Raw genomic sequence first — 115,343 nt, 5'->3', positions numbered from 1 at the left:
ATCTCCTCCAGATCCTGCCGCTCGCCGCGGAATTTCGCCGATGGATCGGCCTCGGCCTCGATGGCAATGCCGCGGCCGCGGTGGATCTTCTCCATGGTCCGCCGCAACGCCTCGATAGCGGGGGCAACCTCGGTCACGGTGCCGACGATCGAGACGCGGGCCGCGATGCGGGCGCGCTCCAGATGATGGGCGAGCTGGTTGCGCATCACATCCGCCTGCTCCATCACCTTGGCCGCGAACGGATCGGCCGCATGCGTTCCGGCCTCGTTGACGATCACCGACAGCGGCGTCTTGATCGCATGGGCGAGATTACCGACATGGGTTCGCGCTCGCTCCACGATCTCGCGATTGGCGTCGATCAGCGCGTTGGTCTCGCGCGCGAGCGGCGCGATCTCGACCGGGAATTCGCCCTCGAGCCGCTCCGCCCGTCCGGAGCGGATGTCGGCAATGGATTCCGAGATGCGCTTGAGCGGGGCAAGGCCGAAGCGAACCTGGAACACGGTGGTCAGCAGCAGCACGATGCCGAGCGCCGTGAAGGTGCCGCCGAGATAGTAGTCGAAGCTGCGCGTCTCGTCGAAGATCTCGGTATCGTCACCGGCGACGCTGACCAGGTATTTGCCGTCGGCGCCGAGATCGACGGGACGCTCGACCATGCGCAGATTCTGCCCTTCCGGCCCGTCGACATAAGCGAGGCGAATGCCGGCCGCGGTGAGCTCGGTGCCCTGCTCTTCCAGCTTCGGCAGCTTCTTGTCCCAGAGCGAGCGCGAGGACCGCACCTCCGGCTTCTCGGTGTCGGTGCGCGTGATCTGCCAGTACCAGCCGGACAGTGGCAGCTCGAACAGGGGCTCGCCAAGCGATTGGAACTGGCGATCCGGCGGCTCGTCCGGCGTCGCGACCTCGGCGATCAGGGTACGGAGATAGAGGTTGAGCCGGCGGTCGAAGGCGCGCTCGGTCGCATTCTTGTAGACCGACGACAGCACAACACCCGTGATGGCCAGGATCACCACGAGCCAGGCGGTCGCCGACAGGAACAGGCGGTTCGCAAGCGAGCTGGCGGGCATCGGAATGATCCCGGAGGCGCGAGGTGGCGGCATGGCGTCGGCGGTCATGACCGGACCAAGGCCCGTGTAGGCGCGGCCGTCAAGCCAAGATCCTTCGAAAGCCCCCTTAAGCGCCCGGCGCCGGCGGCGGGGTCAGGAGATAGCCGAGGCCGCGGACCGTCTGGATGATGTCGACATCGAGCTTCTTGCGGATGCGACCGACGAAGACTTCAATCGTGTTGGAGTCGCGGTCAAAATCCTGGTCGTAGAGATGCTCGACCAGCTCGGTGCGCGACACCACCCGCCCCGAATGGTGCATCAGATAGGCCAGAAGCCGATATTCGTGCGAGGTCATCTTGACGGGATTGCCGGAGACGCTGACCCGGCCGGTGCGGGTGTCGAGCGTGACCGGGCCGCAGCTGAGCTCGCTCTGGGCATGGCCGGTGGAACGGCGCAGCAGCGCACGGATCCGCGCCAGCACCTCCTCCAGGTGGAACGGTTTTGCGACGTAGTCGTCGGCACCGGCATCAAAACCCTGGACCTTGTCGCTCCAGCGGTCGCGCGCGGTGAGGATCAGGACCGGCATGGTGCGGCCGTTGCGGCGCCAGGCTTCCAGCACCGAGATGCCGTCCCGCTTCGGCAGGCCGATATCGAGCACCACGGCGTCGTACGGCTCGTTGTCGCCGAGATAATGCCCCTCCTCCCCGTCGAAGGCGCGGTCGACGACATAGCCGGCGTCCGTCAGCGCCTTGGTGAGCTGACGATTGAGATCGGGGTCGTCCTCAACAACGAGCAGGCGCACGCTTCTCTCCGAAATGACTGCATCAACTACGCCACAGATGATCAATCCCGGCGTGAACTGAATATGAACGCGGGGAACCGGCCGCGTTATTTTTTGGTCATATACTTGGTCATAGACGATGTGTTCGCACCAGACGCGACTGCGCCCGCCAGGCCACCGGGCGAGACCTGTGGCATGGCGGGCGCAGTGTGCCGCGTTAGCGGCTGAGTCGGAAGGTCCGCCCTTCCCGCTGAATTGTCCGTCAGGTCCGGAAGAACACGAACCAGATGACGGCGAGGATCAGGATCGCAAGCCCGGTTGAGATGGCGAGCAGCGCCGCCACCGACGGCCCCGGCTCGCCCTGGCGCGCCTCGGTTGCAGTTTCAACGATCTGACGGTCCTCGCGCGTGCGTGCCATGGTGGCCTCAATCTCTGAACGTCGCCTCCGCTGACCGCGAACTCATCACGGCCCTGTGTCCGGGGCCAACGCCCGATCCGATACGATGTTCCGGTCTTTTGCCAGTCGATCGGGCCGAACCGCACGGTCAGCGGCTGGTTAACGCAGTTGCAAGATTCCGCACTGACCCATGTAGGATTCGGTGTTCCCCGATGGTATCGTCATAAGCCTGTCCCTGTTGCGTTTGGAGTAACCCATGGCCCCCCGTGCCAACTGGAAGGGTTTTTTGCGCCTCTCGCTCGTGACCTGCCCGGTCGCGCTGTATCCGGCCACGTCGGATACCGAGAAGGTCTCGTTCAACCAGATCAACCGCAAGACCGGCCACCGGATCAAATATCTCAAGGTCGACGCCGAGACCGGTGACGAGGTGACCTCCGAGGACATCGTCAAGGGCTACAAGGTCGACACCGACACCTACATCGAGGTCACCAAGGACGAGCTCGACGACATCGCACTGGACTCGACACACACGATCGACATCGACGAGTTCGTGCCGAAGACCGATATCGACAACCGCTATCTGATCCGCCCCTATTATCTCGTGCCGGACGGCAAGGTCGGCCACGATGCCTATGCGGTGATCCGCGAGACCATCCGCAGCATGGACAAGGTCGCGATCGGCCGCGTGGTGCTGACCAATCGCGAGCACATCATCGCGCTCGAGCCGCTCGAGGCCGGGCTGATGGGAACGCTGCTGCGCTATCCCTACGAGGTGCGCAGCGAAGGCGAATATTTCGACGACATCCAGGACGTGAAGCTGACGAAGGACATGCTCGACCTCGCCAAGCACATCGTCGAGAAGAAGTCCGGCGCGTTCGAACCCGAGCTGTTCGAGGACCATTACGAGAGCGCGCTGATCGATCTCATCAACAAGAAGCGCGCGGGCGCGCCGATCGCGGCCAAGTCCACACCGAAGAGCGGCGGCAACGTCATCAACCTGATGGACGCGCTGAAGAAGAGTCTCGCCAGCGAGAAGGATGTAGCCCCCGCAGCGAAGGTCGCCAGGGAGACGGTCAAGGAAACCGCCAAGGATACCGCCAAGGCCAGGAAGCCGAAGAAGCGCGTCGAAGGCCAGCGCGAGATGCTGCTGCCGATCTCGGGCAAGGGCGGCAAGGAGGCCGCGGCAAAGGAAGCTATATCGAAGAAGGCCGACAAACCGGTGCGCGCGACCACACGGACGAAGAAGGCCGGCTGACGACCTCGCATCACCGATCGCGCCGTGACGTCTCCCCTCACCGACCGGGCTGCCTGACATGCCCTGGTCGACGCCGTTCGACGATCCGATCAACTTGCGCGGCGGACGCCGGCTCCGCACGCTGCAAGAGGCCGCCGACTTCATCATGCAGCTGCCCGCAGCCGAGCAGCAGGAGCCGCGCTGGCAGACTGCGATCGAGATGCTGATCAACGCGGCGGAAACCGGCGGCGGCTGGCTGATGTTCGCGCGCGTTGGGATGCTGCGGGCGTTGAACACGGACGGCCGCCGTGGATAAGCCGCGACCGGCATGCTTGACGATCGGTTGACGAACAGCCTCAACAATCCGTTAAGCGGCGCGCTTCCCTTTCGCACGATCATGTCATCGTGTCGCACCGAGTATTCCTACGGGAACCAAAATTAACCTCCGATTCCCCTTGCTCGCCCCATGGTCCGGCGTTCGATTGAGCCAGGGTTCGCACCTTCGTGCCGCAGCAGGACGCCAGAAAGAACTACATCGGCATCGTGAGTGACACGACCGAGGAAGAGCGCATCGCCGACACTGCCGCGCGCGTGCAGCCGCATGTGGTGGGCTATCTGGTCGGTTGTCTCGCGGCTGCGCTGGGACGCGCTCGCAAGGGCGCGCTGGAACGCACCACCAGGAGTTGAGGCGGGCCGGCTTCCCCTCATTTGAATTGGATAATGAAACCTTCGTTTAACGGCTATTACGTTAAGACACAGCAGGCAAGGTTCGGCCGAGCCTTGCCTATTTCGAGCCCGGCCTATTTGACGCGCGCAAATGCGCGCCGACCACTTTACCGGTTTGACAACGCCGCGCGCCTACATTGGATCGGATCAAGAGGAGTTGGCGATGGTTTTGCTTAGGTCTTTTCTTGCCGATGAAAATGGCGCCACCGCGATCGAGTATGGCCTGATCGCCGCCGGCGTCGCGCTTGCGATCGTGACCATCGTGACCAACACGGGCAGCGTCCTCCTCAGCAACAAGTTCAACTCGATCAGCGCAGCCACGAAGTAGTTTCGTGATTGCGAGCGCAGCGTGGAGTGGGGACGGCGTAATCGCCGTTGACAGCCACCTGCGTGGAGCGACATGTCTCTCCACCGCCATTGCGAGAAGCTCGCGACAAAATTGCGCAGCAATTTTGCGCTGATGCGACGAAGCAATCCAGAATCCTTCCGCGGAAAGATTCTGGATTGCTTCGCTCCGCTCGCAATGACGGCGTGCGGAGAGGCGGCACAGCTCTGACAACTGACATTTCCAATTGTAGACACACCTCCGCATCCTCGCGTCGACTTTTAAGGGCGCAGGGACGGCTTTCGCTTCCGCTCTACCCGTCCTACGGGCTGGTATATTTTCAACGGCGCGGCTCGGAGTCATGCTATCAATGGCTGAACCAAAGCTTTTTGAAGGATACGGATGAAAAGCGCGACGCTGCTGGTTCTTGGCTTCGTGTTTGTTGGCGTCTGGTCGCAGGACAGCGCGACAGGGCAGACGTCAGTCGCGCCGCCGGTTTCGCTTGCTCCGCCCAAAGCATCGCCGCCGCGGGCGGGCGCTGGGATTTCGCCGGCAGCGTCTGACAATCGGTCCTCGACACCGGCGACGAACGGACTTTCATTGTCGCCAAATCCAGCCGTCGACTATGACGGCTTCAGCGCCGGCACCGTCGAGGACAATGACACCCCGCATCAGGCGACGCGCCCCACGAAGCCACGCGCAGCAAGGGACTCCAAGACCAATCCGGATACAAAAAGCGTCGCGGGACAGGACCCGATCGACCGGGAAGATGCGGCGTTGAAACGCAAGCTGATGATCTGCCAAAGCTGCAAATAGGCGGTTCCCTCGGAATTTTCCGCTCGCGAAACCGTGAAGAGACTTCGTCAGCCGCGCGGAACGAAATAATCCACCTCCGGATTGAAGTCGCTTTCGAGCGATCACGAAGTCACGGCAATACGTCGCCGAGCTACTGTCTCGACTGTTCTGATTGGGAGAGACAACAATGCAGTCACATCAGGCTTTCGTCGCTCCGGCAATCATCCTCTGTTGCTCGCTGTTGAGCATCGCCACTCTGGTGATGGTCGGAGCGTGGTGAAGTCAGGTTAAAAGTCCATGCGCGAAGAATTCACATCGCTCGCTTTTCTGGCCGTAACCGTGGCCGGGGTCGCGTTACTGGGATCAGGTCTGCTCGCACTGGCCTTGGTAGGATAGGCCGCTCGCCCGCCACGTCCGGCGGCCCGCTCGCGCTGCATAGCAGCCTTCTGCGTGCGAAGCGCCGCTTTACCCTCCCGGCATTTCCTGATCCTCTCTCCCTAATCGGCCGGACCAACCGGCCCGCCACAGGGAGAGAGACGCCATGAAGCTCGGCACCGCCATTGCGGAAATCATGCGGCGCGAGGGGATCGAGATCCTCTGCGGCTATCCCGTCAACCATCTGATCGAGCACGCGGCGAAGGCCGAGATCCGCCCCGTGATGGTGCGCCAGGAGCGCGTCGGTTTGCACATGGCGGATGCGATCTCCCGCGTCACGTCGGGACGCACGATCGGCGCGTTCTGCATGCAGCACGGGCCCGGCGCCGAGAATGCGATGGGTGGCGTCGCGCAGTGTTTTGGCGAATCCGTTCCGGTGCTGGTGCTGCCGATGGGCTATCAGCGCAGGCTTGCGCATATCGAGCCGAACTTCAATTCCAGCGAGGCGATGAAATCGTTCTCGAAATCATCCGAGCCGATCATCCTCGCCGCCGAGGTCGCCAATATTTTCCGGCGCGCCTTCACCAGGCTCAAGAACGGGCGCGGCGGGCCTGTCATCGTCGAGATCCCCGCCGACATGTGGAACGAGGATGTGCCGGAGCCCCTGAACTACACGCCGGTGCTGCGCACCCGCTATGGCGCCGACCCCGTGCATGTCAGGGAAGCGGCCGGCCTGCTCGTCAACGCCAGGCGGCCGGTGATCTATGCCGGCCAGGGCGTGCATTACGCGCAGGCCTGGCCGCAACTGAAACGCCTTGCCGAGCGGCTCGCCATTCCCGTCACCACCAGTCTCGGCGGCAAATCCTCTTTCCCCGAGACGCATCCGCTGTCGCTCGGCTCGGGCGGCCTCGCGGTGCCGCGCGCGGTGCCAAAATTCCTCGCTGAAGCCGACGTCGTCTTCGGCATCGGCTGCTCCTTCACCGAGACCAGTTTTGGCATCGCGATGCCGAAGGGCAAGACCATCATCCATTCGACGCTCGATCCGAACCATCTCAACAAGGATATGGAGGCGAAGATCGGCCTCGTCGGCGACGCGGGTCTCGTGCTCGATGCGCTGCTGGAGGAGATCGGCAAGTCCGTCACGTCGAATCGCGATGCCTCGGCAGTCGCCGCAGAGATCGCGGCTTCGCACAAGGAGTGGCTCGCAAAATGGATGCCGAAACTCACCAGCAACGATGCGCCGCTCAACCCCTATCGCGTGCTGTGGGACCTGCAACACACCGTCGACATCGACAACACCATCATCACCCATGACGCCGGCAGCCCGCGCGACCAGCTCTCGCCGTTCTGGAAGGCGGTCACGCCCCTGTCCTATCTCGGCTGGGGCAAGACGACGCAGCTTGGCTACGGCCTTGGTCTCGCGATGGGCGCCAAGCTCGCAAAACCCGACAAGCTCTGCATCAATGTCTGGGGCGATGCGGCCATTGGCTTCACGGGCATGGATTTCGAGACCGCGGTGCGCGAGCGGATCCCGATCATGTCGATCCTGCTCAACAACTTCTCGATGGCGATCGAACTGAAGGTGATGCCGATCTCGACCGAGAAATATCGCTCGACCGACATTTCCGGCGACTATGCCGCGATGGCGCGCGCCTTTGGCGGCTACGGCGAGCGGGTGACGAGGCCGGAGGATATCATCCCCGCGATCAAGCGCGGCATCCAGAAGACGCAGGAAGGCGTGCCGGTGCTGCTGGAGTTCATCACCAGCAAGGAGACCGAGGTGTCGCGGCCGGGCACGTGAGGCAACCGCAGCTCCGCGGGCGCTGGCTCCGGCCGCAGAAGATGTGATAATCCGGCCTGGTGCCGCGCATGTCGCGGCCTTCAGCCGGAATGCGAATGACCAGCCTTTCCAACGATGCTGCCGGGATCGACGAGCTCAAGCGGCAATTGCAGTCCGCCGCGGCCGAGACCGCGCGGCTGCGCGATCGGCAAAACGCCAGCGCCGAGATCTTGCGCACCATCGCCGCCTCTCCCTCCGATGCCCGCCCCGTCTTTGCGGCGATCGCGTCCAGCTCAAAGCGCCTGCTCGGCGGCTTCTCCGCCACCGTGCTCCAGTTCATCGGCGATGAGCTGCACCTCGTGGCGTTTACGCCGACCAGCCCGGAAGGCGACGAAGGGCTGAAGGCGTCGTTCCCGCGGCGGATCGAGGATTTTCCGACCTTTGCGCTGGTTCGCGGCGGAGAGACGATCCAGTTTCCCGACAGCGAAGCCGACGAGGTCCCGGAGCTCAACCGCGATCTCGCGCGGCTGCGTGGCTTCCGCAGCGTGCTGTTCATGCCGCTGATGAACCGCGGCGAAGCCGTCGGCATGATCAGCGTCACGCGGACCGAGACCGGTGCATTCGCGCCCGATCTCGTGGAGCTGCTCCAGACCTTCGCCGACCAGGCGGTGATCGCGATCGAGAATGCGCGGCTGTTCAACGCCACGCGCGAGACGCTGGAACGCCAGACCGCCACGGCCGACATCTTGAGGGTGATGGCGGCTTCGCCCTCCGACGTGCAGCCGGTGTTCGACGCCATCGCCACCAACGCCAACCGGCTGATCGGCGGCTTCTCCACCGCCGTGCTGCGCTACATCGACGGCGCCGCGCACCTTGCCGCCTTCACGCCGGGCGATCCGGCCGGCGATCGCGTGCTGCAGGAATCGTTCCCGGTGCCGTTGGCGCAGTTTCCGGCCCACCAGCTCACGGCCAGTGGCGAATCGACTCAGCTGCCCGACACCGAGCTCGAGCCGGCCGCACGCGACATCGCCCGCGCCCGCGGCTTTCGCAGCATGCTGTTCACGCCTTTGATGAGCGAGGGTGAGGCCAAAGGCGTCATCATCGCGACGCGGCGGACGACCGGCGCGTTCGCCGAGCATCATGTGCGGCTGTTGCAGACCTTCGCCGACCAGGCCGTGATCGCGGTCAAGAATGTCAGCCTGTTCAACGCCACCAGGGAAGCGCTGGAACGGCAGACTGCAACAGCCGATATCCTCAAGGTGATCGCGGCCTCGCCCGCCGACGTCACGCCGGTGTTCCAGGCGATCTCCGACAGCGCCAAGGCGCTGGTCGGCGGGCATTCCTCCACCGTCACCCGCGTCATCGACGGCGTGCTGCATCTGGCGGCCTTCACCACCGACAACGAGGCCGGCAACGCCGAGCTGCTCAGCACGTTCCCGGCGCCGCTGTCGTCATCAGGCATTCACAGCCGGGTGGCGACCAGCGGTGCGTACGCATTCCGCAGCGACATGCAGAACGAGGCAGACCTGACGGAGGCGATGCGGGAGCTGGCGCGGACGCGCGGCTATCGCAGCATCCTCGTGATCCCGATGCTACGCGACGGCGTTGCGATCGGCACCATCGGCGTGACGCGCCCCGAAGCCGGCCCCTTCCCCGACAAGGCTATCAGCCTGCTCAAGACCTTCGCCGACCAGGCCGTGATTGCAATCGAGAACACGCGGCTGTTCAACGAGGTGCAGGACCGCACGCGCGACCTTGCGAAATCGCTCGACGATTTGCGCGCCGCGCAGGACCGGCTGATCCAGACCGAGAAGCTCGCCTCGCTCGGCCAGCTCACCGCCGGCATCGCGCACGAGATCAAGAACCCGCTCAACTTCGTCAACAATTTCGCCGCGCTCTCGGCCGAACTGACGGACGAGCTGAACGAGGTGCTCGCGCCCGCGCCGCTCGGCGACGATGTCCGCAACGACGTCGACGAGCTGACCGGGATGCTGAAGGACAATCTGCAAAAGGTCGTGCAGCACGGCAAGCGCGCCGATTCCATCGTCAAGAACATGCTGCTGCATTCGCGCGAAGGCGGCGGCGAGTACGGCTTGAGCGACATCAATGCGCTGGTCGAGGAGAGCCTCAACCTTGCCTATCATGGCGCGCGTGCCGAGAAGCCGCAGTTCGACGTGACGCTGAAGCGCGAGCTCGATCCGGCCGCAGGCTCCGCAAATTTGTTTCCGCAGGAGATCTCGCGGGTGCTGCTGAACCTGATCTCGAACGGGTTTTATGCGGTGACAAAGCGTCAGGCGGAGAGCGGCGGCGGCACTTTCGAGCCGGTCGTGACCGCCACCACCCGCGACCGCGGCGACAGCATCGAGATCCGCATCCGCGACAACGGCACCGGCATTCCCGACGACGTGAAGGCGAAAATGTTCAATCCGTTCTTCACGACCAAGCCGGCCGGCGAAGGCACCGGCCTCGGATTGTCGATGAGCCACGACATCGTGGTCAAGCAGCACGGCGGCACGATCGACGTCGCGACGGAGCCGGGTCGGTTCACGGAGTTCACGATTGTGCTGCCGCGGAAGGGCGGTTTTGCGGACAACAAGGGATAGCGTCAGTCGGGGGATGGGTTGACTGGTCTCGCGCGGTTCTTTCGGCGGCAATTGCTCTCGCTGTCCGGCGTCGGCCTGATGCTGGGCGCGCTGTTCTTCGCAGCCGCGCTGACGCCGACGCTGATCCCGCGCAGCTATCTCACGCAAGGGGCGCTGGCCGGCGGCTGCTTTGCGATCGGCTACCTCAGTGGTGTCCTGTGGCGCCGGCTATGGCACTATCTCGAGCTGCCCGAGCCGTCAGCGCGCGCGAGATCTGTTGCGAATGCGCTGGTCGCAATCGGCTGTCTGCTCGTCGTCATCGCCGCCCTCTGGCGCACGACCGCATGGCAGAATGCGATCCGCAGTGTCATGAAGATGGCGCCGGTCGAGACCGCGCATCCGGTGAAGGTCTGCATCATCGCCCTGATCACGTTCGTGGTGCTGCTGGTGCTGGGGCGGCTGTTCGCACTTGTCGCCCGCGTCCTCGCCACGCGCACGGGGCGTGTCATTCCGCGAAAAGTTGCGAACGTCATTGGTGCGCTGGTGGCAGCACTGCTGTTCTGGTCAATCGCCAGCAATGTCCTGATCCGCACGGCGTTCAACGCGCTCGATTCTTCGTTCCGCGAGCTCGATGTCCTGTTCGAGCCCGAACGCCCGCAGCCGACCGCCTCGAATCGGACCGGAAGCCCGGCATCCCTCGTGAAGTGGAAGGAGCTCGGGCGCATGGGGCGCCGCTTCATTGCCTCGGGCCCGACCGCAGGCGGGATCAGTGCCGTGACGGAACGGCCCGCGCAGGAACCTGTGCGCGTCTATGTGGGGCTCGCTGCCGGCGACACGGCGCAGGCGCGGGCCAGGCTCGCGCTTGACGAGCTCAAACGCCAGCACGGTTTCGAGCGAAAGGTTCTGATCGTCATCACGCCGACCGGCACCGGCTGGATCGATCCGTCCGCGATGGATACGGTCGAATATCTCCACCACGGCGACGTCGCCAGCGTCGCGATGCAGTATTCCTATCTCAACAGCCCGCTGTCGCTGCTGTTTCAGCCCGAATACGGCGCGGAAGCCGCGCGGGCGCTGTTCGCGGAAATCTACGGCTACTGGACGACACTGCCGAAGGAGAAGCGGCCAAAACTGTATTTGCACGGGCTCAGCCTCGGTGCCCTCAACTCGGAAAAATCCGCCGAGCTGTTCGAGACGATCGGCGATCCCATTGCTGGCGCGCTGTGGAGCGGTGCGCCGTTCGAAAGCCGCATCTGGCGCTCGATCACCGACAACCGCAATCCGGGCTCGCCGGCGTGGCTGCCTGAATTCCGCGACGGCCGCGTCGTGCGCTTCATGAACCAGAACGGGCCGACGGTGCCCACAGATGCGCCATGGGGCCCGATGCGCGTCGTCTATCTGCAATATGCCAGCGACGCGATCACATTCTTCGCCTACCGCGACGCCTACCACCCCCCGGCCTGGATGAATGCGCCGCGCGGCCCCGACGTGTCACCGGAGCTTAGGTGGTATCCGATCGTCACCATGCTTCAGCTCGCCCTCGACATGGCGGTCGCAACCAACACGCCGATGGGCTTTGGCCATGTCTACGCGCCCGAGCATTATGTCGATGCCTGGGTCGCGGTCACCGATGTCAATGATTGGTCGGCTGATGCGCTGGCGAAGCTCAAGGAGCAGCTTGCGGCAAAAGCGCGGAAGACGAGCGTCGGCAATCTCGACGACGATCCTGATCGTGGCGGATAGAGATCGCTACTCCGCCATCTCGACGGGCTGCGTGGTGGAGGGTCCAGCCAACGGCCGCTCCTCCATCATGATCAGGCAGAGCGAGGCGGTGGTCATGAGCGCGGTCGCGGCCGCAAAGACGTAGCGGAAGGCGTGCCGCATGTCCTCGGTGGGGATCGCCGGGATGGCGCCTGCGGCGTGATGCTCGCCGGCCAGCGGAATATCGGCGCCGAGCGCAATCAGCAGGATGGCGGCGAACGCAGCGACCGTGAACGAGGACATCAGCGAGCGGAAGAAGTTCATCGCGCCGGTGATGGTGCCGACCTGCGGGCGGGCGACCGAATTCTGCAGCGAGACCACGCAGACCGGGAAGGTCGTGCCGAGGCCGAGCGCGAACGCGGCCATCAGCGTCAGCAGGCCCCATAGCGGCAGTGTGGTGACCGTGAGGCCGAGCGCGCAGATCGCGGCCCAGGAGGTGCCGATGATGGCGACACGCTTGTAATGCTTGGCGCGCGCCATGGTGCGGCCCGCGATCGCCGCACCACAGGTCGAGACCGCCGCAAGCGGAATCAGTGCAAGCCCCGCCTCGCTGGCACTGAGGTGGTAGACCGACTCGTAATAGAGCGGCAGCTGCACGGTGAGGCCGGTGATGGCCCCTAACCCGCAGCCGCCGGCGGTCAGCGCGAACGGCGCGACCGATCCCGAGAGCAACGGCAACGGCAGGAACGGCTCGTCGGCGCGACGCGCGTGCCATACGAAGGTGACCGCAAGCGCGACGGCGCCGCCCACCATCGACAGCACGGTCGGCGAGAGCCAGGGATAGCGCGTGCCGCCCCAGGTCAGCACCAGCATGAAGACGACGGCAGAGGCCATCAGCAGCACGCCGCCGAGCCAGTCGACCTTGCGCTTGCGGTGGAACACCGGGATCTTCTTCATCTTCGGCAGCAGCAGCGCGAGCGCTGCGGCTGCGAGCGGCAGGTTGATCCAGAAGATCATCGACCAGTGCAGATGCTCGGCGAACACGCCGCCGATGACGGGGCCGAGAATGCCGCCGACCATCCAGACGCTGGAGAAATAAGCCTGGTACTGGCCGCGCTCGCGCGGGGACACCACGTCGGAGATCACGGTCTGCACGACAGGCATGATGCCGCCGCCGCCGAGCCCCTGCAGGCCGCGCGCCAAAATCAGCATCGGCATGCTCGGCGCGATCGCGCACAACACCGATCCCGCGATGAACAGGCTCAGCGACACGATGATCATGGCCTTGCGGCCGTAGATGTCGCTCAGCGTCCCGAACACCGGCGCGACCGCGGTCGAGGCGAGCAGATAGGCGGTGATGACCCAGGAGAGATTCGAGACATCCTGGAACTGACGGCCGATGGTCGGCAGCGCAGTGGCGACGATGGTCTGGTCGAGGGCAGCCAGGAACATCGTCAGCATCAGGCTGAGTACGATGGTCCGGACCTCGTCCTGCGACAGCGGGACCGGCGGCGCGAGGGAAGGAGCGTCACTCGCGCTGATGACCTCGCCCGGAAGGCGGGTCAGTTCCTCGGCGATCTCGTCGGGCAATGTCTGGATGTCGGCAGATTGGCTGCTCTGCCGTGCGAACTTGTTCATTCGGGCGTATCAGATCGAGCGTGTTGCGGTGCAAAGCCGCGAAGGATTCGTTCTATGAACCCAATCTAGACAGCAAAGTTCTTCTCAGGCAGGCACCGCGGCGCATGGGTGCATCCCGCACCACGGTCATCCCGAACAATTGACTGAGATGGCAGACCGGACCGGTCCGTGATCAGGCCTTGGGGCGTCGCTTCAGGCGTGCTCGTTTCGGGATCTGCCCCGGCCATTGCACGATATAGTTTTCGAGCTTGTCGTCCGGGACCCCTTCCTCGGTGCCCGAGACCCGGCCGCGCACGGAGACGCCGGCCTCGTGCACCGTATTGGGATCCCCTGATATCAGCGGGTGCCACCAATAGAGATCGCGACCCTGGGCGACGAGCCTGTAGCCGCAGGTCGGCGGCAGCCAAGGCAGCGTGCGGACCTTCTCGGGGGTCATGACAACGCAGTCCGGGACGAAGTCGAAGCGATTCGCGTAGTCTTTGCAGCCGCTGGTGCAGGAATCGAGCATCTTGCAGCTGACGTCGGTGAAATAGATCTCGCCGGTATCCTCATCTTCGAGCTTGCTCAGGCAGCAGCGGCCGCAGCCGTCGCACAGGCTCTCCCATTCGGCCGGCGACATGTCCTCCATCTTCTTGGTTTTCCAGAAGAATCCATCCTGGTCTGAAGGTCGTTTGCGAGCTGCGGTCATGCGACTGATACGATTCCAAAGAGCTGCGGCCAGTGCCATCTAGGGCGCGCGGCCCTAAAGCCGCAAGCAACGCCCCAGAAGGCCCGTAATGAACCGGGGTTCAATTAGGCCTGTTGTTCAAAATTGCGAGCCTGACCATTGGTTTATAAGCCCCGCTCGGCTAGAAGAACAGCAAGTCCCCTCGGACGCGACACGGGCGCCTTGGGTTTGCCGCAACAATCCCGCAAGACGTCTCGGTGCCGCCCCGGCCGGGTGCTTGAACGCTTTCGAAGCGAGCCTCAAGGGTTCTAGGTGGTCCAGAACACACCATCCAACTGGAAGAGCCGTATCAGGAACTTCTTCCTGGACCTCGATGCGCGCATCGACTCCTCGCTGTTCTCCTCGGCCAAGGGCATCCGCGAGCTCTACGAGCGCTACTCGACCTTCATGGACCGCTTCTATGTCGGGCGGTGGAAGCGCTGGGTGTTCGTCGAGCCGCTGTCGGAGGCCGCGACGCTCGGCCTCGGCGGCATGGTGCTGATGCTGATCCTCGCCATCCCCGCCTTCCGCGAGACCGCGGATGAGGACTGGCTGAAGAAGTCCGATCTGGCGGTGACGTTCCTCGACCGCTACGGCAATCCGATCGGCAGCCGCGGCATCAAGCACAACGACTCGATTCCGCTGGAAGATTTTCCTGACGTCCTGATCAAGGCGACGCTGGCGACCGAAGACCGCCGCTTCTATGAGCATTTCGGCATCGACATCGCCGGCACCGCGCGCGCGCTGGTCACCAACGCCCAGGCCGGCGGCGTCCGCCAGGGCGGCTCCTCGATCACGCAGCAGCTCGCCAAGAACCTGTTCCTGAGCAACGAGCGCACCATCGAGCGCAAGATCAACGAGGCCTTCCTCGCGGTCTGGCTGGAATGGCGCCTGAGCAAGAACGAGATCCTCAAGCTCTATCTCGATCGCGCCTATATGGGCGGCGGCACCTTTGGCGTCGACGGTGCGGCGCATTTCTACTTCAACAAGTCGGCGCGCGATGTGACGCTGGCGGAAGCTGCGATGCTCGCCGGCCTGTTCAAGGCGCCGACCAAATACGCGCCGCACATCAACCTGCCCGCCGCGCGTGCCCGCGCCAACGTCGTGCTCGACAATCTCGTCGATGCCGGCTTCATGACCGAGGGCCAGGTGTTCGGCGCCCGTCGCAATCCGGCCTTCGCGGTCGACCGCCGCGACGAGGCGTCGCCGAACTACTATCTCGACTACGCCTTCGACGAGATGCGCAAGCTGGTCGACACCTTCCCGAAGTCCTACACCGAGCGCGTGTTCGTCGTTCGCCTCGCGATCGACGCCAACGTGCAGAAGGCCGCCGAGGACGCGATCGAGAACCAGCTGCGCCAGTTCGGCCGCGACTATCACGCGACGCAGGCCGCGACCGTCGTCTCCGATCTCGACGGCGGCATCCGCGCCATGGTCGGCGGCCGCGATTACGGCGCGAGCCAGTTCAACCGCGCCGTCGATGCCTATCGCCAGCCCGGCTCGTCGTTCAAGCCTTACGTCTACACCACGGCGCTCTTGAACGGCTTCACGCCGAACTCGATCGTGGTCGACGGCCCGGTCTGCATCGGTAATTGGTGTCCGCAGAACTATGGCCATTCCTATTCCGGCGCGGTGACGCTGACGCAGGCGATCACGCGCTCGATCAACGTCGTGCCCGTAAAACTGTCGATCGCGATCGGCCAGAAGGAGCAGCCGAAGGCGCCGAACCCGGCCAAGATCGGCCGCGCCAAGATCGTCGAGGTCGCGCGCCGGTTCGGCCTCAAGGCCCCCCTGCCCGATACGCCGTCGCTGCCGATCGGCTCGGACGAGGTCACCGTGCTCGAGCATGCCGTGGCCTATGCGACCTTCCCGAACCGCGGCAAGTCGGTGACGCCGCATTCGGTGCTCGAAGTGCGCACCGGCGCCGGCGATCTGGTCTGGCGCTGGGACCGCGACGGCCCGAAGCCGAAGCAGGCCATTCCGCCGAACATCGCCGCCGACATGGCCGGCATGATGAGCCACGTCGTCAGCGAAGGCACCGCGCGCCGCGCAGCCCTCGACGGCATTCCGACCGCTGGCAAGACCGGCACGACCAACGCTTATCGCGACGCCTGGTTCGTCGGCTATACCGGTAATTTCACCTGCGCGGTCTGGTACGGCAATGACGACTATTCACCGACCAACCGCATGACCGGCGGCTCGCTGCCGGCGCAAACCTGGCACGACATCATGGTCGCAGCGCATCAGGGCGTCGAGGTCCGGGAAATTCCCGGCATCGGCATGGGCCAGAAGCTGCCGCCGGAACGAGTTGCCAATGCACAGGCCAATGCGGCGCCAAAGGTGCTGGAGACCAAGCCCGGTCCGCCGCCGGTGCTGACCAAGCGCGGCGCCGACGTCCTGGTGCGGGTCGAGAAGCTGCTCGACGACGCCGCCAGGACCGCGACCAAATCGACGGCCAACGACAGCCAGCAGGCCAAGCCGGCATCGTCGAACAGCGCGCTCGCCTTCCCGCAGAACTATGCGGCGGAGGAGAACGCGAACGTATCCACCCCGCGCAAGAACTGATCTGATCCGTGCGGCTGATCCTGAGCACATTGACGGCCCTCCTGCTCGCGACCGTGGTCGGCCTGGGCGCGACCTGGATGACGACGACACGCGGCACCGAGATCGGCGCGCTGACCATCGGCCCCTGGACCGCCCGCCCCCGCACCGGCACCGCCGACGTCGATCCCTATTCGCGCGCCACCATCGTGCGCAACGGCGAGCTGCCGATCGGCACCGGTGACGGCGTCGCCTTCACCGCGACCGCCGACGGCAAGAAGAAGGCGCTCGACGGCCGCTGCGACGTCGTCGTCTCCGGCGTGACGCCGCCGGCGCGGTTCTGGACGCTGACGCTGTACGACCGCAAGGGTCATCTCGTCGCCAACTCGCTGCAGCGCTACGGCTTCACCAGCCAGGAGATCGTGCGCCAGTCCGACGGCTCGTTCGAGATCCACATCGCCTCGCGCTCCCGCGCCGGCAACTGGCTGCCGACCGGCGGCATCGAACGCTACGCGCTGATGTTCCGCCTCTACGACACCCCTGTCGGCGTGGCGACGCGCACCCAGCGCGATGCGCCGATGCCCACGATCTCGACGGTGGGCTGCTCATGATCCGGCTGCTGTTCACCATCGTTGCAGGTGTGGTGCTGGGCCTCGTGGTCCATCTCGTCAGCGTGCTGGCGCTGCCGCGCATTGCGACCCAGGACGCCTATTCGCGGCTGACGCCGATGACCAGGCTCAACAGCGTCACGCAGCTTCCGCTCGCGGATCCGCAGACCTCACCGATGCCGTTCATGGACCCGGCCTTTGCGCTGGCGATCTGCCGCTATGATCTCTCGGGCGGGCCGCTCAAGCTCACCGTGCCGGTGAGCCAGTCCTATACGTCGGTGTCGTTCTACACCCGCAACGAGATCGCCTATTACGCCATCAACGACCGCTCGGCGGGCAAGAAGGTGATCGAGCTCGACCTGATGACGGAAGCGCAGCACGACGCCCTGCCCGAGGACGAAGAGATCACCGCGGCCGACCGCCTGATCATCGATTCCCCTGCACCCACCGGCTTGATCGTGATGAAGGCGCTGGCCGCCGAGCCCGGCCTGATGCCGCAAGCGCAGGCAACGCTGGCCGCCGCGACCTGCGCCCCGCAGACCGAAGCGCCGGCGAAGGCCGAAGCGCCGCGCGGCCGGCGCTGAAGCGCGGGCGTTGGGCCCCGCTCAAAACCAAAGCTGAAAACAACCCCATGCACAGTAGCGGGGGCATTGAAGCGATTGGCAATTTTGACGTCGTGCCAAAGCACGCGTTTGCAGGGTCGAAGCATCCCCTGCTCACCCGCACTTTTCCGCTTTGACACGTCGGGCAAAACACTGGCAGAGTGGCATCATCGGAAATTCCTAACACTCGCGCGGAGCAATCCGTCGCGGGTGTTAGACCTCCTTCGGACGGAAATACGGCGCTATCTATATGTATTGACCACCCGTTGCCGTCGTTCCGGCGGCGTTGCCGGGGATCCACGTGGTCGCCTGTCCTCCCGTGTTGAGCACACCATTCGCAACAAGCGAATAGCGTGCGCCAGAAAACGATGACCCCGCCCAAGTCACGCTACCCAGGAGGACCGCCCCACTCGTATTCGAGGCTACGAAGTTGTCGAAGGTCAGTCCTGAGGAAATAGTGATGGTTACGCCTTGAACACGAATGATGCCTGCGACTGCCGCTAGCGCCGAGCCGGCTCCGCCGCCCGATGCACCTCCGGCGATTGAGAAGTTGCCAGTTGCAGTCAACAGCCCCGTGTCTACCGCCCGAATCTGTTGAAGCCAGCCGGCGCCGATGACAATGTTCTGAAACTGAATGTATCCGCCATGAAAGGCATAGAGACCAAACGACGTTCCCGCTCCCGAAGCGGTCAACTTGATGCCGCGCACTTGGTAAACCGTCTTGGTCGCATCTGCCAGGAGACCTGTGGCGTTCGTAGCGCCGCAATCGAGTACAACATTTGCGGGCGTAGTTTCGTCACCAACAATGATAATCGATCCACCGCCAATCATCGATTTCGCGACCAGACCTGTACCAAGCGCAAAAGTCACGGCTCCCTGGCCCTGAGCGATCTGGATCGTCACATCAAAGTTGTTGCTGTCTAATGTGGCTGCAACGTTGATGGCTTTCTGAATAGTCAGGAATGCGCCGGCTGCGGTGTTCACCAGTCCCGTGTTGCTGTCATTGCCGTCTGTGCGAACATAATATGTGCGGGCCGTGGTCAATTTGTCCCGCACACACGGAAGAACGTAGTTGAAATTTCCCATCACCTGCGTGGCGTCGGCATTCGTTCCATTGGTTAGATTGTTTGGATAGGCGACGCAATTTGCCGTCTGCGCCGATGCAGTGCTCGCGAGAGCGAACCAAACGAGGAAGGCGACGGCAACACTGCGGATGATTCCCAGTCTCCCTAGTTCACATTCATTTATCGGTTGTGCTTTTCCTTACTATCTCATTTAGGTTGATTGTGCTAGCAACGCATGCAACTATTTTTGCAGAGAATGTTCGCAACGTTATGAAGCTCGCACCCAGGCAAGATCTGGGCACTGGTGGTTCGGCTAGAGATTCGAAAACAGACACACCACACGACTTCACGCCTGCCCTGCCCAAACGGCAAGATGGAGCCAATCGATGAATGTCACGCACCCTCGAATAACGCTGCGTCGTCCGATTGTCGTGGGCGTCATTTGCCTCGCCTCGACAATCTGGATATCGACGCTCATCCATGCGGCCAACGGATCTGTCGCCTACACTTATGATGCACTGGGGCGGGTCTCCACGGCCAGCTATGATACCGGAGTCTGCATCGCTTACACTTACGATCCGAACGGAAATAGGCTTTCAGAGAGCATTAACGTCGCGGCTGCCGGCGCGACAGGCGTGTGGGGATGCTTCAACTGGAACACCAGCGGCGGCGCGAAATGGGGACCTTGATCGGGGACAATCAGCGATGACTGCGCCCAAGACTTGCAGAAGGCCTTTATTTCAGAGGTAGGGCATGAACTCCTTTAATCGCGGCAAGTGGGCCCTGTATTCTGCCAGTGCGCTGGGCGCGGGAGCGCTTGTTGTCCTCTTGTGCGCATTTGGAACTGCCGTAGCCCAGTCAACACCCAAATCCGACGCGCCGCCGCCGCCCGATCAGGCAACATCCGCTGTCACACCAGCTCCGGCGCAATTCCAAATCCGCCAAGATACGCCGGCCGAGCGCGAAGCGTTCCTAAAGAAACGAGAGGCGGCTCAAGCGGCCCATCCGCCCGCCGAGGTCACCCCTCTGCCAGCACAGGCAATCACACCACCGGCAATACAGCGCCCATAGGAACTACCATGCCAATCTCAGCGTGTTCGCTAGGCTGCAACCTTCGAAGTCTGGCAATTGGATTAATGCTGCTCCTAGGAATCTCGACGGCAGCCAGTAGTGCAAGCCCTACGCTAATAGCACAACCAGGTGTACCCGCTCCGGGCTCGATCCCCGAGTTGGCACGCGCTCTCAAGTACGACGTGAACCTCATTTACGAATACGTCTATTCGAATATCGATTATAGTCCAATCTATGGAGTCAAGAAGGGAGCTTTCGGAGCCCTTCTCGACGGTCGCGGTAATGATTTTGACCAAGCTGCGCTGATGGTTGCCTTGCTGCGCCAGTCCGGATACACGGCAAACTACATCCATGGCAGCATCACCCTCTCCATCGCCCAACTCAACAACTGGCTCGGAATAGACACCAGCACCGCCTGCCCGTTCGCAAATTTAATGCGGCAAGGTGGTTTTCCGATTTCGATCCCGAATTGCAACGTCTCGTTTTCGGCCGCGAATCTACCTCACGTTTGGGTATCAGCAACAGGTGGATCGTTGGGCACGCAGACCTTCGTCTTCGACCCCAGCTTTAAGACTTACACTACGCTCACCGCCGGCATCAATCTCGCTTCCGCGATGAACTATAGTCAATCGAGCTTCCTCTCGCTTGCTGAGAGCGGTTCAACAATCACCTCAAATTCCATTCAGTCGGTGAACGGCGCCAATATCAACAACGCCCTGACAGGCTATGCGAACAACCTTGTAAGCTTTATCAAATCCAACTTGCCGGCCGCCACACTCAAGGATGTGATTGGCGGGAAGTACATTCAGCCGATCACGCAACCTTATTCGCCAAGCACCACCCTGCCTTACGAGACGCCTGGAGATACACCTCAAGTATGGACCGGTGATATTCCCAGCCTGTATCGAACAGCGATTGAAATTCAGGTCGGCGGCGTTGATCAAACCTACTACGCCGATCAAATTTATGGTCATCGGCTAAGCATTGTCTACAATTCCGCCGCGCAGCCGATGCTCTATCTCGATGGCGTCCTGCAAGGAACCGGGACCGCCAATGCCGCAACGATAACGTACAGCGTCGACTTTCCATTTTGCTTTGCCACGTCGGGAAGCGCGAGCGCAGCCTGCGGTTCGTCTGGCGGCGTAAACTATACCAACATCTTCACGTTCCAAAACGTTGTACAGGCTGGCAACGGTTTCACCTACGCCATCGTCAACGGCTGGGATTTTACCGGCCGGGGCATGCTCGACTTCCACCGCCAGCAGCTTCAGGCAAATCAAGCAGCCGGAGGCAGTGTCAATTCGGAAGCGGTGCTTGGCGAAACGCTAAATATGATCGGCTACGCTTGGTTGGCTCAAGTTTCGGGTAATCGAGAAGTAGTGGACCGCATCGTCGGTTCAACGACCGTGATACATTCTGCGGTTGGGGTCGTCGGCCAAGTAACGGGACCATACATCGACATGCCCGGTGAATTCGCCGGCATCTCTAGCCTTACGAACGATACAAATCGTGTCGATACCGCGGCCTTCACCATCGGCGGAAATTCAAGCGCTCTCGAGTGGGGTACGCTGGATCAAAATCTATCAAAGCAGAACGTTGGTGCGGTGTCGACTGTCAAGCTGCTGGACATTGCAAACAGCTCCAATCTTGTCATTTATGACGCGACCTCTAGCAACTGGTCGACGGTTCAGCCGTTGCTGAGCAACTATGGTGCTGCCGATCTCAATACAATCCAGAACACATACATTAACAATGGGTTCCGCGTAATATTGCCGCAAAGAGGTGACATCACACAAAACGGTTGGACGGGCGTCGGATACCTCGGGATCGGAGTAGGCGCAGCAGGAACGAAGACTATCACCTATAGAATATCTTCGAATCTCAAAGGAGGATATCCCGACGAATCAATCTCGCCAGCGGATTTCGTGCAGCTGGTCCAGAACACCACTCCGCCGCTTCCTCCTCCGACACAGTTCGTAAGTCGGGACCCCATTGATCTTTCAACCGGCGCATACCTCTACGATCACGACGACATCGCGTTCGGTTCCGATAGCTTTCCATACGGTCTAACATTTAGCCGTTCCTATACCTCCAACAGTCGCTACAACGCTGGTCCGCTCGGACATGGCTGGACCCATAATTTTGCCATTAGCGCAACGGTTAACAGTGACGGCCTCAAAGGGCTTGGTCAGGATTCTCCAATCGATGGAGCGGCGGCCATCGCCGCCATCTATGTCGCGCAAGACCTGTTCAGCGACGCTACAAAGCCCCTTGGCAAGCTTGTAATCGCCAGCTTGTCCCAACGCTGGTTCATGGATCAGTTGATCAATAACACCGTCAACATCTCCATGGGCTCGCAGAATGAGCAGTTCATACGGTTGGCGGACGGGAGTTACAATCCGCAGTTAGGCTCCAGCGATAGGCTTGCCCTCTCCGGCGGTATCTACACTCTCAGAAACAAGGACAGTGCTGCGTTCGTTTTTAACACGAATGGAAGTATCGCTGCTTGGAACAACCCGTCGGGCGTAAACGTGAGCTTTGCGTACAACGGCGCGACGCCACCGCAGCTGACATCCATCTCCAACAATCTCGGCCGTTCGCTAACTCTCAGCTATAATGCCTCCAACCAGATTGCCTCGGTCAACGATGGTGCACGTCGCGCAATTTCCTACACCTATGACGGGCAAAATAATCTCAGCTCCTACACCGACCCGACGGGAAAACTCACCACACTTTCGTACACGGGTCAGGGCGCAGGCCCGGGCTTACTCACGCAAATCTTTTATCCATCTTTGCAAGGGTCGGCTTTCGTTACCAATACCTATGACACGCTGGGGCGGATTGCGAGCCAAGCTAACGCGAACGGTGCCCGATGGAATTACTATTTTGCCGGATACCGCAGCGAAGAAGATGACCCCTTGGGTACTCGCCATGTCCTTTACTATAATCCGCGCGGCAAAGTGCAATTTGACATTCAGGACATCGCAGGGCTCGATCGTGTCACGACCAGCCGCTACGACGGGCTCGACCGGCTTATTTCCACCACGATGCCTGAAGGCAACAATTTGGCTTACACCTATGACGCCCTCGTCAATGCCTGGGCCAACAACATTGCGACTATCACGCGCAATAAGAAGCCAGTCTCGCCCCTTCCATCGACCACGCAGCGCTTTACATATCATCCCAAGTTCAACAAGGTCGCCTCGGCAACCGATCCTCTTGGTCTAATCACCACGTCTCAATATGACCAAAAGGGCAACTTGATCCAGACCGTCGCTGACGCAGGTTTCGCGCCGCATTTGAATGCGACGACAACGTCGGTTTATGACGCGTACGGGAAACTCATTCTGACCACGGATCCGACCGGCACCGTTACGAGCTCTCAGTACGATTCATTTGAGAATCTGATTGCATCGGTTGCGGACTACGGAAGCGGCCACCTCAACCTCACGACGCGCTACGATTACGATGTGATCGGTAATCTCGTGGGGAAGACCGATCCCAATGGCCGCACGGCAACAATGACTTACGATGCGGCACGGCGCCTGCTAGCGACCACCGCACCAGCGCCGTTCGATTTCGGTACCAGCCTGATCCAGACAAGCAATGGCTACGACGCGGACGGACGCCTGATTTCGGTGACGCGCACCAACGCAGGAGGCAATCAGGTCACCCGAACTGGCTATACGCCAACTGGCAAGGTCAAATCGGTTACCGATGCCAATGGCAATACGACGACCAGCACTTATGATCTGGACGACCGGCTACAATCGGTAACTCAGCCGATATCGCGCAGCTTCGGTCGCGTGATGAGCTTCAGCTACGATGCGCTGAGCCACCTCACGAAAGTCGTCGACAACACCGGTAATGCCGCAGAACAATATGCCTACACGGCAAACGGCAAACTGGCGAGCTTTACCGACGCTCGCGGCAACGCCACAACCTATACCTATGATGGCTTCGACCGGTTGTCGTTGATCACGTATCCGATCGGCAGCACCGGAACCCATCCGACAGAGGCCAGCAGCTACGACGCCGACGACAACGTGCTCGCCCGGACCACGCGCGCGGGCGGCACGATCAGTTTCTCATACGATACGCTCAACCGGGTTTGCACCAAGACCATCGCAACCTCGTCGACCGCATGCGCCGCGACCAGTTCGGCGTCGCCGGCCGTCTGGTTTCGCTACGACCTCGCGGGGCGCAAGACCAGCATAATCGACAACAGCGCAGCGATCACGGCAGCAGTACCGCCGTCGCCGGGTACGCCGGTGTCCTACATCACCTCCTACAGCTACGATCAGATCAATCGGCTGGCGAGCGTGAATTGGAATCCGGCCCAGACCTTCACCGTTCCCGCCCCCAGCAATGTAACATTCACACACACGTACAACAGTGCAAACCAACGCACTGCCCAGACGGTGACTGACAACAGCTGGTGGTATTATCCTCCCGCGTCACCGAGCCAGGTAAACTACGGCAGCAACGCCGCCAATCAATACGTGATCGTAGGCGCGGTCGCGCCCAGCTATGACGCCAACGGCAATCTCACCGGCGACGGTACCTTCACGTACGGTTACGACGCCGAGAACCGCCTCACGTCGGCGACCAGTGGCGGCAACACCGCGACCTACGCCTACGACTCCCAGGGTCGACGCAAGTCCAAGACGGCCAGCCTCAGCACGACGATCTCGGTTGCTGACGCGGACAATCGCATCGTGCTGGACTATGACGGATCGACTGGGGCGGTGCTGCGCTGGTATGCTTACGGGTCTGGCACCAACGATGTGCTGAATCAGACGGATATCGTTGGCAATGCACGACTGACGATGATTCCGGATATCCAGGGCTCGGTATTGGCGACGCTCGATTCGGGAACGGGGATATTCACGCGGCAGAACTACCTGCCCTATGGCAAGAGTGCGAATGCCACCATCGCCGGAACGTTTGGCTATACCGGCCAGCGCATCGACTCAGAGACCAACGGGCTCTACTACTACCGCGCACGTATGTACTATCCCGCTTGGGGGCGCTTTATGCAGCCTGACCCCCTAGGAACTCTTACGGACAACCCGCAGCCGGGTAGCAATGGAACGAGCAATCGTGCCAACCTCTATGCTTATGTTAGCAATGATCCACTCAACCGCGCGGATCCGCTAGGACTCTACACGTTTCAGTTTGGTTTCGCAGGAAGCGTAAGCCTTCCGTTTGGATTTAACGTCCCTGTGGGATTGGGCATAGCGATTGATACCCAAGGTAATGTTGGCCTCTATAGTTTTGCTGGCGGTGGGGTGACGTTCGGAGCCAGTGTGGATGCGGGCGTCAATATCTGGCTGACGAATGCTAAGACCATTAGTGACCTAACCGGCCCGTTCTTGAACGCTAGCGCCCACGGTGGCGCTGGTTTCGGCGGATCCGTGGACTACACCAGAGGGCCGAGCGCGAACGGACAGGTCTCCGGGGTCGGCGTGACTGTAGGTGCCGGACTTGGTGCATCTGTTTCTGCAGGCGTTACAAACACCTGGCTCATCAAATAGCAGAGAACCGACAGAGCGGCCTTCAATGAGAAAAATCAGAAGGGCTGTCCTAACTGGAGCGTTGCTATCGCTTGCCGCCACAATAGCTTTGCGCGCAATGATCGAGTTATTGTACTTCGACTCACCGCGGCAGCCCGATCTTTCTTCCGGTCGAACCGTCCCTTATGTCGTCAAAAACGTCGTAATCTATATCACTCAAAATCTAAGCGATCTGCTATTTTTGCTCCAGGGTTGTTTTTACGTATCTGGTGCGATCATCGTCGTTTGCATAATTCTCGATCAAATTTGGCCGCCAAATTCGACCAATACGACGAGCTGACGCTAGCTCTCAAGAATGGCAATGGTAGGCCAGATCATTGTTGCTATTGGGGTGACGTGCTCACCGTAATCCGTGGTGCTGGGCCTCGTGGTCCATCTCGTCAGCGTGCTGGCCTTGCCGCGCATCGCGACCCAGGACGCCTATTCGCGGCTGACGCCGATGACCAGGCTCAACAGCGTCACGCAGCTTCCGCTCGCGGATCCCAACACCTCGCCGATGCCGTTCATGGACCCGGCCTTTGCGCTGGCGATCTGCCGCTATGATCTCTCGGGCGGGCCGCTCAAGCTCACCGTGCCGGTGAGCCAGTCCTATACGTCGGTGTCGTTCTACACCCGCAACGAGATCGCCTATTACGCCATCAACGACCGCTCGGCCGGCAAGAAGGTGATCGAGCTCGACCTGATGACGGAAGCGCAGCACGACGCCCTGCCCGAGGACGAGGAGATCACCGCGGCCGACCGCCTGATCATCGATTCCCCTGCGACCACCGGCCTGATCGTGATGAAGGCGCTGGCCGCCGAGCCCGGCCTGATGCCGCAGGCGCAGGCGACGCTTAACGCCGCCACCTGCGCACCGCAGACCGAAGCGCCCGCCAAGGCCGAGGCGCCGCGCGGCCGGCGCTGACGCGCGGGCGTTGAGACGCCCTCAAGACAAAAGCTGAAAACAACCCCATGCACAGTAGCCGGGTTATTGAAATCATTGGGCCCTTGTTGTTTGGAGCATGATCCTTCCGGAAAACCGCTTCGCACTTGTCCGGATCATGCTTGAGCGCTCATCAGCGGATGGGCCGCACTCGCCCGGCGCAAAACTTCGCTTTGACACGTCGGGCAAAACACTGGCAGAATGGCATCATCAGAAATTCGTAGAAACCCGCGCGGAGAAATCCACCGCGGGTTTTTTCATGCGGGAACGGAGACTGCCATGATGAGAGGATGCCTACCGTTGCCCAGCAGGCTATCGCATATGGATTTCACGGAATAGTCCGCGAGCTTGCTCCGCCTCTCCCGCTTGTGGGAGAGGCCGACGCGCCCTGGGCGATGCGAAGCATCGTCCCGAGCGCGGCGGGTGAGGGTTCTCACCACGCTGGGACGTTCACCGCAATCCTCACCAATCCCGACGCGGAGACACCCCCACCCCGCCCTCCCCGCAAGCGGGAGAGGGAGCCCACTGCCGATGCCGCCGCATCGTGCACACCATATGCGATTGCCCTGCAAAATAACTCAGGGCCGCGAGAGATCCTTCGCCATAAGAACTGAGTCGTAGTAGCGGCCAGCTTGCTTCAACGCGTTCTCCTCCACGCCGTACTCGAGGAAGCCCAATCTCGCGTAAGGACTCCGCGCATGTTGATTGTCCACCACAACGCTGAGCTGGATCAGCTCAACCTGCTGACGGGCAAGATTGCATATCGCTTCGACCAAACGTCGACCGACTTTGGCATTCCTTGCGGATGGTCGAACGTACATTCCCCAAAGCGTGCCTTTGTGAGCTTCCTTCTGGCCCTGTTGGACAGCAAAGCCGACAATGCCGAGGAGTTCTGCATCGCGGAACGCGCCGAGCACTATAGAGCTGCCGAGCCGGTCCGAGAACAAGCTCAGCGGCTGGGCATCTTCAACCTCGAAGGTGCTACCGAACGCTTCCGGGTTGGCTTGGAGAGCCTCCAGTCGAATGTCTCGATAGAGGACAGCATCCTCCCGGGCGAGGCGACGTATCTCAATGTCGTCGTCGGTCATCCTTCGTCTTCACCGCCAGGCAGGGAACTTGTGAGTTGCACAGCATAACTTCTGCGACCTCGCAAATCCATAGAAGCTCTTTTGATTTTGGCGCATCGCTTCCGTAGACGCGGTGCAGCTACATGTCAGTTGATGGGGCACCGCGGGCCGCGTCCCGCGGTCGCGTCGGTTGATCGTCTCAGAGTGAAATGGCGGACTACGCTGACGCTAATCCGCCCTACGCACTGTCCGAGCGATAGCAGCATGTAGTAATCTCGCTCGTGCGAATTAAAGCGTTTGAGCCAACGTGAGGACGCTCAATTATGCTCACTGTCTATGGTGAAGGTCGTGGGTTCCGTGTCGTTTGGCTGCTCGAGGAAATGGGATTGGCTTATCGGCTGCGCCCGGTCGATCTGCTCGCCGTCGAGAACGATCCCGATTTTCTTGCGATCAACCCCGCCGGCTTTATCCCGGCGCTACAGGACGGCGAGACGATCATGGTCGAATCGATCGCGATCCTCGAATACCTGCTCGCCCGCCGCGGGCCGAGCCCGCTCGCCGTCGCCCCGGATGATCCGGCTTTCGCCGCCTATCTGCAATTCCTCCATTTGGGAGAGGCTGGGCTCGCCGGGCCAATGAACGCCGTCTTCGTCGGTCGCGCACTCGCGCCGGAAGCAGAGCGAAACGCCCGGGTGACAAGCTGGGCACTAGAGACCTTTCAGAGCCGGCTGGGATTGGTCATCCAGCGTCTCTCCAATCGTCCATTCCTCGCCGGAGACCGGTTCACTGCTGCCGACATTTCAGTGAGCTACGCTCTCCTGCTTGGTCTGCGAACCAGCAACTATACCCCCGGCTCGGTCGAGCGTGCCTATCTCGCCCGGACGACGACGCGGCCCGCCTACGCCCGCGCGATGGAAATCTGCCAAGCCACCAAGGCCTGGGCGGAGAGATCGCCGACGTTGTAGAGCGAACGATTTCGGTGACAGTGCATTCTATTCATCCATGCAATTAGTGCACTGTCACCGCAATCGGCCGGGCTGAGACCAAAACGCCGGCATATCCGAGCGTCGAGATCGGGCCAGCCCGCACCGGCGACGCGCGCGTCCGAAAGCTAACCCGCGTGCCGTTGCGTTCCTGAGGCCTCACACCGGCATGTTCAGGAACGGAGATACTTGATCAGCGCAGCGGCTGCGAGGACCAGGACGACGATCGCAAGCAGCCACAGAAGTCCCATTGCCCACATCATCCCCGGCATCATGTCCTGCATCATGGTTCACCTCATTCAGCTGGCTCCGGAACAGGTTTGAGACGTTTGATCGGGTTGCGGACCGGCGGTGGAGCCCGGCCGTCGTCGCGCGGCAGTCCGAAGCCCTTCACCAGGCCGAAGATCGCCGGAATCACGATCAATGTCAGCAGCGTGGAGGAGATCATGCCGCCGATCATCGGCACCGCGATGCGCTGCATGATCTCCGAGCCTGTCCCGGTGCTCCACATGATCGGCAGCAGCCCCGCCATGATCGCGACCACCGTCATCATCTTGGGACGTACGCGCTCCACCGCGCCTTCCATGACGGCATCGTAGAGGTCGCCGCGGGTGAGCGCACGACCTTCCATGCCGCGCTTGAACCTGATCTCCGCCAGCGCCTGATTGAGATAGATCAGCATGACCACGCCGGTCTCGGCGGCGACGCCGGCGAGCGCGATGAAGCCTACGGCAACCGCCACTGACAAGTTGAATCCCAGCCACCACATCAGCCACAGCCCGCCGACCAGCGCGAACGGGAGCGAGAGCATGACGATCATCGTCTCGGTCATAGATCGGAAGTTCAGGTACAGCAGCAGGAAGATGATGAGCAGCGTGACCGGAACAACGATCTTCAGCCGCGCGGTGGCCCGCTCCAGATATTCGTACTGGCCGCTCCACATGACGTAGTATCCGGCTGGGAAGTGGATGCTGGCTTGCACGGCAGCTTTCGCGTCGGCGACGTAGCGGCCGAGGTCGCGGTCACGGATGTCGACGTAGATGTAGGTCGCGAGCTGGCCGTTCTCGGTCCGGATCGAGGTCGGCCCGCGCGCCGGCGCGACTTTTGCGACCTCGCCGAGCGGCACAGCACCGCCGGCGGGCATCGGCACCAGCACGTCGTTGGCGATGGCCTGTGGGTTGTCGCGCAGATCGCGCGGATAGCGCATGTTGACCGTGAAGCGCTGCCGGCCTTCGACCGTCGTGGTCACCGTCTGTCCGCCGAGCGCGGTGGCGATCGTATCCTGCACGTCTTGAATCATGATGCCGTAGCGAGCCATCGCGGTCCGGTCCGGCGTGACCTCCAGATAGTAGCCACCGATGCCGCGCTCGGCGTATGCCGATGAGGTGCCCGGCACCGCCTTGAGGACCTGCTCGATCTGCTTTGCGAGCTTGTCGATCTCGACCAGGTCGGTGCCGATGACCTTGACGCCGATCGGAGTCCTGATGCCGGTCGACAACATGTCGATGCGCGCCTTGATCGGCATGGTCCAGGCGTTCGAGACGCCAGGAAACTGCAGCGCCTTGTCCATCTCGGCGATCAGACCGTCGACGGTCATGCCGGGGCGCCACTCTTGCTTCGGCTTGAGGTTGACCACGGTCTCGAACATCTCGGACGGGGCCGGATCGGTGGCGGTCGCGGCGCGCCCCGCCTTGCCGTAGACCGAGGCGACTTCCGGAAACGACCGGATGATCCGGTCCTGGGCCTGCATCAGCTCGCCCGCCTTCGTCACGGAGATGCCCGGCAGCGTGGTCGGCATGTAGAGCAGCGTGCCTTCGTTGAGGTTCGGCATGAACTCGGTGCCGAGCTGGCGCGCGGGCCAGATGCTCGCCGCGAGGGCGGCCAGCGCGAGCACGATCACCAGAGTCTTTGCCCGCATCACGCCCTTGATGACCGGTCGGTAGATCCAGATCAGGAACCGGTTGATCGGGTTGCTGTGCTCCGGAACGATCCGCCCGCGCACGAAGATCACCATCAGCGCCGGCACCAGCGTCACCGACAGCAGCGCGGCGGCCGCCATCGAGAACGTCTTGGTGAACGCCAGCGGGCTGAACAGCCGGCCTTCCTGCGATTCCAGCGTGAAGATCGGCATGAACGAGACGGTGATGATCAGCAGGCTGAAGAACAGCGCCGGGCCGACCTCTGAAGCAGCAGCAATCAGGATGTCGATCCGGGATTTGCCCGGTTCGGCGCGTTCGAGATGCTTGTGCGCGTTCTCGATCATGACGATGGCCGCGTCCACCATGGCGCCGATCGCGATCGCGATCCCTCCGAGGCTCATGATGTTGGAGCCGAGGCCCAGCAGCTTCATGGCGCCGAACGCCATCAAGACGCCGACCGGCAGCATCAGGATGGCGACCAGCGCGCTGCGGACGTGCAGCAGGAATACGATGCAGACCAGCGCGACCACGACGCTTTCCTCGAACAGCGTGTGCTTGAGGGTATCGATGGCCGCGTAGATCAGGTTGGAGCGGTCGTAGACCGGCACGATCTCGACGGACTTCGGCAGGCTCGAGGCGATCTCCTGGAAGCGCTTCTTGACGTTCTGGATGACCTCCAGCGCGTTGAGACCGAAGCGCTGCAGCACGATGCCGCTGGCGACCTCGCCCTCGCCGTTCAGCTCGGTGATGCCTCGCCGTTCGTCGGGGCCGAGCTCGACCCGTGCGACGTCGCGCAGCAGCACGGGCGTGCCGTTGCTCGTCTTCAGCACGATGTCGCCGAGGTCGTTGATCGACTTGATGTAGCCCTTGCCGCGGATGACGTACTCGAACTCCGACAATTCGACCGTCCGGCCGCCCACGTCGGCGTTGCTGGCGCGGATGGCATCGCGCATCTTCTGCATGGTGATGCCGCGGTCGCGCATCCGCTGCGGATCGAGGATCACGTTGTACTGCTTGACGAAGCCGCCGACGCTGGCGACTTCCGCGACGCCCTCGGCCTTGGCGAGGGCGAACTTCAGATTCCAGTCCTGGATCGTGCGCGTGTCGGCGAGGTTCAGCTCCTTGGACATGACGGCGTACTGGTAGACCCAGCCGACGCCGGTCGCGTCGGGACCGATCGTGGGTGTCACGCCGGCCGGCAGGCGTGCGCTCGCGCCGTTGAGGAATTCCAGCACGCGCGAGCGCGCCCAGTAGATGTCCGTGCCGTCCTCGAAGATGACGTAGACAAAGGAGACGCCGAAGAACGAAAAGCCGCGGACGACCTTCGACTTCGGCACGGTCAGCATGGCCGTCGTGAGCGGATAGGTGACCTGGTCCTCGATCACCTGCGGCGCCTGGCCGGGGTACTCCGTGTAGACGATGACCTGGGTGTCCGAGAGATCCGGGATCGCATCGAGCGGCAGATGCAGAAGCGCATAGAGCCCTGCAGCGGCCGCGAAGCCGGTCCCGAACAGCACCAGCAGCAGGTTGCGGGCGGACCAGCCGATGAGGCGGGCGATCATTGCTGCGCTTCCTCCGCGAAGCCCTTCAGTGCGGCCTTCAGGTTGCTTTCGGCATCGATCAGAAAGTTCGCCGAGACCACCACGGCGTCGCCCTCCGCAAGGCCGTCCCGGACCTCCACGAAGCCGCCGCCACGATTGCCGAGCTTGACCTCGCGCGGCTCCAGCCGACCCTGCCCCCTATCGACGAAAACGGCCTGCCGGCTGCCCGTGTCCATCACGGCGCTCTCGGGCACCGTGAGAGCGGCCTCACCGCTGCCGGTGTCGATCCCGGCGTCGACGTACATGTCGTGCAGCAGGATCAGGTCCGGATTTTGCAGCTCGATCCGCACGCGCGCGGTCCGGGTCTCCTTGTTGATCTCGGGATAGATCACCTGGACATTTCCTGTGAACTCGCGGCCCGGAAAGCTCCGCGCCTTCACCGTGACGGGCTGACCCTTGGCGATCATGCCGAGGTCGCGTTCGGCGACGTCGATCAGGGCCCATACCATCGAATGGTCGGCGATCCGGAACAGGACCCCTCCAGGCTGCACGCGCATGCCCTCGATCGCATTGCGCTCCAGCACGATGCCGTCGCGCGGCGAAGTCCACGCGATCGAGGTCGGTACGGTTCGGCTCTTCTCGATGGCCGAAATCGCAGCGTCCGGCACGTCCAGGTTCATCAGGCGCTGCCGGGAGCCGCGTCCATACTGAACATCGCTCGCCGTCGTCTTCGAGGTGATGGTGGTCAGGTACTCGGCCGCAGCCGAGGAAACCGACGGGCTGTAGACCTCCATCAGAGCTTGGCCCTTGGCCACATGCGATCCGGTCGTCACGTCTGCGACCTTGAGGATGAAGCTCTCCGAGCGCATGGCGATCACGGAAATCCGCCGCTCGTCGAGGGCGATGGTGCCTGGCGCCCTCACGATGGTCCGGATCACCCGCATCTCTGCGCGCTCCGACTTGACGCCGGTCCGCTGGATCTTGCCGGGCGACAGCTTGACCGAGCCGTCGTCGCTGTCGTCGCCCTCATAGACCGGGATGTAGTCCATCCCCATCGAGTCCTTCTTCGGCATCGGCGAAGTGTCCGGCAGGCCCATGGGATTGCGGTAGTACTTGATCTTGCGCTCTCCGGAGCCACCGGCCGTTGCCGCCGGCGGCGGGGCTGCCGCCTGCTCATCGTCGAAGCTGATGTCGGCGCCAGCGGGGACGGGCCGGTAGTCCCGGCCGTCCGACGTCTTTCGCGGCACAAGCGAATACGATGCCTTGCCGTCCGGATCCTGGTAATAGATCGGCGCGCCGCTCTCTTCGGCCGCAGCGGGGCCGATCACGGCGACCGCTCGCGCCGCCGGCCGCTGCGGGCTGGCGAGAACGAATGCGATGCCCGCCGCCGCGATCAACGCGGCGGCCAGGCTTGCAGTGAGGGCGCGGGTCATTTCTGCGCCGTGATGACGAGCTTGTTCTCGACGCTGCCGGTCTCGCCCTGGATCTTGGCGCCCAGAGAAAGCTGCCAGCGTCCCGCCATGCCCAACGTCGCCTTGAAGCGGTAGGTGCCGGGCTCCGTCCCCGGCATGGGCGTGACCTTGGTCGCCATCTCCTGCATGCCGTCCGGAGCCATGTCCAAGCGGCTGGCAAAGATCACGGCATCCGGTACCGGCTTGCCGGTCTTGGTGTTCACAAGCCTGACGGTGATGACCTTGTCGGGCCCGGTCTGAACCGACTGATCGACGAGCTCGAACTTGTAGTCCTTGATGTCGGCCAATGCGGCCGTGCTGGTGCCGCCGATGGCGGCAGCGATCAACGCCGCCCGGACGGCGCGCGCGAAGCTAAACGTCTTCATTTTGTCTGTGTCCTCGATGTCCTGGAATCCGCCGCCGAGGCGGCGTGCGTCATCCGCGCGCGCAAGCGCACGGATGCAGTCGGCGCCAAGGCGCCGCTCAGGCCAGGGTTCGAGGTGGCTGCTCGGGAGGGGGACGGTCGAGGCCGTCACCAAGCACGTCATCCGTGACGAGATGGGCGGTACGGACGGCGTACCGCAGCGGGAGGGCGGCGGCCATGGACGGTCCAGCCTGCGCCGTCTTCAGAATGCACATCGCCACGAGCGGGCAGTCGTGACAGTCCGTGCTCTTCTGCTGGTCGGGGCAGCAGGGCATGTCGGCCGACATCGACTGCATGTTGTCGGAAGCGGCTGCCGCCTGCGGTGCAGCGACGGCGGGCAACGACAAGGGCGCGACCATAAGTCCCGCCGCCACCGCGAGCGCGATCAGCCACTTGAATGTCTTCAGCGGACCCATGTTCCCTTTTCGCACGTCAGCAGCAGCCGTGCAAATCGTCGATTCATCACGATTGCGCCAGATTTGCCGTGGTTTGCGTGGTGCCGAGCCCAGTAGCGACAGCAAGCGAACCGGTCGCCTGGCCCGGAGGAACCTGCTTCATGAACAACCGCAACCCGCCTCGACACGACCAAAGAGATTTCCGGATTGACGCTTCGCCAATAATTCCATAAATCTGGATATATGGAATCAGAAGAAGCCGTCCTCGCGCTCGCCGCGCTGGCGCAATCGACCCGCCTGGAGGCGTTCCGGGCGCTAGTCGGGCACGAGCCCGATGGCCTTGCGGCCGGCGACCTCGCACGCCTGCTCGAAGTGCCGCCGAACACGTTGTCGGCCCATCTCTCGATCCTGACGCGCGCCGGCCTCGTGACATCAGAGCGGCACAGCCGGTCGATCGTCTACCGCGCCAACCTCGCCAAATTCCGCGATGTCGCGGTTTTCCTGCTGCGCGATTGCTGCGGCGGTCGGCCGGAGGTTTGCGAGCCGGTCGTCGAAAGCCTGCAAGCCTGCTGCTCTCCAAAGCGAAAGGGGAAAGTCCGTGCCTGACCAGAGGTTGATCGATGCCTTCGAAGGCGTGCTCCACCCGACGCCCAAGGCCGGCTGATGGACAATTTCGATCTTTCGCGGCGCCTTGCGGCCGAAGCGCTCGGCACCGGCATTCTCGTTACCACGGTGGTCGGCTCCGGCATCATGGCTGAGACGCTGACCAAGGACGTCGCGCTTGCGCTTCTCTGCAACACCTTGCCGACCGGTGCCATTCTGGTCGTGCTCATCACGGTGCTTGGTCCGATCTCCGGCGCGCATTTCAATCCGGCGGTCACGCTTGTGTTTGCCGGCAAGCGCGAGCTGCCGGTGAATGAGGCCGCTCTTTACGTGATTGCGCAGATCGCCGGCGGCATCGCGGGGACGATGGCGGCGCATCTGATGTTCGGACTGCCCCTGCTCGATGTCTCGACCAAGGTTCGAACCGGAGGGCCGCAATGGTTTGCCGAAGCCGTCGCTGCGTTCGGGCTGGTCGCAACGATCCTCGCCGGCATCCGCTTTCAGCGGACGGCGGTCCCCTGGCTGGTCGGCCTTTACATCACCGCGGCCTATTGGTTCACGGCCTCCACGTCGTTTGCCAATCCTGCGGTAGCCATCGCGCGGTCGCTGACCAACACATTCTCGGGCATTCGTCCCGCCGACCTGCCCGGATTCATCCTCGCGGAACTCTGCGGAGCGTTCGCCGGCCTGCTGTTGATGAACTGGCTGCTCGGACATTCGCGCGCGCCGGCCCCTCTCCCGATCACGGAACCCCTGCAATGAGCGTCACGATCTATCACAACCCCGATTGCGGCACCTCGCGCAACACGCTGGCGATGATCCGGCAGAGCGGCGTGGAGCCCGTCGTCATCGAATATCTGAAGACGCCGCCGGCACGCGAAACGCTCAAGCAACTGATCGCCGCGATGGGAATATCCGTCCGCGCATTGCTGCGCGAAAAGGGCAATCCTTATAAGGAGCTCGGCCTCGCCGATCCCAAATGGTCCGACGACGAGCTGATCGACCAGATGCTCGCGCATCCCATCCTGATCAACCGTCCGATCGTGGCGACGCCAAAGGGTACGCGCTTGTGCCGGCCTTCGGAGGCCGTTGTCGATCTCCTGGACAATCCCGTCGGCCGCTTCGTGAAGGAGGACGGCGAGGTGGTCGAAGCGCGATAGCTGCGGCCCGGCGGTCCGAAGCCCGATCTGCGTTTCAAAACCTTGGCGCCGCTGCACTGCAAGGTTCGCCTCTGGAAGACTGCGCTGCTCAATGCGCGCCGCACCGGCAGGTCTCGTAATCCACCGGATCATGGCTGTTGAAGATCGTCACGCGGCTGCCGTGGCTGAGCTTCAGCTCGCGCAACCGGGCCTGATTGGCGATGCGGGCGTTACGATCCATGTCGACGCGGCGCTGGAAATAGCGGAGCACCAGCGGCGCGCGCGGTGAGGCGTCGAGCTGGGCGTGATGGAAATAGCTGTCGCCGGCATGCAGCAGCCATTTGTCACCGCTGCGAACCGCGATGCCGCAATGGCCGAGCGTGTGGCCGGCGAGCGGAATCATCAGGATGTCCGCTTCCCGGTCGCCGAGCGCGCGCACGCCCTTGAAGCCGAACCAGTCCTCGCCGGCCTCGCCGTAGAAAGACCAGCTCGGCCCGTGGCTCCATTGCCCGGTGACATAGCGCCCCTCGGGCGGCGCGGGCTTTCGCAGCACCGCCATGTCGTATTCGGCGCGATGAACGTGGATCGCGGCATGGGGAAAGTCGGGCACGCCGCCGGCGTGGTCGCGGTCGAGATGCGTCAGCAGCACGTGGCGCACGTCGGCAGGCGAATAGCCGAGCGCCTTCACCTGCTGCACGGCCGTCTCCGCCGGATCGAGCTTTGGCGCGGTCTGCCGCAGCCAGCGTTTCCCGAGCCTTTCGGGCGTGGCGATATCGCCGACCCCGATGCCGGTATCGACCAGAGCGAGGCCGTCACGGGTCTCGATCAGCAGGCAATGGCAGACCATGCGGGCGCGCTGGAACAGGCCGCCGGTGCCGTTCACCAGCCGCCGGCCCATGGGACACATCGTGCCGGTGTTGAGATGATGGATTTTCATGGATGACGCTCGCCTTTTGTGAACAGGGCGTTCTTGTCATTATCCTATCCATAGGTAAAATATCGAATATTGATATTATATATAGGCTTGAACTATGGACATTCGCGAGCTCCGCTACTTCGCCGCCGTCTACCGTGAACGCAACCTGACGGCCGCGGCGCGCACCTGCTTCGTGTCGCAGCCGTCGATCTCGACCGCGATCACCAATCTGGAGGCCGAGCTCGGCACCACGCTCTTCATCCGGCACAAGAAGGGCGTGGCGCCGACCGCCTCGGCCGAGCAGTTTCATGCGCTGGCCCGCCGCATCATCGACGAGGCCGATACTGCGCGCAGCCTGTTCCGCAGACCCAGCACGAAGACCAATCTGACGCTCGGCCTGATGCGCACGCTCGACGTGCCCCGGACCATCGCGCTGCTGAAGCCGCTGACGTCACGCAGCGACATCGCGCTCCGGCTCGTCGGCCACGACGAGCGCGCGGATGCAAGGATTATCGCGAAGAGCATGCTTGGAGATGACGAGCATTTCGTCCCGCTCTGGAGCGAGCGGTATGTCGCGGCACTGCCGCCGTCGCATCAGCTGACGCTGAAGGCGCGGCTCCGCGCCGCCGACCTCGCCGAATTCCCCATGATCGACCGCTGCCATTGCGAGCAGAGCGCGTTCTTCGGTCGCACCGCGCAACGGCGCCCTTCCGCGGCGATCGCGCAATCGGAGGATTGGGCGATGGCGCTGGTCGCAGCCGGTGTAGGCATCGCCATCGTCCCGGAGGGCGTCGCCAAGGGCCATCCTGACGTCGCCATCCGGGAGATCGACGTGAAGGTCAGGCGCGAGGTCGGGCTCGCCTATCGCGCGTCAGTGCCGCTGGCGGACGCGTTGAAGGATTTCGTCGGGAAGCTTCGGAAGCAGCGGGTCAAGCGCAATCGGAGCGAGCCTCGCCCCGCTGCGCGCAAGACTGCCGGCCGCGGACGTTGATCGCGCGAGGATCTCGCCCTTGGCGACTGGCAACAAGCTATCCGAGCAAGCCCTTCAGGCCGGCATAGATCGAGCCAACGGCCGTTGCGGCGACGCCTGCGAGCGGGCCGACGGTCTGCATCAGGTCCTGAATCAGGCGGGCGCGGCGGCGGAGCTGCTCCTCACCGACATGCTGCCCGAGCAGACGCGCCATCCTGAAGGCAAATGCGTTCGGTTTGCCTCCCTGGCTGAGCACGCGCGGCAAGACCTGGAAGATCACGACTCCCAGGATGTTTCCGGAAACGAAAGCGAGAAGGATGCTCGCACCGTATTCGAACACTTCGCGCCATTCGACCCACACCGCAGGCAGGATCGGAACGCCATCGTGGATGCCGGTGACCGTCAGCATCGCGAGGATGCTGATGGTCGCAGCCAGGAACGCCAGCACGAACGCGCCGAGTGCGGAAACCCTGTGCAGGGGATATGCGAGGAGCCCGAACAGAAGCGGGACGATGATCGACGCTATCCGGAGCGGGATCGGCGAGAGATTGAACGTGATCGTCACGAGAAAATGCGTGACCGTCAGCAGCATCGACGGAATAACGACGTAGAGAACCGCGTGCGTTCCGAAATATCGCAGCGGATTTCTCTGTCGTTCAAGCCGGATGTTGACCCGATCGAGATCGCGCCTGAGCTTGTCGAGCTCGGCAACGATCTCCTCGATCTCGACAAGCGTCGGCCGCACGACGCGCAGGTCGCGCGAGCAGTGCTTGCACGCGATGGCCTCGTCCTTGATCGTTTCGGCGCAGAATGGACATTCCATTGCTAGCGCGACTTCCTGCGCTGCATGATCGCCTCCATCTCCGCTCTCGCCTGCCTCAATTCGGCACGCAGATCGTCCCGCTTGCGCAAGAGATCGTCGCGTTCGGCGATCAGCGTCGCGGGAACCGCAACATCACGCCCGCAGGACGCGCAGATCAGGGCGCCCTCCAGATTCTCGGATTGGCAATAGGGACATTTCACCTCAACGACACCTCATTTGGGCGCCACCTTCAAGGTGAAGATGCTCGTGCCGGGGCGTCCATCGCTGTCCTTGATGTCGACGCGAACCATGTATTCGCCCGCCGGCAATTCGGCATCCTGTATGTTGATGCCGCTGGCCTCGACAAACGGTTTGACTCGCGCCGTCAGATCGACGTTCGGCGTCCGCAGAAACATCACCTTGACCGAATCCGGATCGATCCTGGCTCCGCCAAAGGACTCGAACTTCAAGACCAGGTGCACGGGCGAGCTGACCGAATCGCTCGGCGAAACAAATTCGACCTTCGGCCCGCGCAAGATGCCGCGCCGGTCGGTCGCGACTGCACCCTTTGGGGGCGGCAGCTTCGCTTCCTCTTCGGTGATCAATTGTGTTGCCGCTCTCGCCGCTCCCGAAAACAGGAGACCTGCGGCGATCAGCACCGGCAAGATATTCCGTTTCATCTCAGTTCCAACCCTCTTCACTTGCCGTCAGCGCACGCCGCCATCGCCAATGATCGTGTAAGGTGCCCAGAACAGCGGATGCGCATAGGCGAACTCGGTCTTGCCTTCGCCGTTGAGATAGCCGGGTCCATCGACGAGAGCCATCATCGCTTCACGCAACGCCTCGCTCCGCGACAATTTGGGATCGTCGGCCTGCCGCTTGAACAGATCGGTCACGAGTTGCCGCGCGGATTGCGAATGCACCGACCAGTTCGTCACCAGCAGCGCGCGCGTACCCGCGTAGAAGAACGCGCGACCAAGTCCGGATGCGGCCTCCGCGCCGGCGCCGGCACCGGCACCGGTGTTGCAGGCCGACAGGATGACCCAGTCGGCGTCGAGCTTGAGGCCGAGAATCTCCTCCATGGTCAGGAGTCCGTCTCCGCTTTCGCCCGTCACCGTTGGCGATGACAATGCGAGCGCCGGCTGCGTCAAGCCGTTGAGCTCGCCCGGAACAAGACCGTGGGTGGCAAATGCGAGAATCCTGAAGCCGGAGAGGTCCATCGTCTTCACGGCGCTCTCGGTCGCATTCTTGCCGAGGAACAGCACCTTCGAGGGGTCTGCCTGCAGGGCCAGCGCGATCGATTTCAGCTCGTCGGCAGTATCGGGCAGCCGGGGCAGCAATCCGAGCTCGGCACTATCGACACCGTCGAGCTTCGGGCTGTTACGACGCTTCAGCGGCATGCCGCGCGTGACGTTGCCACCCGCGTCGGCGAGCTGAACCTTGGTTTGATCGCTCTCCGCCTCGGCCTGCTGATCCTTGTTGAAATAGGGATCGCCAAACGCCACGAGATCCCCGCGGCCGGGCTTGCCGGGCGGCAACTGCCGCAGCGTGCGCAACGCCGCGGCCGACGGCACCGTCGACACAGCGTGGGTACGAGCCAACCATGGCACGTTGCGGTAGCCGACGAACAACGGGTCTTCGTCTTGCGCCACCTCGGCGGGTGCCGTCGGCAGCAGCGAGAGCGGCAACAAGCCGAGGGCGCCATTGGTGACGACGATCAGGTTCTTCGCGGGCTTCCACCCACTCTCAACGGGCTTGAGCAGCAGCTCATAGAGCTCGTAACCGAGCTTGAGGTCGAACGGCGGAATATCCGAGATCATCGCGGCTTGCGGCTCGAGCGCCTCGCGCAGCTTGCGAATCTTGGTCTCGACGTCGCCGATGCCGGCCTTGACGGCCGCGAACGCCACCGGCCCCGCCTTCGGCACGGCCCAGACGAAGCTGCCGTTCTGACCGAAATAGAACGACAGCATGGCCTCGTTGTCGGCCAGCGTCGCACGGATTTCGGCGACGGCCGGCGGCTTCGGCGAGACCAGATCGGCATAGGTCGGAAACTTCTGCTTGATCTCCTGGCGCGCCTTGTCGCGTGCACCGCGCAAGGCGACGATCGAGGCCTGGATCTGCTGCGCGCCCTTCTCGTCGCGTTCCGCCGAAGGAATGGCGAGGATGTTGGTGAGCGTGCCGAGCTGGGCGTTGACCTGCTTGGTGAGGTCCTGCTCCTTGCGCACGAGCTCGGCCAGCGCCAGATCCTTCGCCGCCGCACGCGCGCTGGAGGCGGCCAGCGCCTGCTGCACGGAGCGGCCGCGGATCGCATCGGCCAGACCGAACGTCTCCTCGCCGACGCCGCTGCCGGTGCCTTCGGCCCGCGCGAGCAGCAGGAGGTAGCTCTCGACGATGGTCTGGAGCCGCTGGCCGCGCGCGGCCACGACGGTCGTGTTCTCGTCGTCGGCGTTCTCGTTTGCGTTCGCCATCATGATCGGAATGGCGGCCTTGAACTCCCGAATCGCGTCGGCATCGCGCCGCGCGCGCATCAATCCGATCGCCAGCGTGCCGCGCGCCGACGCCGCATCGAAATGGTTCTCGCCGACCCGCCCGATCTGCTTCTTGACCAGTTGCTCGGCGGCGGCGATGCCGGCGTCGAGCTGGCCGGAATTGTAGAGCGCGAGAATGCGCGCCGGATTGAGCTCGATGACCTGGCGGCGCTGCGGATCCCAATTGGCGACCGCCTTGTCGATCCGCGCAAACATGTCGTTGGCCTCGGCATTCTTGCGCTGCAGATTCAGGATGCCGGCGACCTGCAACAGCAGCTGCACGGTCGACTGCGAGTCGTCCGGCACGCCCACCGCCTTGTTGATCTCAAGCGAGACGCGGCCGAGCTGCTCGGCTTCGTCGTAACGTCCCTGGTCGACCAGGATTCCGGCCAATCCCATCACGAAGCGCGGCGTCACCGGATTGTACTTGCCGGTGTCCTTCAGGCGCGACAACAGCGCCCGGCGCGCATCGACCTCGGCTTCGGCGAGCCTGCCCTGCCGCGCCTTCATGCGCGCCTGATTCAGGATGGTAGTGTCGACCGCCTGCAACAGAATGGTCTCGGCAGGTGGATTGTCCGAGTCCAGAACCCCCTTGTGGCCGGCACGCTTGCGCACCTCTGCGGTGCGGTAAGCGGCCTCGGCCTCGGCAAACTGGCCCCGCGCCTCGAAGATCTGGCCGCGCGAAATCTCGATCTCGCCCTCCCAGTTCTGGCCGAACTTGGCATAGGAGGCGCGCCAGCCCGGCAATCCACTGGTGCGCGCTTCCTGGATCCCGGTCAGGCTGCGGCGCAAATAGGCTTCGGCCTGCGGGATGTCGCCCATCTGGATCAGGATGGCTGCAATCGAGCGGTTGGCGTTGAACTGAAATCCCTTGGCGCCGGGCACGCCGGCCGACTCGCGCAGCAGCCGCTGGATGATTTCGAGCGCGCGCTTGGGATCGCCGGCCAGGGCATATTGGAGCGACTGAAGCTGCATCATCCGCCCAAGCATGTTCGCGCTGACGGCGCCGCGTCCCGTCTCCACCGCCTTGTTGGCATCGGCAGTCGCCTCGGCGAGGCGGCCGAGCTGCGAGCGGGCATTGGCGCGATCGAAGTAGAATTGCGCAAGGTCTTCGCGGGACTCCTTGCCCGTCGGCGCGGCATCGGCATCCGACTTTAGTTCGGCAATCATCTTCTCGTCTGGCTTCTCGCCGTCGAGAATCGCCGTGATGTCGGAAATGTTGCGCGGCGGCGCGACAAAGTCCCTCGGCAAGGCCGTTCCCGGCGCAAGCTTCGGCGCGACCTCCGTCGGAAGCGCGACGGCGACATTGGCGCGTCCGTTCGCGGCATTAAGGGCGGCGAGCACGCAGGCGTGGACCTGCGGTTTAGCCTTGGCGCGGCACCCCTCGACATCGGCACCGGCCTTGCGACCTCCCTGGGCCTGCATGCAAGCATGCACGATCGGCTTGCCGACGGTCATCCGGCAGTTCTCGAGCGCCGCCTCCTTGGTCAGGGCAGCGGCGGAGCCGGTCGATCCGAGCAGGATGGCAAGGGCCAGCAACTTTCGCAGAGGGTTGGAATTTCGACGGACGTCAAACGGCATCCTGGAATTGGTGCTCATCCCAAAAGACCTTCGTGCAAAATGACTTGGTATAACGGCGCAATCCTATCGATCTGGCTTGGGAGAACAAGCGCCAATCGGGGCGGTCCGACTATGTGCTGAACGGCTTGGCCGGCGGCCGACACAAGGTCCCGGCGGCCCGTCCCGGTGGCATCTGGACGTGATCCTCGCCGTGGTTGCATGATTTGGCCGCCGTCGCGGCGGCCCGGGATCGCGGCTCGTGCTGATGGGAACGCAACCGGATGCGTCCGTAAGCGCGGCGATCCGCCGTCAGCCCTTCGACACGACTGCGCGGCCGTAGGGCGGCTGCGCGGCAACCGGCGGATTGGTGGTCTGGGCGGCGAGCTCGCCGATCAGGCGATCGGCATCCGCAGCCATACCGTCGGGCGCCTGGATCACCAGCCGCTCCAGCGCAAAGCGATAGGACGAGACGCGCTGCTCGAGCGATAGCTGCACCCACTGGATGATCAGCGAGTTCTCCTGCATGCGTTCGACGGCGTCGGCCTTTTCCTGCGGCGAAAGCGCCGAGACCCGCGCCATGCTGGCCTCGCGCTTCTTGTCGAGATCGATGACGCGGATGGCACAGCCGAAGAACGGCTCGAAGCGGGTAATGTCGTTGCGCACGTCCTCGATCAGCTGCGCATAGCGCGAGGAATGCGAGCGATGCGGCTCGTCGATCAGCGTGCGGCCATACATGGTGCGGTCGAACACGATCTTCTGCCGCCACGGCGACGGCAGCGCCTTGTAGTCGCCAAACACGCTTTTCCAGGCCGGCCGCGAGAGCGGCGGCTCGATCATGGGATAGGCGAGATCGCGAAGCTGGCGCTCCTCGTCGGTGAGCTGGAATTGCGACGGTTTCAGGCCGAGGCTGGAGGTGACCTCGGTGCCGAGCCAGCGATGCATGTCGTCGCTGCGCATGTCGGCACGGGTGCGGCCGAAATCGCCGCCGCTGCAGGCGGCGAGCGTCGCGCCCACAGCTAAGAGCAGGATGGCCGTTACGATGGTGCGGATCTGGCGGATGGATGCCGGCATGGCAAAGGCCGGACCTTAGCGGCGACGACGACGGCGCCCCGGCGCTGTGCCCGCTTCCGGCCCGCGATCGCCGTTGGTTGCGTCCGCATCGCGCTCGATACGGACGACGGGAAGGATCAGAATCGTCCCCATGTCCGCGCGCGGTGTGACGTCCCCCGACGAGCCCACCCGGCGACCGGCCGGAAATTCGATGATGGTCCCCATGTCAGCTCTCTCGATTGCCGCGCGACAGAACGCGACCATGCAACATGGGGGCATTAGGATCAGTTTATGGTTAACGGGATGTAAACATGGCCTCTGGACCGTAACCGCACGGACCGGCCCAGATCGTCCCGCTGCGAGACGAGAACCATTGAAACGGGCGGGTTTGCTTCACGCCTCGTTTTCCTTAACGAGCCTTTAAAGGACCCCCTGATAGGCTGAGGCAACGGTTTTTTCCAAGTTGCGTACCCTCCATGACCAAGTCGCTGTTTCCCGGATTCGACGGGCTGATGACACTCTCCCGCCGCGAGGGCGTCGATGTTCGTCCAACGTTGCTGCGAGTGCTGACCGACCTCTATGTCCAGGCGCCCACCCACAGCGAGGACGAGCAGCGGCAATTCATCGAGCTCGCCACGCGGCTGATCGATCAGGTCGACGACGCGACGCGCGCCGCCGTCAAGGCGCGGCTTGCGATCTATCCGCAGACGCCGGTCCCGGTGCTGCAGAAGCTCGGGCTGGTCGCTGCGCAAGAAGGCCGCCGGGTGCCGCTCGCGCGCGAAATCCCGCGTGCTGCGCCCGTCCCCTCGCCTGCCCGCACGCCGACCGACGCCGAGCAGCGCATGGCCGCCAGCATGGCGATGCAGCCGAAGGAAGCCGCCGAGATCCACGACATGTTCTTCGGCGCCGATGCGAGCCAGCGCGCGCTGATCCTGCACAATCTGGCGCAGACCCCGCTGAAGGCCGCGCCGCGAATTCCGACCGTGCGCGCCAAGCGCGCAATCCAGATCCTGGAGATGGCGGCGATCGCGCGCGACGTCGAGAACTTCATCTTGGAGCTCGGCGACAGCCTGATCCTGCCCTCGCGCGTCGCAGTAGAGATCGTCGACGATGCCGGCGGCGAGGCGCTGGCAATCGCCGCGCGCGCGCTCGACATGCCGAGCCCGAACTTCCAGCGCATCCTCTTGTTCTTCAAGCCGGAGATCGGCAACTCGGTCGACGCCGTCTACCGGCTGTCGCGGCTCTACGATCGCCTCAGCGATCGCGCCGCGCTGGTGATGCTCGCCGCCTGGCGCGGCTCGACACTCGCCGTCACGCGCGCCAAATATCGGCCGTCACTGCACGACAGCGAACGGCAGCGCGCACGTGGCACATCCAGCCAGTCGAGGCCGGGCGTGCAGCCCGGCTCGAGCCCGGCGGTGCGCACGGGCAATGGCGGGTCGTCGGAGCGCTGATCACGCCCCACGCTCGTCATTGCGAGCGCAGCGAAGCAATCCAGACTGCCTCCGCCGAAAGATTCTGGATTGCTTCGCTGCGCTCGCAATGACGGTGGCCGAGGTCAGGTCTTCGCCAGCTCCAGGAAATGCCGCCCCGCGCGGTCTTCGGTCTCGACGATCCAGGCATCGGGATCGAAGCGGAGTTCCTTGGTCAGGCGCTCTTCGACCGACTGCTCCGGCATCGGCTGCGGCGCGGCGGGCACGAAGAAGCGATCGACCGGTCGACCGTCGTCATAAGAGGTCTGCGGCGCCGGCACGTAGAGCATCGCATTGCCGTCGAGCAGCGACACCTTGACGAACACTGCCCCCGCTTCCTCCGCACCACGATGGCGCACGGCGCCGAACACGCCCTCGGTCTGGCACCGGCGCAAGTAGGCTGAGACCCAGATATTCGATTTCAAACGCATGTACGCACGATAGGCCAGTGCTGCAATCAGCACCAGCCTTCAGGCTTCGCGAAACAACGACGACTATTATTCGACGGGGTGACCGATTGCGGCGGCAAGCTCCCGCAGCAGGCGGTCCGACACCTGGCCGGTGACGGGCATCTTGTGCTGGCGCTCGAACGTCTGGATCGCCGACTGGGTCTCGCCGCTCATCGTGCCCGTGATCTTCAAATTCCCGTAGCCGTATTCGGACAGCGCGCGCTGCACGCCGGCGAGGCGACGTGCCGCCGGGCTTTGCTGCATCGGGACCGGCGCCGGTGGCCGCGCGACGGCCACCGCAGACGGTGCCGGCGTGGGTGTCGTGGCCTTGATGACCAGATTGGTCATGGGATCGCTCGCGCGCGGCATCGAGGCCGTCGTTTCGGCGGGCTTCTCGGGCGCCTTCTCTGCCGGCCGCGGCTCGACGCGAAATTCGGTCGCTTTGGGCTCGAGCGGCGATGTATCCGCACCGACGGGACGCGGGCGCGGCATGGGATTGGACAGCGACATGGACGACGGCGCGGGAAGATTGATCACGGTGCCGAACATCGGCGCCGGATGCCGGCCGGTCTGCAGAAACAGAGCGTTCGCAACGATGGCGCTGATGGTGGCGACGGCGACGAGGCCGGCCAGCGTGTCCTTGGGGCTGTGCAAGAGCACGCGCATCACGAGATTGCGCTCGGTCTCGACATCCACGACAGCCGCCTTGGCGCCACGGCGGCGCGGAGCGGCTTCGTCCTTTGCAGCAGATTTTCTAGGCACTTTTCTTCACCCGAGCAGGTTGGTCCTGAGGTCGGTCTTGGGTCTCCTGGCGCAGCACCGGCGTCAGCGTCGCGATCTTGCTCTCCGAGGGTCTTTTATCAGAAGCCTTTGATTGCGGCGGCGTGTAGACCAGCGGCAGCTTGACCGTGACGGCGGTGCCCTCGCCGAGCCTGCTTTGTACCGTCAATTCGCCGAGATGCAACGCCACGAGGCTCTTCACGATGGAAAGGCCGAGACCGGTGCCCTCGTGACGGCGCTGATAGGTCTTGCCGCATTGGAAGAACGGCGCGCCGACGCGCTTGAGATCGTCGGGCGCGATGCCGACCCCCGTGTCGCTGATGCACAGCGTGAGCTGCGAGGCGGATGCCGCCGCAGACACCGCGACCTGGCCGCCGCGCTCCGTGAACTTGACGGCATTGGCGACGAGATTGAGCACGATCTGCTTGAAGGCGCGCGGATCGCCGGTCATGACGGGCAGATCCTGCGGCGCATCGGTGATGAGATCGACGCCGTTCTCCCGCGCCTTCAGCGCGAGCAGGTTGCAGCAATGCATCAGCGCCGCGCGCGGCGCGAACGGCTCCGACGCAATCTCGAAATTGCCCGATTCCATCTTCGACATGTCGAGGATGCCGTTGACGACCGACAGCAGGTGCTGGCCGGAAGCGTTTATCAGCTCTGCGTATTCCTTGCGCTGGGGGGCGCCCAGCATCAGGGTCTGCTCCTGCGCGATCATCTCGGAGAAGCCGATGATGGCGTTGAGGGGCGTGCGCAGCTCGTGGCTCATGGTGGCGAGGAAGCGCGTCTTGGCGGCGTCGGCGGCTTCCGCCGCGTCGCGGGCCTGATCGAGCGCTTGCTCGGACAGCTTGCGATCGGTGACGTCGCGCATCACGCCGACGACTTCGGCCTCTCGCGTGAGATCACGGCCCGGATCCCGATCGAGCGGCCGGCAGCGCATCTCGACCCAGATGAAATCGATCTGGCTGCGCTCCGAACCGGTGGGCTCCCGCCGCAGCCGGAATTCGACGCTGCGCACGTCGCCGCGCGCGGCATCCGAGAGTGCGGTGAGATAGGCCGGGCGATCGGCGACATGGACGCGGTCGAACAGGCCATGGCCGAGCAGTTGCGCGACCGGCATGCCGAGCATGGCTTCCGCGGCCTGCGAGATGAACTGCACCGCGCCGTTGCGCTGATGCCGCGAGATCACGTCGCTCATGTTGCGCGCGAGCAGGCGATAGCGCTCCTCCTCACGCGACAGCAAGGCGACGCTGGTGCGCGCGAGCGATTCGGCGCCGAAGGCGAGGCCGGCGGCATAGAGCGTTGCGGAGGCGACGCCAAACGCCATCATCACGCCGCGCTCGGTAGCACCGGCATGTTCGAGCGGCAGCCAGCCGAGCTGGCCGAGCAGGATCAACAGGCCCGCACAGGACAGCGCGAGCAACGAGGCAAAGGCCGCGACGCGGCGCGAGGCCGACAGCGCGGCTTCGAGCGGAACCACGACCAGCCAGACCGCGGCGAACGATTCGATGCCGCCGGTCGTGGCGGCGATCGCCATGATCAGGCCGGCGAGCGCCAGCGACGACAGCACGTGGGCGCCTTCATAGCGGCCGGTGCGCGACAGGAACCAGGACAGCAGGATCGGCGCGATCAGCCACGCGAAAGCCGCGACCTCGATCGCGCTCGGCGCGCCACGCAGGACGAGATAGACCGGAAATGCGGCGAAGGCGGCCAGGCTTCCGAGAAGCCGCGGCGCCATGAAAGCCCGATGGCGCGCACGCGTCAACGCATCGTAACGCGCGGAGGGATGCAGCAGCGCATCGAGACAATCGCGGATGATACTCAAAACTGTCACGGGTCTCGCGCTTCGGCTCAATCGTCCTTGAAGACGTGCCGGAACGCCTCCTTATTGTTGAGCCAACGTGTCAGAGCGACCTTAAACGAGTGCTAAGGCGATCCGGCCTGCGGCCTGACACCGCGTCATCGCGGACATTTTTAAGCGATTTGGCGATGTCATCATCGGGGATGGTGAACACAGGGTTTCGCCGTCCGTTTCATGGTTTCGAATTGGTGGATGCGCCGGTCCGGAACACCACGGGCGCAGGCATCAATCGAAAATTTACGAGACCTGCAACCGCGAAGATTTTTGCGTAAATTTTCTGCGAATTAAGCGGAAGGCAATCACTTGCGATTTATCGAGAGTTGCTAGGTCCGGTGCGTTCTGCGGGAATCGCCGCGGCGGGGATCTAACGTACAGGTTCGCAAGATGCGCTTTCTGCTCCGCATCACATTCTGGCTCGGGCTGGTGCTGGTGCTCCTGCCGCGGGACAAGACGCCCGGATCGGACAAGCTGCCGCAGATCGGCGCTGCCGACGCGGTGCAGGCTGCGACCGCGGCCGTCTCCGACATGACCCAGTTCTGCAAACGCCAGCCGGCGGCCTGCGAGGTCGGCGGACAGGCCGCGACCATCATCGGTCAGCGGGCGCAGGACGGCGCGAAGAAGATCTATCAGATCATCAACGACAAGAAGGAGCAGATCACCAACGAGAAGAATGAGAAAGCCGACAAGAAGGCGCCCGACCACACCGGTTCGATCACGGTCGCCGGTGAGGGCGATGCCGCCGCGACCGAAGCGCCGCGCGACACGCTGACCCAGGACGATCTCGCGCTGGACTGGCGCGGACCGGAAACGGCGAATTAGGGCCCAAATCCTATCGATTTCGGCAGCGCCCGTCCCTATATTGGCGGGAGGCGGGAACCACGGGCCATCAATGACTGCGATTGACGAGATCAGGGACAATTTCGAGCTCCTCGAAGACTGGGACGACCGTTACCGGTACGTCATCGAGCTCGGCCGCACCCTGGAACCGATGCCCGAGGCGGAACACTCGGCCGAGAACAAGGTGAATGGCTGCGTCAGCCAGGTCTGGCTCCAGAAGCTGGTCGATCGCGGCAATGGCGCGCCGATCCTGAAGTACCGCGGCGACAGCGACGCGCATATCGTGCGCGGGCTGGTGGCGATCGTGCTCGCGCTCTATTCCGGCCGCACGCCGCAGGAGATCCTCGAGACCGATGCGATTTCCGTGTTCAACGAGTTCGGCTTCCGCGATCACCTGACGCCGCAGCGCTCCAATGGCCTGCGTTCGATGGTCGAGCGGATCAAGACCGACGCGAAAGAGGCGCTCGCGGACGCGTCGTGAGTCCTGCGAAATCCGGGCGCCGCTACTTTCCCTTTTTCCGCTGTTGCTGTCCCAGACCCATCTTCTTCGCCAGTTGCGAACGCGCCACCGCGTAGTTCGGCGCGACCATGGGATAATCGGCCGGCAGGCTCCATTTCTCGCGATATTGCTCGGGCGTCAGGTTGTACTGGGTGCGCAGATGGCGCTTCAGCGACTTGAAGCGCTTGCCGTCTTCCAGACACACCAGATAGTCCGGGGCGATCGACTTCTTCAGCGAGACGGCAGGCTTTGCCGGCTCGAGCGGCGCCTCGACACGGCCCGACGACACCCGCGTCAACGCGCCATGCACCTGGCTGATCAGGCTCGGAATCTCGGCGGCCGGCGTCGGGTTGTTGCTGACATAGGCCGAGACGATGTTCGCCGTCAGCTCGATGAAATTTTTAGCCCCAACATCCGACATGGGCTCGACCTCTCCAATCCGATTCCGTCGCGGCTTCATTGGCGGCGGTGAAGTATTCTCTGTCAACAATACCTTTGGCCGAAATACGACGACTGGAGAATATGAACCGATTACTGATCTCGCGACAGCAGTTGCGAGACTTTACTTGAAACCCGGCGAAGCTTTAGCCGCGCTGGTCGAGATGGGCGCGCAGCTCGTCGATCGAGGCGAAGCGCATCATGCCCTCCGGCATCTGCGCCTCGATCGAGCCGTCCGAATAAAGCGAATAGGCCATGCCGTCGACGATACCGGATTTGAGCACCGTGACCGGCGCCTGTTCGGCCGGCGGCGGCTCGGGTGCGGGCGGAGGTGCGGCGGCGGGCTGAGGAGCAGCAGGCTCGAAGGTCGACGCCGGGCGCGGCGGCGATGGGCGACGCGGCGCCGGCGGTTCAGGCGGCCGCGCACGGTCGGCCTTCGGCCAGGCATCGTCGAAGCTCGCGGGCGGGGCCTCAGGCACGGCCGGCTCCGCGGGCTCGGCGTGTGGTTGCGGCGGCGACTCCTCCGTGGCCTTTGCCTCCGCACGCTCGCGCTCCTTGCGCGAGCTCGAGGCGAACATCAGGTTGCGCCGACGCGGCGCCTCCTGAGCTGCGGGCGGGGGCGTAGGCGGCGCTTCCGGCTCGGCCGGAGCCTCGGCCCGCGGTCGCTCGCGCGCCGGTGCTTCGGCCTGCCAAGGCGGCGCAGCGGGCGATGGCTGCGGCTCGACTCGCATCGCCGGAGCCAGCTCGGACGCAGCCGCGCCTGGTGCAGCGAGGCCCGGCGGCAGCACCGGCCGCACGCGAACGTCCGACGGCGCGGCCGTCGCGGCCAGCCGTCGGGCGATGCCTCGCAGCTCCAGCAGCACGATGTAGAGACCGACCAGTAACATTCCGGAGCAGACGCCAATCGTTCCGCTCGTTATGAGCGTGCTGCCGAGGCTGAAATCCCTGATCGAATAGCCAAAAGCGACCGCAAGGAGGCCCGCCGCCACGGCGAAAATCCCTGCGATCAACAAAGCCAAGCTCATCGAACACACCCCCGGCCGCGCATCCACGCGCGGCACCCGTTACGCCACGATACCGTCATACTGCGTTCCTCGCCAACGACCAATTGCCGGCGCCGTTCCTAAAGGGAAGGATATCAGGGACTTATTCACATTCCCTTCAGCAACGGTCCGCTAGCTCTCATGTGCTTCCCGCGTTTCTGGAAATTGCTGCGTCGCATCAGGAATTTAGCCATAATGCCCAATTACTTGGTAATGGAACTGCGCTATAGGGATTCCGGGGAACAGGCCCGCGCGCGCCAGCAGGGCCAAGAGGGGATTCCGGGTCACCAATAGCCATGACATCCATCACGACTTCGGCGCTCGACACGCCTCTCGGGCGCTCGGTTGAGCGGACTTGCGACGACCTCGCCATGCTGGTGCTGGCTGCCGTCGCCGTCATCGCAGGCCTGACTTTCCGCGATTACGGGCTTGGCTGGGACGACTACACCCATGCCGAATATGCCGACCTGCTGCTGCGCATGTACGGCTCCGGCTTCAGGGACACGTCTGCCCTCTCCTTCGCCAACCTCTATATGTATGGCGGCGGCTTCGACATGGTCGCAGCCCTGCTGCACAAGATTCTCCCGCTCGAGCTGTTCGAGACGCGACGCCTGGTCGGCGCGATCGTCGGCGTGATCGGGCTTGCGGTGACGTGGCGGCTCGGCCGCCGCGTCGCCGGACCGCTTGCCGGTCTTGCCGCACTCTTGCTGCTGGCGCTCTGCCCGATCTTCTACGGCCACATGTTCATGAACCCGAAGGATGCGCCCTTCGCGGTGGCGATGATCATCCTGATGCTCGGCCTGGTCCGGCTTGCCGAGGAATATCCAAAACCCTCGCCGCGCACGATCCTGATCGTCGGCCTCGGTGCCGGCTTGTCGATCGGCTGCCGCATCCTTGGCGGGCTCGCGCTGGTCTATGCGATGGTCGGCTTCATGCCGCTGTTCCTGGAAGAGCTGCGCACCGAGGGCGCGCGCGAGGCGGTCCGCCGTTTCGCCCATGTCGTCTACGTGCTGCTGCCCGGCCTCGCGTTCGGCTACCTCGTGATGGGCCTGATCTGGCCGTGGTCGATCATGGAGCCCGGCAATCCCTTCGAGGCCCTGACCTATTTCTCGCACTTCTTCGAGAAGCCCTGGAAGGAGATGTTCGACGGCGCGATCGTGTCCGTGCCCGACATGCCCTGGTCCTATCTGCCGACGCTGTTCGCGCTGCAGCTTCCCGAAGTGATGCTGGTGCTGACGGCCGGTGCCGTGTTCAGCACCTTCGCGATGCTGCCGCGTCGCGAGGTTCCGGCGCGTCGCAAGACCATCCTGCTGATGCTGACGCTGGCGGCCACCCTGCCGCTCGCGATCGCGATGGTGAAGCGTCCTGCGCTCTACAACGGCATCCGCCATTTCGTCTTCGTGATCCCGCCGATGGCGGTGCTCGGCGGCATTGCCTTCGCCCGGACCATGGAACGCCTGCGCGCCAGCCACCGCGCCTGGCAGCCGGCTATGCTCGCCGTGTTCTGCTTCGGCCTGGCGCTGCCGCTCGCCGAGATGATCCGGCTGCATCCCTATCAATACACCCACTTCAACCACATCGCCGGCACGGTGCGCGCCGCCGACGACCGCTTCATGCTGGACTATTGGGGCCTCGCGCTGAAGCAGGCCTCCGACGAACTGCGCGAGCAGCTGGTCGAGCGCCAGGAGGTGCCGCCGCGCAATCGCAAATGGAAGGTCGCGGTGTGCGGTCCGCAACGCCCCGCCCAGGTCGCGCTCGGCCCCGACTTCACCATCGGCTGGGATTCCAACGCGGCCGATTTCGCCATGACGCTCGGCGAATTCTACTGCAAGGGCCTCACCGCGCCCGTGCTGGTCGAGATCAAGCGCGACGACGTGGTGTTCGCCCGCGTCTACGACATCCGCGGCCGCAGCATTTCCGGCCTGCTGTCGATCCCGGCGCCGTAATATTTTTCTCCGGAAGCCGTAGCCCGCTCCATGCGGACTACGCTGAACTGCCGCGCTTGGCGCGCCTTGCTGCCAGCCGTTTGCGAGACTAGGCTCCCTCCCCGCAACAACGAGGTTCGGAGAGATTTGCCATGTCACCAGCGGAAGCGCGCCTGAAGGAAGTACCGTCGAACATGACGGAGGCCGAGTGGCAGCAACGGGTCAATCTCGCCGCCTGCTATCGTCTGGTCTCGCTGTACGGCTGGGACGACCTGGTCGACACCCACATCTCCGCGCGCGTGCCCGGCCCCGACCATCACTTCCTGATCAACCCCTACGGGCTGATGTTCGACGAGATCACGGCCTCGAGCCTGGTCAAGGTCGATCTGCACGGCAACCAGCTCAGCGAGAGCGAATACAGCATCAACCCGGCCGGCTTCACCATCCATTCGGCGATCCACGAGGTGCGAGAAGATGCGATCTGCGTGCTGCATCTCCACACGCTGGACGGCACCGCGGTGTCGAGCAGCGCCGAAGGCCTGCTGCCGCTGAACCAGACCGCGCAGCTCGTCACCCACGACCTCGCCTATCACGACTATGAAGGCATCGCGCTCGATCACGACGAGCGGCCGCGGCTGCAGCAGGATCTCGGCGACCACAACCACATGCTTCTGCGCAACCACGGCACGCTGACCGTCGGCCGCTCGGTCGCTTCCGCCTTCGAGCGCATGTACCACCTCGAGCGCGCCTGCTCGATGCAGGTGCGCACCCGCGCGCTGGGCACGCCGGTCTATCCGGTCGAGGACATCGCGATCGAGAAGAACACCGAGCTGCTCGCCAACCGCGACCGCGCCGAACTGCGCGCGACGAACCTGGTATGGCCGCCGCTGCTGCGCAAGCTCGACCGCGAGCTCCCGGGCTACCGCTCTTGAGATTTACGGAGTTTGGTGTAGACTAGGCGTCAACACCCTCTACACATTTCGGAATGAAACGCCGCCCAATTCCGGGCGGCGTTTTTGTTTTGGGTCCCGCCGTCATTGCGAGGAGCTCGCGACAAAATTGCGAAGCAATTTTGCGCTGATGCGACGAAGCAATCCAGACTGCGCCCGCGGAGGGATTCTGGATTGCTTCGCTTCGCTCGCAATGACGAGGATAGAATTTTTCGTGCCCTACTTCACTTCCGCCAGCGCCGCGAGGATCCGCGCCCAGGAACGGATACCCTTCTGGAAGCTGCGCAGATCGTACTTCTCGTTCGGCGAGTGAATGTTGTCGTCGTCCAGGCCAAAGCCGACGAGCAGCGAATCCAGCCCAAGCGCGCGCTTGAAATCGGCGACGATCGGGATCGAGGCGCCGGAGCCCATCAGCACAGTCTCCTTGCCCCATTCCTCGGTCAGCGCTTGCCTCGCGGCGGCAAGCGGCTTCATGTTCCAGTCGAGCGCCACGGCGGGCGCGGCGGAATGGTCGCCGAACGCAACCTTGCAGTCGCCCGGAATCCTAGCGGTCACGTAGTCGCGGAAAGCCTTGCGGATGGTCTGGGGGTCCTGCCCCTGGACCAGCCGGAACGAGACTTTTGCCGAGGCGTGCGACGGGATCACCGTCTTGGAGCCCTCGCCGATATAGCCGCCCCAGATGCCGTTGACGTCGCAGGTCGGACGCGTGGAGGCCTGCTCGACCATCAGCCGCCCCTTCTCGCCAGCCGGGATCGACAAGCCGACCGGCTTGAGGAACGACTCCGGCGTGAAGTTAAGCTTCTTCCACTGCTCCAGGATCTCCGGCGGCGTGTCCTTCACGCCGTCATAGAAGCCCGGAATGGTGATGCGGTTGTCGCCGTCGAACAAGCCGCCGAGAATTTTGGTCAGCACCCGGATCGGGTTCATCGCCGTGCCGCCGAACACGCCGGAATGCAAGTCGCGGCTGGCGGCGGTGATCTTCACCTCTTCATACAGCAGGCCGCGCAGCGCCGTCGTAATCGCCGGCGTTTCCGGGTCCCACATGCCGGTGTCGCAAACCAGCACGTAATCGGCTTTGAACTCGTCCTTGTTGGCCTCGACGAACGGCACGAAGTTCTTGGAGCCGACCTCCTCCTCGCCTTCGATCAGGAAGGTGATGTCGATCGGCAGCGAGCCCGTGACTTTCTTCCAGGCGCGGCAGGCTTCGACGAAGGTCATCACTTGACCCTTGTCGTCCTCGGCGCCACGCGCGACGATGATCTTGCGGCCGTCGGCATGATCGGCGACGGCGGGCTCGAACGGAGGACGGTGCCAGAGCTCGAGCGGATCGACCGGCTGCACGTCGTAATGGCCGTAGAAGATCACATGCGGCCGTCCGCCCGCCTTGTCGTCCGCCTTGTCGTCCGCCTTGGCCTTGCCGACGACGGCAGGATGGCCGGCGGTCGGCCTCACTTCGGTCGCGACGCCGAGGCTCGCAATGTCCTTGGCCAGATGCTCGGCCGCCGCCTTGCAATCCCCGGCATAGGCCGGATCTGCGGAAATCGACTTGATCCGCAACAGCGAGAACAGGCGCTCGAGACTGTTATCAAAGTCCTTGTCGATGTGGTCGAGCACGGATTGAAGTTGCGCATTGGCCATGGTCGGATGTCCCACTTTTCTAACCTCAAGATGGTTGTGGTTTTAACCCTGCCGCGGCGTCGGAGCTAGCCGCAACCGGCGGATGCCGGATGTGCCAGGCAAGGCTAACTGCGAGAATCGCCGTCGCGATGAGGTTGTTACCCCAGGCCTGGATGGCGTTGGGAAACGGCGGCAGCGACAGCAGCATGAGGATGCCGGCAGCGCCAAGCGCGAGCACGGTTCCCAGCCGCACATTCGGCCGCAGGTCGAAGGCGGCCCGATGTATCAGCACCGTCAGCGGCAGGAACAGCCACATGAAGTAATATTGTCGCGCCAGCGGCGAGGCGATCGTCATCAGGCAGAACAGGATGCCGAGCTCCTCGGCGTCCGATCGCGCCGTTCGCCGCGCTTGCCGCGGAATGACCGCGATGAAGCCGAGCCCGAGCAACGCCGATACCGCAAGCACGATCCAGTTCGCCGTCTTGTAGTCGACGTCGATGACATTCATCGTGCGCGCCGGCTTGCTGGGATCGTCCAGATTGTAGTTGATCGGCCTGACCAGCCGGTGCGTCACCGCGATGACGGACTGGTTGACCCACGACCAGTTCTGCTCGTCGCGCTGACCAAAGCCCTTTTCCGAGCTCGAGCCGACCATGCCCCGGTACCAGGTGTTGAGCTCGGCGGCGTTGCGCTCGAAGCCGCGGATCGGCGCCGGCACGAGATAGAGCAGGATGCCGATGAAGGCAATCATGCTGACGACCGCCGCCCATTGCCGGCGCCACACCAGATAAGGCAGCACGGCGATCGGAAACACCTTGATGGCGGCGGCTAGCGCGAACATGAAGCCCGCGAGCCAGGACCGTCGATGCTGGAGGCTCCAGAAGCCGTAGAGCATCATCGCCAGCAGAACGAGGTTCGGCTGACCGAGATCGAACATGTCGAACGCGAAGGAGACGGTGACGACCACCGGCAGTGCTTCGAGCCACGGGCCCGGCTCGCGATCCGAGCCGGTCATGGCATTGGAGAGAATGCTCGTGTACCACCATGCCACCCCATTCAGGATCGACAGCACGATGTAGAGCGGGATCTTGCCGAACCAGCTCGGGATCGCCAGCAGGATCGCCGGCAGCGGCGGATAAATGAACTCGAACGGGTGATCCATTTCGCTGGGATAGAGCGCGCCGCCATGCAGCACCTGCTGCCCGGCCCAGTACCACAGCGCATAGTCCTTGGTTTTGCCATGACCGAAGATCTCCGGACCGAGGACATCCGCAGTCAGGATCAAGCAGCAAAACAAGAAGAGCAGGTCGAGCGGTCTGCGCAGCGAGAGAGTTCGGAGCGCGCCGGGTTTGTCGGTTGAATTCGGTGATGTCACATGATGTCCCGTCGGAAACATATAGCACGTAGCAGACCGACGGACGCTTGGAGAGTCCCCCTCACCCGAATTTGTAGCTGGCAAAGACGCTCTTTCCCCCGCCACCTGAGTGGCGTTACGGACCACTGGCCTGCAACCGGGGCGTTATGCCTACCTTCGCAGCAATCCGCCGAGCGCGCCGCGGACGAGCGCGCGGCCGACCGAGCCGCCCAACTGGCCGCCGACCGATTTGCCGAGATCGGCCACGACGCCGCCGACGACCTTGCCGGTGACCGTGCGCGTGACATCGCGCGCGATGCGTTGTCCCGTCGTCAGCCGGTTACGTCCGGTGTTGGTGCCGAAGATGGTGCCGACGATCGAGCCGATCTGGCCGAGGATGCCGCCACCGCCGCCGCCCGCCTGGCCATCGGCCGGCGCCGCGGTGCCGGCGATGCGCTTCTGAAGGATCTCATAGGCGGACTCGGAATCGATCGCGGTGTCGTATTTGCCCTTCACCGGGCTCGCATCCATGATCGCCTTGCGCTCCTCCGGGCTGATCGGCCCGATGCGGGCGGATGGGGGACGGATCATCACCCGCTCGACCATCGCCGGCGTGCCGTTGCCTTCGAGGAACGACACCAGCGCCTCGCCCTTGCCGAGCTCCATGATCACCTTGGTGGTGTCGAGCTTCGGGTTGGGCCGGAAGGTCTGGGCCGCGGCGGCGACCGCCTTCTGGTCGCGCGGGGTGAAGGCGCGCAACGCATGCTGCACCCGGTTGCCCATTTGCCCGAGCACGCGGTCGGGCACGTCGATGGGGTTTTGCGTAACGAAATAGACGCCGACCCCCTTGGAGCGGATCAGGCGGACCACCTGCTCGATCTTGTCCATCAGCGCCTTCGGGGCGTCGTTGAACAACAGATGCGCCTCGTCGAAGAAGAACACCAGCTTGGGCTTGGGAAGGTCGCCGGCCTCGGGCAATTCCTCGAACAGCTCCGACAGCATCCACAGCAGGAATGTCGCGTAAAGCCGCGGGCTCTGCATCAGCTTGTCGGCGACGAGGATGTTGACCGTGCCGCGGCCGTCGCGGTCGGTCTTCATGAAGTCCTTCAAGGTCAGCGCCGGCTCGCCGAAGAATTTTGTGGCGCCCTGGTTCTCCAACACCAGGAGCTGGCGCTGGATGGTGCCGATTGTGGCCTTGGTGACGTTGCCAAAACCCTGGGCCGCCTTCCGGATCGGCGCGAGCGGATCATCGTCCGCGTCCGGCTCCTTCTTGCCGCCGTCGGGCACGATGGCGTCCAGCAAAGCCCGCAGATCCTTCATGTCGATCAGAGCAAGACCGTTGTCGTCGGCGACGCGGAAGGCAACGTTGAGCACGCCCTCCTGCACGTCGTTGAGATCGAGCATGCGCGCCAGCAACAGCGGCCCCATCTCGGTGATGGTGGCTCGCACCGGATGGCCCTGCTCACCGAACACATCCCAGAACACCGTCGAGAACTGGTCGGGCTGGAACGTCAGCCCCATCTCGGTCGCACGCTTGACGATGAAATCTTTTGCCTCCCCGACCTCGGAGATGCCGGAGAGGTCGCCCTTGATGTCGGCGGCGAACACCGGAACGCCGGCCCGCGCAAATCCTTCCGCCATTACCTGCAGCGTGACCGTCTTGCCCGTTCCGGTCGCGCCGGTGACGAGGCCGTGGCGATTGGCGAGCGCCAGCGTCAACCAGGCCTGCTCGTCTCCCTTGCCGACAAATATCTTGCCGTCGGTATCGCCGAGCTTGTTGTCCTGCGCCGTCATTACTCTCTCTATCGTTGGTTTCGCATATTGAAACTCGAACTCACCAGTTCCGTAGTTTAACTCATGTCGCAAGCCGATTGAAACCGTTCAAGGCGGCGCGGACATGCGACATCGTCGGAGACTACGCGCGCGGCATGCGCCAAAAGTCGGAGTGATACATTCGCATCGCGGCAATTTTTCACGGATTCGTTCCCCGGTCTTGCAACGCTGCAACACTTTACGCGCGTTCGAAGATGAATCGCATGTTCGCCTCCGTTCATAGCTTGTATTTCACATCACACCGGCTCAAGATCAGTTTTCGAAATAAATCTCCGGCATGTGAACCGGCTGAGGGGCGGCCCATATGGACGAGCTGATCGGACGGCTGGCGACAAACGCCAGCATAGATAGTGCTGTCGCTGAAAAGACCGTCGGCATTATCCTGGGATTCCTCCGCAGCGAGGGTCCTTCCGACAGCGTGCAGGCCCTGATCGACCAGATCCCTGGCGCAGAAGGCGCGATCGAAGCGTCCACGAGCGGCGGCGGACTGTCGCGGCTGATGGGCGGCGGCCTGATGGCCGTCGGCACGCGCCTGATGGGCCTTGGGCTTGGCATGTCCGACATCCAGACCATTGCCCGTGAACTTTTCCGCTACGGCCGAGACAAAATCGGAGCGGATCAGATGGGCAAGATCATTGCGGGGACGCCGGGCCTCAGCCAGTTCGCCTGAGAGCCACGCTTTTTATATCGAGTATCATGACATATCCGATTTCCGAGATTGAGGGCCTGCCAGCCTTTGCCGCCAACAAGTTGAAGGCGCAGGGAATCCGCACCACCGACGCGCTGCTGGAAGCCGCGAGCACCGCCAAGGGGCGCAAGGCGCTCTCGGCCAAGACCGGCATCAGCGAGCAGCTGCTGCTGGAGTGGGCCAACGTCTCCGACTACATGCGCATTCCCGGCATGGGCCGGGCCAAGGTCGGCCTGGTCCGCGCCGCCGGCGTCACCACGGTGCGCGAGCTCGCCTATCGGAATCCGGTGAGATTGGCGCAGAGCATGCGCGAAGCCAACGATCGGAGGAAGCTCGTCCGCATCCTTCCTTCCGAGAAGTCGGTCGGCGACATCATCGCCAAGGCCAAGAAGCTGTCGCCGAAGATTACGTATTAGGGCGTCCTCCTCGGCAGACGATCTGCAGCGTCAACTCTCGGTGTCATACCCCGCCTTGTGCGCACTTGCGCACTGGGGCGGGGGATCCAGTACGCCGCGGCTCCTCCGTATCACCGCACCGCCTCGGAATACTGGATTGCCCGCCTTCGCGGGCAATGACAGCTAGGGTGTTGGTCTTGACTCCCCCTCCCCGACAGCTAAAGCGGGCGGCATGAATGCCTCGCCCTCCCCATCCGTCCCGCCGGCCGGCTCGGCCGGGCCTGACGCGCTGCGGACGCTGCTGGAACGGCCTCTGCCGGCGGTGATGGGCGTGCTCAACGTCACCCCGGACTCCTTCTCCGACGGCGGCGACTTCATCGCACCGGACCAGGCGCTGGCACGGGCGCAGGCGATGATCGAGGCCGGCGTCGACATCATCGATATCGGCGCCGAATCTACCCGACCCTACAAGGGCGCCCAGCCGGTGACAGTGGCGGACGAGCTTGCCCGACTGAGGCCGGTGCTATCGGCAATCGTCGCGCTCGGCGTCCCCGTATCGATCGACAGCATGAAGGCGGAGGTCGTGGCCTTCGCGCTCGACCAGGGCGTGGCCATCGCCAACGACGTCTGGGGATTGCAGCGCAACGCGGGCATGGCGCCGCTGGTCGCCGCAAGAGGCGTCCCCGTCATCGTCATGCACAACCGTGACAGCGTCGATTCCGCCATCGACATCGTCACGGACATGAAGGCGTTCTTCCTGCGCTCGCTCGACATCGCCGCCAAGGCCGGAATCGCACGCGAAAAGATCGTGCTGGATCCCGGCATCGGCTTCGGCAAGACCGCCGAGCAGAGCATGATCGCGCTGGCGCGGCTACGCGAACTCGACATGTTCGGCCTGCCAGTGCTGGTCGGCGCCTCGCGAAAACGCTTCATCGCCTCGGTGTCGCCGTCGGAGCCGAAAGAGAGGCTCGCCGGATCGATCGCCGCGCATCTGATCGCCGCGCAGAAGGGCGCGAAAATCATCCGGACCCATGACGTCGCCGAAACCTTGCAGGCCCTGCGGGTCGCAAACGCAATCGAGAGCAAGCAATGACCGATACGATCTTCGTGACCGGCCTGTCGATCCATGCACGCCATGGCGTGATGGATCACGAAACCGAAGTCGGCCAGCGCTTTGTCATCGACCTCGAGCTCTACACCGACCTGTCGGAGCCCTCGCGCAGTGATCGCCTCGCCGACACCGTCTCCTATGCCGATGTGGTGGCGACCACGACGGCAGCGTTCAAGAACACCAATTACAAGCTGCTGGAGCGTGCCGCCGGCGCTGTCGCCGACGCCATCCTGTCGCACTTCCCGCGCATCCGTGCCGTCAAGATCACCGTACACAAGCCGCACGCGCCGATCGCCGCGATCTTCGACGACGTCGGCATCATGCTGACCCGCTCGCGGCACCCCTGACATGGCGAGCGTGCTGATCGCACTCGGCGGCAATGTCGGCGACGTCCGCGCGACATTCCGCAAGGCGATCGCCCATATCTGCGGCATGGCGCAAGCCACGGTGATCGCGCGTTCGTCGGACTACACCACGCCGCCCTGGGGCGACGAGGACCAGGATCCTTTCATCAATGCCTGCGTCGAGATCGAGACCGACCTCGATCCGCACGCGCTATTGTTCGTCATGCAGAAAGTCGAGCAGAAGTTCGGCCGCACGCGCGACAAGGATCGGCGCTGGGGTCCGCGCACGCTCGATCTCGACATGATCGCCTATGACGATGTGTCGTTTCAGAAGCCCGACCTGACCCTGCCGCATCCGCGGCTGTTCGAGCGCGCCTTCGTGCTGGTGCCGCTGGCCGAAATCGCGCCCGACCGCGTGATCTCGGGCATCCGCGTGCGTGACGGCCTCGCCAGCGTCTCGACGCAAGGCATTGAGCGGCTTCCGGATACCGGTTAACCAAAAACAACCGTTTGCAGGGACGGCCGGCCGTGGCAATTTCGCCTGCGAATAACGAGACGTTTGGGAGCCCTTGGCCGTATGACCTCCGTGACTGACAATCTGCCGCTGGCGGCCGATTTTCCCAAGGCGACGGACGCGGACTGGCGCAAGCTGGTCGACGGCGTGCTCAAGGGCGCGCCGTTCGAGAAGCTGGTCGGCAAGACCTATGACGGCGTGAGGATCGAGCCGCTGTATCCGCGCGCCAAGGACGCTGCGCTGGTGGCAGGACGGCCGGCGGCAGCGCCGTGGCAGATCATGCAGCGGATCGAGCATCCCGACGCGGTGGCCGCGAACGCGCAGGCACTGACCGATCTGGAGAACGGGGCGACAGGGCTTTCGCTCGTGTTCGCCGGCAGCAATGGCAGCCACGGTTTCGGCCTGGAACCAACGGCCGATGCGGTCGCGAAAGCACTGAAGGACATTCATCTCGATGCCGGCATCGGCATCGAGCTTCAGGTCGGCCCGCAATCGCGGATGGCGGCGATCCATGTCGCGGAATATGTGAAGAGCAACGGCATCGATCCTGCAGCCTGCGACATCCGCTTCGGGCTCGATCCGCTCGCGGCCTGCGCGGTGTGGGGCCACAGCCCCTACACATGGGAAGAGATCGTTCCCGCCGTCACCGGCGGCATCAAGGGCCTTGCCGCGCTTGGCTTCAAGGGACCGTTTGCTTCCGCCGATGGTCGCGTGATCCATGATGCCGGCGGATCGGAGGTGCAGGAGCTCGCCTTCGTGCTCGCCTGCGGCGCCGCCTATTTGCGCGCGATCGAAGGCGCAGGCGTCCCGCTGGAGCAGGCGCAAGACATGGTCTATGCGCGGCTCTCAGCCGATGCCGACCAGTTCCTGACCATGGCCAAGTTCCGTGCGCTGCGGCTGCTCTGGGCGCGCATCGAGACGGCGTGCGGGCTCATGCCAAAGCCGCTGTTCATTGCCGCCGATACGGCCTGGCGCATGCTGACGCAGCGCGACCCCTATGTGAACATGCTGCGCGCGACCATGGCGACGTTCGCGGCGGGCCTTGCGGGCGCGAATGCCATCACCGTACTGCCGCATACGCTGGCACTCGGGCTGCCCGATCCGTTCGCGCGGCGCGTGGCGCGCAATACGCAGCTTCTGCTGCTGGAAGAAAGCAACCTCGCCAAGGTCAGCGATCCCGCAGCAGGTGCAGGCGGCATCGAGACGCTGACGGCGCAGCTCTGCGAGGCCGCCTGGGCGCTGTTCCAGGAGAGCGAGAAAGCGGGTGGCGCCTTTGCCGCGCTTCAGCAGGGCGTGTTCCAGAGCAATGTCGCAGCCGCACGAAAGGCGCGCGATGCCAACATCGCAAAGCGCCGCGAGGTGCTGACCGGCGCCAGCGAGTTTCCGAACTTGCATGAGAGCGAGACGGCGGTGCTGAAGGCGACGCCGGTCGCGCTCGCACCCTATGGCGAACAGAAATACAAGTTCGACGCGCTGCCGCCGATCCGGCTGGCGGAACCGTTCGAGGCGCTGCGCGACAAATCCGACGCGGCGCTGAAGGCACGCGGCGCGCGGCCAAAGGTGTTTTTGGCCAATCTCGGCACGGCCGCCGATTTCACCGCGCGCGCGACCTTTGCCAAAAGCTTCTTCGAAACTGGCGGCATTTTGGCCGTCGACAGCGAGGGCTTCGCCGATCCGGCCAAGCTGGCGGGCGCCTTCAAGGCGTCCGGTGCCGAGCTTGCCTGCCTGTGTTCCCATGACAAGGTCTATGCGGACCATGCCGAAGCCGCCGCCAAGGCCCTGCAAAGCGCGGGCGCCAAACATATCTATCTGGCAGGCCGACCGGCAGAGGCCGAGGCGGCCCTGCGCAAGGCGGGCGTTACCGGCTTCATCTTTGCCGGCGCCGACGCGCAAGCCATGCTGGGCGACGCCTATCGACGGATGGAACAGGCATGACCGACGCAACCAAGACAGTTCTGAGTGGCGGGTGCCAATGCGGTGCCATCCGCTTCGCGGTCTCGGCGGCACCCGCCAAGATTAGCATTTGTCATTGCCGGATGTGCCAGAAGGCGACGGGCGCGCCATTCGCCTCCTATGCCGACATCGAGAAAACCGACTTTGCCTGGACCAAGGGCACGCCGTCGGCGTTTCAATCCTCCTCGATCGCGATGCGCGATTTCTGCGCTGCCTGCGGCACGCCGCTCAGCTTCCGCCGCATCGATGGCCCGCGCATCGAGATCATGACTGGAACCTTCGACCGCCCGGATCACGTCGTACCGACACGGCAATATGGAACCGAATCCCGGCTCGGCTGGGTCGTCGGTATCGCCAACCTGCCGAGCCAGACCACGCAGCAGAATTACGGACCGGAGAAGATGGCGACCATCGTCGGCCATCAGCATCCGGACCATGATTGAGCGCCCGAAGCGCCCAACTGTGAGTTGAAACCATGAGCCGCATTCCAAACTTTGCAGACATTGCCTTCGAGCGGACCGCAACCGCCGCCCCGACCGGCAGCGCCGAGCCGTGGCTGACGCCCGAGGGCATTCTGGTGAAGCCGGCCTATGGCGAGGCCGATCTGGCCGGGCTCGATTTCCTTGATACCTATCCGGGCATCGCGCCGTTCCTGCGTGGCCCCTACCCGACCATGTATGTCAACCAGCCCTGGACTATCAGGCAGTATGCCGGCTTCTCCACTGCGGAGGATTCCAACGCGTTCTACCGCCGCAACCTGGCGGCCGGACAGAAGGGCCTCTCGGTCGCCTTCGATCTCGCCACCCATCGCGGCTATGACAGCGATCATCCGCGCGTCGGCGGCGACGTCGGCATGGCCGGCGTGGCGATCGATTCCATCTACGACATGCGCACGCTGTTTGCGGGCATTCCGCTCGACCAGATGAGCGTCTCCATGACCATGAACGGCGCGGTGCTGCCGATTCTCGCGCTCTACGTTGCCGCCGCCGAGGAACAAGGCGTTCCGCCGGAGAAGCTCTCGGGGACTATTCAGAATGACATTCTGAAAGAGTTCATGGTGCGCAACACCTATATCTATCCGCCCGCGCCCTCGATGCGGATCATCTCGGACATCTTCGCCTTCACCTCGCAGAAGATGCCGAAATACAACTCTATTTCCATTTCCGGCTATCACATGCAGGAGGCCGGTGCGACGCAGGATCTCGAGCTGGCCTATACGCTCGCCGACGGCGTCGAATATCTGCGCGCCGGCCTTGCCGCAGGCCTGGATGTCGACCGCTTCGCTCCGCGCCTGTCGTTCTTCTGGGCGATCGGCATGAACTTCTTCATGGAAGTCGCCAAGCTGCGCGCCGCGCGGCTGCTCTGGGCGAAACTGCTCAAGCCGTTCAATCCCAGGGATCCGCGCTCGCTGTCGCTGCGCACGCATTGCCAGACTTCTGGCTGGTCGCTGACCGCGCAGGATGTCTTCAACAACGTAATGCGCACGACGGTGGAGGCAATGGCGGCCACCCAAGGTCATACCCAGTCGCTGCACACCAATGCGCTCGATGAAGCCTTGGCACTGCCGACCGATTTCTCGGCCCGCATCGCCCGCAACACCCAGCTGTTCCTGCAGCAGGAGAGCGGCACCACCCGTATCATCGATCCCTGGGGCGGCTCCTATTATGTCGAGCGGCTCACGCGCGACCTCGCCGCAAAAGCCTGGAGCCACATCCAGGAGGTCGAGGAGCTCGGCGGCATGGCGAAGGCGATCGAGGCCGGCGTGCCGAAGCTGCGCATCGAGGAGGCCTCGGCCAAGACCCAAGCGCGCATCGATGCCGGCAAGCAGGCGGTGATCGGCGTCAACAAGTACAAGCCGACTGACGAGGCGCCGATCGACGTCCTCAAGGTCGACAACACCAACGTTCGCCGGCTCCAGATCGACAAGCTGGCGCGGCTGAAATCCGAGCGAAGCCAGACCGACGTCGAGGCCGCGCTCGCCGCGTTGACGCGCTCGGCTGGCGAAGGCAACGGCAATCTGCTCGCGCTCGCAATCGACGCGGCACGGGCCAAGGCGACCGTCGGCGAAATCTCTGACGCAATGGAGAAAGTGTTCGGCCGGCACCGCGCCGAGATCAAATCCATCACCGGCGTCTACAAGCGGGAGGCGTCCAGCATGGGCAATCAGGTCGAGAAGGTTCAGGCGCTGATCGACGCGTTCGAGGAGGCCGAAGGCCGCCGCCCGCGTATCCTGGTCGCCAAGATCGGCCAGGACGGCCACGACCGCGGCCAGAAGGTGATTGCCTCGGCTTTCGCCGACATCGGCTTCGATGTCGATATCGGGCCGCTGTTCGCCACCGCGGACGAAGCCGCAAGACAGGCGGTCGAGAACGACGTCCACATCCTCGGCGTCTCCTCGCTCGCCGCCGCCCACCTCACCGCCGTACCGGAGCTCAAGGCCGCGCTGAAGAAGCAGGGCCGCGAGGACATCATGATCATCGTCGGCGGCGTGGTGCCGCCGCAGGATTACGACGCACTCTATGCCGCCGGCGCGGAAGCCATCTTCCCGCCCGGCACGGTGATCGCGGACGCAGCCGAGGAGCTGATCCGCAAGCTGAATGCCCGGCTCGGGCATAGCGAGGCGGCGGAGTAATTCCGCCGCCGTGGGGGCCTCCTATCAACCTCGCGGGCGCGCTGCCGCGACCAATCTTCACGTCCTAGCGTTCGCGCCGCGCGTTCTGCGCCGGTTCATGTTGCGATCGCTACGCTCACGCCGATGTCCGAACGTCGCAGAATTGATGGATATTGAAGTGACATATCATCGTGCAAATGTGCGGGCAGGATTGCTCGCGAGCCTTTTTGCCGTCGCGACGATCGGCCTTGCCTCGCCCTCCCTCGCCGCCGCCCCCAAGCCCGACGCCGTCGTCAAAAAACAGAAACATCGAGGCGCGTGTGTTCCTTGATGACAGGATCAAGGCCGACACGCCACTCGCGGCCGATTGCCTCGCTGACGGCAAGAAATGGCTCGACAAGAACGCGGCTGACGCTGCGACCTCGCGAAAGCAGGATCCGCAATTCTTCAAGGACGGCGGTTGGGATTTCGAGCGCAAATATTCGATCCGCTCCGTCGTCGCCGACCGCTATGTGAGCATCCTGCGTGACGACTACATGGACACCCATGGCGCCCATCCCAATTCGGATGTGAACACGGTCCTGTGGGACAAGTCCGAGAGCAAGCGCATCTCGATCCGCCCGTTCTTCACCGAGATGGCCGATGGCAGCCCCGCCATGAAGACGATCGCGAAGGCCGTGATCGCCTCGCTCAGAATCGAGAAAAAGAAGCGCGACTCCAGCGAGACCGCGACCAATGAATGGTTCAAGGGCGTCGAGCCGAGCCTGCTCAAGATCGGCGCCGCGACGCTCGCGCCGTCGACCGAAACAGGCAAGAGCTCCGGCCTCACCTTCCATTATCCGCCCTATGCGGTCGGCCCCTACGCCGAGGGCCAATATGTCGCATTCGTTCCGTGGGAGACATTTAAGCCCTATCTCACGCCGGAGGGCACGCGCATCTTCGGCGGTGCGCGGCCAAAAGGCGACGCTGACGAGCAGCAATAAGTTCCGACGGAACACTTGCTCAGGGCGCCGTTGGGCGGCCGCTTGCGACATCCATGCAAAGCCGCGTAGCATATTGCATTGACGCGAGCCCGATTCCCGAGGGCGCCGCCGGGACCATTTATGCCAGGAATCACGCGCCGCATTTTCGCGGCTTCTTCTGTGGCTGCCGCCACGTCCGCCCTCCTCTCACCTGCGCGCGCGCAAGCCTATCCGGCGCGGCCGGTAACCTTGATCGTGCCGTGGGGTGCGGGCGGCGGCACGGATGCGACCGCGCGCATCGTCGCGACGCTGCTGGAGAAGGAGCTCGGCCAGCCGTTCAACGTCGTCAACCGCATCGGCGGATCCGGCGCCGTCGGCCATGCCGAGATCGCAGCCGCAGCGCCGGACGGCTACACGATCGGCACGCTGACCGTGGAAATCGCGATGTTGCATTGGCAAGCCCTGACGCAGCTGACGCCACGGAATTTTACGCCGCTGGCGCTGGTGAACGAAGATCCGCCTGGCGTCCAGGTATCGACGTCCTCGCCATACAAGACGGTGAAGGAGCTCATGGACGCCATCAAGCTGGCGCCTCCGGGACGGTTCAAGGCTTCAGGCACCGGACAAGGCGGCATCTGGCATCTCGCCCTTGTCGGCTGGATGCAGGCGATGGGATTGCCGGCCAATCAGGTCGCCTGGTCAGCGTCGAATGGCGCAGCACCGGCCATGCAGGATCTGGTCGCGGGCAGCCTCGATCTCACCACCTGCTCGGTGCCCGAAGCGCGCGCCACCATCGAGGCCGGCCAGGCCCGGAGCCTTGCGATCATGGCGCACGCGCGCAATCCGATCTTCCCCGACGTCCCGACGCTGAAGGAGACGCTCGGCGTCGATTATTCCACCAGCTCATGGCGCGGGATCGGCGGCCCCAAGGGCTTGCCTCCAAATATCGCCACCACGCTGACCGCGGCCTTGAAGAAGGTGTACGATTCCCCCGCCTTCAAGGACTTCATGACCGGACGCGGTTTTGGCACCGTCTGGTGCGATGCCGGTCAGTTCGAGACCTTCATGGACCAGGCGAATAGCCAGATGGGCCAGGCGATGAAAGCGGCCGGTTTTGCGAAAGCGCCATGAGATTTCGTGCCGAACGCAGAAATCGCGGCACCATTCTTTAAGCCGAGCCTTGCCTGCCCGCCGGAGCGCCTAACGGGCTCCGACGGCGCTGGGCTGGTTGACGACCCTGTGCTAATATTTGGCCATGACTGATGTCGTAGACATTTCAACCCAGACGCTCATTGAGAAGCTGAAGGAGCTTGCACCCGCCTTGAGGGCTTCCGGCATTACGCGCCTGTACCTGTTTGGATCCCGTGCGCGCGGCGACGCACGGCCCGATAGCGATCTGGATATTTTGATCGAGACGACGTCGCGCGAGGAATCGCCGCGGTTTGACCATTTCAAAGCCCTCCACTTGATTGAGGAACATCTGGGACTTCAGGTGCAAATATCGATGCGAGATTTGCTGAAACCGCGTATGGCAGAGCGGATCGCGGATGACCTGATCGAGGTATTCTGAATGCCGCCGACCGTGGAAGACCGGCTGCGGGATATTCTGGAAGCCATCACTGACATCGAAAATGCCGTGAGGGACTTTACCTTCGATCAATTTGTCGCCGAGAAAACGACCCGGTTGGCGATCGAACGTCTTCTCGAAATCATCTGCGAAGCGTCGAGATTCATCCCCGACGATCTTAAGCGGGCCGAGCCACATATCGACTGGCGCAAGATGATCGACTTCGGAAATCTGCTTCGTCATGCCTATCACATGACGAAGGCCGAGATCGTTTGGGACATCGTTCAAATCCACCTTCCACCAATGAAATCTTGCGCTGAAAGACACATTCGCATGTCGGGCCGTTAGCGGCTGGATGCGAAGACCATGATGACCAATAGCAAGACCATCAACATCACCGCCCTCGCCCGCGAGCTCCGCACCGGCCATCGCGCGGCGCTGGCGCGGGCCATCACGCTTGTGGAGAGCCGGCGCGGCGATCATCAGGCGCAGGCGCGCGAGCTGGTGCAGATGCTCCTGCCCGATACCGGCAAGGCGGTTCGCGTCGGCATTACCGGCTCGCCCGGCGTCGGCAAATCCACCACCATCGATGCGCTCGGGACCTATCTGATCGAACAGGACAACAAGGTCGCGGTGCTCGCGGTCGATCCGTCCTCGGCGCGCAGCGGCGGCTCGATCCTCGGCGACAAGACGCGGATGGCACGGCTCGCGGCCTCCGACGATGCCTTCATCCGCCCCTCGCCGTCGTCAGGCACACTCGGCGGCGTCGCGGCCAAGACGCGCGAGGCGATGCTGCTGTGCGAGGCGGCCGGTTTCGACGTCGTGCTGGTCGAGACCGTCGGCATCGGACAGTCCGAGACCGCGGTCTGCGATATGACCGATTTCTTCCTCGCGCTGATGCTGCCGGGCGGCGGTGACGAGCTGCAAGGCATCAAGAAGGGCCTCGTCGAGCTCGCCGACATGATCGCGATCAACAAGGCCGACGGCGACAATCTCAAGCGCGCCAATATCACCGCGGCCGACTATCGCAGCGCGCTGCACATCCTGGCGCCGAGGTCCGCGCATTGGCATCCGCCGGTCGTCACCTATTCGGCGCTGGCCGGCACCGGCATTGCCGAGCTCTGGCAGAAAGTCCTCGAACACCGTAAGGCGATGAACGCGTCCGGCGAGTTCGGCGCACGCCGCCGCGAGCAGCAGGTGAAGTGGATGTGGTCGATGCTCGAGCAGCGCATGCTGGCGCGGCTGCGCAGCGAGGCGGCCGTCCGCGCAAGGGTGAAGAAGATCGAATCCGAGGTCGCCGACGGCCACCTCACGCCGGCGCTCGCCGCCGAGGAGATCATGAAGCTCCTGCATTGAGGCCGCTTCACCGCTCCCCAGTGCGGGAGGGATGAAGCGAAGTCCGCGCTCGCGACCCAACGCAATCTCGCGATTGCCTAACTGATCTGGCCGGCCAGCACCTTCGAGACGAAGCGCGCGGTCGCCTCGCCGACCTCCTGAGGCGCCTCCTCCTGCAGGAAGTGCGATCCCTTCACCAGGACGGTCTCTTGGTTGGGCCAGGCTCTGCAGAACTCGCGCTGTGCGCCGATCAGGAAGCCCGCCGGCTCGGCATCGATGAACAGTTTCGGGATCCGGTTCTTCGACATCCAATCCGCATAGGCCTCGACGATCGCGACCACATCGGCAGGCTCGCCCTCAATCGGCAATTCGCGCGTCCAGGTCAGCATCGGCTGGCGGCTCGGTCCAGGATTGCGGAAATAGCGGCGATAGACCTCCAGCGCCTCCGGCGCGATGTGGCGCAGCGGCAGCAGATATTCGATGAACAGGTTCTTCTGCAGGATCAGGTCCTCCCCTTGCGGACTCCGTTGGCCCTGGAAGAAGGCGCGCGTCGCGTCAGGCCATTCGTCCCAGGAGCGGAACGGCCGGACGATGCCTTCCATGTAAACGATCGCCTTGACCCTCTCCGGGTGGCGATGGGCCCAGTGAAAGCCGAGCGCGGCGCCCCAGTCGTGCACGACGAGGATGACATTCTCGGTCAGGCCCAGCGCATCGAACCAGGCGTCGAGATAGCGTCGGTGATCGACGAAGCGATAGGAGCCGTTCGGCGCCGCGCCCGAATTGCCCATGCCGACGAGGTCGGGCGCAAGGCAGCGGCCATAGGGCAAGAGATGGGGAATGATGTTCCGCCAGAGATAGGACGGCGTCGGAACGCCGTGCAGGAACACGATGGGATCGCCCGCGCCGACATCGACATAGGCCATCTGGGTATCCAGTACCTCGACGTATTTCCGGTAGGAGGCTTCCTCGGTCGAGATCGGGGGATGGTTGACGTGCAACATGATGAAACTCCGTTCTCTCGTTGGACACCACTAAAATAGAAATACTGGCGTCTTGAATCAACCAGCAAAAGCGATTAAATGGTGTTCGATGTCGAAAGAATCGCGCAAGTTCCAAGTCCCCGACGCATTGGCGAATCTCTACGATTTCGCCAACACGCTGGATCTGCGGCACTTCACCCATCACGGTGTTCAGCATCGGCAGGCGGACGGGCTGCAAAATCTCACCGCGCTCGGCGAGTGGATGCGCGAGCACGGGCTGATGGAACGTACCGCTGCGCCATCGCAGAAGACCTTCGAGGCGGCCTTGCGGCTGCGCGCCGCGATCCGCGACTACCTCAAATGCGAGCCGGCGGAGCGCGATCGCAAACCAGCCGTCACCGCCCCCCTCAACGCCGCGATGGAGCCGTTTGCACTGCGTGTCGCCGTCATCGGCAAGGATGGTTTTGCACTCAGGCCGGCGATGAGCGATGCGCAAGCGGGCCTGTCGGCGATCGTCGCCGAATTGTACGACGCGGCCTCGGCCGGCACGCTCGAGCGGCTGAAGATGTGCGCCGCCGATGAGTGCCAGCGGGTGTTTTTCGATCGCTCGAAGCCCGGCACGCGGCGCTGGTGCCAATCCAACTTGTGCGGCAACCGGGAAAAGACGCGGACCTACCGCGAGCGCCACAGGCACGATGCCGCATCGGAGATCTGACGACCCGCGAGCTTGGAAGACGGCTGGTCCCGGTGTTTACTGGATGCCAGCGTCCCCGACAGGATCGAGAGGATCATATCCATTGTCCGATAAGCTCCGCGTTCTCGTCACCGGCTTCGGGCCCTTTCCCGGTGCGCCGCATAATCCGACCCAGCCGCTGGTGGCGCGGCTGGCGCAACTGCGCCGTCCCGCGTTCGATGATGTCGAGCTATCGCGCCACATCTTTCCGGTGACCTATGCTGCGGTCGACCGGCAATTGCCCGAGGTGCTCGCGAAAGTGAAGCCGGATGCGCTGCTGATGTTCGGCCTCGCCGCCCGCACGCCGTATCTGCGGATCGAGAGCCGCGCGCGCAACGCCGTCACCATGCTGTGGCCCGATGCCGCCAACACCCGCTCGAGCAAGCGCGGCATCGCGGGTGATGCGGACGCCATGACGTTCGGCCCGCACACGGCAAGGCTCTTGCGCGCCGCACGCCTCACCGGCATCGATGCGCGGCCCTCGCGCGACGCGGGGGGCTATCTCTGCAATTATCTGAGCTGGCGCGCGATCGAGAACGTCAGGGGCGGCGGGCCGGGGCTCGCGGCGTTCATCCACATTCCCCTGCTTGCGCGCAGCGGCGCGATACGGCGCAAAGGCGCGCCGCGGATTACGCTGGACGAATTGGTGGATGCCGGGGAAGCGATGCTGATGGAGATGGTGCAGCTCGCAAGGAAGGCACGCGTTTCGTAGGGTGGACAAAGGCGCCCTTGCGCCGTGCCCACCATGCAACGATATGCGCGGCGACAATGGTGGGCACGCTACGCTTTGCCCGCCCTACCGCACCGCCCGTTGCGTAAACATTTAACCCTACCGCGAACAATCCTCACGGCGCTCCCTGCCCTGCGCTACCTAATCTCCGCGGACACCTCCCGCGTCCGCCAAAGGACGCGTCATGGACCTCAATCGCCGTCATCTCATTGGAGCATCGACCGCCGGCATCGCCGGTGCGCTCGCCATGCCTGTTGACGCCGCGCGCGCGGCGCCGCTGACGTCCACGCTCGGCCGCGATGCGACCCAATACGGCGTGCGGCCCGGCAGCAGCGAGGATCAGACCCGCGCGCTTCAGCGCGCGATCGACGAAGCCTCGCGCGCACAGATGCCGCTGGCGCTGCCGCCCGGAATTTACCGAACCGGACTGCTGCAGCTGCCGAATGGCGCGCAACTGATCGGCGTGCGCGGCGCGACAAAGCTTATCTTCACCGGCGGGGCCTCAGCGATCCAGAGCGACGGATCGGACTCGATCGGGCTGACCGGCCTCACCTTCGACGGCAGCGGCATTCCGCTGCCGACGCGGCGCGGCCTGATCCACGTCCTCGGTGGCCGCGACGTCCGCATCGCCGATTGCGAGATCACCGGTTCCGGCGGCAGCGGCATCTGGCTCGAGCAGGTGTCCGGCGACATCTCCGGCAATATCTTCACCAACATCGCCGTGACGGCAGTGGTCTCGTTCGACGCCAGGGGCCTCAGCGTGTCCCGCAACACCATTGTCGGTGCCAATGACAACGGCATCGAGATCCTGCGCACCGCCATCGGTGACGACGGCACGCTGGTCGCGGACAACCGCATCGAGGACATCAAGGCCGGCCCCGGCGGCTCCGGTCAGTACGGCAACGCTATCAACGCCTTCCGCGCCGGCAACGTGGTCGTGCGCGGCAACCGCATCAAGAACTGCGACTACTCCGCCGTGCGCGGCAACTCGGCCTCCAACATCCACATATCAGGCAACAGCGTCAGCGACGTGCGCGAGGTCGCGCTTTATTCCGAGTTCGCGTTCGAGGCCGCGGTGATCGCCAACAACATTGTGGATGGCGCCGCCATCGGCGTCTCCGTCTGCAATTTCAACGAAGGCGGCCGCATCGCGGTGGTTCAGGGCAACATCATCCGCAACCTGATCCCGAAGCGGCCGATCGGCACCGCGCCCGACGACGATGCCGGCGTCGGCATCTACGTCGAGGCCGACGCCTCGGTGACAGGCAATGTGATCGAGAACGCGCCGTCCTACGGCATCGTCGCCGGCTGGGGCAAATATCTGCGCGACGTCGTGATCGCGGGCAACGTGATCCGCAAGGCGCTGGCCGGCGTCGGCGTCTCCGTGGTGCCGGGCGCGGGCACCGCGCTCGTCAACAACAACATGATCTCGGAAACCCCGCGCGGCGCCGTGGTCGGCCTCGATCATGCGCGGGCCGTGACGGCGGACCTCTCGGCGGACGGCGCCCAACGCTTTGCGCAGGTGGTGGTCGGCGGCAATGCGGTGCGGCAGTAGACGGGACGCCCCTAGAACGTATTCCGCAGCAGCGGGTACTTCGCCTGGATGCCGTCGAGGCTGAAGGTGAATTCGACCACGCGCTCGGGGGCCGCGACGATTTCGGCGGCGGGTGGCGAGAAGGTCTGCAGAAACGAGGCGATCGACGCCACCGGCGCGGCTGGCGCCATCCGAACGACCGGCGCAGGCGGAGCGGCCGGCGCCGTCGGGGCGACCGGTGCAGTTGGGGCGGCCGGTGCGATCGGTGCCTCGACGATTTCGGCGAGCACGTCCAGCTCGGGCTCGAGTCTGACCGGAACGGCGGTCTCGGGCGCGATGTGCACCGCCTTGGGCTGCAAGGCCTTGGGCTGCAAGGCCTTGGGCTGCAAGGCCTTGGGCTGCAAGGTCCGGAGCTGCAAGGTCTGGGCCTGCTCGCGCGGAAACACGCGCGGCATGGTCGCGGGTGACCAGCCGAATGCGGAGGTTACGCTCGCGGCCGCCGCGGCGACGTCCCCCCCATTCGCAAGGGCGCGCCAGGTCTGGACCGCGCGTTTGGCTTCCTGGATGTTTTCGAGGAATGCGAGTTCGGAGTGATAGCGGCGCCAGCGTCCGGTCTCGAACATTTCAGAGAGATGTTCCAGCCGCTGTTCGGCGAGAGCGCACCAGCGTGCTGCAAGCTCGCGGCTTCCAGCCGCGCTTTGGCGATGAGTCATAAATCAGCCCGTCAGGAGAAGATACGGACGCGACGCAACGCACACGAATCAATTTAAGAGCGACATGAATATTTTGTGGAAAAGTTTTGACTTGTCCAGCAACGACACGGCTGTCGTCTCGAAAGACCGTAGTCGTGCGGAGCTTTCAGGGCTTTTCGAGTCAAGCTCCACGCAAGCATAACGGACATAACGGACTTGCCACGTTCCGCTACGGAGTCGTCACGACGGTCGCGCCCGCGGGCTCAACCGCAAGCTGATTTCGCATCACGCTTCAGGAAATCGGACGCCCCAAAAAGAGAAGACCCGTCCGGGGGGACAACCGGACGGGTCAAGCCATATGGGCGCTTGGGGTGGATGGGCGCTCGCGCCTGATATGACTGATGGGGAGGGATGACCGCTCCCACATAAATTGGTCGTGGCAGCCGGCTGAACGTTCAAAGCGGGGTTCGATTTTTTAACCTTTGGCCGACGCGCAATGTCGTCGCAGGCGCTATCTTGCCGCCGGCCTATCCACCTGAGAAACCGTGGATTTATCGCCCGCGCTCGACAGCGAGGGCTGCTCGATAGCGCGTATGCCGGGGTCGTCACGGCGCTTCTCGGCATCTTCACGTTTAGTTGTACCGGACGCAGCCGCGACCGGCGTTGTGCTGTCGGCCGGAACGGCCATGACCGCGGCAAACGCATCGGGCTCACCGTCGCCGAAGAGATCATCACGCCCGGGTGAACCGAGATCACGCGCGGTCTTCGCCAGCGTCATGCGCAACGCTTCCGGCTTCAGGGCATAGTTGCGCTCGAGCAGCAACGCCGCGACGCCGGAGACATAGGCCGCCGAGAACGAGGTGCCCGACGTCATCTGGTATTTGCCATCCGGCGCCGGCAGGAAGATGTCGACGCCCGGCGCCGCCAGCGCGATGTAATTGCCGCGGTTGGACGCGGTGAACAGCTTGTCCTGCTGGTCCGTCGCACTGACCGCGATCACGTTGGGATTGGCGGCGGGATAAAGCGGCGGCGATTTGGCGCCGGCGTTGCCGGCGGCCGCGATCAGCACCAGGCCACGCGCGGCAGTTGCCGCGATCGCACGCTCGATCACGGCGTCCTTCGGACCGGCAAAGCTCATATTGACGATCTGGGCGCCGTGCTCGGCTGCGTAATTGAGCGAGCGCAGGACGATGTAGGACGAGCTCTCGGCGCTGCCGTTGGTGCCGCCGAAGGCGCGAATGGCGATGATGCGCGCTTCCGGCGCGCTGCCCATCAGCTTCGCATGGGCCACGATGGCCCCCGCAATGCCGGTGCCGTGGATATGGGGGCCTTCGCTGCTGCCGAGCGCGTCGAAATTGTCGGCGATGGAGTTGGCGAGTTCGGGGTGCCTGGCATCGATGCCGGAATCGATCACGGCGACCGTGACATTGGCACCGTGCGCCAGCGTATGGGCTTGCGGCAGGCGCAGCTTCGACAGCGCATATTGCGCCGGATCGCCCTCGGTCGGCACCGCCGACTTCTGGTCCTGGAGCACGTAACGGAAGTTCGGCTGGAGCGAACGCACGCTGCCGTCGGCGGCAAATTCGCGCCGCACCGTCTCATACGGCCGGCCGTCGGCGATGCGGAACAGGCCGACCGTGGCCCCGATCAGCGGAAAGCTTTCCGAAGAGACGCGCGTCAAGCCGTGGCGCCGCGCAAGCTCATCGGCCTCGGTCAGCGACAACGCACTGTCGATCTCGGCCACGAACTCGTTGGCGAAGCTGCGCAGATTTACGGCGACCGACGTATTATTGCCCCGCCCCTTGCCGGCACTCTTCCTGGCCGATTTGCCGGAGCCGTCGCCGCCTCCGCTCGCCTGGGCCAGGCACTCGCCGTCGGCGTCGCGATAGGCTGCCGTGCAGGCCGGGTAGAGGTTCGGCGAGTAGCGCGCATAGGGCAGCACCGGCGTCAAGCCGATCCGTGCCGTGGAGATATGCGGGATGGCGGGGGTGACCCGAGGACCGCGGTCGACGCTCATCACCCTGGCCGCGACACCCGGAGAGATCGTCGGCGTCCGCGAGGGAACACTGATGGCCGGCGTGCGCATGATCGCCTGGGCGTGCGTCCCCTCGATGCCGAGGCAGGCGGCGAGCAGGAGTGCGGCTCCGGCAGACGAAGCGTAGGCCCCGGCTCGCAACTGACTCTCGGACTTGCGCGTCATTGGTGCAGCGGCGCGGTTAAGGCGCCGCCACGGCGAGGTTGACGAACTTCTCGCGCTGCATCCTGCCGAGCAGCGCAGTGAGCTCGTCCTGGCTCATCGCCTTGTCGAACTGCAGACGGAACATGCCGCCCCTGGCATCGCCGATGATCGAGGCCTGGTAGCTGTCGAGCAGCGCGGTGATGTCGGCGACGCGCGCCTCGGGCGTGAAGCGCACCAGCGCCCGCGAAGGTGCTGCCGCCCCGAGCTCGCGCGTGATCGGTGCGCCGGTCGAGAGCGATGCGGTCTGGAAGGTCGAGGTCTGCGTCTTCATCAGCACGGCGCCGATGATGCCGGCCTGGAGCACCAGCGCAATGGCGCCAAGGCTCGCCGACCAGGCCAGCGCGCGCGGCGACAGGCTGGCGAAGAAGGTGGCAATGCGCGCCGACAACGGCAGCGAACGGGTCGCCCGCGCCGGCTCGGCGTCAATCGCGGCGAACAGCTTCTGCATCGCGCGCGCCGACGGAGCGCCAAGGCTCTCGTTCAAATGAATCGTCTCTTCGTATTCGCCACGGATCGCCGCATACTGCCTGGCGAGCGCAGGATCGCTGGCGAGCGCTTCCTCGACGCGGCGGGCATCGCGGGCGTTCAGCGTGCCAGCAGCGTGCCACGGCAGCAGCAATTCAATTTCACTGGGCTCTTGCTCCAGCATCTTCTTGCTCAACGCCATCATGGCCAGCCTCGCTCAATGCCGGCTGCCTTCAGCAGTTCGGCCAGTTTCTTGCGCGCATAGAACAAGCGCGTCTTCACAGTGTTCTCCGGGATCCCGACGATCTCAGCCACCTCTTCCACGGACTTCTCGTGGTAGTAGACGAGATCGACGATTTCCCGATGGTCCGGCGAGAGGCCCGTCAGGCACTCCCGCAACGCTTCACTGGTGTTCTTCTTCTGAACCGCCGTCTCTGGATTGTCGGACGAATCCTCGATTGCATTGGCGGCCTCGTCGTCCAACTCAAAATCCTTTCGGCGCCGAAGCGCTGACAGGGCCTTGAATCGGGTGATTGCCAGCAGCCAGGTGGAAACGGCGGATCGGCCCTCGAACTTGCCGGCTTGACGCCAGACGTCGAGAAATACCTCGCTGATGAGGTCTTCCGCCGTCTGCTCGTCCCGCACGAGCCTGAGCCCGAACCTGTAAACCCTGACATGGTGCCGCCCGTACAGCACCTGCATGGCGAGCCGGTCACCTTGGGCGATCCTGGCGATGAGGACCTCGTCCGTAGCCGCCTGTGTCACGCTCAAAGGCCGTCTCGCAAGGTTTGTCGGGTCGATGCAGGGGACGGTTCGACGAGAGGGGTAAAATTCTTCAGGCTACCGCACTGATACGGGGATCTGTGTGATCTACCCCACATAAGCGCAATTTCCTTGTCCCACCCGTGGCGGTCGGCCGCTTCTCTCCAGAACGGTAACATAATACGGAAACACTCTCTTGCGGACTTGCCGTGAGCCGGCCATGCGGCCCGGCCGAGCCCCGTCCATAACACGGCCCTGTGCACCTTGTGTCGCACGGGGCCGGCTTTGGTCCGCGATATCGCCTGCGATGCCTAACCGGCTGCAAAATTCCGCGCGGCACGAACCCTTCACCCGCGCCGCGTTCCCCGGATTCGGTGCAAAAGGATACCAAACCTAAAGGCTTGCCACGTAGATTTTTTCGGCTGACATCCACCATTGGCGGGACCATGAGCACGGCCGCGACGTCCTTTCCGGAGAGGAATGCCGCAGAGGTCGCGGATCTCGTCCTCGCACCCGAAGCAGCCGCACCGGAGATGTTGGCGCGGCGGATCCGGCAGCGCCGGCAGATGTATATCGGCCAGGTCGCGAGCTATTCGCTCGGCGGCCTTGTCCTGCTGCTCTACGCCTATGACGGCACCGTCCACATGAACGTTCCGTCGCTGTTCTGGGTCGGCGGCCTCCTGATCATCGGCATCTTCGTCGTGATGTCGGAGGCCGGCGTCGGCGACAAGCACGCCGACCATTATCTCACGGTGTTCCAGATCTCGGCGCATATGGCGCTGCAATTCATATTCCTGGTGTCGGCGCCGACGATCGGGATCGCCTTCATCAGCGTGCTGTTCCTGATCTTCGCATTCGGCACGCTGCGCATGACCTCGGCCCAGGCGATGCTGACCTGGGCCCTCGCCTCCGCGGCGCTTGCGGCCGTGTTCCTCGGCTCGGACCTGCCGATCGGCATGCCGGTGGCGACGCGGTTGCAGCGGACCGCCTCGATGCTGTGCTTCATGCTGGTGATCGGCCAGTGCGCCTTCCTCGGCCTGTTCGGCGCCACGCTGCGCAAGATCCTGTACCGGCGCAGCATCGAGCTGAAAGCTGCTTATCGGCGCATCGAGGAGCTCGCCGAGCTCGACGAGCTGACCGGCTCCTACAACCGCCGCTGCATCATGCGACTTCTCGACGCCGAGATGGAAAAGTCGCGGCAGGCGGCCGCACCTTGCGCCATCGCACTGATCGACCTCGATTGGTTCAAGCGCATCAACGACGCCTACGGCCATCCCGTCGGCGACGAGGTGCTGCGCACCTTCGCCATCACCATCTTCGCCAACATCCGGCCCGACGACCGTTTCGGCCGCTATGGCGGCGAGGAATTCCTGCTGCTGCTGCCCGGCACCGCAAACGAGGCCGCATCGCGCATGCTCGAGCGGCTGCGCGGCATCATCGCCGATCTCGACTGGAGCGCATTCTCGCCCGGCATGAGCGTGACCATTTCCGCCGGCGTCGTGACGCTACGCAACAACGATACTGCCGACACGTTTCTCGCGCGCGCCGACAGCGCGCTCTATTCCGCCAAGGCACAAGGCCGCAACCGCATTGCAACGAGCTGACCAATCCATTTGCCGGAGCGTGAGAAGACGCCGCCGGACCAATCGCTCCAGGACAGGGCCATGAGAACCAAAACCGCCAAATCATCCGAAAACCTGCTCGACGAATTGCAGTCCGCACTCTCGCACGGCACCGTCGCGCGCCGGGTCGAGACGCTGCGCCGGGTCACCGACCTCTTCATCAACAACGCGGTGGATTATTCCGACGACCATGTCCGCGTCTTCGACGACGTCTTCCAGTGCCTGATCGAACAGATCGAGACCTCGGCGAAAGCGCTGCTCGCCGACCGCCTCGCGACGATCCCGGCCGCACCGCCCAAAATCATACGTACGCTCGCACTCGATGAGGTGATCGAGGTCGCCGGTCCCGTACTGACGAAGTCGGAGCGGCTCGACGAGACCACCCTGATCGAGATCGCGCGCAGCAAGGGCCAGGCCCATCTCAAGGCGATCTCGCTGCGGCGGGTGCTGTCGGAGGCGCTGACCGATGTGCTGGTGGCACGCGGCAACGAAGACGTGGTGCAGTCGACCGTCAGCAATCCGGGCGCGCAGCTCTCCGAGGGCAGCCTCACCGACCTCGTCACCCGCGCCGCGCGCGACGATGACCTCGCCGCCTGCATCGGCCTGCGGCCCGACCTGCCGCGCCATCACTATCTGAAGCTGATCGCCAAGGCCTCCCTGAGCGTGCGCAGGAAGCTGGAGGCGGCCCATCCGGAGCTCGCCGACGAAGTGTCGAGCGTGGTCCAGGAAGCCGCGCAGCGGATCCGCGCCGCCGCCATGAGCCGGCAGACCGAGATGGCACGCGCGCTGGTGAAGTCACTCCACGACGACGGCCGTCTCAACGAATTCCAGGTCACGGCCTTCGCTGAACAGGGCAAGTTCGATGAGACCAATGCGGGGCTCGCAGCGCTCGCCGGCGTTGCAGTGGAGACCGTCGAGAACATGATGATCGAGAGCCGGACCGAGGGCGTGATGATCCTCGCCAAGGTCGCCGGAATGCAATGGTCGAGCGTGCGCGCGATCATCGCCATGCGCGAAAAGCTGTCCGGCGGCTCGCAGACCGACATACTGACGCTGCGCGATACCTACGAGGCCCTGCGCAGCTCGACGGCGCAGCAGGTGCTGCGCTTTCACCGCATGCAGCGGGGTGCGACGAGCCCAACGCCGGCCGCTTAGCCGGCGAGCTCCTCAGGACATATGCTGCCGCCAGGGAGATCAGGATGTTGGCGACCACCACGCCATAGGAATTGCGATACAAGAGCTCGACGAGCGCCCCGCGTATCTTGTCCTCTTGCATCGAAACCTCTCCGCGCGCCGGCAGGTGCGGCGGCTTCGTTTGCGAGTTGCCGTTGCGCTAACCGGATGGAAGGCCGAGACGAACCGCGTAGGCCGTCAATTCGGCGCCACTGTGCAGATCGAGCTTCCGCATAAGATTCTCGCGATGTTTCCGGGCAGTCAGCGGGCTGATGCCGAGACGGCTGGCGATGTCGCGATTGGTGACGCCATGAGGGATCATTCCGAGGATTTGCCGCTCACGCCTCGTCAACGTAACCGGAGATATGATCGCTGCCGTGGGCTCCGGGGTTTCGTTCGGGCCGTCATGCTGGTTCACCGCAAAGCGAACCTCCTCCGCCACATAGGCGCTGCCTGTTCTGATGGCCGCGATCGCAGCGATGAGTTCGGATGGATCGCCGCCCTTGGTCAAATAGCCATTGGCGCCCGCGGAAAAGGCTGCCCGAACGGAACGTGGCTCGACATTGGCGGTGAGCCCGCAGCTCCGGCCATGCCGTTCTCAGTTGGGCTATGAACTGAAATCCGCTCACACCCGGCATGCCGAGATCGAGGATGAGAAGATCGGCGGAGTTTTCGTTCAGCAGCTGATGAACCGCTTCAGCGTCCGCCGCTTCACCACTGACAGTAAGCTCGTCCACGGTCGACAGAAGCTGTTTCAGGCCTTCCCGCATGATGGCGTGATCGTCGGCAATGATCGTCCTCACCAGTCTGCACCTGTGTCGCGCCCGCCCGTAACGGTATTAGGATATCAGTCAACTCCAATCAAGGATGCAGCGGTCGAGATGAACGGTCACAGGCCGAAGACAATTTAGAGTAACCACGCTGTCTAGTAGCGCAGCACTTTGGAGCCAACCGCCGCGCCGATCGCGGTCACGACCGCCGTCGCGATCGTGTACCAGGTCGCGACGAACAGCGGCGAGTCGTCGGTGCAGTGCGAGGCGTAGAGCGTGGCGGCGAGCCCGGCCGACAGCAGGCCAGCAAGCGCACCGGCAAACGCCGGCCGCGACGGCGCGCCGTGGCGCAGACCAAACAGGGCGCCCGCGAGCAGCGGCAGCGACATCGCGGGAATCGCCAGCATGCACCACCGCGAGTTCTTGCCGACGAGCCGCATCGTCATCGGCATGGCCGGCGCCATCATCGCCTCGCTGCCGATCGCGACTGCAAGCAGCCCGACGGGGAGCAGCAGGAGCCAGCCCCAGCCGCGCATCAAGGCTTCGGGCCGCGACAGATGCAGGCTGATGATGATCGCGGGAATCGCGAGCGACAGCGTGACTGCGAACTTCATGTCGAAGAACGGGTTGTGCATGGCGCTCATCACGTCCGGCCGCACGCCGAGAAACGTCGCGAAGATCAGGATGGACAAAGGCGCCGCCACGAGAAGTGCCATGGTCAGCATCGCGCCGACACGCGGGGCGCGATGGGTGTTATCGGCCGCAAGGCTACGAATGAGTTGATCGGTATCCATGACTAGTGGTCCCGTAGTTTGGCAGTCAGGGCCGAAAGCCCCCGATGCAGTGCGACCCGCACGGCACCTTCGCTCATCGAGAATTTCGCCGCCGTATCCTTGATCGAGGTGCTGTCGACCGCGATCGACTGCAACACGTCGCGTTGGCGCTGCGGCAGGGTGTTGAGCTGCGCCGTCACCTCGCCCGCCGAGGCCGTCTCCTGCGGCGTCTCGCCGGGCAGCGTCTCGGCGAAATCGTCGATGTTGACGAAGACGCGCCGGCCGCGGCGCCTGAGCGCATCGATCAGCTTGTTGCGGCCGATCGCGAACAGCCAGGGAGCGAAAGGCGCTTCGCTGTCCCAGGTGTGCCGCTTCAGATGCACCGCCAACAAAATCTCCTGCACGATATCCTCGGCCTGATCGGGTGGCTGCCCGGCCCTTGCCAGGCCGCGCCTCGCGGCAGCGCGCAGCACCGGGGTGACCGCCCTCAACAGGCGATGATATGCCGCATCATCCCCTGCCATGGCCGACCGCATCAGGCCGGTCCACTCGTCCTCACGTCCGCGCACGCGCGCCCTCACCATTGCAATTCGGCCGCTCTTTCAATTTGTTACGGCGGGACCTGCGTGATCACGAAGTCGTGATCAACGCTGGGCCCTGACCGCAAGGCAGCCGCAGAAACTCTGTCAGGGGCTCATAACACCGATCGGTCTCTGCCGCACCCGGCCGCGTCTGTACCCCACCGGTTTGCCCCGGTTTTGCCCGGTCTGGCCCGAAGATTCCCATTTTTTGCCCCGCTGTCGTCATGGGCCGGGGTCTCTGTTCGCCCCGGGACGGGCGAATTGGGGAGATCGTCAACATGATGAAAGCCAGCGGACGCGCGGCATTGGTCGTTCTGGCCGGACTATTGCTGCTGTTTGGAGCTTCGGTGCAGGCCGCGCCGAGCTCTGCGAGCACGAAGCCGGACGGCGCAAGCAAACAGGCCGAAGCGGACAAGCCGGGTAAGCAGCGACGCCATTCGTCGCGCCACACCGACAGCAAGACGGCGCAGAAATCCGACGACAAGACTGACAAGGCGGATGCCACGCCGCAGGCCGACCAGGCCAAGGCTGGCAAAGAGGCCAGCACCGACGTTCCGGCGTCGAGCCAGATGCCCCCGGAAGTCGCCAATGCGAACGCGCAGCTCGCCGCCGACACGCCGCCCGCGGCCGCAGCCTCGGCGATGACGGGCCGCGCCAATGACAATGTGCAGGCCGCGGCCGACAGTCCCGCCGCTCCGGGCGCCGAAAACCAGGTGGTCGCGCCCGACCAGCTCAACGACCTCGATCGCGCCCTGCAACAGGACAATCCGCCCGTGCAGAAGGCGGTGGTCGCCGCAACCGACGCGCAGCCGCGCCCGGCGCCGGTGATGGCAAGTAGCCAGCCGAGCTCGGCCTGGGACCAGAGCTCCCTGATCGGGAAGATCTTCATCGGCGTCGGCACGCTGCTGACGCTGGCCTCCGCCGCGCGCATGTTCATGGCCTAGGTCTTGGCCCAATTCTTGGCCTAGGTCTTGGCCCAAGTCTTGGCCTAACGGCTCATTTCGGGGCGCGCGCTACCCGCGCGTCCCGGCGGCTTTTGGCCCCCTTGAAGGCATCCGCGACAGCAGGCACATTGCCCGCCCAATCAAAAGCGTGGGTGGAGCATGAGCACGTTCGAACACATCATCGTCGAAAGCAAAGGCGCGGTCGGCATCATCAAGCTGAACCGGCCGAAGTTGCTCAACGCGCTCTCCTTCGGCGTCTTTCGCGAGATTGCCGCCGCCGTCGACGATCTCGAAGCCGATGACGCCATCGGCTGCATCGTCGTGACCGGCAGCGAGAAGGCCTTCGCCGCCGGCGCCGACATCAAGGAGATGCAGCCGAAGGGCTTCATCGACATGTTCTCCGAAGATTTCGCCGCGATCGGCGGCGACCGCATCGCGCGCTGCCGCAAGCCGACCATTGCAGCGGTCGCCGGCTATGCGCTCGGCGGCGGCTGCGAGCTCGCCATGATGTGCGACTTCATCATCGCCGCCGACACTGCCAAATTCGGCCAGCCCGAGATCACGCTCGGCACCATCCCCGGCATCGGCGGCACCCAGCGCCTCACCCGCGCGATCGGCAAGTCCAAGGCAATGGATCTCTGCCTCACCGGCCGCATGATGGATGCGGCGGAGGCCGAACGCAGCGGCCTCGTCAGCCGGATCGTGCCCGCCGACAAGCTGATGGACGAGACGATGGCGGCCGCGGAGAAGATCGCCGCGATGTCACGCCCTGCCGTCGCAATGGCCAAGGAAGCAGTCAATCGCGCCTTCGAGACCACGCTCGCCGAAGGCATGAGCGTCGAGCGGAATCTGTTCCACTCGACCTTCGCGCTCGAAGACCGCTCCGAGGGCATGGCGGCGTTCATCGAGAAGCGCAAGCCGGTGAACAAGAACCGGTAGGATCTACGGGGCGCGGCTCTGTGCGAGGGCCGCGCCGACGAGGGCGCGATAGAAGCGCTCGGCCCACGTTTTTGGTTGATCGAGCCCGAGGCGTGCGAGACACGCCTCGTCGGCCGTATCCTGCTTTCGCGTCAATCCCTGCCACAGCAGGCCTGCCAGCGCGCGCGATGAATGTTGCGCGCCCTGGAGAATCTCCAGCGCTGGAATGAGGCGCTGCTCCACCTCGGTGAAATCGCAGCCGAACGGGAACGACGGCAAGAGCCCGGCGTCTCGCGCAGGCTTGAGCGCCGTTGCGATCCGCTCGGGATGATTTTCGCGGTGAACCGCCGGAATCTCGTAGCCCCGCGGCAGTTTGCCGGCGTCCTTTGCAACCCGCGCCAGCTCGTCCTGGAAGCGCGAGTCAGCGATATCGAGCACAGCCGCGATCACGTCGGCGTCCGGCTTTCCCTTGAGATCGGCAACGCCGTATTCGGTGACGAAAACATCGCGCAGGTGGCGCGGAATCGTCTCGTGTCCGTAGCGCCAGAGGATGTTGGATTTCAGCGTACGGCCCGCTTGCCGCGTGGCTTCAAGCGTCAGCACCGATCGCGCACCGTGAAGCGCGAAGGCCTGCGCCACGAAGTTGTATTGCCCGCCGACGCCGCTCACGACCTGGCCGTCGTCGAGGCCGTCGGATACGGCCGCGCCCAGCAGCGTCGCCATCATCGTGTTGTTGATGAAGCGTGCATCGACGCGTTCACGGCGCTTCCGATCCTCCTCGCCATAGAGCTCGTTCGTGAACGACACCGGCATCATCTGGATGCTCGCGATCTGGTCCGGCGGCATTTCGCGCAACGCGCGATAGAAGGATTTCGGACCGAGAAAGAAAGCGCCGTGCAGCACCACGCCTTCGACGGCGCGCTTGAGAATGCCGGCGTCGATCAGGCCGATGAACGCCTCGGTCACCATCTCGCTGACACCGTAGAGGCCCGCCTCGAAGGCGCCGGCTTCCTGCGCAACGGCTGGTCGCGCCGGAGACAGCCGCGCGACGACCTCATGAAACGCTACGCTATTGCGATGGCGCAGGATCAGGCCTTGCGCGAGCGCATCGCCGATCTGCCCGATGCCGATCTGAAGCGTACCGCCGTCGCGCACGAGGGATGCCGCGTTCAGTCCGATGGCGTATTTGGTATCGGAGATCGGCTCCGACGGCGGCGCAAACAGGGGAAAATCGGTAGCCGTGCTGTCCAGCACGGCGCTGAACTCGTCGGCTGGAAGATCGCCAGGGCCCGGCATGAACGGCAGCTCGGAATTCACCTGCGCGATCAGCTTGAACGACGCACGTCCGGCGCGGCGCTCACGCAGCACATCCAGCGTCGTATCGGTGTTACAGGACAGGCTGTAGCGCGGCACGCCGTCGACGACGCGCTTGGCCACCAGCTGTGTCACCACGTTCATCCCGCGCGCGAGCAGATAGCTCGCCGCATGGGTGTAGTTAGCCGAGATGTAATTCTGCTGCGCCGCCGGCACGTGCAGCCAGCGTCCAGCAAGAAAGAAGAATTCGACCACGTTGATGTTGGGCGGCAGCCGATTTTCGCGCAGCGCCTCGGCATAGGCCAGATCGGGATACAATCCGAACAGGCGGTCGATCACGGGCGTGATGAACCGGCGTTCGATCAGGGCCTGCGGCTTCGGCTTTTCCAGTGTCAGCGCCGACAGCAGTGTCAGCTTGATGTAAGGATCGGCACTGGCCCGCGCGTAGAGTGCGTTGACGACGTGATTGGCCTTGCCGAGGCCGAGCGGCAGACCGACCACCAGATCGATTCCGACGTCGCGAATGATCTCCTCCGCAAGCGCATCGGGATCGGAGAAGAATTTCGGCATCATCCGTGGGTCCGGACCACATTGCAAAGGCGCCCGACGGAATTGGCAGGCGCCGCCCGTCCCCTATAGCGCATTCGAGCCGGAATCGCTGTGTGACGCACCTGCAACAAGCACGGATTTCATGGGGGTTTCCTCCGCGGCAGTTTGCCTGCGAGACCGGCGCTGGGTAAACAGTTAAGAGAGCCGCCGTCGGCGGGGGCGGACAGCCAGGATTTTTGCGGGATTACATGATTGGGCGTACCGCCAGAGCTGGTCGCGTGATGACGCGGCGTCGATCGGGCGTGGGTCCTGTCCTCGCGACGTGGACCACGGTGGCGCTCTGTTGCGCCATGCCCGCCGCGGCCTGCGCGGAGGCCCTGCCGGAGGCGCTGGTCAAGGCCTACCAGACCAATCCGCAACTCAACGCCGAGCGCGCACGGCAGCGCGCCACCGACGAAAACGTGCCGCAGGCGCTGGCAGGCTATCGGCCGCAGATCGTGGCGAGCCTCAGCGCCGGCCTGCAGGCCGTGCGCAACCTGCTTCCGGACAACACCATCCAGACCGCGACGCTAAAACCCTGGACCATCGGGGTCACGGTGTCGCAGACCCTGTTCAACGGCTTCCGCACCGCCAACAGCGTACGGGTCGCGGAACTTCAGGTGCAGTCCGGCCGCGAGGCGCTGCGCAATGTCGGTCAGGGCGTGCTGCTCGACGCCGTCACCGCCTACACCAACGTGTTGGCGAACCAGTCGCTGGTCGAGGCGCAACGCTCCAACGTCGCCTTCCTGCGCGAGACGCTCTCCATCACCCAGCGCCGCCTCAATGCCGGCGACGTCACCCCGACCGACAGCGCCCAGGCCGAGGCGCGCCTCAATCGCGGCCTTGCCGATCTCAATGCCGCCGAGGTCGCACTCGCGGTGAGCCAGGCGACCTATTCCCAGGTGATCGGCAATGCGCCTTCGGCGCTTCGCCCCGCCGAAGTGGTCGATCGCTATCTGCCGAAGAGCCGCGAGGATTCGATCGCGATGGCGATCCGCGAGCATCCGGCGGTGATGGCCGCGGGCTTCGACGTCGACGTCGCCTCGACCAATATCCGCGTCGCCGAAGGCGCGCTGCTGCCGAGCGCCAGCCTCCAGGGCAGCGTCAGCCGCAGCCGCGACGCCGACCCGACGCTCGGCACCTTCGCCACCGACCAGGCCTCGATCGTCGCCAACGTCACCGCCCCGATCTATGACGGCGGCCAGGCGGCCTCGCAGACCCGGCAGGCCAAGGAAGTGACGGCACAGAGCCGGCTCGTGCTCGACCAGATGCGCAACCAGGCGCGCACGGCGGCCGTCAGCGCCTGGGTCACCAATGAAGGCGCCAAGATCGCGGTCTCGGCCTCGGAGTCCGAGGTGAAGGCCGCAACCGTCGCCCTCCAGGGCGTGCAGCGCGAGGCCGCCGGCGGACAGCGCACCACGGTCGATGTGCTGAACTCGCAGGCCGATCTGATCCAGGCCAGAGCCCGCCTGATCAGTGCGCTGCGCGACCGCGTCATCGCCTCCTACACCCTGCTCAGCGCCGTCGGCCATCTCGACGTCAAGACGCTGAGCCTGAACACGCCCGACTATCTGCCCGAGATGCACTACCACCAGGTCCGCGACGCCTGGCAAGGGCTGCGCACGCCGTCGGGGCAGTAATCCATTATCCGGGTGAGCGCCGCGCTGGGCATGCTGGCGGTGGCCGGCTTCGGCCTGCCGCTTTGGCGGCCACCTTTAAAAATGTCGAAAACAACCCCATGCACAGTAGCCGATGAAGTCGCGCGCGAGGATTGCGGATTTTACGAATTTTATTTGACGCGTCGGGCAAAACAGGGGCACAATGTCATCCTCGCAATGTCTGGATTTGTAGCGCCGTTGCGAAACCCGTCGACGTAGGCGTGGCCTAATCACTTCCTGTCGAGAGAGGTGATAGCATCGGACGTCGTTGGACTCGTAGCCATGACCTCAAAACCGCATGACCTCAAAACCGCCCATCGACCTGCTGGCCACAGTTGCGCGCTTCGGCCGCAACCTCGCAAAAGATGAGGCGTGGCTCGCGCGTCTAACCTCCCCTGTGGTCCGCGTCGACGGTGCGCGGCCGATTGCGGAGCTGGTCGAGCAGCTATGCGCCGAAATGGCTCGACTGCCCGGCTGATGTGATATCGTTCCGAGCGCCTTCCTCGCCGCCGGAGCAGCCATGACCGACAAAAAGTACGCGCGCGCAGCGCAACCCGCGACGCCGATCAACTTCGACGTGCCGGCGCATGCGTGCGATTGTCACACCCATATCCACGGCGATGTCGAAAAGTTTCCTTTCTTTGCCGGGCGCGTCTATACGCCAGGGCCAGCAAGCCCGGAAGAAATGGCAGCGCTGCACAAGGCGCTCCATATCGAGCGCGTCGTGATCGTCACGCCGAGCGTCTACGGCACCGACAATTCCTCCAGCCTGTTCGGAATCAAGGCGCGCGGCGCGACCGCACGCGGAGTGGCCGTGATCGACGACAAGACCACGGAAGCTCAGCTCGACACGATGCATGCGAACGGCTTTCGCGGCATCCGCATCAATCTTGCCACCGACGGCGTCAACAATCCCGATGTCGGCCGCACCCGCCTCACCGCCGCCATCGAGCGCATGAAAGCGCGCGGCTGGCACGTGCAGCTCTACACCACGCTGGCGATGATCTCGGCGATCAGGGATCTCGTGCTGGCCTCACCGGTGCCCGCGGTGTTCGACCACTTTGGCGGCCTCGAGGCCTCGCTCGGACTGGAGCAGCCCGGATTTGCGGACCTCGTCGCACTCGTCACATCGGGCAAGACGTACGTGAAGATTTCGGGCGCCTATCGCTCGTCGAACCTCGCGCCCGACTATCAGGACATGATGCCCTATGCGCACGCACTGATCGCCGCAAACCCGGACCGCATCGTCTGGGGCACCGACTGGCCACATCCGGATTCGGCTCAAGTCGAGGGCCGCAAGACTTGCGACCTCGCACCGTTCCACCAGATCGACGACGGCCGCCTGCTCAACCAGCTTCCGGTATGGGCACCGGATGCGGATGTGCGCAGGAAGATCCTGGTCGACAATCCGGCGCGGCTGTACGGTTTCTGAGTCGCGACACGCGCAATTAGGTTCAATGAAGTGCGACGCAGCTCCATGTCGAGTGGCGGAACTCTGTCGCACGAGTGCAACGAGATTGGATTCACACGAACGTGTTCGTGGTTCCTTTCGCTTTTCACCCTTTCGGTTGAGGCACGGGCCCTCGCATCCGGGTACGCACACGCACTGATTTCATTTGTTCGTGCGGGTGCATGCTTTTATCGCATTATCTTGCCGCGCTTTTGTCCGGCATCGGAATTGGTTTCACCGTCGCCGCCCCCATCGGGCCAATGGGCATGCTGTGCATTCAGCGCACATTGGAGTCGGGCATCGCCACAGGCCTCGCCACCGGCTTCGGCGCGGCGACTGTGCATCTCACCTACAGCGCCTTCGCAGTTTTGGGATTAGGCGCGCTTGCACAGCCCTGGGTCGAGGCGAATGCTGTTGTCTTCGGCATCGTCTCGGCACTCACGCTGCTGTGGTTCGCGCTCCGCACGCACCGGTGCTCCATCGTGCTCCAGGACGCCGGTGAGATCGACAGAGTGCATCTCGCTCGCGCCTATCTCAGCGCCATCGCGCTCGGGCTGACCAATCCATTGACGGTCATCCTGTTTCTCGCAGCGTTGCACGCATTCTCCACGCAGGCCGCAGCCGCACCGCTGATCGCGGGTGTCTTCGTCGGCTCGGCGGTCTGGTGGATGATCCTCAGCACGATCGTCGCAACCGCGCGCTCGCGGCTGACGCCGCGGATGCTGTCATTGAGCAGCCGGTTCGCCAGCCTGGTGCTGCTCGGGCTCGGGACCTTGATGCTGCTGCGGATCGCGCAGCGCGCGTTGGGCTAGCTCGCGCGTCAGCGCGCGCGACGGGAGAAGAAGGAGATCAGCACCGGCAGCGTCACCAGGATCACGACCGGTGCCAGCATCATGCCGGTGACGACCACGACCGCGAGCGGCTTCTGCACCTGCGAGCCGATGCCCGCCGACAGCGCAGCCGGTAGCAGGCCGACGCCGGCGACCACGCAGGTCATCAACACCGGGCGGAGCTGGAGCTCGCCGGTGCGGATCACTGCGCTGACGCGGTCCATGCCTTCATCGATCAATTGGTTGAACTGCGAGAGGATAATGATGCCATCCATCACCGCGATGCCGAACAGGGCGATGAACCCGATCGCCGCCGAGACGCTGAAGGCGGTGCCGGTGATCAGCAGACCGAGCACGCCGCCGAAGATCGCCATCGGGATCACGCTCATGGCGAGCAAGGTATCGGTCATCGAGCCGAAATTGAACCAGAGCAGGATGCCGATCAGCGCCAGCGAGATCGGCACCACGATCGACAGCCGCCGGATCGCGTCCTGGAGATTGCCGAACTCGCCGACCCATTCCATGTGCGAGGCAGGCGGCAGCTGAACCTGGTCAGCGATCTTCTGCTGCGCCTCGCGGATGGCGCTGCCGAGGTCGCGCTCGCGTACCGAGAACTTGATCGGCAGGTAGCGTTCCTGCTGCTCGCGATAGATGTAGGCGGCGCCGGAGACGAGGCTGATGTTGGCGACCTCGCTCAAAGGGATTTGTGTCACGGAGCCGTTCGGCCCGGGCGCGCCGATCCGTATGTTCTGGATCGCCTCGGCGCTGCGGCGGTACTCCGGCGCAAGGCGAACGATGATCGGGAAGTGACGGTCGGAGCCCGGCTCGTAGATATCGCCCGCGGTGTCGCCGCCGATCGCGACCTTGATGGTAGCGTTGATGTCGCCGGGGGCGAGCCCGTAGCGCGCGGCCTTGGCGCGGTCGATGTCGATCTGCACGGTCGGCTGCCCGAGCGAGGTGAAGACCGCGAGGTCGGTGACCCCCTGCACGGTCGCCAGCACCGACTTGATCTTGTTGGCGGTGTCGGTCAGCGCCTGGAGATCGCTGCCGAACAGCTTGATCGAGTTCTCGCCCTTCACGCCGGAAACGGCTTCCGAGACGTTGTCCTGGAGATATTGCGAGAAGTTGAACTCGACGCCGGGGAAGCGGTCGTCGAGCTGCTTGAGCAGCTGCGCGGTCAGCTCTTCCTTGTCATGCGTGCCGGGCCACTGGTCTACAGGCTTCAGCGGCGCGAAGAACTCGGCGTTGAAGAAGCCCGCGGCGTCGGTGCCGTCGTCGGGACGGCCGTGCTGTGACACCACGGATTCGACCTCGGGCCGGGCGCGGATCAGCTTGCGCATCTCGTTGACGTAGGAGTTGCCTTCCTGCAGCGAGATGGTCGGCGGCAGCGTGGCGCGGATCCAGAGGTTGCCCTCTTCGAGCTTGGGCAGGAATTCGAGGCCGAGCAGCCGGCCGAGCGCAACCGTCATCAGCACGAGGCCGACCGAGGCGCCGAGCATGATGCTGCGGTTGGCGACGGCCCAATTCAAAACCGGCATGTAGATCCGGTGCAGGATCTGCATCACCCTGGTCTCGGTCTCCTCGACATGCGCCGGCAGGATGATCGCGGACAGCGCAGGCGTCACGGTGAAGGTCGCCAGCAGGCCGCCGGCGAGCGCGTAGGCATAGGTGCGCGCCATCGGCCCGAATATGTTGCCCTCGACGCCTGACAGCGTGAACAGCGGCAGGAAGGCCGCGATGATGATCGCAGCGGCAAAGAAGATCGAGCGCGAGACGTCGGCCGCGGCGCTGAGGATAGCGTGGCTCTTCATGCCGAACAGCGTGTCGGGCGACATCTGCTCGGATTCCGCCGGCGGCGTGGTCTGTGTCAGGCGGCGGAAGATCGCCTCCACCATGATGACGGTGGCATCCACGATCAGGCCGAAATCGATGGCACCGACCGACAGCAGGTTGGCCGATTCTCCGCGCAGCACCAGGATGATCACGGCGAAGAACAAGGCGAACGGAATCGTGGCGCCGACGATCAGCGCACTTCGCAGATCGCCGAGGAAGATCCACTGCAACAGCACGATCAGGAGGATGCCGACCACCATGTTGTGCAGCACGGTGTGGGTGGTGAGCTCGATCAGGTCGCCGCGGTCATAGATGCGCTCGATGCGGACGCCGGGCGGCAGGATACTGGACTCGTTGATGGTTTGAACGAGCTGGTGGACCCGCTTGATGGTTGGCGAGCTCTGCTCGCCGCGGCGCATCAGCACGATGCCCTGCACGATATCGTCGGAATCGTCGATGCCGGCGATGCCGAGACGCGGCTTCTGGCCGACGGTGACGGTGGCGACGTCCTTCACCAGCACCGGATTGCCGTTGGTCTGGGCGATCATGGTGTTGGCGAGGTCGTCGATGGAGCGGATCAGGCCGACGCCGCGGACCACGGCCGACTGCTGGCCGATATTGACGGTGTTGCCGCCGACATTGACGTTCGAATTGCTGACCGCCTGGAGCAGCTGCGGCAGCGTCAGGCCGTTGGCGACGAGCTTGTTGTTGTCGACCTGGAGCTCATAGGTCTTGCTCTTGCCGCCCCACCCGGTGACGTCGATCACGCCGGGCACGGCGCGGAAGCGACGCTGGAGGATCCAGTCCTGAATGGTCTTGAGGTCGAGCACGCTGTAGTTCGGCGGGCCGACCAGCCGATAACGGAAGATTTCGCCGATCGGGCTCAGCGGCGAGATCTGCGGCTGCACGTTGCCCGGCAACGGCGCGAGTTGCGCCAGGCGGTTCAAGACCTGCTGCAACGCCTCGTCATAGGTGTAGGCGAAGGAGAACTGCAGCTTGACGTCGGAAAGGCCGTAGAGCGAGATGGTGCGGATGGTCGTGAGGTTCTTCAGGCCCGCGACCTGGGTCTCGATCGGGATCGTGATGTAGCGCTCGATCTCTTCCGCCGACAGGCCCGGGCTCTGCGTGACGATGTCGACCATCGGCGGGGTCGGATCGGGATAGGCCTCGATGTTGAGCTGATTGAACGCAATCAGGCCGCCGATGAGCACGGCGACAAACATGCCGACCATCAGGAAGCGCCGGTTGACGGCTAGGGCGACGAGACGGTCCATTCAGGTTTTTCGCAGTTTCTTGGGGCTCGTCGATCAGCTACCGGACGCCGCGCGGTCGATGAACAGGCTGCCTTTGACGACGACATGTTCGCCGGGCTTCAGGTTGCTGGTCACCTCGACGAGGTTGCCGTTGATGAGGCCGGTCTTGATCTGGCGGAGCTCGACCGACTTGTCCTCGCGCGCGACCCAGATGCGGACCTGGTCGCCTTCGTAGATCAGCGCCTGCTTCGGCACCGCAGGCGCCCCGCGGTCGCCGGCCGAATAGATCGTGACGTTGGCGAACATTTCCGGCTTGAGCAGACCATCCTTGTTGTCGATGGTGGCGCGGACCAGCAGGCGGCGGGTACTGGGATCGATCGCGGCGGCGACGTAGTTGATCTTGGCGGTCAGCGGACGGCCCGGCAGCGCCATCACGTTGACGCTGATGTCCTGCCCGACGCTGACGGAGGCGGCGTCGCTTTCACGCACGAAGGCGGTGAGCCAGACCGTCGAGAGATCGCCGATCACGAAGACCGGATCGCTGGCACCGGAATTGACATATTGCCCAGGACCGATCTTGCGCTGCACGACCGTGCCCGAGATCGGCGCATAGATCGTGATTTCCGGATTGATGGTGCTCTTGGTCTGGAACGCCTTGATCGTCTCGTCGGTGAAACCGAGTATCCGCAGCTTGTTGTTTGCAGCCTCCAGCGCCGTCACCGAGGAGCGCATATCGTTCTGCGCCTGGACCTGGGTCGCTTCCGCCTGCTGATAATCCTTGAGTGGAATGGCGCGGCCTTCGTAGAGATCCTTGGCGCGCCGGTACTGGATGTCGGCAAGCTCGAGCGCCGACTTCGCCTTGTTCTGCGACGTCATCGCCGCGATGAAATCGTTCTGGGCCTGCACGGTGTCGGCGGCCTCGATTGTGAACAGCGGTTGACCTTGGGTCACGCTCTCGCCGGGCTTGGCGAGCAGCTTGGTCACCCGGCCCGCATAAGGCGAGAACACCGGCGTCGAACGGTCTTCGTCGACCGCGACTTTGCCTTCGGTGACATACTCGGCGCGGAAGCTTTTGGCATTGACCGGCTCGATCGTCAGCGTCGCCCATTCCGACGGTGTCGGCGTGAAGTTCTGCGCATTCCGGCGCGACTGGCTGGAGACTTCGGAATGGCTCTTGTCCTTGGCGCCCGCATAGAGAAAGCCGTAGGCCCCGGCCCCGGCAAGCGCCAGTAAAACTACGGATGTAATCACCCGTCGTTTTGTAAGCACCTGCAATCGCTTGGTATTTTCAACTACCATGGGGCCCGGTCAAGTCTGCGACGATCTCGGCAAACGACTGCCTCATCGGTCGCGCTAATAGTGCCGAATTGAGATTTCAAACAACCTAAAAAACGCAGGGCGTCCTTTGGTTCGCGTTAAAAATTTGCGACGCGTCAGCTTCACGTCAGCTTCGCGCCGGCCATTGCGGCGGATGGCTGCCGAGCGCCATGGCCGGACGGCTCCATCGCGCCGGCGTCCGCGACAGCACCGCCGAATGGCGCACCGCCGTCAACATGCCGAAGCCAGATGACACTGTCTCCATGAACGTTGCATGTACAGCCTCACCCGTAAGATCCGGGGTGTTAAGACCACCTTCGAAACGGCCGAGATTCCAAAGCCAGCGTCCGGTCTGCGCCAGCGACACGCGCACGTGCCAGCTGCCGCCTTCACGGGCCTGGCGCGCCCTCGCCATCATCGCGCCGAATGCCATCAGATAGCCGGTGGCGTGGTCGAGCATCTGCGCCGGCAATTCCTTGGGACCGTTGATGCCGGCGGCCTTGCCTTCCGCGTCGTTGAAGCCGGTCGTGGTCTGCACCAGCGAATCGAAGCCGCGCCGCTCGGCCCATGGGCCGGCATGGCCGTAAGCCGACAGCGTGACGTAGACGATGCCGGGATTGATCTCCGCGGCCTGCTCCGGCGAAAAGCCGAGGGCTGCGAGCGCGCGCGGGCGATAGCCTTGCGAGAAGATGTCGGCCTCCTTCAACAGCGCGCGCAGCTGCGCCTGGCCCGCCTCGCTCTTCAGCTCGATGAAGGTGGTGAGCTTGCCGCGGCCGGTGTCGATGGTGAGCCAGGGAATGGCAGGCAGCTCCGGCCCTGAGACGAGCAACACGTCCGCACCGTGCGCGGCAAGCGTGCGGCCGGCGACGGGACCGGCGATGACGCGGGAGAGATCGAGCACGCGAAGACCCGAGAGCGGGCGATCGCCTTTGGGCCACGGCTCTTTAGACCAAGATTTTGGAGAGGCGTCGCCGATCTTCTCGATCGAGATCAGCGGCAATTGCGCGAGCGCACGTGCTTGCGGCAGCGCCGACCATTCATCGTAAGAGCGCATCAGAGCGACGACCCCGCCGGCGGCATAGGTCGCGGCTTCAAAATCCTCGCCCTTCCATTGCATCAGCGCGGCTTGCACCTTCTCGCGCTCGGGCACACAGCCAAGCACCTTGCAGACGGCGTCGCGGTGATGCCTGAAATTGGTGTGGCAGCGAACGAAGCGGCTATCGCCGGTCTTGTGGACGCCGGCGATGGCATCCCAGGCCGGTGGCGGCGGCTTGTCGTCGAGGCGCAGATAACGCTCGGAACGGCATTCGACGACGGCGTGACGCATGTCGACGGCGACATCCTGCGCCTCGCCGCCGCGCATCCGCCAGATTTCAGCAGCGGCAAGGCCGGCAGCGGCAATCGTCGTTTGTCCGGCAACGGCAACGCGAAACGAGGATGGGATCTGCGGCTCTTCGCCGGTCAGCCGTACGCGCGCGAGCGCAGCCTTGTCGCCGTCGGCGGAGGCCCAGATGTCGCTGAGAATGTCGGCAGGGCTTTGCATGACCGCTTCTCTCCCTTAGCTTTGCGACTTCCATTAGCACACAAAGGAATGCAATGGCTGCCATCGATCCCCTCACCGCGGGCGCCGTGTTCATCGCAACGGCGGCCACCGACGCAGTCTATGTGATGTTCACCTCGGCCGTGATCGCGCGCAAGCGCGTCCCGGCGGCGAACTGGAGCGCGGTCTGGTACCTGCTCTCCTCCTACGCCGTGATCAGCTACACCGAGAACGCCTTCTATGTCGCTTTCGCGGCGATGGGTTCCTGGGCCGGCGCCTACGCCTCGCTGACCTTCCTGCACCGCCCGCCCGGCGGCCCGCCGGTGGGAGCGGCGCCGGAGTGAGGGGCGTGCTGTTTCCGCCGTCGTTGCGAGCGAAGCGAAGCAATCCTCTATCCTCGTCATTGCGAGCGCAGCGAAGCAATCCAGAATCCCTCCGCGGAAAGACTGGATTGCTTCGCTACGCTCGCAATGACGGGTGTGGCGGCCCCCCACCACTCCTCAATGGAAATCCCGCGACGGCGGCAGGATGCGGACGTTGCGGGGGTGGCGGATTTTTTGCGCCGGCATGTCCGCGTGGTCGCGGCGGTCGTCATTGAGCGGCTCGATCAGGTCGGCGCCTGCCGGGACCGGATGCTTGCGGCTCAGGGCATCGTTGGCAAGACCGACCAGATCGTGCGAGCGGTCGATCATGCGCTGCGCGATCAGATGCGTCACCTTCTCGGGGCTGCTCTGGATATAGCCTTCGACCAGGATGAGGCGCGCGCCCATCACCTCCTTGCGGTACTGCTCCATGATCTTGGGCCACACCACGACATTGGCGATACCGGTTTCGTCCTCCAGCGTCATGAACACGACGCCACTGGCGCTGCCGGGCCGCTGCCGCACCAGCACCACGCCGGCGCAGCGGACGCGGCGTCGCTCGTTCTCATGGCTGATCTCCTTGCAGGCGACGATCCGCTCGCGCGAAAATGTCTCGCGCAAAAATTCCATCGGATGGCCTTTGAGTGACAACCGAATGGTCTGATAGTCGGCGACGACCTGTTCGGGACGCGGCATCACCGGCAACGGCTTGGCCTGCTCGTCCGGCTGCTCGCGCGCGGTGGCTGCCTCGAACAGCGGCAGCGCCACATCGTCGGGCAGCCGTCGCACCTGCCACAGTGCCTCGCGGCGGTCGAGCCCGAGCGAGCGGAATGCATCAGCATCCGCCAGCAGGATCAGGGCGCGCTTGGGCAGGCCGGTGTCGCGGGCAAAATCTTCGAGCGAGGTGAACCGTTGGCGGTCGCGAGCCTTGATGATGCGGTCGGCCCAGTCTTCCTGAGTGACATAGACCTTGCCCTGCCGCTTCGCTTGCTCCGCTTTGAGGAATTCCTCATCCGGATCGAGCCAGTGAAAGCCGTCGATCTGGCGGAAGCCGAGGCGAACGGCACAATATCTGTCGTCCGTGCTCTCCAGCGTGTTCTGCGCAAAGCTGTAGGACACGTCGATCTCGCGCACCTCGACGCCGTTCTTGCGGGCATCGCCGACGATCTGCGCCGGCGCGTAAAAGCCCATCGGCTGCGAGTTCAGAAGCCCGCAGCAGAAGGCGTCGGGGTGATGATACTTCAGCCATGACGAGATATAGACGAGCTGGGCAAAGCTCGCGGCATGGCTCTCCGGGAAACCGTAGGAGCCGAAGCCCTTGATCTGGTCAAAACAGCTTCTGGCGAAGTTTGCATCATAGCCGCGCGCGACCATGTTGCCGATCAGCTTCTCCTCGTATTGGCCGATGGTGCCGACATTGCGAAAGGTCGCCATCGAGCGGCGCAGGCCATTGGCTTCCTCGGGGGTGAATTTCGCCGCCTCGATCGCAATACGCATCGCCTGTTCCTGGAACAGGGGCACGCCCTTCGTCTTGTGCAGCACCTTGTAGAGCTCGTCCGCGGGACCATGCTCAGGCGATGGCGAGGGATAGATCACCTTCTCCAACCCGTTCCGCCGGCGCAGATACGGATGCACCATGTCTCCCTGGATCGGACCCGGGCGCACGATCGCGACCTCGATGACGAGATCGTAGAAGGTCCGCGGCTTCAGGCGCGGCAACATGTTCATCTGCGCGCGGCTCTCGACCTGGAACACGCCGAGCGACTCGCCAGCACACAGCATGTCGTAAACCTTGGGATCGTCCTGCGGAACGGTCGCCAGAACCCAGCGCTCGCCCTTATGCTGATCGATCAGGTCAAAACACTTCCGGATGCAGGTCAGCATGCCCAGCGCGAGCACGTCGACCTTCATCATGTTGAGCGCGTCGACGTCGTCCTTGTCCCATTCGATGAAAGTACGGTCGTCCATCGCGGCGTTGCCGATCGGCACATAGGTGTCGAGCCGGTCCTGCGTCAGCACATAGCCGCCGACATGCTGGGAGAGATGACGCGGGAATTCGATCAGCTCGGTCGCAAGCTCGACCGCGAGATTGATCATGGGATTTTGCGGATCGAGCCCGGCCTGCCTGACCTGCATGTCGTTGAGGCCCTTGCCCCAGCTGCCCCAGACGGTGTCGGCGAGCGCGGCCGTGACGTCCTCGGTCAGCCCCAGCGCCTTGCCGACATCGCGGATGGCGCTGCGCGGGCGGTAATGAATGACGGTGGCGATGATCGCGGCGCGGTGGCGGCCGTAGCGGCGATAGACATATTGCATCACCTCCTCGCGCCGCGAATGCTCGAAATCGACGTCGATATCCGGCGGCTCCAGCCGCTCCTTGGAGATGAAGCGCTCGAACAGCAGATCGACCTTGGTCGGATCGACCGAGGTGATGCCGAGCACGTAGCACACCGCCGAATTCGCCGCCGAGCCCCGCCCCTGGCACAGGATGTTCTGGCTGCGCGCGTAATGAACGATGTCATGCACGGTGAGGAAGTAATGCGCGTATTTCAGCTCGGCGATCAGCGCGAGCTCCTTGTGCAAGGTCGCGCGCAGCTTTGCGTCGACATTGTCGATCCCGCCAAAGTATTTATCGACGCCTGCCCAGGTCAGATCCTCCAGATGCCCCTGCGCGGTCTTGCCCGGCGGCACCGGCTCGTCCGGATATTGATATTTGAGCTGGTCGAGCGAGAAGTCGATCTTGTCGGCAAAGCGCATGGTCTCCGCAATCGCCTCGGGGAAATCGCGGAACAGCCGCGCCATCTCGCGAGGCGTCTTCAGAAAGCGCTCGGCGTTGGCTTCCAGCTTGCGTCCGACCGCCTCGATCGTGGTCTTTTCCCGGATGCAGGTCAGCACGTCCTGAAGCGGCCGGCGGCCGGGATCATGATAGAGCACCTCGTTGGTCGCGAGCAGCGGCACCCTTGCTTTGGCTGCGAGATCGTCGAGCCGCGCCAGACGGCGACGGTCGTCGCCGCGATAGACCAGGCTCGCGGCCAGCCACACGCCTTCGGCGCGGCTGGCCTCGAGCCTTGAAAGCACATCCAGCGCTTTCGCATCATCAAACCGATGCGGCAGCGTCAGGACCAGGAGCTGGCCTTCAGAAAACTCCAGAAGATCGGCGAAGCTGAGATGGCATTCGCCCTTCTCGATTCGCGTGATGTCGTCGCCACGCTTGCCTCTGGTGAGGAGTTGGCACAGCCGGCCATAGGCGGCACGGTCGCGCGGATAGACAAAAATGTCGGGCGTATCGTCGATGAAGACGATGCGCGCACCGATCAGGAGCTTTGGCTTGTGTAGCACCGTGTCATTGTCGAGCTCATTCCAGGCCCGTACCACGCCGGCCAGCGTGTTGTGATCGGCAATGCCGATCACGGGAATGCCGAGCTTGCTGGCCTGATGCACATAGGCGCGCGGATCCGAGCCGCCGCGCAGGAAGGAGAAGTTTGTGGTGATGCCGATCTCGGCATAAGCTGATGTCGTCATGCGAAGAGACCGTGCACGTACCAGCCGGGAGAAGCGGGCTTGCCGTCGGCGTCGAACACCTCCCCCTCGTAAAGACCATCGCGAAAAATCCAGAAGCGCAGGCCTTCGGCATCCTCGATGCGGAAATAATCCCGCGTCAGCTGCTTGCCGTCCTGCCGCCACCATTCCATGGCGATGCGCTCGGGTCCTTCCACCCGCACCACCGCATGTTTTGCGCGCCGCCAGGTGAATTGATGCGGCGGGCCATCAGGCACGGTCGCGAACGGCACTGTGACCGGCTCCGGCTTGTCGAACAGGCGCAAGGGGCGCAGCGGCGGCTCGCTCTCGGCGCGCGCCGGCCATTCGGCCTGCATAGCGGCGGCGAGATGATGCTGCGCGGGCGCGGCCAGCACCGCACTTTCAGGGATATGGGTGTCCTGCGGCAGGTGCACGACGACGCGTTTTCCGCCGATACGCGCGGCGATGCGGTCGATCAGCGCGGCGAGCTCGTCATTGTCATGGACATTGGCGTCGAGATCGCGCTGCTCCTGCACCACGATCTCGGTGCGGCTCGCCGACAGCCGCACCATGTCGAAGCCGAAGCCGGGATCGAGGGGATCGGCAAGCGCATCGAGCCGCTCGCGGAACAGCCGGTCTATGACGGCACTTCGCGTCACGGGACGCCCGGTCTCGACCATGATCGCGCGCACCACGCCGTCGGTGCGGAAGAACGCGGCCTCTAATCGGCGCGCGCCCTTGCCCTGCTTTTCCATGGAAGCGATCAGCGTATCGGCCAGCCGCGACAGCGTCATCGCGATCATGGTGTCGGTCGCGATCGGCTCGGCAAAGCGTTTTTCCACGATGTAGTCGGGCAGCGGTTTTCGCGGGCTGATCGGCGCATCGCCCTGCCCCAGCGCATGCGCGAGCAGCGTGGAGAACCGCGCGCCGAACCGCGCCGTGATTTCGCTCGGCGTGCGCGAGGCGACATCGCCGATCGTCTTCAGCCCGGCCCGGCGCAGGCCGGTGGTGATGGCCTCGTCCGCACCGAGCGCGGACACCGGAAACCGGTCGATCGCCGCCGCCTCCCCGCCATTGGCAACAATAACGCCAGGCGTCTGCCGCGTCAGCGTGCGCGCGCAGACCGAGGTGCTGGCGATCGCGGCGCCGACGGCAAAGCCCTGGCGCGCCAGCGCACGGACCAGCGTCTGCAACAATGCAGCCTCGCCACCGAACAGATGCGCACAGCCGGTGATGTCGAGGAACAGCCCGTGCGGCGGATCGAGCGCCACCAGCGGCGTGAAGCGGTCGCACCAGTCGGCGATATCGCTCAACGCCTTTGCATCGGCCACGACATCGGCGTCGAACACTTTCAGGTCCGGACACATCGCTCGCGCATTCGCCAGCGGCTGGCCGATGTACAGACCGAGCCGCTCGGCCGCCTCGTCCAGCGCATGGATCACCAGCGCATTGTTATCCTTGATGACGACAATGCTGGGCTCAGGATTATTACCCAACCCGCCGTTGAAGAACCGCTGGATCCGGTCGATGGGCAGGCGCGGCAGCCACAGGCTGAGAATACGCCGACGGTTCAGAGAACTGGCACTCATCACACTTCCATTCCATGATCCACCGGCCACACGGGCCATGACGATTGCGCAACAGCTCAACATCGAAGCGCGGCGCGCCCCAGGCACTCCAAAGCGCCGCAGGCATTGAAGCCGCGCCCGGCGGCGAATGCGCCGCGCGCAGCATCCATCGTGTTTCCGCCGTCGAGGGCAGCGGCTGTGCCGCCATCCGCAACAAGAGGCCGGTGACGCCGGAGGATTGTGCGGCCAGCGTCAGCTTGCGGCTCGCCACGAGATCGAACTGCCTGGTCTCGCCCCAGAGCTCGAGCACGACGGCGCCGAGCGCATCGCAGGCGAGCGCATCGGCCGAGGTGCGCAGCGCGCTCTCCACGTCGGCCGCGCGCACCATCACCACGCGGCGCGGATCGAGGCCGAGCTCGGCGAGCCCGCACATCGACAACGCGCCGGTTTCAAGTTCCGAGAAATCCTGCCGCACCCACAGCAGCGGCCGACGCACCGTGACGCGGCCCGCAAGCCCGGTGATAAAGCCCGTCGCGGCCGCGCCCTGACGCCCCTCGCAAAACACCTCGTGGATCGCCGCGCGTGCGAGCCCGCCTTTCAAGGCGTGGTCGACCTCGCCGTGGCCGAGCGCGACGCGGTCGTGATGATGCACGACCTCCGCCGTCTCGATCCGTTCGATCTGGCTGCGCAAGGTCGCAAGCGCGCTCATGCGTGCGCCGCTCATGCTCGCCGCTCCTTCAGAGGTGATTGCCGATGACTCTCAAAAAGAGAACCAGCGGCTGGCTCATTTGTTCATGATATGTTCTAATATAAAGCTAACGGCGCGCGAAGAGTCAATCGAATTGCGCTCGATCAGATTCATGAGCTGAATCAAAGGGATTCCGGGATGGACGTACAACGCAAGCTGGAGATCCTGGCGGATGCAGCCAAGTACGACGCCTCCTGTGCCTCCAGCGGCACCGAAAAGCGGGATTCCAGCGACGGCAAGGGCATGGGCTCGACCGCGCCGGGCATGGGCATCTGCCATTCCTACGCGCCGGACGGACGTTGCATCTCGCTGCTCAAGGTGCTGCTCACCAACGCCTGCAATTACGACTGTCTCTATTGCGTCAATCGCGCTTCCTCCAACGTGCCGCGCGCTCGCTTCACCATCGACGAGGTGGTCAAGCTGACGCTGGACTTCTACCGGCGCAATTACATCGAAGGACTGTTTCTCTCCTCCGGCATCATTCGCAGTCCCGACTACACCATGGAGCAGGTGGTCAGCGTCGCGCGAAAACTGCGCGAGGAGCATCACTTCCGCGGCTACATCCATCTCAAGACCATTCCGGAGGCCGACGACGCGCTGATCGCGGAAGCCGGCAGATATGCCGATCGTCTCTCCATCAATATCGAGATGCCTGAGGAGACCAGCCTGCAACAATTCGCGCCCGAGAAGGACGTGCGTGCGATCCGCCGCACCATGGGCCGGCTGCGGCTGAAACTGGACGAAGCCGAGGACAACCGCAGCACCAAGACGAAGGCCAAGCCGCAGCGCTTCGCGCCGGCAGGACAAAGCACGCAGATGATCGTCGGCGCCGATGGCGCGAACGATCACACCATCCTCCACACCAGCGCCAATCTCTACGGCTCTTACCGGCTGCGGCGCGTCTATTACTCCGCCTTCAGCCCGATCCCCGACGCCAGCCGCGCGTTGCCCCTGCGCGCGCCGCCGCTGCTGCGCGAGCACCGGCTCTACCAGGCCGACTGGCTGATGCGCTTCTACGGTTTTGACGTCGGCGAGATCGTCGACGACAGCGCGATGCTGCCGCTCGACATCGATCCCAAGCTCGCCTGGGCGCTGCGCCACCGCGACCGCTTTCCACTCGACATCAATCGCGCCAGCCGCGAGGAGCTGTTGCGCGTACCGGGCTTCGGCACCAAGGCGGTCGAGCGCATCATCGCCACACGGCGCACCACCACGATCCGTCTCTCCGATCTCGCGCGGCTGCACGTGCCCCGCAACAAGGTGCTGCCGTTCATCGTGCTCAGCGATCACCGGCCCGCGCCGCACCGCCTCGACGAGGCGCGGCTGATCGAACGGTTCAAGCCGAAAGCAACGCAACTGGGGTTTGGCTTCTGATGCAGTACATCATCCTCGACACCGAAACCGATTTCGAAAGCTGGCGCAAAGCCGCCCGCACGCTCGTGCTTCATCATGTGAAGCCCACCGAAGTCACATGGGCCGTGCAAGGCGGCGAAGCCGAGTTGTTCGCACCGCCCGCGCCGTCTCCGATCCTCGAGGTGAACGACGGCACCTTCAGCGTGTCGGCAAAATTCGTCGACCTCGCCCAGGCCGCCATCCTGCATCGCGATCCGCAGCGCTTTGCGATCCTCTATCGCCTGCTCTGGCGATTGAGAGACAACCACGATCTCATCGAGGTCGCGACCGATCCTGACATCGCGTTAGCTACGGCAATGGCAAGAGCGGTCCATCGCGACGAGCACAAGATGCATGCCTTCGTGCGCTTCCGCGAGATCGGCCGCGAACGTGCCGCGCATTACGTCGCCTGGTTCGAGCCGGAGCATTATATCGTCGAGCTCGCCGCGCCGTTCTTCGCCAAGCGCTTTGCCGACATGCCGTGGTCGATCCTGACGCCCGATCTCTGCGCGCATTGGGACGGCCACGCGCTTTCGTTCACGCCGGGCGTGAGCAAGAGCGAGGCGCCGGGCGAAGACCGGCTGGAGGAAACCTGGCGGCGCTACTACGCCAGCATCTTTAACCCGGCGCGGTTGAAGGTGAAGGCGATGCAGACGGAGATGCCGAAGAAATACTGGAGGAACCTGCCCGAGGCCTCGATCATTAAGCCTCTGATCGAGGACGCCGAACGCATGACCGGCGCCATGATCGCCAACGCCGCAACCGATCCGCACAAGCCTCAGAAACGGCCGGAGGCTCCGATGACACGTAAGACTGTCACCAACGATCTCGAGGCGCTTCGCGAGGAAGCCGCCCATTGCCGCGCCTGCCCGCTCTACAAGGACGCGACGCAGACCGTGTTCGGCGAGGGACCGCAGAACGCCACCATCATGCTGGTCGGCGAGCAGCCCGGCGACAAGGAAGACCTCGCCGGCCACCCCTTCGTCGGCCCGGCCGGCCAGATGCTCGACCGCGCGCTCGCGGAAGCCGGCGTCGATCGCAAGAAGGTCTATGTCACCAACGCGGTGAAGCACTTCAAATTTGTGCCGCGCGGAAAGATCCGCCTGCACCAGAAGCCTGCGACGCCGGAGATCAAAGCTTGCCGGCAATGGTATGAGCGGGAAGTTTCGGCAATCCAGCCCGATCTCATCGTGGCGATGGGCGCCACCGCCGCACAAAGCGTGTTCGGCAAGATCACGCCCATCGGCAAGAACCGCGGCCGGCTCATAGACCTCCCCGACGGACGCAAGGCTCTGGTGACGGTGCATCCGTCCTATCTGCTGCGGCTACCCGATCCGGAAGCGAAGGTGCTGGAATATCAGCGCTTTGTCGAAGACCTCACGATTGCTGCCAGCTTGCAGAAGAAGTCCGCGCACGCCGCCTGAGCGTGGATAAATTCCATCATTTCAACTGCCTGTCCGCCATTTCAACCGCCTGTCACATGCCGCGCGCAAAATCGGGGCCTTGGGACAGGAGAATTTCCAATGAGTGACGTTGCTTTGCCAGGCTCCATCGAGCCGGCCTTGAGTAAGGGGCCAGACCTTAATCGCGGATTCCATCCGCTCACCGGCGTAATCTATATGGGAGTGATCGCCGCCGCACTGCTCTTCGTCGCCTACAGCATCTGGGTCGACGTCGACGCTGCCGGCGCGCAGGTCAAGACCTTTGCTCCCTTCCTCCTGCTGTTCGTCGCGCTTCTGATCGCACTCGGCTTCGAGTTCGTGAACGGCTTCCACGACACCGCCAACGCGGTCGCGACCGTGATCTACACCCGCTCGCTGCCCGCCCACGTCGCCGTGGTGTGGTCCGGCATGTTCAACCTGTTCGGCGTGCTGCTCTCCTCGGGCGCAGTCGCGTTCGGCATCGTCTCGCTGCTGCCGGTCGAACTGATCCTCCAGGTCGGCTCCAGCGCCGGCTTTGCGATGGTGTTCGCGCTGTTGATCTCCGCCATCATCTGGAATGTCGGCACCTGGTATTTCGGCCTGCCGGCCTCGAGCTCGCACACCCTGATCGGCTCGATCATGGGCGTCGGCATCATGAACGCGCTCCTGCACGGCCGCAGCGGCACCTCGGGCGTCGACTGGTCCCAGGCCACCAATATCGGCAAGGCGCTGCTGCTGTCGCCGCTGTTCGGCTTCGCGCTGGCCGCGGGCCTGCTGCTGATCCTGCGCTCCGCGCTGCTGCGCGCCACGCCCGCTCTGTTCGGCGAGCCGAAGGGCGACCAGCCGCCGCCGCTGTGGATCCGCGGCATCCTGATCCTCACCTGCACGCTGGTGAGCTTCTTCCACGGCTCCAATGACGGTCAGAAGGGCATGGGCCTGATCATGCTGATCCTGATCGGCACCGTGCCAACCGCCTACGCGCTCAACCGCGCGCTGCCGGAGAGCCAGATCGCCGCGTTCAGCCAGAACTCGGACGCCGCCAGCAAGATCATCGAAGGCAAGGCCGCCGGCTACAGCGTGATCGGCAATCCGCGGCCCGCCGTGACCAACTATGTTGCGCAGCATGAGGTCAACGGCGGCACGTTCCCGTCGCTCGCCGTGCTCGTGCGCGACATCGCCAAGCAGGTGACCACCTACGGCTCGCTCGCCAAGGTGCCGGCCGACCTCGTCGGCAACACCCGCAACGACATGTACCTCGTCTCGGAAGCACTGCGATTCCTGATGAAGGACAAGGAAGCCGAGCTCAGCACCAGCGACGTCGCCGTGCTCAACGCCTACAAGGGCTCGCTCGACAGCGCCACGAAGTTCATCCCCGGCTGGGTGAAGATCGCGGTCGCCATCGCGCTTGGCTTGGGCACCATGGTCGGCTGGAAGCGCATCGTCGTCACGGTCGGCGAGAAGATCGGCAAGACGCACCTGACCTACGCGCAAGGTGCCTGCGCCGAGATCACGGCGGCCGCCACCATCGCCGCCGCCGACATCTACGGCCTGCCGGTCTCGACCACCCACGTGCTGTCATCCGGCATCGCCGGCACCATGGCCGCCAACGGCTCCGGCCTGCAATGGTCCACGATCCGCAACATCGCCATGGCCTGGATTTTGACCCTGCCGGCCGCGATGATCATCTCGGGCACGTTGTACTATCTGTTCTCTCACCTCTTCTGAGAGACCATCGCTTACTTAACGTCAAAGGGCTCGTGCGATGCACGGGCCCTTTTCATTTCTGCCGGCGTCTTGGCTTACGACGCCGCGAGCTGTTCCTCGACCAGCTTGACCCAGTAGGAGGTACCGAACACGATCGCCTCGTCGTTGAAATTGTAGGCAGGGTGATGCAGGCCCGCGCTGTCGCCGTTGCCGCAGAAGATGAACGCGCCGGGGCGCGCTTCCAGCATGTAGGCAAAGTCCTCGCCGCCCATCAGCGGCGACATCTCGAGCACATTGGCATCGCCCGCGACCTGCTTGGCAATGCGCGACGCCACCTCGGTCTCCGCGACGTGATTGTTCACCACGGGATAATTGCGCTTGTAGTGCAGATCGATCTTGGCGCCGGTGATCTGGGCGACGCCCGCCACGACTTCGCGCACGCGCTTCTCGACCAGCTTGCGCACGTCCGGCGTCAGCGTGCGGATGGTGCCCCGCAGAGTAGCGGTTTGCGGGATGACGTTGCGGGCATTGCCGGCGTGGAATTCGCAGATCGAGATCACGGCCGATTCCAAGGGATCGACGCTGCGCGCGACGATCGACTGCAACGCCGTGATCAGCTGTGCACCGACCAGAACGGAATCCACGCATTTGTGCGGACGTGCGGCATGGCCGCCGAGACCCTCGATCATGAGGTCGACCTCGTCGGTCGCCGCCATGATCGGGCCCGGCCGGATCGCGAACGAGCCGATCGGAATGCCGGGGCCGTTGTGCATGCCGTAGACCTGCTCGATGCCGAAGCGCTCCATCATGCCGTCCTTCACCATGGCCGCGCCACCGGCGCCGCCTTCCTCGGCCGGCTGGAAGATCACGACGGCATCGCCGGCGAAGTTGCGGGTCTCGGCGAGATAGCGTGCGGCGCCGAGCAGCATCGCGGTGTGGCCGTCATGGCCGCAGGCGTGCATCTTGCCCGGAATCTTGGAGGCGTAAGGCAGGTTGGTCTGCTCATCGACAGGCAGCGCGTCCATGTCGGCCCGCATGCCGATCACCTTGAGCCCCTCGCCGGCCGGCTTGTTGCCCTTGATCACGCCCACCACGCCGGTCTGGCCGATGCCGGTCACGACCTCGTCGCAACCGAACTCGCGCAGGCGATCCGCGACGAATGCTGCGGTGCGGTGGACGTCATACAGCAGCTCGGGGTGCTGGTGGATGTCCCGCCGCCAGGCCTGGATATCGGATTGAAGGTCAGCGACGCGGTTCACGATGGGCATGGAGGATCTCGAGCTTTGTTGAAAATGCAGGCCTGTCTACCATGCAAGCACCAGTCCACCCAACCGTCAGGGATCGGGGCCTGGCCCTGCCCGCCCGGCATGGCCGGACTTGTCCCGATCGTCTCCGTCTGCCTATTAGGATGGAACGTTTAGAGACCATCCGGGTGGAAGCAGAATGCCAAGGCGGCTCGAAGGTGAGTTTGACTACATTGTCGTGGGCGCCGGCACGGCCGGCTGCATCCTGGCCAACCGGCTGTCGGCCGAGCTCAAGAACCGCGTCCTCATTCTCGAGGCCGGCGGCGACGACAACTGGATCTGGTTCCACATTCCGGTCGGCTATCTCTTCGCGATCGGCAATCCGCGCTCGGACTGGATGTTCAAGACCGAGGCCGAGCCGGGCCTGAACGGCCGCGCGCTCGCCTATCCCCGCGGCAAGGTGATCGGCGGCTCCTCGGCGATCAATGCCATGATCTCGATGCGCGGACAGGCCGCCGATTACGATCACTGGCGCCAGCTCGGCATGACCGGCTGGGGCTATGACGACGTGCTGCCGCTGTTCAGACGGCTCGAGGATCATTTCCTGGGCGCAAGCGAGCATCACGGCACCGGCGGGGGCTGGCGCATCGAGGCGCCGCGGCTGTCCTGGGACGTTCTCGATGCCGTTGGTGATGCCGCCGAGGAAATGGGCATCAAGCGCATCCCGGATTTCAACACCGGCGACAACGAAGGCACGAGCTATTTCCACGTCAACCAGAAGCGCGGCCGGCGCTGGTCGTCGGCGCGCGGCTTCCTCAAGCCGGCGCTGAACCGGCCGAACCTGCGGCTCGAGAAGAATGTGCTGGTCGACCGTCTCATCATCGAGCAGGGCCGCGCCGTCGGCGTGCGCTTCATCCAGAACGGCGAGACCATCGAGGCGCGCGCAAAGCGCGAGGTGGTCCTGTCGGCCGGCGCGATCGGCTCGGTGCAGGTGCTGCATCGCTCCGGTATCGGGCCCTCCGACTGGCTGTCGCCGCTCGGCATCGACATCGTGATGGACAAGCCCGGCGTGGGGCGCAATCTGCAGGACCATCTCCAGCAGCGCGCGATCTACAAGGTCGAGGGCGTGCGGACGCTGAACGAGACCTATTACAATCTGATCCGCCGCGGCCTGATGGGCCTCGACTATGCCTTCCGCCGCCGCGGTCCGCTGACCATGGCGCCATCGCAGCTCGGCATCTTCACGCGTTCCGATGCGACACGCGCGCGCGCCAACATCCAGTTCCACGTGCAGCCGCTGTCGCTCGACAAGTTCGGCGATCCCCTGCACCGCTTCCCGGCGATCACGGTGAGCGCCTGCAATCTCCAGCCCACCTCGCGCGGCACTGTGCGTCTGCGCTCGGCGACGCCGGACGAAAAGCCGATCATCGCGCCGAACTATCTGTCGACCGATGACGACCGCCAGGTTGGCGCCGACGCCATCCGCACCACGCGCCGCCTGATGCAGCAGAAGGCGCTGGCAAAATATCGCCCGCGCGAATATCTGCCCGGCCCCACCGTCGGCGACGACGATGCCTCGCTGGCAAAAGCCGCCGGCGATATCGGCACCACCATCTTCCATCCCGTCGGCACGGCGAAAATGGGCGCGGCGAGCGATCCCATGGCCGTGGTCGACGAGCGCCTGCGGTTCTATGGCCTCAGCGGTCTTCGCGTCGTCGACGCCTCGATCATGCCGACGATCACCTCGGGCAATACCAACACGCCGACCGCGATGATCGCCGAGAAGGGCGCGGCGATGATTCTGGAGGATGCGAAGTAGCGTCCAATCGGCAAACCGGCTGCCCTGCTCGTGCACGGCACAGGCTTCGTCGCCGACGTCTGGGACGAGGTCGCGCGCGATCTCGCATCGACCTACACCGTCTGGAAGCGCTCGCCCTCGTGCTGCGGGCGGTCTGGGAATTTTCGGCGTAGAACCCCGTTCATGTCCCTTGTCCCGGACGCAGCCGTGCGTTGTATCCGGCCTGTGTGACCCTACCTCACGAAAACGTCATCAGCCTGCACGAATAAACCCACCCCTCCCCCGATCACCTCCCCGAAGCCCAATTCCGGGCCAAAGGAGGCGTGCGATGAGCGGACACGATCACGGCGAAGACGGCGTCAGCCGCCGCAAGGTGCTGGAATGCATGACATGGGCAGGCACCGGGGTGCTCTGGACCATCACGGGCGGCGTGCCGCGCTCGCTCGGCATTATCGATTCAGCCGAGGCCGCAACCGCCGCCGCGCCCGGCATGACCTTCCTCCAGATCAGCGACAGCCATGTCGGCTTCGACAAGCCGGCCAACCCCAATGCGCTGGGCACGCTGGAGGAAGCCGTCAACAAGATCAATGCGATGCCGGTCAAGCCGTCGTTCATGATCCACACCGGCGACATCACTCATCTGTCGAAAGCCTCCGAGTTCGACAACGCCGATCGCATCATCTCGCAGTCCAAGCTGGACGTGCACTACGTGCCGGGCGAGCATGACTTCCTCGACGAAGAGGTGAAGTTCTATCGCGAGCGCTACGGCCGCGGCACCAAGGGCCAGGGCTGGTACTCCTTCGACGCCGGCGGCGTGCACTTCGTCGGCCTCGTCAACGTCGTCGACCTCAAGGGCGGCGGCCTCGGCAATCTCGGCGCCGAGCAGCTTGCCTGGCTCGAGGACGACCTCCGCGGCAAGTCGAAATCCACGCCGGTCGTTTTGTTCGCGCATATTCCGCTCTGGACCGTCTATCCGGAATGGGGCTGGGGCACCGAGGACGGCGGCCGCGCACTCGAATACGTCAAGGGCTTCGGCTCGGTCACCGTGCTGAACGGGCACATCCACCAGGTGATGCAGAAGGTCGAGGGTAACGTCACCTTCCACACGGCGCGTTCGACCGCGTTCCCGCAGCCGGCGCCGGGTACCGCCGCCTCGCCCGGACCGATGAAGGTCGAGGACGCCAAGCTCCGTTCGATGCTCGGGGTCGCCAGCATCAACTTCAAGCAGAACGAGCAGCGGCTCGCGATCATCGATACGCCGCTGCAGGGTTGATCCAGGGCTGAACGGAAGCTGACAATGAAGACACTCAACCGCCGCGACTTCGGGGTCGACCTCGGTCTCACTTTGGCCGCGGCCATCCTGCTACCCGCCACAATCGCCCGCGCCGACGACAACCTGGAGGTACATATCGACAATTTCGTCTTCCAGCCGCCGGAGCTCAAGATCAAGGTCGGCACGACCGTGACCTGGACCAACCGGGACGACATCCCCCACACCGTGGTGTCGGCCGGCAAGTTCAGGTCCAAGACCCTGGACACCGACGACAAGTTCGCGTTCACCTTCACCAATGCGGGCGACTACAAGTATTTTTGTTCGTTGCACCCGCACATGACCGGGATGATCAAGGTTGAGTAACGTCTCCAACCAAGGCATCTCTGTCTTGCCCGGCCGGTGGTCCCACGCCGGCCGGGCTCGCGTGCCTTCGGTCAGGCCCAACAACGGCGCGAAGCTCGCAACGACATACGAAACGCAGCAAGAGGCAAAGCGAGAGGCGATGCCCGTCAGCGACGATTTCCAGAAGGCGCAGCGCTTCCGCGAGGCGGCGCTCCCTTATCTCGACGACGTCTACACGCTCGCACGCTACCTGCTGCGCGACGCCTCCGACGCGGAGGACGCGGTGCAGGAATGCTATTTGCGCGCGCTGAAGCACTTCGACAGCTATCGCGGCCCGGCGATGAAGCCGTGGCTGTTCGCGATCCTGCGCAACGTCTGCAACGCCGAATATGCCAGACGCGCGCACTCGCACGCCGCGATTGAGGACACGCCCGGCGCCGCCGACCAGACGCCGATGTGGCAGGAGAGCGAGGCGAGCCCGGAGACCGAGGTGCTACGCAGCCGCGACGCCGGCGCCATCCGCAAGATGATCGACGCGCTCGCCGAGCCATTCAAGGAAACCTTCGTGCTGCGGGAGATCAGCAACCTGTCCTATCGTGAAATTGCCGAAGCCGTCGGTGCCCCGGTCGGCACCGTGATGTCCCGCCTCGCCCGCGCCCGCGCCATGCTGCGCGCGGCCTGGACGGCGGAAGAGGAGCACTCGAAATGACCTGCGACGAAGCACAAATCCTGCTTCACGCGCTGCTCGACAACGAGCTCGATGCCGGCCATGCGCGCGAGGTCGAAGCCCATATCGCAAGCTGCCCGGCCTGCACGGCCGAGCTTGCGGCACAGCGCGAGATGAAGCGCGTGCTGGCCGATACGAAGCTGCGCTATACCGCGCCCGCTGGCTTGCGTGCCCGTATCGAGGCGTCGATGCCGCAAGCGCGGCCGCAGCCGAGCCGGCGTTCCGTGCTGCGCGGTTTTGCGATGGGTTCGGCAGTCTCGGCGCTCGCCGCCTCCGGCGTCGTCGCCGTGGTGCTGCGCCAGGACGACCAGCAGCGCATTCTCTCGGAGGTCGTCTCCGCACATCTGCGCTCGCTCCAGGCCGGCCACCTCATCGACGTGGTCTCGACTGATCAGCACACGGTCAAGCCCTGGTTCAACGGCAAGCTCGATGTCGCCCCGCCCGTGATCGACCTCACCGCGCAAGGCTTTACCCTGGTCGGCGGCCGGCTCGACTATGTCGATGCGCGCGCGATCGGTGCCGTGGTCTACCGGCGCCGGCAGCACATCATCAATTTGTTCGTGTCGCAGACCGCGAGCACCGAGCATCGGCCGCCGAAGACGCAGACCATGCAGGGCTTCAACTGCCGCCGCTGGGGCGAGCGCGGCCTGAACTTCTGGGCCGTCAGCGATATCGGCGGCGACGAGCTCACCGAATTCGTCGACAAGTTCGAGGCGGCGATGAAGGCGAATGTGGAGGGGTAGACGTCTCCACCGTCATTGCGAGCGGAGCGAAGCAATCCAGATCGTCTCCGCGGAGGGACTCTGGATTGCTTCGCTTCGCTCGCAATGACGAGATCAGGCCGACCTTCGCACCGCGTTGTCCACCAGTGTCTTGCCGAGCGACCAGATCGCGCCGGGGACCTTGTGGCTGCCGGCGATGACGTCGTCGAAGGCGCGCTCGATCCAGCTGCAGTCTTCTTCGGTGATGGTGAGCGGCGGCAGCAGCTTGATGGTGTGGCTGCCGTGGCCGGCGACCTGCGTCAGGATCTTGTGATCCTTGAACAGCGGCACGGTGATGAGCTGGCAGAACAGGCCCTTGTTGGCGGCCTCCAGCACGTTCCAGGACGCCCGCAGCCGCAGCGATTTCGGCGGCCCGAACTCGATGCCGATCATCAGGCCCTTGCCGCGCACTTCCTTCAAGAGTTCGTAGCCGGGCACCATCCGGGTGAGCGCGAGGCGAAGCTCGGCGCCGCGCTTGGCGGCGGACTCGATCAGCTTCTCCGATTCCATCACGTCGAGCGTGGCAATGCCGGCGGCCATCGCGAGATCGTTCTTGGAGAAAGTCGAACCGTGCACCACCGCGCGGTCCATCTGGTTGAAGATCTTGTCGAAGATGCTCTTGCGCGTCAGCACGGCGCCGACCGGCACGTGGCCGCCCGAGAGCGACTTCGACAGCAGCACCATGTCGGGCTCGACGTTCCAGTGCTCGACCGCGAGGAAGCGGCCGGTGCGGCCCATGCCGGTCTGAATCTCGTCGGCAACGAACAGCGTGCCGTACTTCTTGCAGAGCGCGGCCGCGCCCGGCAGGAACTCGTCGGAGGGCATGTTGACGCCCTTGCCCTGGATCGGCTCGACCACGAAGGCCGCGACCTCGCGCGAGGCCAGCGCCTTTTCGAGCGCGGCAAGATCGTTGAACGGAACTGAGGTGCAGCCCGGTAGCAGCGGCTCGAAGCCGGTGCGGAAGTTCGAATCACCGGTCAGCGACAGTGCGCCATAAGTCAGGCCGTGATAGCCGTGGGCGCAGTAGACGATGCCGGGGCGGCCGGTGGCGCCACGCGCGAACTTGATCGCCGCCTCGACGCATTCGGCGCCGGAATTGGCGAAGAACACCTTGTCGAGATACGGAACGTATTTCAAAAGCCGCTCGGCGAGCACGCCCGCGAGCACCGAGACGTCGAACTGGACGAGATTGGGCAGATCGGCGTCGAGCACGCTTTTCAGCGCATCGCGCATCACCGGATGATTGCGCCCGATTGCGAACACGCCAAAGCCGGACAAGAGGTCGAGATAACGCGCCCCCTCGCGATCGAAGAGGTATTGTCCCTGCCCCTTCTGGAAGCCGACGTCGTAGCCGATGGTCTTGAGAACCCGGACGAACTGCTCGTTCAGGTACCGATTATGCAGGGTGCTGCGCTGGGCCTGACGGTCCGCGAACAACTGG

99 protein-coding genes and 2 pseudogenes (2 of these 101 only partly in view) are annotated in these 115,343 nt (G+C 64.0%); 57 read left to right on the top strand and 44 right to left on the bottom strand.

Going from position 1 to position 115,343, the window contains the following annotated elements; genetic code table 11:
* From ABID59_RS20175 to ABID59_RS20165, 3 genes are all read right to left on the bottom strand, one after another.
* Positions 1-1,061 carry the 5' portion of an ATP-binding protein gene (locus ABID59_RS20175; protein WP_148751997.1) on the bottom strand. The gene continues 316 nt to the left of window position 1, outside the view, so only the first 1,061 of its 1,377 coding nucleotides appear in the window; the start codon lies at positions 1,059-1,061; its stop codon lies off the left edge, out of view.
* 106 nt (positions 1,062-1,167) lie between these two features.
* Positions 1,168-1,842, bottom strand: coding sequence for a response regulator transcription factor (locus ABID59_RS20170; RefSeq protein ID WP_354084505.1), 675 nt, complete (start codon positions 1,840-1,842; stop codon positions 1,168-1,170).
* A gap of 241 nt (positions 1,843-2,083) precedes the next feature.
* Positions 2,084-2,239, bottom strand: a complete 156-nt coding sequence (locus tag ABID59_RS20165; RefSeq protein ID WP_187434935.1) for a hypothetical protein — start codon at positions 2,237-2,239, stop codon at positions 2,084-2,086.
* 235 nt (positions 2,240-2,474) lie between these two features.
* Between ABID59_RS20165 and ku the strand changes: the two genes are divergently transcribed.
* The 8 genes and pseudogenes from ku (at position 2,475) to ABID59_RS20125 (ending at position 11,778) form a co-directional block, all read left to right on the top strand.
* Complete coding sequence (gene ku, locus ABID59_RS20160) at positions 2,475-3,473, top strand: non-homologous end joining protein Ku (protein ID WP_148751998.1); 999 nt, start codon at positions 2,475-2,477, stop codon at positions 3,471-3,473.
* A 58-nt stretch (positions 3,474-3,531) separates the two neighbouring features.
* The gene (locus tag ABID59_RS20155) at positions 3,532-3,768 is read left to right on the top strand and encodes a hypothetical protein (protein WP_148751999.1); all 237 of its coding nucleotides are present in this window, start codon (positions 3,532-3,534) and stop codon (positions 3,766-3,768) included.
* A 188-nt stretch (positions 3,769-3,956) separates the two neighbouring features.
* Entirely contained in the window at positions 3,957-4,139 is a 183-nt protein-coding gene (locus ABID59_RS20150; protein WP_354084504.1) for a hypothetical protein, read from the top strand.
* A 202-nt stretch (positions 4,140-4,341) separates the two neighbouring features.
* Positions 4,342-4,506: a Flp family type IVb pilin gene (locus ABID59_RS20145; protein WP_148752128.1), complete on the top strand. Its 165-nt coding sequence runs from the start codon at positions 4,342-4,344 to the stop codon at positions 4,504-4,506.
* 399 nt (positions 4,507-4,905) lie between these two features.
* Positions 4,906-5,319 carry a hypothetical protein gene (locus tag ABID59_RS20140; protein WP_354084503.1) on the top strand — a complete coding sequence of 138 codons (414 nt, stop codon included), beginning with the start codon at positions 4,906-4,908 and terminating at the stop codon, positions 5,317-5,319.
* A 517-nt stretch (positions 5,320-5,836) separates the two neighbouring features.
* Positions 5,837-7,474 (top strand): annotated as a pseudogene (locus ABID59_RS20135) (thiamine pyrophosphate-requiring protein); the annotation flags it as partial.
* Between the two features lie 95 nt (positions 7,475-7,569).
* Complete coding sequence (locus tag ABID59_RS20130) at positions 7,570-10,056, top strand: GAF domain-containing sensor histidine kinase (RefSeq protein WP_187434937.1); 2,487 nt, start codon at positions 7,570-7,572, stop codon at positions 10,054-10,056.
* 78 nt (positions 10,057-10,134) lie between these two features.
* Complete coding sequence (locus ABID59_RS20125) at positions 10,135-11,778, top strand: alpha/beta hydrolase (protein WP_354084586.1); 1,644 nt, start codon at positions 10,135-10,137, stop codon at positions 11,776-11,778.
* A 6-nt stretch (positions 11,779-11,784) separates the two neighbouring features.
* On the opposite strand, the gene ABID59_RS20120 is transcribed toward ABID59_RS20125, so the two are convergent.
* Together ABID59_RS20120 and ABID59_RS20115 are read right to left on the bottom strand one after the other, a co-directional pair.
* Positions 11,785-13,374, bottom strand: coding sequence for an MDR family MFS transporter (locus ABID59_RS20120; protein WP_354084502.1), 1,590 nt, complete (start codon positions 13,372-13,374; stop codon positions 11,785-11,787).
* 172 nt (positions 13,375-13,546) lie between these two features.
* The gene (locus tag ABID59_RS20115; RefSeq protein ID WP_148752005.1) at positions 13,547-14,062 is read right to left on the bottom strand and encodes a YcgN family cysteine cluster protein; all 516 of its coding nucleotides are present in this window, start codon (positions 14,060-14,062) and stop codon (positions 13,547-13,549) included.
* Positions 14,063-14,353: 291 nt separating this feature from the next.
* Here ABID59_RS20115 and ABID59_RS20110 point away from each other — a divergent pair, with 291 nt between their 5' ends.
* Genes ABID59_RS20110 through ABID59_RS20100 form a run of 3 tightly spaced genes read left to right on the top strand, consistent with a single transcriptional unit; the run spans position 14,354 to position 17,813 of the window.
* A complete protein-coding gene (locus ABID59_RS20110) occupies positions 14,354-16,645 on the top strand; it encodes a transglycosylase domain-containing protein (RefSeq protein ID WP_354084501.1) in 2,292 nt (763 codons plus the stop codon).
* An 8-nt stretch (positions 16,646-16,653) separates the two neighbouring features.
* A complete protein-coding gene (locus tag ABID59_RS20105) occupies positions 16,654-17,232 on the top strand; it encodes a DUF1214 domain-containing protein (protein WP_354084500.1) in 579 nt (192 codons plus the stop codon).
* Positions 17,229-17,813, top strand: a complete 585-nt coding sequence (locus tag ABID59_RS20100; protein WP_354084499.1) for a DUF1254 domain-containing protein — start codon at positions 17,229-17,231, stop codon at positions 17,811-17,813. The genes ABID59_RS20105 and ABID59_RS20100 overlap by 4 nt, the downstream gene beginning before the upstream one ends.
* 264 nt (positions 17,814-18,077) lie before the next feature.
* On the opposite strand, the gene ABID59_RS20095 is transcribed toward ABID59_RS20100, so the two are convergent.
* Complete coding sequence (locus tag ABID59_RS20095) at positions 18,078-18,875, bottom strand: hypothetical protein (protein ID WP_354084498.1); 798 nt, start codon at positions 18,873-18,875, stop codon at positions 18,078-18,080.
* 406 nt (positions 18,876-19,281) lie between these two features.
* On the opposite strand from ABID59_RS20095, the gene ABID59_RS20090 reads away from it, so the two are divergent.
* The 3 genes from ABID59_RS20090 (at position 19,282) to ABID59_RS20080 (ending at position 26,446) form a co-directional block, all read left to right on the top strand.
* On the top strand, positions 19,282-19,584 hold the full coding sequence (locus tag ABID59_RS20090; RefSeq protein WP_354084497.1) for an RHS repeat domain-containing protein: 303 nt from the start codon (positions 19,282-19,284) through the stop codon (positions 19,582-19,584).
* Positions 19,585-20,148: 564 nt separating this feature from the next.
* Complete coding sequence (locus ABID59_RS20085) at positions 20,149-25,503, top strand: RHS repeat-associated core domain-containing protein (RefSeq protein WP_354084496.1); 5,355 nt, start codon at positions 20,149-20,151, stop codon at positions 25,501-25,503.
* Between the two features lie 391 nt (positions 25,504-25,894).
* Positions 25,895-26,446 carry a DUF1254 domain-containing protein gene (locus ABID59_RS20080; RefSeq protein ID WP_354084495.1) on the top strand — a complete coding sequence of 184 codons (552 nt, stop codon included), beginning with the start codon at positions 25,895-25,897 and terminating at the stop codon, positions 26,444-26,446.
* A 596-nt stretch (positions 26,447-27,042) separates the two neighbouring features.
* Here ABID59_RS20080 and ABID59_RS20075 read toward each other — a convergent pair.
* Entirely contained in the window at positions 27,043-27,552 is a 510-nt protein-coding gene (locus tag ABID59_RS20075; RefSeq protein ID WP_354084494.1) for a GNAT family N-acetyltransferase, read from the bottom strand.
* Positions 27,553-27,854: 302 nt separating this feature from the next.
* Here ABID59_RS20075 and ABID59_RS20070 point away from each other — a divergent pair, with 302 nt between their 5' ends.
* A complete protein-coding gene (locus ABID59_RS20070; protein WP_354084493.1) occupies positions 27,855-28,496 on the top strand; it encodes a glutathione S-transferase family protein in 642 nt (213 codons plus the stop codon).
* 313 nt (positions 28,497-28,809) lie between these two features.
* Here ABID59_RS20070 and ABID59_RS20065 read toward each other — a convergent pair whose 3' ends face one another.
* From ABID59_RS20065 to ABID59_RS20050, 4 genes are all read right to left on the bottom strand, one after another.
* Positions 28,810-31,995 carry an efflux RND transporter permease subunit gene (locus ABID59_RS20065; RefSeq protein WP_354084492.1) on the bottom strand — a complete coding sequence of 1,062 codons (3,186 nt, stop codon included), beginning with the start codon at positions 31,993-31,995 and terminating at the stop codon, positions 28,810-28,812.
* A complete protein-coding gene (locus ABID59_RS20060) occupies positions 31,992-33,407 on the bottom strand; it encodes an efflux RND transporter periplasmic adaptor subunit (protein ID WP_354084491.1) in 1,416 nt (471 codons plus the stop codon). Before ABID59_RS20060 ends, ABID59_RS20065 begins: the two co-directional genes overlap by 4 nt.
* Positions 33,404-33,811, bottom strand: a complete 408-nt coding sequence (locus ABID59_RS20055; protein ID WP_354084585.1) for a FixH family protein — start codon at positions 33,809-33,811, stop codon at positions 33,404-33,406. The genes ABID59_RS20060 and ABID59_RS20055 overlap by 4 nt, the downstream gene beginning before the upstream one ends.
* Before the next feature lie 97 nt (positions 33,812-33,908).
* Positions 33,909-34,265, bottom strand: a complete 357-nt coding sequence (locus ABID59_RS20050) for a hypothetical protein (protein ID WP_354084490.1) — start codon at positions 34,263-34,265, stop codon at positions 33,909-33,911.
* A gap of 222 nt (positions 34,266-34,487) precedes the next feature.
* On the opposite strand from ABID59_RS20050, the gene ABID59_RS20045 reads away from it, so the two are divergent.
* The 3 genes from ABID59_RS20045 to arsC are packed head-to-tail and all read left to right on the top strand — an operon-like array spanning position 34,488 to position 36,007.
* A complete protein-coding gene (locus tag ABID59_RS20045; RefSeq protein WP_354084489.1) occupies positions 34,488-34,850 on the top strand; it encodes an ArsR/SmtB family transcription factor in 363 nt (120 codons plus the stop codon).
* Positions 34,851-34,907: 57 nt separating this feature from the next.
* Positions 34,908-35,609, top strand: coding sequence for an aquaporin (locus ABID59_RS20040; RefSeq protein ID WP_354084488.1), 702 nt, complete (start codon positions 34,908-34,910; stop codon positions 35,607-35,609).
* On the top strand, positions 35,606-36,007 hold the full coding sequence (gene arsC / locus ABID59_RS20035; RefSeq protein ID WP_354084487.1) for an arsenate reductase (glutaredoxin): 402 nt from the start codon (positions 35,606-35,608) through the stop codon (positions 36,005-36,007). Before ABID59_RS20040 ends, arsC begins: the two co-directional genes overlap by 4 nt.
* An 88-nt stretch (positions 36,008-36,095) precedes the next feature.
* Here arsC and ABID59_RS20030 read toward each other — a convergent pair whose 3' ends face one another.
* The gene (locus ABID59_RS20030; RefSeq protein WP_148752017.1) at positions 36,096-36,923 is read right to left on the bottom strand and encodes an MBL fold metallo-hydrolase; all 828 of its coding nucleotides are present in this window, start codon (positions 36,921-36,923) and stop codon (positions 36,096-36,098) included.
* 94 nt (positions 36,924-37,017) lie between these two features.
* On the opposite strand from ABID59_RS20030, the gene ABID59_RS20025 reads away from it, so the two are divergent.
* The gene (locus ABID59_RS20025) at positions 37,018-37,893 is read left to right on the top strand and encodes a LysR family transcriptional regulator (RefSeq protein ID WP_354084486.1); all 876 of its coding nucleotides are present in this window, start codon (positions 37,018-37,020) and stop codon (positions 37,891-37,893) included.
* A 37-nt stretch (positions 37,894-37,930) separates the two neighbouring features.
* Here ABID59_RS20025 and ABID59_RS20020 read toward each other — a convergent pair whose 3' ends face one another.
* The 6 genes from ABID59_RS20020 to ABID59_RS19995 form a co-directional block, all read right to left on the bottom strand.
* Positions 37,931-38,695 (bottom strand): hypothetical protein, encoded by a 765-nt coding sequence (locus ABID59_RS20020; protein ID WP_148752019.1) that lies wholly within the window; start codon positions 38,693-38,695, stop codon positions 37,931-37,933.
* 2 nt (positions 38,696-38,697) lie between these two features.
* A complete protein-coding gene (locus ABID59_RS20015) occupies positions 38,698-38,895 on the bottom strand; it encodes a TFIIB-type zinc ribbon-containing protein (protein WP_354084485.1) in 198 nt (65 codons plus the stop codon).
* Positions 38,896-38,907: 12 nt separating this feature from the next.
* The gene (locus tag ABID59_RS20010) at positions 38,908-39,354 is read right to left on the bottom strand and encodes a hypothetical protein (RefSeq protein WP_354084484.1); all 447 of its coding nucleotides are present in this window, start codon (positions 39,352-39,354) and stop codon (positions 38,908-38,910) included.
* A gap of 27 nt (positions 39,355-39,381) precedes the next feature.
* Positions 39,382-42,783: a CHAT domain-containing protein gene (locus ABID59_RS20005; protein WP_502916813.1), complete on the bottom strand. Its 3,402-nt coding sequence runs from the start codon at positions 42,781-42,783 to the stop codon at positions 39,382-39,384.
* A gap of 288 nt (positions 42,784-43,071) precedes the next feature.
* A complete protein-coding gene (locus ABID59_RS20000) occupies positions 43,072-43,833 on the bottom strand; it encodes a hypothetical protein (RefSeq protein WP_354084482.1) in 762 nt (253 codons plus the stop codon).
* Positions 43,834-43,848: 15 nt separating this feature from the next.
* A complete protein-coding gene (locus ABID59_RS19995; RefSeq protein ID WP_148752024.1) occupies positions 43,849-44,037 on the bottom strand; it encodes a hypothetical protein in 189 nt (62 codons plus the stop codon).
* A 251-nt stretch (positions 44,038-44,288) separates the two neighbouring features.
* Between ABID59_RS19995 and ABID59_RS19990 the strand changes: the two genes are divergently transcribed.
* The gene (locus ABID59_RS19990) at positions 44,289-45,266 is read left to right on the top strand and encodes a DUF2336 domain-containing protein (RefSeq protein WP_354084481.1); all 978 of its coding nucleotides are present in this window, start codon (positions 44,289-44,291) and stop codon (positions 45,264-45,266) included.
* Between the two features lie 104 nt (positions 45,267-45,370).
* On the opposite strand, the gene ABID59_RS19985 is transcribed toward ABID59_RS19990, so the two are convergent.
* The 3 genes from ABID59_RS19985 to ABID59_RS19975 all read right to left on the bottom strand — a co-directional run bounded on the left by ABID59_RS19985 (position 45,371) and on the right by ABID59_RS19975 (position 48,344).
* Positions 45,371-45,715, bottom strand: a complete 345-nt coding sequence (locus ABID59_RS19985) for a DUF1491 family protein (RefSeq protein WP_148752026.1) — start codon at positions 45,713-45,715, stop codon at positions 45,371-45,373.
* Between the two features lie 66 nt (positions 45,716-45,781).
* On the bottom strand, positions 45,782-46,495 hold the full coding sequence (locus ABID59_RS19980) for a peptidoglycan-binding domain-containing protein (RefSeq protein ID WP_148752027.1): 714 nt from the start codon (positions 46,493-46,495) through the stop codon (positions 45,782-45,784).
* Entirely contained in the window at positions 46,488-48,344 is a 1,857-nt protein-coding gene (locus ABID59_RS19975; protein ID WP_354084480.1) for a PAS domain-containing sensor histidine kinase, read from the bottom strand. The genes ABID59_RS19980 and ABID59_RS19975 overlap by 8 nt, the downstream gene beginning before the upstream one ends.
* Before the next feature lie 411 nt (positions 48,345-48,755).
* On the opposite strand from ABID59_RS19975, the gene ABID59_RS19970 reads away from it, so the two are divergent.
* Together ABID59_RS19970 and ABID59_RS19965 are read left to right on the top strand one after the other, a co-directional pair.
* Positions 48,756-49,190, top strand: coding sequence for a DUF5330 domain-containing protein (locus ABID59_RS19970; RefSeq protein WP_354031889.1), 435 nt, complete (start codon positions 48,756-48,758; stop codon positions 49,188-49,190).
* Between the two features lie 70 nt (positions 49,191-49,260).
* Complete coding sequence (locus tag ABID59_RS19965; RefSeq protein ID WP_354084479.1) at positions 49,261-49,689, top strand: SufE family protein; 429 nt, start codon at positions 49,261-49,263, stop codon at positions 49,687-49,689.
* Between the two features lie 22 nt (positions 49,690-49,711).
* On the opposite strand, the gene ABID59_RS19960 is transcribed toward ABID59_RS19965, so the two are convergent.
* Both ABID59_RS19960 and ABID59_RS19955 read right to left on the bottom strand, forming a co-directional pair.
* Positions 49,712-50,128, bottom strand: coding sequence for a Ros/MucR family transcriptional regulator (locus tag ABID59_RS19960; protein WP_148752031.1), 417 nt, complete (start codon positions 50,126-50,128; stop codon positions 49,712-49,714).
* 163 nt (positions 50,129-50,291) lie between these two features.
* Entirely contained in the window at positions 50,292-51,170 is an 879-nt protein-coding gene (locus ABID59_RS19955; protein ID WP_354084478.1) for a DUF308 domain-containing protein, read from the bottom strand.
* A 314-nt stretch (positions 51,171-51,484) separates the two neighbouring features.
* Between ABID59_RS19955 and ABID59_RS19950 the strand changes: the two genes are divergently transcribed.
* Positions 51,485-53,134 carry a glycosyltransferase family 39 protein gene (locus tag ABID59_RS19950; protein WP_354084477.1) on the top strand — a complete coding sequence of 550 codons (1,650 nt, stop codon included), beginning with the start codon at positions 51,485-51,487 and terminating at the stop codon, positions 53,132-53,134.
* A gap of 131 nt (positions 53,135-53,265) precedes the next feature.
* Positions 53,266-54,045, top strand: coding sequence for a class II aldolase/adducin family protein (locus tag ABID59_RS19945; RefSeq protein WP_148752034.1), 780 nt, complete (start codon positions 53,266-53,268; stop codon positions 54,043-54,045).
* Positions 54,046-54,282: 237 nt separating this feature from the next.
* On the opposite strand, the gene ABID59_RS19940 is transcribed toward ABID59_RS19945, so the two are convergent.
* The 3 genes from ABID59_RS19940 to ABID59_RS19930 form a co-directional block, all read right to left on the bottom strand.
* Positions 54,283-55,701 carry a M20/M25/M40 family metallo-hydrolase gene (locus tag ABID59_RS19940; protein ID WP_354084476.1) on the bottom strand — a complete coding sequence of 473 codons (1,419 nt, stop codon included), beginning with the start codon at positions 55,699-55,701 and terminating at the stop codon, positions 54,283-54,285.
* Positions 55,702-55,726: 25 nt separating this feature from the next.
* On the bottom strand, positions 55,727-57,076 hold the full coding sequence (locus ABID59_RS19935; protein WP_502916812.1) for a glycosyltransferase family 87 protein: 1,350 nt from the start codon (positions 57,074-57,076) through the stop codon (positions 55,727-55,729).
* A 129-nt stretch (positions 57,077-57,205) separates the two neighbouring features.
* Entirely contained in the window at positions 57,206-58,828 is a 1,623-nt protein-coding gene (locus tag ABID59_RS19930; protein ID WP_354084474.1) for a helicase HerA-like domain-containing protein, read from the bottom strand.
* Positions 58,829-59,171: 343 nt separating this feature from the next.
* Here ABID59_RS19930 and ABID59_RS19925 point away from each other — a divergent pair, with 343 nt between their 5' ends.
* From ABID59_RS19925 to meaB, 13 genes and pseudogenes are all read left to right on the top strand, one after another.
* Positions 59,172-59,537, top strand: a complete 366-nt coding sequence (locus ABID59_RS19925; RefSeq protein ID WP_148752038.1) for a DUF2267 domain-containing protein — start codon at positions 59,172-59,174, stop codon at positions 59,535-59,537.
* Positions 59,538-59,563: 26 nt separating this feature from the next.
* Positions 59,564-59,971, top strand: coding sequence for a DUF4332 domain-containing protein (locus ABID59_RS19920; RefSeq protein ID WP_354031882.1), 408 nt, complete (start codon positions 59,564-59,566; stop codon positions 59,969-59,971).
* 211 nt (positions 59,972-60,182) lie between these two features.
* The gene (gene folP / locus ABID59_RS19915; RefSeq protein ID WP_354084473.1) at positions 60,183-61,043 is read left to right on the top strand and encodes a dihydropteroate synthase; all 861 of its coding nucleotides are present in this window, start codon (positions 60,183-60,185) and stop codon (positions 61,041-61,043) included.
* Positions 61,040-61,408: a dihydroneopterin aldolase gene (gene folB, locus ABID59_RS19910; RefSeq protein ID WP_027533885.1), complete on the top strand. Its 369-nt coding sequence runs from the start codon at positions 61,040-61,042 to the stop codon at positions 61,406-61,408. The genes folP and folB overlap by 4 nt, the downstream gene beginning before the upstream one ends.
* A gap of 1 nt (position 61,409) precedes the next feature.
* Positions 61,410-61,901 (top strand): 2-amino-4-hydroxy-6-hydroxymethyldihydropteridine diphosphokinase, encoded by a 492-nt coding sequence (folK, locus tag ABID59_RS19905; protein ID WP_148752041.1) that lies wholly within the window; start codon positions 61,410-61,412, stop codon positions 61,899-61,901.
* 81 nt (positions 61,902-61,982) lie between these two features.
* Positions 61,983-63,854, top strand: coding sequence for a methylmalonyl-CoA mutase family protein (locus ABID59_RS19900; RefSeq protein ID WP_354084472.1), 1,872 nt, complete (start codon positions 61,983-61,985; stop codon positions 63,852-63,854).
* Positions 63,851-64,315: a GFA family protein gene (locus tag ABID59_RS19895; RefSeq protein WP_354084471.1), complete on the top strand. Its 465-nt coding sequence runs from the start codon at positions 63,851-63,853 to the stop codon at positions 64,313-64,315. Before ABID59_RS19900 ends, ABID59_RS19895 begins: the two co-directional genes overlap by 4 nt.
* Positions 64,316-64,347: 32 nt before the next feature.
* Positions 64,348-66,504: a methylmalonyl-CoA mutase gene (gene scpA, locus ABID59_RS19890; protein WP_354084470.1), complete on the top strand. Its 2,157-nt coding sequence runs from the start codon at positions 64,348-64,350 to the stop codon at positions 66,502-66,504.
* Positions 66,505-66,649: 145 nt separating this feature from the next.
* A pseudogene (locus ABID59_RS19885) lies at positions 66,650-67,466 on the top strand (RsiV family protein).
* A gap of 120 nt (positions 67,467-67,586) precedes the next feature.
* Positions 67,587-68,576, top strand: a complete 990-nt coding sequence (locus ABID59_RS19880) for a tripartite tricarboxylate transporter substrate binding protein (protein WP_354084469.1) — start codon at positions 67,587-67,589, stop codon at positions 68,574-68,576.
* A gap of 124 nt (positions 68,577-68,700) precedes the next feature.
* Positions 68,701-69,015, top strand: a complete 315-nt coding sequence (locus ABID59_RS19875; protein ID WP_148752047.1) for a nucleotidyltransferase family protein — start codon at positions 68,701-68,703, stop codon at positions 69,013-69,015.
* Positions 69,016-69,360: a HepT-like ribonuclease domain-containing protein gene (locus ABID59_RS19870; RefSeq protein ID WP_354084468.1), complete on the top strand. Its 345-nt coding sequence runs from the start codon at positions 69,016-69,018 to the stop codon at positions 69,358-69,360.
* Positions 69,361-69,381: 21 nt separating this feature from the next.
* Positions 69,382-70,368, top strand: a complete 987-nt coding sequence (meaB, locus tag ABID59_RS19865; RefSeq protein ID WP_354084584.1) for a methylmalonyl Co-A mutase-associated GTPase MeaB — start codon at positions 69,382-69,384, stop codon at positions 70,366-70,368.
* A gap of 77 nt (positions 70,369-70,445) precedes the next feature.
* Here meaB and ABID59_RS19860 read toward each other — a convergent pair whose 3' ends face one another.
* On the bottom strand, positions 70,446-71,348 hold the full coding sequence (locus ABID59_RS19860) for a haloalkane dehalogenase (RefSeq protein ID WP_354084467.1): 903 nt from the start codon (positions 71,346-71,348) through the stop codon (positions 70,446-70,448).
* An 88-nt stretch (positions 71,349-71,436) separates the two neighbouring features.
* Here ABID59_RS19860 and ABID59_RS19855 point away from each other — a divergent pair, with 88 nt between their 5' ends.
* The 3 genes from ABID59_RS19855 to ABID59_RS19845 all read left to right on the top strand — a co-directional run bounded on the left by ABID59_RS19855 (position 71,437) and on the right by ABID59_RS19845 (position 74,345).
* On the top strand, positions 71,437-72,042 hold the full coding sequence (locus tag ABID59_RS19855; RefSeq protein WP_354084466.1) for a CGNR zinc finger domain-containing protein: 606 nt from the start codon (positions 71,437-71,439) through the stop codon (positions 72,040-72,042).
* Between the two features lie 82 nt (positions 72,043-72,124).
* Positions 72,125-72,772, top strand: a complete 648-nt coding sequence (locus ABID59_RS19850; RefSeq protein ID WP_354084465.1) for a pyroglutamyl-peptidase I — start codon at positions 72,125-72,127, stop codon at positions 72,770-72,772.
* Positions 72,773-72,974: 202 nt separating this feature from the next.
* Positions 72,975-74,345 (top strand): TIGR03808 family TAT-translocated repetitive protein, encoded by a 1,371-nt coding sequence (locus tag ABID59_RS19845; RefSeq protein WP_354084464.1) that lies wholly within the window; start codon positions 72,975-72,977, stop codon positions 74,343-74,345.
* An 11-nt stretch (positions 74,346-74,356) separates the two neighbouring features.
* Here ABID59_RS19845 and ABID59_RS19840 read toward each other — a convergent pair whose 3' ends face one another.
* The 4 genes from ABID59_RS19840 to ABID59_RS19825 form a co-directional block, all read right to left on the bottom strand.
* Positions 74,357-75,037: a TIGR03809 family protein gene (locus ABID59_RS19840; RefSeq protein WP_354084463.1), complete on the bottom strand. Its 681-nt coding sequence runs from the start codon at positions 75,035-75,037 to the stop codon at positions 74,357-74,359.
* Between the two features lie 490 nt (positions 75,038-75,527).
* Positions 75,528-77,216 carry a S8 family serine peptidase gene (locus ABID59_RS19835; protein WP_354084462.1) on the bottom strand — a complete coding sequence of 563 codons (1,689 nt, stop codon included), beginning with the start codon at positions 77,214-77,216 and terminating at the stop codon, positions 75,528-75,530.
* A 16-nt stretch (positions 77,217-77,232) separates the two neighbouring features.
* Positions 77,233-77,925 carry a hypothetical protein gene (locus tag ABID59_RS19830; protein ID WP_354084461.1) on the bottom strand — a complete coding sequence of 231 codons (693 nt, stop codon included), beginning with the start codon at positions 77,923-77,925 and terminating at the stop codon, positions 77,233-77,235.
* Entirely contained in the window at positions 77,922-78,491 is a 570-nt protein-coding gene (locus ABID59_RS19825; RefSeq protein ID WP_027533902.1) for a sigma-70 family RNA polymerase sigma factor, read from the bottom strand. The genes ABID59_RS19830 and ABID59_RS19825 overlap by 4 nt, the downstream gene beginning before the upstream one ends.
* A 437-nt stretch (positions 78,492-78,928) precedes the next feature.
* Here ABID59_RS19825 and ABID59_RS19820 point away from each other — a divergent pair, with 437 nt between their 5' ends.
* The gene (locus ABID59_RS19820) at positions 78,929-80,086 is read left to right on the top strand and encodes a GGDEF domain-containing protein (protein WP_148752056.1); all 1,158 of its coding nucleotides are present in this window, start codon (positions 78,929-78,931) and stop codon (positions 80,084-80,086) included.
* A 60-nt stretch (positions 80,087-80,146) separates the two neighbouring features.
* Positions 80,147-81,259, top strand: a complete 1,113-nt coding sequence (locus ABID59_RS19815; protein ID WP_354084460.1) for a DUF2336 domain-containing protein — start codon at positions 80,147-80,149, stop codon at positions 81,257-81,259.
* A 178-nt stretch (positions 81,260-81,437) separates the two neighbouring features.
* Here ABID59_RS19815 and ABID59_RS19810 read toward each other — a convergent pair whose 3' ends face one another.
* From ABID59_RS19810 to ABID59_RS19795, 4 genes are all read right to left on the bottom strand, one after another.
* Entirely contained in the window at positions 81,438-81,788 is a 351-nt protein-coding gene (locus ABID59_RS19810) for a LuxR C-terminal-related transcriptional regulator (RefSeq protein WP_354084459.1), read from the bottom strand.
* A complete protein-coding gene (locus ABID59_RS19805; protein WP_354084583.1) occupies positions 81,682-82,047 on the bottom strand; it encodes a response regulator in 366 nt (121 codons plus the stop codon). The genes ABID59_RS19810 and ABID59_RS19805 overlap by 107 nt, the downstream gene beginning before the upstream one ends.
* A gap of 155 nt (positions 82,048-82,202) precedes the next feature.
* A complete protein-coding gene (locus tag ABID59_RS19800) occupies positions 82,203-82,841 on the bottom strand; it encodes an NrsF family protein (protein ID WP_354084458.1) in 639 nt (212 codons plus the stop codon).
* A 2-nt stretch (positions 82,842-82,843) separates the two neighbouring features.
* Positions 82,844-83,389 (bottom strand): sigma-70 family RNA polymerase sigma factor, encoded by a 546-nt coding sequence (locus ABID59_RS19795; RefSeq protein ID WP_187434940.1) that lies wholly within the window; start codon positions 83,387-83,389, stop codon positions 82,844-82,846.
* A gap of 290 nt (positions 83,390-83,679) precedes the next feature.
* On the opposite strand from ABID59_RS19795, the gene ABID59_RS19790 reads away from it, so the two are divergent.
* Positions 83,680-84,345 carry a hypothetical protein gene (locus tag ABID59_RS19790; protein WP_354084457.1) on the top strand — a complete coding sequence of 222 codons (666 nt, stop codon included), beginning with the start codon at positions 83,680-83,682 and terminating at the stop codon, positions 84,343-84,345.
* 159 nt (positions 84,346-84,504) lie between these two features.
* Positions 84,505-85,284: an enoyl-CoA hydratase gene (locus tag ABID59_RS19785; protein WP_354084456.1), complete on the top strand. Its 780-nt coding sequence runs from the start codon at positions 84,505-84,507 to the stop codon at positions 85,282-85,284.
* Positions 85,285-85,287: 3 nt separating this feature from the next.
* On the opposite strand, the gene ABID59_RS19780 is transcribed toward ABID59_RS19785, so the two are convergent.
* Positions 85,288-87,147, bottom strand: a complete 1,860-nt coding sequence (locus tag ABID59_RS19780) for an acetyl-CoA hydrolase/transferase C-terminal domain-containing protein (protein ID WP_354084582.1) — start codon at positions 87,145-87,147, stop codon at positions 85,288-85,290.
* A gap of 260 nt (positions 87,148-87,407) precedes the next feature.
* Between ABID59_RS19780 and ABID59_RS19775 the strand changes: the two genes are divergently transcribed.
* The 4 genes from ABID59_RS19775 (at position 87,408) to ABID59_RS19760 (ending at position 91,085) form a co-directional block, all read left to right on the top strand.
* Positions 87,408-88,805 (top strand): TolC family outer membrane protein, encoded by a 1,398-nt coding sequence (locus ABID59_RS19775; protein ID WP_354084455.1) that lies wholly within the window; start codon positions 87,408-87,410, stop codon positions 88,803-88,805.
* 316 nt (positions 88,806-89,121) lie between these two features.
* A complete protein-coding gene (locus ABID59_RS19770; protein ID WP_354084454.1) occupies positions 89,122-89,301 on the top strand; it encodes a P-loop NTPase family protein in 180 nt (59 codons plus the stop codon).
* Between the two features lie 42 nt (positions 89,302-89,343).
* Complete coding sequence (locus ABID59_RS19765; RefSeq protein WP_354084453.1) at positions 89,344-90,255, top strand: amidohydrolase family protein; 912 nt, start codon at positions 89,344-89,346, stop codon at positions 90,253-90,255.
* 200 nt (positions 90,256-90,455) lie between these two features.
* Positions 90,456-91,085 (top strand): LysE family translocator, encoded by a 630-nt coding sequence (locus ABID59_RS19760; protein ID WP_354084452.1) that lies wholly within the window; start codon positions 90,456-90,458, stop codon positions 91,083-91,085.
* Positions 91,086-91,093: 8 nt separating this feature from the next.
* Here ABID59_RS19760 and ABID59_RS19755 read toward each other — a convergent pair whose 3' ends face one another.
* The 3 genes from ABID59_RS19755 to ABID59_RS19745 all read right to left on the bottom strand — a co-directional run bounded on the left by ABID59_RS19755 (position 91,094) and on the right by ABID59_RS19745 (position 97,049).
* Positions 91,094-94,210: an efflux RND transporter permease subunit gene (locus ABID59_RS19755; protein ID WP_148752066.1), complete on the bottom strand. Its 3,117-nt coding sequence runs from the start codon at positions 94,208-94,210 to the stop codon at positions 91,094-91,096.
* A 33-nt stretch (positions 94,211-94,243) separates the two neighbouring features.
* Positions 94,244-95,488: an efflux RND transporter periplasmic adaptor subunit gene (locus ABID59_RS19750; RefSeq protein ID WP_354084451.1), complete on the bottom strand. Its 1,245-nt coding sequence runs from the start codon at positions 95,486-95,488 to the stop codon at positions 94,244-94,246.
* A gap of 145 nt (positions 95,489-95,633) precedes the next feature.
* Positions 95,634-97,049 carry a CoA transferase gene (locus tag ABID59_RS19745; RefSeq protein WP_354084450.1) on the bottom strand — a complete coding sequence of 472 codons (1,416 nt, stop codon included), beginning with the start codon at positions 97,047-97,049 and terminating at the stop codon, positions 95,634-95,636.
* Between the two features lie 53 nt (positions 97,050-97,102).
* Here ABID59_RS19745 and ABID59_RS19740 point away from each other — a divergent pair, with 53 nt between their 5' ends.
* Complete coding sequence (locus ABID59_RS19740; protein ID WP_148752069.1) at positions 97,103-97,390, top strand: hypothetical protein; 288 nt, start codon at positions 97,103-97,105, stop codon at positions 97,388-97,390.
* A gap of 156 nt (positions 97,391-97,546) precedes the next feature.
* On the opposite strand, the gene ABID59_RS19735 is transcribed toward ABID59_RS19740, so the two are convergent.
* Genes ABID59_RS19735 through ABID59_RS19725 form a run of 3 tightly spaced genes read right to left on the bottom strand, consistent with a single transcriptional unit; the run spans position 97,547 to position 103,216 of the window.
* Positions 97,547-100,927, bottom strand: coding sequence for an error-prone DNA polymerase (locus tag ABID59_RS19735; protein ID WP_354084449.1), 3,381 nt, complete (start codon positions 100,925-100,927; stop codon positions 97,547-97,549).
* Positions 100,924-102,513: a Y-family DNA polymerase gene (locus ABID59_RS19730; protein WP_354084448.1), complete on the bottom strand. Its 1,590-nt coding sequence runs from the start codon at positions 102,511-102,513 to the stop codon at positions 100,924-100,926. Before ABID59_RS19730 ends, ABID59_RS19735 begins: the two co-directional genes overlap by 4 nt.
* Positions 102,413-103,216, bottom strand: a complete 804-nt coding sequence (locus ABID59_RS19725) for an ImuA family protein (RefSeq protein ID WP_354031857.1) — start codon at positions 103,214-103,216, stop codon at positions 102,413-102,415. Before ABID59_RS19725 ends, ABID59_RS19730 begins: the two co-directional genes overlap by 101 nt.
* A 162-nt stretch (positions 103,217-103,378) precedes the next feature.
* On the opposite strand from ABID59_RS19725, the gene ABID59_RS19720 reads away from it, so the two are divergent.
* The 3 genes from ABID59_RS19720 to ABID59_RS19710 all read left to right on the top strand — a co-directional run bounded on the left by ABID59_RS19720 (position 103,379) and on the right by ABID59_RS19710 (position 107,778).
* Positions 103,379-104,614, top strand: a complete 1,236-nt coding sequence (locus ABID59_RS19720; protein ID WP_354084447.1) for a putative DNA modification/repair radical SAM protein — start codon at positions 103,379-103,381, stop codon at positions 104,612-104,614.
* Positions 104,614-106,056, top strand: a complete 1,443-nt coding sequence (locus ABID59_RS19715) for a UdgX family uracil-DNA binding protein (protein ID WP_354084446.1) — start codon at positions 104,614-104,616, stop codon at positions 106,054-106,056. The genes ABID59_RS19720 and ABID59_RS19715 overlap by 1 nt, the downstream gene beginning before the upstream one ends.
* Positions 106,057-106,155: 99 nt before the next feature.
* Complete coding sequence (locus ABID59_RS19710; RefSeq protein ID WP_354084445.1) at positions 106,156-107,778, top strand: inorganic phosphate transporter; 1,623 nt, start codon at positions 106,156-106,158, stop codon at positions 107,776-107,778.
* 74 nt (positions 107,779-107,852) lie between these two features.
* Here the strand turns inward: ABID59_RS19710 and ABID59_RS19705 are convergent, their stop codons facing one another.
* Positions 107,853-109,025 carry a M20 aminoacylase family protein gene (locus tag ABID59_RS19705; protein WP_354084444.1) on the bottom strand — a complete coding sequence of 391 codons (1,173 nt, stop codon included), beginning with the start codon at positions 109,023-109,025 and terminating at the stop codon, positions 107,853-107,855.
* A 175-nt stretch (positions 109,026-109,200) separates the two neighbouring features.
* Between ABID59_RS19705 and ABID59_RS19700 the strand changes: the two genes are divergently transcribed.
* The 5 genes from ABID59_RS19700 (at position 109,201) to ABID59_RS19675 (ending at position 113,884) form a co-directional block, all read left to right on the top strand.
* The gene (locus ABID59_RS19700) at positions 109,201-110,820 is read left to right on the top strand and encodes a GMC family oxidoreductase (RefSeq protein WP_354084443.1); all 1,620 of its coding nucleotides are present in this window, start codon (positions 109,201-109,203) and stop codon (positions 110,818-110,820) included.
* A gap of 307 nt (positions 110,821-111,127) precedes the next feature.
* Positions 111,128-112,072: a metallophosphoesterase family protein gene (locus ABID59_RS19690; RefSeq protein ID WP_148752077.1), complete on the top strand. Its 945-nt coding sequence runs from the start codon at positions 111,128-111,130 to the stop codon at positions 112,070-112,072.
* 24 nt (positions 112,073-112,096) lie between these two features.
* On the top strand, positions 112,097-112,435 hold the full coding sequence (locus tag ABID59_RS19685) for a cupredoxin domain-containing protein (RefSeq protein WP_148752078.1): 339 nt from the start codon (positions 112,097-112,099) through the stop codon (positions 112,433-112,435).
* A gap of 139 nt (positions 112,436-112,574) precedes the next feature.
* Positions 112,575-113,123 carry a sigma-70 family RNA polymerase sigma factor gene (locus ABID59_RS19680; RefSeq protein WP_187434942.1) on the top strand — a complete coding sequence of 183 codons (549 nt, stop codon included), beginning with the start codon at positions 112,575-112,577 and terminating at the stop codon, positions 113,121-113,123.
* The gene (locus tag ABID59_RS19675) at positions 113,120-113,884 is read left to right on the top strand and encodes an anti-sigma factor family protein (protein ID WP_148752080.1); all 765 of its coding nucleotides are present in this window, start codon (positions 113,120-113,122) and stop codon (positions 113,882-113,884) included. The genes ABID59_RS19680 and ABID59_RS19675 overlap by 4 nt, the downstream gene beginning before the upstream one ends.
* Positions 113,885-113,977: 93 nt before the next feature.
* Here ABID59_RS19675 and hpnO read toward each other — a convergent pair whose 3' ends face one another.
* On the bottom strand, positions 113,978-115,343 hold the 3' portion of the coding sequence (hpnO, locus tag ABID59_RS19670; protein ID WP_354084442.1) for an aminobacteriohopanetriol synthase HpnO. The gene runs 26 nt beyond the window's last position; the window shows 1,366 of its 1,392 coding nt (coding positions 27-1,392); its start codon lies off the right edge, out of view; it ends in the stop codon at positions 113,978-113,980.

Origin of the sequence: Bradyrhizobium sp. S3.3.6, from assembly GCF_040546905.1 — a bacterium.
GTDB classification, from domain to species: domain Bacteria; phylum Pseudomonadota; class Alphaproteobacteria; order Rhizobiales; family Xanthobacteraceae; genus Bradyrhizobium; species Bradyrhizobium cytisi.
The sequence above is the reverse complement of the archived record's forward strand: the minus strand, read 5'-3'. Positions and strand labels throughout refer to the sequence as shown.

What these genes read in the sequence shown, in the direction of transcription:
- ABID59_RS19875 (WP_148752047.1), top strand. Translation starts at nt 68,701, where the DNA reads ATGACTGATGTCGTAGACATTTCAACCCAGACGCTCATTGAGAAGCTG.
- ku (WP_148751998.1), top strand. Translation starts at nt 2,475, where the DNA reads ATGGCCCCCCGTGCCAACTGGAAGGGTTTTTTGCGCCTCTCGCTCGTG.
- ABID59_RS20005 (WP_502916813.1), bottom strand. Translation starts at nt 42,783, where the DNA reads ATGCCGTTTGACGTCCGTCGAAATTCCAACCCTCTGCGAAAGTTGCTG.
- ABID59_RS20065 (WP_354084492.1), bottom strand. Translation starts at nt 31,995, where the DNA reads ATGATCGCCCGCCTCATCGGCTGGTCCGCCCGCAACCTGCTGCTGGTG.
- ABID59_RS20075 (WP_354084494.1), bottom strand. Translation starts at nt 27,552, where the DNA reads ATGACCGACGACGACATTGAGATACGTCGCCTCGCCCGGGAGGATGCT.
- ABID59_RS20125 (WP_354084586.1), top strand. Translation starts at nt 10,135, where the DNA reads ATGCTGGGCGCGCTGTTCTTCGCAGCCGCGCTGACGCCGACGCTGATC.
- ABID59_RS19960 (WP_148752031.1), bottom strand. Translation starts at nt 50,128, where the DNA reads ATGTCGGATGTTGGGGCTAAAAATTTCATCGAGCTGACGGCGAACATC.
- ABID59_RS20130 (WP_187434937.1), top strand. Translation starts at nt 7,570, where the DNA reads ATGACCAGCCTTTCCAACGATGCTGCCGGGATCGACGAGCTCAAGCGG.
- ABID59_RS19990 (WP_354084481.1), top strand. Translation starts at nt 44,289, where the DNA reads ATGACCAAGTCGCTGTTTCCCGGATTCGACGGGCTGATGACACTCTCC.
- ABID59_RS19710 (WP_354084445.1), top strand. Translation starts at nt 106,156, where the DNA reads ATGAGTGACGTTGCTTTGCCAGGCTCCATCGAGCCGGCCTTGAGTAAG.
- ABID59_RS19985 (WP_148752026.1), bottom strand. Translation starts at nt 45,715, where the DNA reads ATGCGTTTGAAATCGAATATCTGGGTCTCAGCCTACTTGCGCCGGTGC.
- ABID59_RS19680 (WP_187434942.1), top strand. Translation starts at nt 112,575, where the DNA reads ATGCCCGTCAGCGACGATTTCCAGAAGGCGCAGCGCTTCCGCGAGGCG.
- ABID59_RS20140 (WP_354084503.1), top strand. Translation starts at nt 4,906, where the DNA reads ATGAAAAGCGCGACGCTGCTGGTTCTTGGCTTCGTGTTTGTTGGCGTC.
- ABID59_RS19940 (WP_354084476.1), bottom strand. Translation starts at nt 55,701, where the DNA reads ATGGCCAATGCGCAACTTCAATCCGTGCTCGACCACATCGACAAGGAC.
- ABID59_RS19855 (WP_354084466.1), top strand. Translation starts at nt 71,437, where the DNA reads ATGTCGAAAGAATCGCGCAAGTTCCAAGTCCCCGACGCATTGGCGAAT.
- meaB (WP_354084584.1), top strand. Translation starts at nt 69,382, where the DNA reads ATGACCAATAGCAAGACCATCAACATCACCGCCCTCGCCCGCGAGCTC.
- ABID59_RS19860 (WP_354084467.1), bottom strand. Translation starts at nt 71,348, where the DNA reads ATGTTGCACGTCAACCATCCCCCGATCTCGACCGAGGAAGCCTCCTAC.
- ABID59_RS19675 (WP_148752080.1), top strand. Translation starts at nt 113,120, where the DNA reads ATGACCTGCGACGAAGCACAAATCCTGCTTCACGCGCTGCTCGACAAC.
- ABID59_RS19945 (WP_148752034.1), top strand. Translation starts at nt 53,266, where the DNA reads ATGTCACCAGCGGAAGCGCGCCTGAAGGAAGTACCGTCGAACATGACG.
- ABID59_RS19705 (WP_354084444.1), bottom strand. Translation starts at nt 109,025, where the DNA reads ATGCCCATCGTGAACCGCGTCGCTGACCTTCAATCCGATATCCAGGCC.
- folP (WP_354084473.1), top strand. Translation starts at nt 60,183, where the DNA reads ATGAATGCCTCGCCCTCCCCATCCGTCCCGCCGGCCGGCTCGGCCGGG.
- ABID59_RS20055 (WP_354084585.1), bottom strand. Translation starts at nt 33,811, where the DNA reads ATGAAGACGTTTAGCTTCGCGCGCGCCGTCCGGGCGGCGTTGATCGCT.
- scpA (WP_354084470.1), top strand. Translation starts at nt 64,348, where the DNA reads ATGAGCCGCATTCCAAACTTTGCAGACATTGCCTTCGAGCGGACCGCA.
- ABID59_RS19995 (WP_148752024.1), bottom strand. Translation starts at nt 44,037, where the DNA reads ATGGGGACCATCATCGAATTTCCGGCCGGTCGCCGGGTGGGCTCGTCG.
- ABID59_RS19840 (WP_354084463.1), bottom strand. Translation starts at nt 75,037, where the DNA reads ATGACTCATCGCCAAAGCGCGGCTGGAAGCCGCGAGCTTGCAGCACGC.
- ABID59_RS19950 (WP_354084477.1), top strand. Translation starts at nt 51,485, where the DNA reads ATGACATCCATCACGACTTCGGCGCTCGACACGCCTCTCGGGCGCTCG.
- ABID59_RS20100 (WP_354084499.1), top strand. Translation starts at nt 17,229, where the DNA reads ATGATCCGGCTGCTGTTCACCATCGTTGCAGGTGTGGTGCTGGGCCTC.
- ABID59_RS20155 (WP_148751999.1), top strand. Translation starts at nt 3,532, where the DNA reads ATGCCCTGGTCGACGCCGTTCGACGATCCGATCAACTTGCGCGGCGGA.
- ABID59_RS19965 (WP_354084479.1), top strand. Translation starts at nt 49,261, where the DNA reads ATGACTGCGATTGACGAGATCAGGGACAATTTCGAGCTCCTCGAAGAC.
- ABID59_RS19755 (WP_148752066.1), bottom strand. Translation starts at nt 94,210, where the DNA reads ATGGACCGTCTCGTCGCCCTAGCCGTCAACCGGCGCTTCCTGATGGTC.
- ABID59_RS19970 (WP_354031889.1), top strand. Translation starts at nt 48,756, where the DNA reads ATGCGCTTTCTGCTCCGCATCACATTCTGGCTCGGGCTGGTGCTGGTG.
- ABID59_RS19830 (WP_354084461.1), bottom strand. Translation starts at nt 77,925, where the DNA reads ATGATGGCGTTGAGCAAGAAGATGCTGGAGCAAGAGCCCAGTGAAATT.
- ABID59_RS19780 (WP_354084582.1), bottom strand. Translation starts at nt 87,147, where the DNA reads ATGCCGAAATTCTTCTCCGATCCCGATGCGCTTGCGGAGGAGATCATT.
- arsC (WP_354084487.1), top strand. Translation starts at nt 35,606, where the DNA reads ATGAGCGTCACGATCTATCACAACCCCGATTGCGGCACCTCGCGCAAC.
- ABID59_RS19700 (WP_354084443.1), top strand. Translation starts at nt 109,201, where the DNA reads ATGCCAAGGCGGCTCGAAGGTGAGTTTGACTACATTGTCGTGGGCGCC.
- ABID59_RS20070 (WP_354084493.1), top strand. Translation starts at nt 27,855, where the DNA reads ATGCTCACTGTCTATGGTGAAGGTCGTGGGTTCCGTGTCGTTTGGCTG.
- ABID59_RS19920 (WP_354031882.1), top strand. Translation starts at nt 59,564, where the DNA reads ATGACATATCCGATTTCCGAGATTGAGGGCCTGCCAGCCTTTGCCGCC.
- ABID59_RS19770 (WP_354084454.1), top strand. Translation starts at nt 89,122, where the DNA reads ATGACCTCAAAACCGCCCATCGACCTGCTGGCCACAGTTGCGCGCTTC.
- ABID59_RS19745 (WP_354084450.1), bottom strand. Translation starts at nt 97,049, where the DNA reads ATGCAAAGCCCTGCCGACATTCTCAGCGACATCTGGGCCTCCGCCGAC.
- ABID59_RS19935 (WP_502916812.1), bottom strand. Translation starts at nt 57,076, where the DNA reads ATGTTTCCGACGGGACATCATGTGACATCACCGAATTCAACCGACAAA.
- ABID59_RS19870 (WP_354084468.1), top strand. Translation starts at nt 69,016, where the DNA reads ATGCCGCCGACCGTGGAAGACCGGCTGCGGGATATTCTGGAAGCCATC.
- ABID59_RS19775 (WP_354084455.1), top strand. Translation starts at nt 87,408, where the DNA reads ATGACGCGGCGTCGATCGGGCGTGGGTCCTGTCCTCGCGACGTGGACC.
- folB (WP_027533885.1), top strand. Translation starts at nt 61,040, where the DNA reads ATGACCGATACGATCTTCGTGACCGGCCTGTCGATCCATGCACGCCAT.
- ABID59_RS19785 (WP_354084456.1), top strand. Translation starts at nt 84,505, where the DNA reads ATGAGCACGTTCGAACACATCATCGTCGAAAGCAAAGGCGCGGTCGGC.
- ABID59_RS19720 (WP_354084447.1), top strand. Translation starts at nt 103,379, where the DNA reads ATGGACGTACAACGCAAGCTGGAGATCCTGGCGGATGCAGCCAAGTAC.
- ABID59_RS20165 (WP_187434935.1), bottom strand. Translation starts at nt 2,239, where the DNA reads ATGGCACGCACGCGCGAGGACCGTCAGATCGTTGAAACTGCAACCGAG.
- ABID59_RS19930 (WP_354084474.1), bottom strand. Translation starts at nt 58,828, where the DNA reads ATGACGGCGCAGGACAACAAGCTCGGCGATACCGACGGCAAGATATTT.
- ABID59_RS20115 (WP_148752005.1), bottom strand. Translation starts at nt 14,062, where the DNA reads ATGACCGCAGCTCGCAAACGACCTTCAGACCAGGATGGATTCTTCTGG.
- ABID59_RS19760 (WP_354084452.1), top strand. Translation starts at nt 90,456, where the DNA reads ATGCTTTTATCGCATTATCTTGCCGCGCTTTTGTCCGGCATCGGAATT.
- ABID59_RS20030 (WP_148752017.1), bottom strand. Translation starts at nt 36,923, where the DNA reads ATGAAAATCCATCATCTCAACACCGGCACGATGTGTCCCATGGGCCGG.
- ABID59_RS19790 (WP_354084457.1), top strand. Translation starts at nt 83,680, where the DNA reads ATGATGAAAGCCAGCGGACGCGCGGCATTGGTCGTTCTGGCCGGACTA.
- ABID59_RS19750 (WP_354084451.1), bottom strand. Translation starts at nt 95,488, where the DNA reads ATGGTAGTTGAAAATACCAAGCGATTGCAGGTGCTTACAAAACGACGG.
- ABID59_RS19820 (WP_148752056.1), top strand. Translation starts at nt 78,929, where the DNA reads ATGAGCACGGCCGCGACGTCCTTTCCGGAGAGGAATGCCGCAGAGGTC.
- ABID59_RS20145 (WP_148752128.1), top strand. Translation starts at nt 4,342, where the DNA reads ATGGTTTTGCTTAGGTCTTTTCTTGCCGATGAAAATGGCGCCACCGCG.
- ABID59_RS19895 (WP_354084471.1), top strand. Translation starts at nt 63,851, where the DNA reads ATGACCGACGCAACCAAGACAGTTCTGAGTGGCGGGTGCCAATGCGGT.
- ABID59_RS19690 (WP_148752077.1), top strand. Translation starts at nt 111,128, where the DNA reads ATGAGCGGACACGATCACGGCGAAGACGGCGTCAGCCGCCGCAAGGTG.
- ABID59_RS19880 (WP_354084469.1), top strand. Translation starts at nt 67,587, where the DNA reads ATGCCAGGAATCACGCGCCGCATTTTCGCGGCTTCTTCTGTGGCTGCC.
- ABID59_RS20120 (WP_354084502.1), bottom strand. Translation starts at nt 13,374, where the DNA reads ATGAACAAGTTCGCACGGCAGAGCAGCCAATCTGCCGACATCCAGACA.
- ABID59_RS19715 (WP_354084446.1), top strand. Translation starts at nt 104,614, where the DNA reads ATGCAGTACATCATCCTCGACACCGAAACCGATTTCGAAAGCTGGCGC.
- ABID59_RS19845 (WP_354084464.1), top strand. Translation starts at nt 72,975, where the DNA reads ATGGACCTCAATCGCCGTCATCTCATTGGAGCATCGACCGCCGGCATC.
- ABID59_RS20050 (WP_354084490.1), bottom strand. Translation starts at nt 34,265, where the DNA reads ATGGGTCCGCTGAAGACATTCAAGTGGCTGATCGCGCTCGCGGTGGCG.
- ABID59_RS19835 (WP_354084462.1), bottom strand. Translation starts at nt 77,216, where the DNA reads ATGACGCGCAAGTCCGAGAGTCAGTTGCGAGCCGGGGCCTACGCTTCG.
- ABID59_RS19815 (WP_354084460.1), top strand. Translation starts at nt 80,147, where the DNA reads ATGAGAACCAAAACCGCCAAATCATCCGAAAACCTGCTCGACGAATTG.
- ABID59_RS20040 (WP_354084488.1), top strand. Translation starts at nt 34,908, where the DNA reads ATGGACAATTTCGATCTTTCGCGGCGCCTTGCGGCCGAAGCGCTCGGC.
- ABID59_RS20025 (WP_354084486.1), top strand. Translation starts at nt 37,018, where the DNA reads ATGGACATTCGCGAGCTCCGCTACTTCGCCGCCGTCTACCGTGAACGC.
- ABID59_RS19740 (WP_148752069.1), top strand. Translation starts at nt 97,103, where the DNA reads ATGGCTGCCATCGATCCCCTCACCGCGGGCGCCGTGTTCATCGCAACG.
- ABID59_RS20060 (WP_354084491.1), bottom strand. Translation starts at nt 33,407, where the DNA reads ATGACCCGCGCCCTCACTGCAAGCCTGGCCGCCGCGTTGATCGCGGCG.
- ABID59_RS19725 (WP_354031857.1), bottom strand. Translation starts at nt 103,216, where the DNA reads ATGAGCGGCGCACGCATGAGCGCGCTTGCGACCTTGCGCAGCCAGATC.
- ABID59_RS19925 (WP_148752038.1), top strand. Translation starts at nt 59,172, where the DNA reads ATGGACGAGCTGATCGGACGGCTGGCGACAAACGCCAGCATAGATAGT.
- ABID59_RS20010 (WP_354084484.1), bottom strand. Translation starts at nt 39,354, where the DNA reads ATGAAACGGAATATCTTGCCGGTGCTGATCGCCGCAGGTCTCCTGTTT.
- ABID59_RS19900 (WP_354084472.1), top strand. Translation starts at nt 61,983, where the DNA reads ATGACCTCCGTGACTGACAATCTGCCGCTGGCGGCCGATTTTCCCAAG.
- ABID59_RS20020 (WP_148752019.1), bottom strand. Translation starts at nt 38,695, where the DNA reads ATGGAATGTCCATTCTGCGCCGAAACGATCAAGGACGAGGCCATCGCG.
- ABID59_RS19955 (WP_354084478.1), bottom strand. Translation starts at nt 51,170, where the DNA reads ATGAGCTTGGCTTTGTTGATCGCAGGGATTTTCGCCGTGGCGGCGGGC.
- ABID59_RS19730 (WP_354084448.1), bottom strand. Translation starts at nt 102,513, where the DNA reads ATGAGTGCCAGTTCTCTGAACCGTCGGCGTATTCTCAGCCTGTGGCTG.
- ABID59_RS20045 (WP_354084489.1), top strand. Translation starts at nt 34,488, where the DNA reads ATGGAATCAGAAGAAGCCGTCCTCGCGCTCGCCGCGCTGGCGCAATCG.
- ABID59_RS20000 (WP_354084482.1), bottom strand. Translation starts at nt 43,833, where the DNA reads ATGCCGGCATCCATCCGCCAGATCCGCACCATCGTAACGGCCATCCTG.
- ABID59_RS19800 (WP_354084458.1), bottom strand. Translation starts at nt 82,841, where the DNA reads ATGGATACCGATCAACTCATTCGTAGCCTTGCGGCCGATAACACCCAT.
- ABID59_RS19685 (WP_148752078.1), top strand. Translation starts at nt 112,097, where the DNA reads ATGAAGACACTCAACCGCCGCGACTTCGGGGTCGACCTCGGTCTCACT.
- ABID59_RS19765 (WP_354084453.1), top strand. Translation starts at nt 89,344, where the DNA reads ATGACCGACAAAAAGTACGCGCGCGCAGCGCAACCCGCGACGCCGATC.
- ABID59_RS20090 (WP_354084497.1), top strand. Translation starts at nt 19,282, where the DNA reads ATGAATGTCACGCACCCTCGAATAACGCTGCGTCGTCCGATTGTCGTG.
- ABID59_RS19735 (WP_354084449.1), bottom strand. Translation starts at nt 100,927, where the DNA reads ATGACGACATCAGCTTATGCCGAGATCGGCATCACCACAAACTTCTCC.
- ABID59_RS19805 (WP_354084583.1), bottom strand. Translation starts at nt 82,047, where the DNA reads ATGCGGGAAGGCCTGAAACAGCTTCTGTCGACCGTGGACGAGCTTACT.
- folK (WP_148752041.1), top strand. Translation starts at nt 61,410, where the DNA reads ATGGCGAGCGTGCTGATCGCACTCGGCGGCAATGTCGGCGACGTCCGC.